The sequence below is a fragment of the Mycobacterium sp. D16R24 genome (assembly GCF_002013385.1).
Classification (GTDB): domain Bacteria; phylum Actinomycetota; class Actinomycetes; order Mycobacteriales; family Mycobacteriaceae; genus Mycobacterium.
In genome coordinates this window covers 1-115,343 of the sequence record NZ_MAEV01000013.1, presented here as the reverse complement: position 1 = coordinate 115,343, position 115,343 = coordinate 1, and the positions used below count along the sequence as shown (strand labels likewise).

Genomic DNA, 115,343 nt, shown 5'->3' with positions numbered 1-115,343 from the left:
TCTTCTTGATTGGCCGCTATCAGGAAGCCCGATCCATGGGCGCTGATAAAGAGGCCGCGTACTACGAGATGTTCCACGGCACGGCGCATGTCATCCTGGGCTCGGGCATGACTATCGCCGGCGCCATGTACTGCCTGAGCTTCACGCGCATGCCGTACTTCCAGACCCTGGGTGTGCCATGTTCGGTCGGCCTGCTCGTGGGCGTGCTCGTGTCGCTCACCCTGGGACCGGCGCTGATCACGATCGGCAGCCGCTTCGGACTGTTCGAGCCCAAGCGCGCCATGCGAATTCGTGCCTGGCGCAAGATCGGAACCACGATCGTGCGCTGGCCCGGCCCGGTGCTCGCGGCCGCGTTGTCGATTGCCATCATCGGTCTGGCGGCACTGCCCGGATACCGGACCAGCTACGACGACAAGAAGTACATCCCCAAGGAGATCCCCGCCAACGCAGGTTTCCAGGCCGCGGACCGGCACTTCTCACAGGCCCGGATGAACCCGGAAATGCTTCTCATCGAGGCCGATCACGATATGCGGAACTCGGCGGACTTCCTGGTCATCGACAAGGTCGCCAAGGCGGTGTTCCGCGTTCCGGGAATCGCTCGTGTGCAAGCGATTACGCGCCCGCAGGGCACGCCGATCGAGCACAGTTCCATCCCGTTCCTCATCAGCATGCAGAGCGTGGGTCAGCTGCAGAACATGAAGCTGATGAAGGACCGGATGGCCGATATGAAGGTCCAAGCCGACAAGATGGGCGAGAACGTCGTCATCATGAAGCGGACCCTCGCCAACATGACCACGATGGCGGGCATCACGCACTCGCTCGTCGGCGATATGCACACCCTGCAAGGAACGATCCACGAGATGCGCGACAGCATCTCGAACTTCGACGACTGGTTCCGCCCGATTCGCAACTACCTGTACTGGGAGAAGCATTGCTTCGACATACCCATGTGCTGGGCCATGCGTTCGATCTTCGACACCCTCGACAAGATCGATGAGATGACCGAAACCATGGACGGCATGGTGGTCAACATGGAGCGAATGGATCAGCTGATGCCCAAGATGGTGTCGGATATGTCCGCAATGGTTCCGATCATGGAAGACATGCAGAAGATGATGCTGACGCAGCACAGCACCATGTCTGGCTTCTACAACCAAATGGACGAGATGAGCCAGAACTCGACCGCCATGGGTAAGGCGTTCGACGCCGCCAAGAACGATGACTCGTTCTATCTCCCGCCAGAGATCTTCGACAACGCCGACTTCAAACGCGGCCTGAAGTCGTTCCTATCGCCGGACGGTAAGGCGGTCCGGATGATCATCTCGCATCGCGGAGATCCCGCGACGCCTGAAGGCCTCGCGCACGTTGAGCCGATCAAGCAAGCCGCGATCGAGGCCGTCAAGGGCACGCCCCTTGAAGACGCCAAGATCGAGTTGGGTGGCACCGCGGCCGTGTTCAAGGACATGTCCGATGGCGCCCGATACGACCTGATGATCGCCGGCATCTCCGCGCTGTGCCTGATCTTCCTGATCATGCTGCTCATCACGCGAAGCTTCGTGGCCTCGCTGGTCATCGTGGGCACGGTTGCGCTGTCCCTGGGCGCCTCATTCGGTTTATCGGTCATCATCTGGCAGTACATACTAGGCATCGAATTGCACTGGCTCGTCATGCAGATGGCCATCATCGTGCTGCTCGCAGTGGGCTCCGACTACAACCTGCTACTGGTCTCCCGACTCAAGGAAGAACTCCATGGCGGGCTAAAAACCGGCATCATCCGCTCCATGGGCGGTACCGGCAGCGTGGTGACCTCCGCCGGCCTGGTGTTCGCCTTCACGATGGCCGTGATGGTGGTCAGCGACTTGCGCATCATCGGGCAGGTCGGAACGACGATTGCGTTGGGCCTGTTGTTCGACACGCTCATCGTGCGCTCGTTCATGACTCCGGCCATCGCGACCATCCTCGGCCGTTGGTTCTGGTGGCCGCTGAACGTACGCACCCGGCCGCTGCCACCGCCGAGGACGCCTCAGTCGCCGACGACCGTGCCGCCATCTCCTCAACCGGCGCCAGTCGGTTCGGGGCCGGGGGATGACCCGGTGACGACCGAGTTCCCAAGGCCAGCGGTCTAACTGTTCGGTCGTTCGCTGGCGGGTTCATCTCAGCTGCCCAGGGGCTGACCGCAGGTAGACCGCTGTGCCCAGAGTTTGTACCGGCGTGTGGATAACGCACGCTGGTGAATGGTGGGATCTCCTGATTATCGACGCCGCCATGGGGTGGGCCGGGCGTCGAATAGCATGCAAATAGTTTGCTGAATTCGTTGTCGCCCTGGGCTTGCGACGGTGAGCTCCGCGTTGCTAATGGACAAATGTCTCGTGATGTGGCGAAGGACACGCCCTCCGAATCGCCCGGTCTTAGTCACCTTTACCCGCCACGACACGAGCGGGGCTCGCGTGCGCTTGAGGCTGTCGAGCCCACGTCGGACAACCCGCTGAAAGGTAGCCGTGGCAAACACTGGCTAGGTCCGGTAGCTGGTGTGATTCTTAGGCCAGTCACTAACTTGTATGTGCGAGCTGGCGCTTTCGTAACATTGACGAAAAGAAGCGGGGAATAGATCCGTGTCACCGGTTGTTGACATTTTCTTGTAGCTAACTAGGCTGTTTCGGGTGTCCAGGGGAAGAAATGCGCAAGTTGTGACTGATGACACATGTACAGTTCCCTGACAAACGTATGTAGTATCCCTTACGAATTACTGAGAAAACGGGTATGAGCGGAGCCGGGTGGGATGAACGGATGTTGTGACCGGGCACCCCACGCGCTCGCTGGCTCCGCAAAAACAACACGCTGTCGTACTGGCTGGTAACTATTTGCGCGCAAATCACGGACATGCACGGCCGGACGCGATGGGCAGAGTCGAGTTGTTGGCCCCCGGGCCACACGGGTGAAGGGGATTGGACCATTTTCAAGGTATTGGCGCGGGTATGGGTCCCGCTTGTCGTTCTGGTGGTGATCTCGGCCGCCGCGTTTGGTGTCTATCGACTTCACGGCGTGTTCGGCTCGACCAACATCAATCAGGCGATCGGCATCAAGGATGACTCCAAGAACATCATCCCGAAAGACATCGTCTACGAAATCTTCGGTCCCGCAGGGACAAAGGGTGAGGTCAACTATCTCGATGACCGGGCGCAGCCGCAGCGCGCCCAGTTCACCACACTGCCGTGGACGTTAACCATCACGACGACGATGACTTCTGTCTTCGCCAATGTCGTCGCGATGGGGGATAGCGATGAAATCGGCTGCCGCATCCTGTCTAACGGTGAAGTAAAGGACGAACAGACTGTGTCCAACCGCAACGCCCAAGTCTTCTGCATGGTGAAATCCGCATGAGCACACATAGCGCTTCCACGAATGGCGCAACCCAAAAGCCTTCGCGCATAGCGCGGTTCATCCACACGTTCTCCGTACCGATCATTCTTGCCTGGCTGGTGTTGACGGTCATCGTCAACGTCGTCGTGCCGCAGCTCGAAGAGGTCGGCAAGGAGCACTCGGTGTCGTTGGCGTCCAAGGACGCGCCGTCGTATCAGGCCATCAAGCGTCAAGGTGAGCTGTTCCAGCAGTTCAAGGACGACAGCATGGTGATGGTCCTGCTGGAGAGCGACACCAAGTTCTCCACCGATATGAACGACAAGGCGCACACGTTCTACCGCGAGTTGGTCAAACGACTGCGTGCCGATACCAAGCACGTGGAATACGCCCAGGACTTCTGGGGCGATCGGATCACCGCCGGTGGCGCGCAGAGTGTCGACGAAAAATCTGCTTACGTTCAGCTGAATCTCCGTGGTGACCAAGGCACGACGGACGGCAAGGAATCCGTCACGGCGGTCCAGGACATCGTCGCCAAGCTCATCGACGAGAGCAAGAAGAACGGCACGTATCCCGACGGGCTCAAGGTCTTCGTCACCGGCCAGGCCGCGCTGACGATGGACATGAACGACGCCGGCGACAAGAGCATGCTCAAGATGACGGGTATCACCTTCATCGTCATTGCCGTGATGCTGCTCCTCATTTACCGGTCTATCACGACGGTGCTGCTCATCCTGTTCATGGTGTTCGTTGAACTGGGTGCCGCTCGTGGCGTGGTCGCGATCCTGGGCAATGCCGAAATCATTGGCCTGTCGACATTCGCGGTAAACCTGCTGACGTCCCTGGCCATCGCGGCGGGGACCGACTACGCGATCTTCCAAATCGGCCGCTATCACGAGCTACGGGCCGAGGGCAGGGACCGGCTCGAATCCTTCTACATCATGTATCACAGTGTCTCGCACGTGATCTTGGGTTCGGGCCTCACCATCGCGGGCGCCACATTCTGTCTGAAATTCACTCGCCTGCCGTACTTCGAGTCGCTGGGTGTGCCGTGTGCGATTGGCATGCTGGTGGTGGTGGCCGCCTCGCTCACCATTGGTCCGGCGGTGATTCTGATAGCGACGAAGTTCGGGCTGCTGGAGTCCAAGCGCACCATCAAGAGCCGGGGATGGCGCAAGATCGGCACCGCCATCGTGCGCTGGCCGGGACCGATCTTGGTGGTCACGATGATCATCGCGATCGTCGGCTTGGGCATCCTGCCCACGTACTCGGTCAACTACAACGATCGGTACTACATCCCGACTGGCCTGCCGTCGATTCAAGGCTTCCAGGCGTCCGACCGGCACTTCTCGAAGGCGAGAATGAACCCCGACATCCTGATCGTCGAGGCGGACAAGGATCTGCGGACCCCGGCCAACATGTTGGTGCTGGACCGGATCGCCAAAAACGTCTTCCGCACCGAGGGCATCAACAAGGTGCAGAGCATGACCCGCCCGATGGGCGCACCCATCGACCACAGTTCCGTGCCCTTCCAGGTGAGTATGCAATCGGTATCGATGACCGAGAACATGAATTACTTGAAGAACAGCATGGCCGATATGTTGAAGATGGCCGACGATATGGGTTCGATGGTCGCCATCATGGAACGCATGTACAGCATTATGAAAGAGCTAGTCGACGTGACGCATGATCTCGCGGGCGTCAGTACGGAATTGCAAGGCACCGTTCACGAAATGCGGGATAACATCTCGAATTTCGATGACCAGTTCCGGCCGTTGCGCAATTACTTCTATTGGGATAAGCACTGCTTTGATATTCCGATGTGCTGGTCAATGCGATCAATATTCGACACTCTTGACGGCATCGACAAAATGGCCGAAAACATGGACGGCATGGTCAAGGACATCAACAAGATGGACAAGCTGATGCCACAGATGGTGGAGCAGCTTCCACCGATGATTGCCATCACCAAGAACATGCGGAACACCATGCTGACCATGTACAGCACGATGAACGGCATGATCACGCAGATGGACCGCATGACCGACACCGCGACGGTGATGGGTCAGGCGTTCGATGAGGCGAAGAATGACGACTTCTTCTACCTGCCGCCGGAAGCCTTCGATAACGAGGACTTCAAGAAGGGCGTCAAGCTGATGATGTCGCCGGACGGCAAGGCCGCGCAGTTCATCATCACGCACGAGGGCGACTACGCCAGCAAGGAGTCGCTCGCCAACACCGAGGTCGAACTCAAGGCCGCCAAGAACGCCATCAAGGGCACCCCCCTGGACGAGGCCAAGCTCTATCTCGGCGGCACGGCACCGACCTATCACGACATCGGCGAGATGGTGAAGTATGACCTGATGATCGCGGTGATCGCGTCGCTGTGCCTGATCTTCGTCATCATGCTGGTCATCACGCGAAGCATGGTGGCGGCGTTCACGATCGTCGGGACCATCGCGATATCGCTGGGGGCATCCTTCGGCCTGTCGGTGCTGCTGTGGCAGCACATTCTTGGCCTAGAGCTGCACTGGTTCGTGCTGCCGTTCACCGTGATCATCTTGTTGGCGGTCGGATCGGACTACAACCTGCTGCTGGTGTCCAGATTCAAGGAAGAGCTGCACGGTGGTCTGAACACCGCCATCCTTCGAGGTGTGGGCGGATCGGGAAGTGTCGCCACCCAGGCCGGCCTGGTGTTCGCGTTCACCATGGGCTCGATGATCACCAGCGATCTGATCGCGATCGGCCAAGCGGGATCGGCGATCTGCCTGGGTCTGCTCTTCGACACGTTCATCATCCGGGCGTTCATGACACCAGCCATTGCCGCCCTGATGGGTCGATGGTTCTGGTGGCCCATGAAGGTCAGCAAGTATGCCACCGATCCACCACCGCCTCCTGTGCCGGTTGAGCAGCAGGTTCCGCCACCGCCGGCTCCGGTTCCGGTCGGTTCGGGTCCCGCACATGATGATCCGGTCACCGCGGAATTCCCGCGACCTGCGATCTAACGACTAGTGAAAGTTCGGCCCCCATGCTCTGTGAGCATGGGGGCCGAACTTTTTGCAGTGTTTGTGCGGCATTGAATGCGGACAGAAAAACGCCCCGCCGGTGTGATCACCGCGGGGCGTTTTTACTGTGCGCTTGGGGTTAGGGGCCGTCCCACACCGACATGTCGGACGGGTATTTGCTGCAGTTCTCGGTGCCCTTAGCGACGACACCCTTGTTGTTGAAGAAGATCTTGCCCCAGTTGGGCCACTGAGACGTTAGCGCCTCTGGCGGGTAGTTCACCGCGAAGACTTCGGACTCGGCACGGCGACCCGTGTAGTCCTTGGCGAAGAACTCATGAATCCGGTCGATCGTCGCCTGCTGCACATAATCGGGCTTGTTGTTCTTATCGATCATGTACCGCGTGTAGTAAATCGGGTCATAATCGCGGACCGCGGCCAGGTACTGTTCGGCAGTACACGTGGTCTTCAGCATCCGGCGGGGAATTGGGTAGTCATCGGTGGAGTCTGCGGATGCAATCGCGGGGAATGTGCTCGCGGCGATGCCCGCGGTGACTATCGCAATTCCGGCAGCGCGGAATGGACCGCGAATATTGCTACGAATGGAGTTCAGGCGCATGGCGCCATTGTAGCGGTTTTCATGCAGGTCCGGGGTGCGAAAGTGACTAATTTGACTCTGGTTACGCATTGAAGTGACCGCAGGTGACAGAGTCGTTGACGGGCCCGTTGAAGATCCCGAGAGCGGGGGGAACCGTCAGGTCCTGGGAGTCGACCACGACATCGTCGACCTGCACCTCACAGTGCAACCCGACGCCATAGGGAGGCAGCACCCGAACGGTCATCCCGGCCTGCGCGGGATCCTCCATCACCAGGTTCACCTCCCAGGACTCGCCTGGCCCCAGACGGGGCTGCTCGGTCCGCCGGTCCACTGGATCGGTCTTGAATGTCACGGAGATACCGCGGCCGAGGCCATCGACACGAGCGATGTAGCTGATGTTGTGCAGCTCGGCTGCGGAGGCCGGTACTGCCGGAAGCGCGAGCGTGACCGCCGCTGCCCCGGCAGCGCCCAGCCCTCGGAGGAGGGGACGCATACCGCTATCTTAGCGGCGCTCAAGAAGCGGCGGCAACGCGATCACTCCAGGTCAGCAGGGTCTTCGGTGTGGCGCACGCCAAGTTGCTCGCAGGCCGTGTTCAGGATCCGCTGCACGGCCAACGTATCGGCGAGGGGCATCACCGTGCTCTGCGCTCTGCCGTCGAGCAGGCACCCGGTGACCTCTTCGAGCTCGTGACTGTAACCGCCGCCAACCGGAGGTTTCACGATTGGTTCGGGATCAGATCCCTTGCGGTGCAGCACGATCTCGCGTGGGTGATGGAAACGGGGAAGGATATCTATCCAGCCTTCGGTGCCGAAGATGCGCGCTTGGCCAGGCGTGTGATGCAGCAGTGAGCACAGCAACGTCGCGGTGCGTCCGTCGTCGTAGCGCAGCAACAGGCCGGCCTCGGCGTCCACCCCGGTGGGAAACAGCGAACCGTGTGCCACCACGGCCGCTGGATCGCCGAGGAAGTATTGGGCGAGCGAGACCACGTAAACACCAAGGTCCAGTAGTGCTCCGCCACCCAGCGCGGGATTGAACAACCGGTCGTCGGGATCAAACGGGCGGTCGACCCCGAGGTCCGCCTGCACCTGACGGACCTCGCCGATGGCCCCATCATCGAGAAGTTTCTTGGCCGCGACGATCGCCGGCTGAAACCGTGTCCACATCGCCTCCATCGCAAAAACGCCACGGGCCCTTGCGATATCGATGATCTCTTGCGCTCCGGACACCGTCGCGGTGAAGGTCTTCTCGACCAGGATCGCTTTGCCTGCGGTGAGCGCCGCGATGGCGGCCTGCCGATGCTGGGGGTGTGGGGTGGCGATGTACACAGCGTCGATATCGGGGTCGGAGAGCAGTCCCCGATAGGAGCCGAAGGCACGTGGAATTCGGTGCGTCTCCGCAAAGTCCCGGGCACGCTGCACCGACCGGGAGGCAACGGCCACCAGCTCGGCTCCCGGTGTGAGCGGGAAGTCGCGGGCCACACTTTCCGCGATACGGCCCGGTCCGATGATTCCCCAGCGAATGGCTTCAGGCATGAGCGTCTCCGTTCGGGTCGCGCCAGGTCAACGGCATTCCGGCCGCGGCGAGCCAGGCGTTCAAGTCATGCCCGTGCCTGGCGAGGTGGCTGATGGTCGTGGCCGCCCGGCGGACGGCGAGTTCTGTTGTGGCAGTGGATAACAATCCTGCCTTATGAGCCTCGAGCAACTCGTCTACATCCGTTAATTCGGTTTCACGTTCGCAGCGCACCACGAGGTCAAGATAGTGGTCGACGGCCACCCATTGTGACGGCCCGGGGACGAAGTCGCCGACATCAAGGTAGAAATCCTGATCGCGCTCGTAGCCCGGATTGAAGTGGAAGATGTTCGCACGCAGTCCCAGCGTCGGGAGCAGCCAGGATTCCAGATAGTGAAACTGCGCCCGCCCGGGCGTCGGGCGAGCCATGAAGAGTCCCCAGGGCTCTATCCGGTACTCGTCCACAGACCGCACGATTCCCTTGGGGTCGGTGTTCGTCATCGCATCGAGGTCGAAGACCTCGCGTTTGGGCGGGTGCACGCTGGTTTCCTCCCTGCCTTCCGCACTGGTAGTAGAAGGGATGTCGGACCCTCGGCTTACTCTGGGTTCATGGCTTTCGCAACAGAACACCCCATCGTTGCGCATTCCGAGTACCGCCCAGTCACGGACATCCTGCGTGCCGATGCGCGATTCGAGGTCGTCAGTGAGTATGAGCCCGCGGGTGACCAACCCGGTGCCATCGCCGAGCTCGAACGCAGAGTTCGGGCGGGGGAGAAGGATGTGGTGCTGCTCGGTGCCACGGGTACCGGTAAGTCGGCGACCACGGCCTGGCTCATCGAGCGGTTGCAACGGCCGACGCTCGTCATGGCGCCGAACAAGACTCTCGCCGCGCAGCTCGCCAACGAGCTCCGGGAGATGCTGCCGCACAATGCTGTCGAGTACTTCGTGTCGTACTACGACTACTACCAGCCGGAAGCGTATATCGCTCAGACCGACACCTATATCGAGAAGGACAGCTCCATCAACGACGATGTGGAGCGCTTGCGGCACTCCGCGACGTCCAACCTGCTGTCCCGGCGCGACGTGGTGGTGGTGGCATCGGTCTCGTGCATCTACGGTCTGGGCACCCCGCAGTCCTATTTGGATCGCTCCGTGCAATTGGATGTCGGGCTCGAAGTGCCCCGGGACGCGCTGCTGCGGTTACTGGTCGACATGCAGTACAACCGCAATGACGTGGCATTCACTCGGGGCACCTTCCGGGTCCGCGGCGACACCGTCGAGATCATTCCCTCGTATGAGGAGCTGGCGGTCCGTATCGAGTTCTTCGGTGACGAGGTGGAGGCGCTCTACTATCTGCATCCACTTACCGGAGACGTTGTGCGTCAAACTGATTCGTTACGGATCTTTCCGGCCACACATTATGTGGCGGGGCCGGACCGGATGGAGAAGGCGCTCGTTGGTGTTGAGCAGGAGCTCGAGGAGCGCTTATCCGAGCTGGAAGGCCAGGGCAAGCTGCTGGAGGCCCAGCGACTGCGGATGCGCACCAACTACGACATCGAGATGATGCGCAATGTTGGCTTCTGCTCGGGTATCGAGAACTACTCGCGGCATATCGACGGGCGCGGCGCCGGTACGCCACCCGCCACGCTGCTGGACTACTTCCCGGACGACTTTCTGCTCGTCATCGACGAGTCGCATGTGACGGTTCCGCAGATCGGCGCCATGTACGAGGGCGACATGTCGCGTAAACGGAACCTGGTGGACTTCGGCTTCCGATTGCCGTCGGCGGTGGACAACCGTCCCCTCACCTGGGAGGAGTTCTCCCAGCGAATTGGGCAGACCGTGTATCTGTCAGCGACGCCCGGGAACTACGAGCGCAGCGCCGCCGGCGGCGAGTTCGTGGAGCAGGTGATCCGGCCCACCGGACTGGTGGATCCGAAGGTGGTCGTCAAACCCACCAAGGGGCAGATCGACGATCTCATCGCCTCGATTCGTCAACGCACCGAGGCCGATGAGCGCGTGCTGGTGACGACGCTGACGAAGAAGATGGCCGAGGACCTCACCGACTATCTGTTGGAGATGGGTATTCGGGTGCGTTACCTGCATTCGGAGGTCGACACCCTGCGGCGGGTGGAGTTGCTGCGTCAGCTCCGGCTCGGCGAGTACGACGTCCTCGTCGGTATCAACCTCCTTCGGGAGGGTCTGGACCTACCCGAGGTGTCGTTGGTCGCCATTCTCGACGCCGATAAGGAGGGATTTCTGCGGTCCAGTAGGAGTCTGATTCAGACCATCGGTCGCGCCGCGCGCAACGTCTCCGGCGAGGTGCACATGTACGCCGACACCATGACGGACTCGATGAAAGAGGCCATCTACGAGACCGATCGGCGGCGTGCCAAGCAGGTCGCCTACAACGAGGCGAACGGGATAGACCCACAGCCATTGCGCAAGAAGATCGCTGACATTCTCGACCAGGTATACCGCGAAGCCGAGGACACCGAGGAAGTGGCGGTGGGTGGATCCGGCCGCAACTCCAGTCGCGGTAGGCGGGCACAGGGCGAGCCGGGTCGCGCGGTGAGTGCCGGGGTATTCGAAGGCCGTGATACCAAGAGCATGCCGCGCGCGCAGCTGGCCGACCTGATCAAGGACATGACCGAGCAGATGATGGCGGCGGCGCGCGATCTGCAGTTCGAGCTCGCGGCGCGCTTCCGTGACGAAATCGCGGATCTGAAGAAGGAATTACGCGGTATGGACGCCGCGGGCCTCAAGTAATCAGCCCGGCTCGGCGAGCAGGAGTGCACCGGTCGACCCGTCCTCGGCAAGTACGTCGGCGGGATTGAACAGTGTGCACTTCGTCATCGACAGGCACCCGCAGCCGATGCACCCGGTGAGCTTCTCCTGCATATCTGCGATGGCGTTCTTGCGCTCTTCCAGATGTGAATGCCACTGGCGCGAGATTCGTTGCCAGTCACGCGTACTCGGTGCCCGGTCATCCGGGAGGCTCGACAGCACCTCGGCGACCTCCGATAACGGGATGCCGAATCCTGTGGCGACCCGGATCAGAGAGATGCGGCGCAACGCATGGCGCCGGAACACCCGTGCATTGCCGGACGTGCGCTCGGCGGGGATCAGGCCGATGTCTGCGTAGTACCGCACCGCGGATACCGCGATTCCGGAACGCCTGGCCACCTCTCCGATCGGCAACAGCTCGGCCTTGTCCTTCATCAGGCCTCCTTGATCTCAAGTGCACTTTAGCTCATAGCGTGTCGGCATGACTCACGACGTGGCGACCGGCAGCTGGCGGGATCTGTTGTGCGGGCGGCAACTCGGCATCGTTACGGTGCTCGCCGGTGGAGTGGCGCTGTACGCGACCAATGTGTACCTCACCACCAGCCTGTTGCCGAGCGCCGTTGCCGATATCGGTGGGGAACGTTTCTACGCGTGGGTGACAACGCTGTATCTGATCGCTTCGGTGAGTGCCGCCACGGTGGTGAGCCCCCTTCTTGGCTGGGCCGGTCCACGCGGCGCCTATCTACTCGCGTTCAGCGCGTTCGCCGCGGGCACCGTCGTATGTGCGGTGGCTCCGGAAATGCACGTCATGCTCGCCGGACGCGCGGTCCAGGGTGCGGCGGGCGGACTGCTGGCCGGACTCGCCTATGCCGTCATTAATCTTGCACTGCCACAGCGGCTATGGACACACGCCTCAGCGTTCACGTCGGCAATGTGGGGGGTGGGTACCTTTGTGGGCCCCGCGGCCGGTGGGCTGTTCGCCCAATTCGGGTTGTGGCGGTGGGCGTTCGCGTCGTTGACGGTGATCACCCTCTGCATCGCCGCCATGGTGCCCTATGTGCTGACGCGACCGGAGAGTGCGAACACCGAGGCTGGCCGGCATAGCGTTCCGGTGCGGTCCCTGCTGGTGCTCACGACAGCTGCCAGCCTGGTGGCCGTGGCCGGGCTTCAATCGTCGCTGCCGGCCATGGTGGGGCTGATCGCCGGCGCGGCGGCACTGGTGGTCCTGTTCGTCACACTCGATCGCCGCTCTACGGTATGGGTACTCCCCAAGGCGGTCTTCGCACGCAACCCGCTGAAGTGGATCTACCTGACCATCGCAGTGCTGGCGGTGGCCTCGATGGTCGAGACGTACATTCCGTTCTTTGGTCAGCGCCTCGGACACCTGGTCCCGGTTGCCGCCGGATTCCTCGGGGCCACCTTGGCATTCGGGTGGACCGTCGGCGAGATGATCAGCGCATCGGCCACGCCAAGGACCGTCGCACGTGTGGTGACGGTCGCTCCCCTTGTGGTTGCCGCAGGGCTGGTCCTGGCCGGTGTGCTCCAGTGTGATGGCGCCAGCGTTCTGGAGATCGCCCTGTGGGCGATCGGTTTCGCGGTGACCGGTGCCGGTATCGGCATGGCCTGGCCACACCTGGCGTCCGCGGCGATGTCAGTGTCGTCCGATCCGACCGAAAGTGGTGCGGCCGCAGCCGCCATCAGCACCGTGCAGCTGATCGCCGGAGCCTTCGGTGCCGGGCTGGCCGGAGTGCTGGTCAATCTCGGTGGATCGGCCACGCGCGGTGCGCACCTGCTGTTCCTGGGTTTCGCCGCGACGGTGCTCTCGGGTGTTGTGGTGTCCTCCAGGGTGTTTCGCGCAGGACCCGGTCCCGGCGGGACAGCTGACGTGACGGATAGGCGAGCGGAAGGCACGGTTCGGGCTCCTTCGTAGGCGTTACGGGTGTATGAACGAAACCATGCATCGGATTCTCGCCCTGACGGCCGCCGTGCTCACCATTGCCTCCTGCGGCACGCCGCAGAATCAGAGCTCGCCGGCAAGTAGCAACCCCTCCACCACTGACGATCGCGGCGCGTTTCGCGATCTGTACCGGGAGTTGATCGAGACCAATACGACCGCATCGCAGGGGAGTTGCACCGAGGCCGCACAGAAGATGGCCGATCGTCTCAAGTCCGCCGGATACACCGACAAGGACCTGGTGCTGTTCAGCCCGCCCGATCACCCCAAGGACGGCGGACTTGTCGCGACGCTTGCCGGGTCCGATGCGGGTGCCAAACCCATTCTGTTGCTGGCGCATATCGATGTTGTCGAAGCCAAACGTGAGGACTGGAAGCGTGATCCGTTCACCCTCGTCGAGGAGAGCGGATACTTCTATGCCCGCGGTGCCGAGGACGACAAGGCGATGGCCGCGATCTTCGTGGACAGCCTCATCCGGTACCGCGCAGAGAACTTCGTGCCGAAACGCCCGATTCGCGTGGCGCTCACCTGCGGCGAAGAAGGTGGCGGGCAGGTCAACGGCGCCGAGTGGCTCCATCAGAACCGGCCCGAGCTTGTCGATGCCGAATTCGTCGTCAATGAAGGCGCCGGCGGCGACCTCGACGAAGACAACAAACCCATCCTGCTGGAAATCCAGGCGGGCCAGAAGATCTACCAAGACTTCACCCTGGAGGTCACCGACGAGGGCGGACACAGCAGCCAGCCCCGACCGTTCAACGCGATACAGGCACTCGGGGCCGGTCTGGACCGGCTCGCCGCCGTGCCGTTCCCCGTCCAGCTCAACGACGTGACCCGGGCGTACTTCACTGCACAGGCCCCGCTGCAACCGGGAGAGGTAGGTCACGCGATGTCGGCGATTGTCGCCAACCCGCAAGACCCGGCGGCGACATCTGTGCTGTCCAGAAACCCGCTCTACAACGCAATGCTGCGCACCACCTGCGTCCCCACGAAAATCGAAGGCGGACATGCCAACAACGCGCTACCGCAACGCGCCACCGCGAATGTGAACTGCCGCATAGTGCCCGGCAGCGGTGCCGGGTCGGTTCAAGAGGCCGTTCAAGGAGCCATCGTGAAGGCCGTCAATGACCCCAAGATCACGGTGAAGCCCGCCGAGGCGTTCCGCACCAACGTGGCCAGTGTGCCGCCGCTGACACCGCGGATCGTCGATCCCATCAAGGCTGTCGCCGGATCCCTGTGGCCGGGTGTGCCGCTGGTCCCGAGCATGTCCACCGGAGCAACCGATGCCATCTACTTCGGGAAGACTCCGGTGTATGGCCTCAGTGGCATTTTCGCCCAGCCCGGAGAGACCCACGCGCATGGCCTCGATGAGCGAATCCAGGTGAAGTCCCTATACGACGGACGGGCATTTCTCTATCAAGTCGTCAAGCTCTACTCCAACGGCGGGTGACCGCGTGGCGTATTGGCGCGTGATGGTCCTCATAGCGGGATTGAGGCGCAGGCCATACCTGCGTGCGCACCCGGCGAGGGAAAATCACCGGCATAGCCCGACACAATCAGCCAAATGGCGCATGGCCGGGGCCCTTCCCGGCTAATCTCATCTGGCCTGGTCAAATGGAACTGGAGGACCTTTCATGAGTGCATACAGCACTGTCGTTGTCGGTACCGACGGATCGGATTCGTCGTACCGGGCGGTCGACCGCGCTGGAGCCATCGCGGGCGCTGCCGGTGCCAAGCTCATCGTCGCGACCGCGTACTTCCCGGAGAACAACCCCCACTCGGCCGATGTACTCAAGGATGACGCGTACAAGGTCACCGGCAAGGCGCCCGTCTACGACATCCTGCGCACCGCCCGCGAGCGCGCAGCAGCAGCGGGCGCGACGAGCGTGGAAGAACGCTCGATCGAGGGAGCGCCGGTGGATGCGCTGCTGGATCTGGTGGTGGATTCCAAGGCTGATCTGCTGGTCGTCGGCAATGTCGGTCTGAACACCATCGCCGGACGGCTGCTGGGTTCGGTTCCCTCGGATGTCGCACGACGCTCCCGGTGCGACGTGCTGATCGTTCACACCACCTAAAGATCCGGCGCGCGCGAACGGGGCGGGGCTTACCAGCCTCGTTCGCGCCATTCGCCGAGCGATTCGCGCTCGGCGCCCAACGTGGTGTCGTCACCATGTCCGGGGTATACGACCGTGGAGTCGGCGTATGTGCCGAAGAGTCGTTCGCTGACATCGTCGAGCAGCTGATTGAAGTCTTCGGGGCTGAAGGTCTTTCCGACACCACCTGGAAAGAGTGAATCGCCGGTGAACAGGTGCGTCACACCCCCCGCGGTGAACGCCAGGGCCACCGAGCCCGGCGTGTGTCCGCGCAGGTGGATCACGTCGAAGTGCAGGTCACCGATATCGAAGCTGTCGCCCCCCGCCAGCAGCGTCGTGGGCGGCACAGGAAGCGGTCCGGCATCCAAATCATGTGCGGCACTCGGGGATTGGGTCTTGTCCACGATCGCCTCAAGGGCCTGCCAGTGATCGAAGTGTTGATGCGTGGTGACAATGAGCGCGATATTCGGGGCGTTCTCGTCCAGCAGGGTGGCCAGCCGTTCCGCATCGTTGGCCGCGTCGATCAGCAGTGACTTGCCGGTGTTCGCGCATGTCACGATGTATGCGTTGTTGTCCATCGGCCCCACCGAGGCCTTGATGATGGTCGCGCCGTCCACGGTGCGACGAGCCACGCCGGAGCCCGGCTCGATGTGGCCTGAGTAGTCATCATCGATGGTGATCGAGGTCATGGTTTCACCGTACTGGCCCCTCGTGACGCGAGGGTTGTCGGTGCCTCGTCCTAGCATGGAGTCGACGACTCGGCCTGCCTGGATTCCGCATGGGATTACAAGGGCTGAGCGATGCGAAAACACCTGCACATTGGGGCAGTGTGAAAGGAGACAGGTGGCCGACCGTCTGATCGTGCGGGGCGCGCGTGAGCACAACCTGCGCGGTATCGACCTTGACCTACCCCGAGACAGCCTCATCGTCTTTACGGGTCTCTCCGGATCCGGGAAGTCGAGCCTGGCCTTCGATACCATCTTCGCCGAGGGGCAACGCAGGTACGTCGAGTCGCTGTCTGCGTATGCCCGCCAGTTCCTGGGGCAGATGGACAAGCCCGATGTCGATTTCATCGAGGGGCTGTCTCCCGCGGTGTCCATCGACCAGAAATCCACCAACCGCAACCCTCGGTCCACCGTGGGCACCATCACCGAGGTCTACGACTACCTGCGTCTGCTGTATGCGCGGGCCGGCACGCCGCATTGCCCGGTATGCGGGGAGAAGATCGCCAAGCAGACCCCGCAGCAGATCGTCGACCAGGTGCTGGACATGGAGGAGGGCCTGCGATTCCAGGTGCTCGCTCCCGTGGTGCGCACCCGCAAGGGCGAGTTCGTTGACCTCTTCGAACAGCTGAACTCCCAGGGATACAGCCGTATTCGAGTTGACGGTGTGGTGCATTCGCTCACCGATCCGCCCAAGCTCAAGAAGCAGGAGAAGCACGATATCGAGGTGGTCATCGACCGTCTTGCCGTCAAGAACAGCGCCAAGCAGCGACTGACGGACTCGGTGGAGACGGCCCTGCGCCTTGCCGACGGCATCGTGGTGCTCGAGTTCGTCGATGCCGACGAGGACTCTCCGCAGCGCGAACGCAGGTTCTCCGAGAAACTCGCCTGCCCTAATGGCCACCCGCTCGCCGTGGACGATCTTGAACCACGGTCGTTTTCCTTCAACTCGCCCTATGGCGCCTGCCCCGAGTGCGCGGGTCTGGGGATAAAGAAGGAAGTCGACCCCGACCTCGTGGTCCCCGACCCGGACATGACCCTCGCCGAGGGCGCCATCGCACCCTGGTCAATGGGGCAGAACGCCGACTACTTCGTCCGGCTCATGGCAGGGCTGGGCGACGCCCTCGGGTTCGACGTGGACACCCCCTGGAAGAAACTTCCGGCGGCGGCCAAGAAGGCGCTTCTGGATGGCTCTTCGGAGCAGGTCCATGTCAGATACAAGAACCGGTATGGCCGCACGCGTTCGTACTACGCAGAGTTCGAAGGCGTACTGGCGTTTCTGCAACGGCGCATGGAGCAGACCGAGTCCGAATGGGCGAAGGAGCGCTATGAGGGCTTCATGCGAGACATTCCGTGCCCCGAGTGCAAGGGAACCCGCCTGAAGCCGGAGATCCTCTCCGTCACCTTGACCGCCGGTGAGCACGGGACCAAGTCGATTGCGCAGGTCTGTGACCTGTCCATCGCCGAATGCGCGCAATTCCTCAATGCATTGACACTCGGGCACCGCGAACAAGCCATCGCCGGGCAGGTTCTCAAGGAAGTCCAGTTCCGGCTGGGCTTCCTACTGGACGTCGGCCTTCAGTATTTGTCGTTGTCGCGTGCCGCGGGCACGTTGTCCGGCGGCGAGGCACAGCGCATCCGCCTGGCCACCCAGATCGGCTCTGGGCTGGTGGGTGTGCTTTATGTACTCGATGAGCCGTCCATCGGTCTGCACCAGCGCGATAACCGCAGACTCATTGAAACACTCACGCGGCTCAGGGATCTCGGCAACACGTTGATCGTCGTCGAGCACGACGAGGACACCATCAAACACGCCGACTGGGTCGTCGACATCGGACCGGCCGCGGGGGAGCACGGTGGGCGGGTGGTGCACAGTGGCACCTACGCCGAGCTGCTGAAAAACAAGAACTCCGTCACCGGCGCGTATCTTTCTGGCGCGGAAAGCATTCCGCTACCGCTGATGCGTCGCACGATCGACTCCAAGCGTCAGGTCACCGTGGTCGGCGCGCGCGAGCACAACCTCAAGGACATTGACGTCTCCTTCCCGCTCGGGGTGCTGACCTCGGTCACCGGAGTGTCGGGTTCGGGGAAGTCGACGCTGGTCAACGACATCCTCGCTACCGTGTTGGCCAACAAGCTCAACGGCGCACGCCAGGTGCCCGGGCGGCACACCCGAGTGACTGGTTTGGACCAGGTCGACAAGCTCGTGCGGGTCGACCAATCGCCGATCGGGCGTACACCCCGCTCCAATCCGGCGACCTACACCGGGGTCTTCGACAAGATTCGCACGCTGTTCGCGGCGACCACCGAGGCCAAGGTGCGTGGTTATCAACCGGGCCGGTTCTCCTTCAACGTCAAGGGCGGTCGCTGCGAGGCCTGCACGGGCGACGGCACTATCAAGATCGAGATGAACTTTCTGCCTGATGTGTACGTGCCGTGCGAGGTGTGCCACGGTGCGCGCTACAACCGGGAAACGCTCGAGGTCCACTACAAGGGCAAGACCATCGCGCAGGTGCTGGACATGCCCATCGAGGAAGCCGCCGAGTTCTTCGAGCCCATCACCTCTATCCACCGGTATCTGAACACGCTGGTGGAGGTCGGCCTGGGTTATGTGCGGCTGGGACAGCCGGCTCCAACGCTCTCCGGCGGTGAGGCGCAGCGCGTCAAATTGGCCGCGGAGCTGCAGAAGCGTTCGACGGGCAAGACCGTGTACATCCTCGACGAGCCCACCACCGGTCTTCATTTCGAGGACATCCGCAAGCTGCTCACCGTGATCAACGGCTTGGTCGACAAGGGCAACACCGTCATCGTCATCGAGCACAACCTCGATGTCGTCAAGACGTCGGACTGGGTCATCGACATGGGCCCCGAGGGTGGGTCGGGAGGCGGCACCGTAGTGGCACAGGGCGCACCCGAGTCGGTGGCACAGACCACGGGCAGCTATACCGGTGAGTTCCTGGTGGACCTGTTGCCCAAGCCCGTCCGGAACGGTAAGACTCCCGCGAAGGCCCCGTCCAAGAGCGCCGGAAAGCCGCCCGCCAAACCGCGTACCAGGAAGGTTGTCACGCCGGTCTAGGGTGGCATTCATGACTGACGCGGCAGTTGGTGAACCGTTCGTTCGCATCCTCGCCAACCTCGCGGAATCGTCGCCCGATGCCCCGGCGATCACCTGCGGTACCGAATCGGTCACCAGGGCCGAACTGGAGCGGCGTGCTACCGCGTTGGCGCACGCCTACCAACGTCTCGGTGTACGGCAGGGCGACCTCGTCACTATCGGGTTGCCCAACTCGGTGGAATTCTTCGCGGCCCAGATCGCGGTGTGGAAGCTCGGTGCCACCCCACAGCCGGTGTCTTGGCGTCTACCGCTCGCGGAACGCCGGGCAATTGTCGAGCTCGCCGACTCCGCGCTTGTGGTGGGGGTCGATCCGGCCGATCATCCGGATCGAGTGTGTGTGCAGGCGGGATTCGAACCCCTGGCAGAAGACCATGCCGCCGGGCCGCTGCCGGAAGTGGTATCGCCGGCCTGGAAGGCACCTACCTCCGGAGGCAGTACCGGCCGGCCGAAGATCATCCTCGCCCCCAGTCCCGCAGCCATCACCGGCCCGGCGGCCGGTGAGATCATGGGCATGCTGCCGGAAGATGCTCAGCTCGTCGCCGGTCCGCTGTATCACAATGCGCCGCTGATGTTTTCGTCATACGGACTCCTACTGGGCCATCATCTGATCGTGCAGCCGAAGTTCGACGCGCTACAAGCGCTCGAACTGATCGACACCCACAAGGTCACCTGGTTGCAGGTGGTGCCCACGATGATGTCGCGCATACTGCGCGAGGTGCGTCAGCACCCCGGCCGATTCGACCTGTCCACCATTCGGGTGTTGTGGCACATGGCTGCTCCGTGTCCGGTGTGGTTGAAACAAGCGTGGATCGATCTGCTGGGCCCGGAAGCGATCTGGGAGCTGTACGCGGGCACCGAGGCCATCGGCGGAACCATCATCACCGGACAGGAATGGCTGGCTCACCGGGGCTCCGTCGGTAAGCCTGCGCTCGGTGAACTGACGATCCTGGACGAGGAGGGAAACCCGCTGCCTTCCGGGGAGGTGGGGGAGATCTTCATGCGCCCGTGGGAGGGAACGCCCAAGCCCTACAAATACCTTGGTGCTGAGATTAAGCGGGTTGGAACCTGGGAGTCCATCGGAGATCTCGGGTGGCTCGATGACGATGGCTACCTCTACATGAGTGATCGTCGTACCGACCTGATCGTGACAGGCGGAGCGAATGTGTTTCCCGCGGAAGTGGAATCCGTCATGAACGGTTACCCCGGAGTGGTCGACAGCGTTGTTGTAGGGCTACCCGATGACGACCTCGGGCAGGTTGTGCATGCGGTGGTACACGCCGAGGGCACTGTGACCGAGGACCAGCTGCGCGAGTATCTGCTCGACGAGATTGTCCGGTACAAAGTTCCGCGCACCATCGAATTTGTCGAGGAGCCGCTGCGTGAGGACTCAGGCAAGGTCCGTCGCAGCCTCATCCGTGAGCAGGCGATTGCCCGTCGGGCCGCGACGGGCTAGCTTCCTCGCGCATCGACCTACGGATTTCTTCGAGCCGCTCGGCGGCTGCCCGGGCTCTGGCCTCGAACTGCTCCTCTGCCGCACGGCCCTCATCGCTTTCGGCGTCCAGCTCGGCGGAACCGGCAGCCGTGCCGGATCGGGTTTCGATCTTCTCGCGCACCGACTCGAAGGTTGGCACACCGCTGTCGGTGTATCCCGGATCAGGCGTATCGGACATACCGCTCGACGCTACTCCGCCTGGGCAGAACAGTTAGCGTGGCAACGGCGCATCAGGCACCGTGGGCGTGCCGATCCGGCCCGCCATCCAGGGGAGTGCCGAGGTGAACGCCGTCTGCGCGAATGGCCACTTGTGTTCGCCGGGCTTGTGCTGCACCGTGCATGAGATCCCTTGCGCCGCACCGATCTCGCACAGGCGGTGCGCGGCACGGTCCTGATCGCTCAGCGGAACGGCGGCCGAGGCGCCCGGGGCCGCTCCGGTACTGGTGATCGCTCCGGATCCCGCTCGATGTAGTCCGTTGACGTCGAACCACCCGGCGGTGTTCGCATACTGCCCATGACGCGACATCACCGTTGCCGGATCGAACTGCTCCCATGCCGACGTGTCACCGCCGAAAAGACGGGCAATGGTCTGCGTCTTGTTTCCGGTGTTCGGCGACATGTCACCGGCGATATCCTCGAAGGCGCTGAACAATTCGGGGTGTTTGACGGCAAGCGTTACCGCGCACGTGCCACCCATCGACCAGCCCACTAGGCCCCAGTTCTGCGGCCGTGGGCTGACCCCGAAACGCGACACCATGAACGGGACGACGTCCTTCGTGAGATGGTCGGCGGAGTTACCGCGCGGGCCGTTGACACATTCGGTGTCGTTGTTGAACGAGCCGCCCGCGTCGACGAACACCATGACGGGGGCGTTCCCGCCGTGCTGGCTGGCGAAGGCATCCGCCGCCTCGACCGCGTTCCCGCTGCGAATCCAGTCACTCGGGGTGTTGAACTCGCCGCCGATCATCATGATTGTCGGCAGCTGGGTGCGGGTGGAGTCGAACCAAGCCGGTGGCAGGTAGACGATCTCCTGGCGATGGCGAAATCCGCTGGCGTCGGCCGGGATATCCACCGGTACGAGCTTGCCCTTGGTCATCGTCGGGCCGCGGCGCTCCTCGCGAGCGGCGGTCACCGTGGCCATATCGGCCTGGTTGGGCAGCGGTCCGGCGGTCAACTGTGCCCACCCGGACTGGACGCTGCGCACGTAGCCCGTCCATTGATTCAGCATCAGTGATCCGGAAAGGAGTGCGAGTGGCACCGCGGTGAACGCGACAGCGCGACGCCACCAGTGCGCCGTGCGCCAGCCGACCAACAGGACCGTGGCGGCGACCCCGGTGAGCGCGATCCACACCCACAGCATGAGTGGCGCGGGGTTTCCTCTGTCGGCCCAGCCCTCGGAGTTGATGTACCAATAGGCCCACATGGCAAGGGTGGCGCCGACGGCTACCGCTACGGGTAGCCAGCGCTGAAACCACTGACGAGTACGCATTCCTATCGCGATGACGAGCGCAAAACCGGCAATGACCTGCATGGAGACTGAGAAGCTCCCATGTAACAACGAGATGTCATGACCGGACACGGCACCTATGATGGCCTAGTTACCTGTGAATTATCTGTCAGGTATTCGAGGAGTCCGGGTACGGAATCCGAACAGGTTCGTCGTGGTTATCGGGGTTTGGCCAGCGGGAACGGCAGGGTCTCGCGAATGCTGCGCCCCGTGATGAGCATGACCACACGGTCGACCCCCATACCCATACCGCCGGTGGGCGCCATCGCATATTCCATCGCACGCAGGAAGTCCTCGTCGAGTTCCATGGCCTCGGCGTCACCGCCCGCCGCGAGAAGCGACTGCTCGTACAGGCGTCGACGTTGCTCCACCGGGTCGGTCAACTCGGTGTACGCGGTGCCAAGCTCGACACCCCAGGCCACCAGATCCCACCGCTCGGCGAGACCCTCGATGCTCCGGTGTGGGCGCGTCAGCGGGGACACCGACACCGGAAAGTCGCTGTAGAACGTGGGTGTGGTGGTGTGCTTTTCGACGAGCTGCTCGTAGAGCTCGAGCGCCAGGTGCCCGGCATCCCACCTCGGATTGAACTGCACCTCCGCCGATCGGCAGAACCGTTGCAGCGTAGGCACTTCCGTTGTCGCGTCGACCTGTTCGCCGAGGGCCGCCGAGACCGCCTGGTGCACTGGGATGATCGGCCACTCGCCGCTGATATCGACGGGGGCCAGCTTCCCGTCCGCGCCTTCTCCACCCGCCCGCATCACCACTTCGCTACCGTGCGCTGCCCTCGCGGCGTTCTGGATCAGCTGTTGGGTTGTCTTGGCCCATGTCAGATAATCGGCATGAGCCTGATACGCCTCCAGCAGGGTGAATTCGGGGTTATGGCTGAAGTCGACACCCTCATTGCGGAAGGCCCGGCCCAGTTCGAAGACCCTTTCCACGCCGCCCACGCAGAGTCGCTTGAGATACAGCTCGGGCGCGATGCGCAGATACAGGTCGAGGTTGTAGGCGTTGATATGTGTCAGGAATGGGCGCGCGTTGGCTCCACCGTGTACCTGTTGCAGGATCGGCGTCTCGACCTCTAAGAATCCCTGCGATAGCAAGGTGTTGCGCAGAGACGTGATGATCGCGCTGCGCGCCGCGATCTGGTGCCGGGCCTCTGGGTTGATCGCCAGATCAAGGTATCGAGCGCGCACCCGCGCCTCGGGGTCGGTGAGACCCTTGCGCTTATCGGGCAACGGATGCAGGCACTTACCGATGATTCGCCACGATCGCACCAGCACGGACCGGGTGCCATTGTGCGACTGGCCCATGACCCCACTGGCCTCGACCAGGTCGCCGAGATCGATGGCGGCGGTGAACTCTTCGTGCAGGAGTGGGTCGTCGATGAGCAGCTGTACCTCTGCCGACCAGTCGCGCAGCTGTGCGAAAAGCACACCGCCATAGTCACGGATGCGCAGCAGACGACCGCTGACGACGACCTCGGTACCCTCGGCGGCGGCCAGCGCCTCGGCGACGGTGTGGCTGGGCGGTGAGCCGGCCGGGTAGGCGTCGATTCCTCGCTCCCGCAAGGCGGCAAGCTTGCCGAGCCGCACCTTGACTTGCTCGGGCACCCGCTGCAGAGCCGTGGGCTGCGGCGGCAGGTCGGGGGCGGTGCCATCGTGGTGCAGCATTCCGGTTGCCACGATGGCCTGAGGCACCGCACTGTATTGACCGGTGTGCCGTGGCTTGTCCCGATTGCCGAACGGTAAGACCAGGAACCCCTCGGCGATCACCGATGCGATGCCGATCCGGGGGATGAGCCGGGCGTCCTCGTAGCAGGCGAATCGGGGCACCCATTCGGGCTGATATTTCACGTTGGAGCGGTACAACTGTTCAAACTGCCAGAACCGTGAGGCGAACATCAACACCGAGCGCCACAGCCGGAGCACCGGGCCGGCGCCGATACGGGAGCCGTCCGCGTAGACGGAGCGGAACATCACGAAGTTGAGAGAAACCCGGGTGATTCCCATGGCCTCTGCCCGGGTGAGTAGCTCGGTAACCATGAATTCGATGGTGCCGTTGGGCGATTGACGCGAACGGCGCATCAATTCGAGGGACACCCCAGTGGCGCCCCAGGGCACCAGTGACAGCATGGCGACGGCGTTGTCGTCCGGGTCGACAGCCTCCACGAGGAGGCAGTCGCCGTCGGTCGAGTCCCCCAACCGCCCGAGAGCCATCGAGAAGCCGCGCTCGGTGTTGCCGTCACGCCACATGTCGGCGTTGGTGATGATCTGTCTCGCCTCGTCCGCCGTCAATTCACGATGGCGGCGGATACGCACCGACAGTCCCGAGCGCCGGGCGCGGTTGACGGCCTGGCGGACAGCCGCCATGTGCGGACCCGATATCGAGAATGACCGCGGGTACAGGATCGCCTCGTCGCCGAGTTCCAGTGCGTTCAGGCCGTGTTCGCGGTAGGCGAGCGCGCCCTCGGCGCTCGCGCCCATCACCGCGGGCGCCCAGCCGTACGCCTGGCATACCTGCAGCCATGCGGCAATGGCCTGGCTCCATGCCGTCTTGTCCCCGATGGGGTCCGCGCTGACCAGGCAGACGCCGACCTCCACGCGATATGTCACGGCCGCGCGGCCATTGGGCGCGAAAATCACCGCCTTGTCGCGCCGTGTCGCGAAATATCCGAGGGAATCATCCTGCCCGTACCGATCCAGCAGACCCCGAATCAGGGATTCGTCGTCGCCGGTCAGCGCATTGACCGCGCGTTGGGAGCGGAAGAGCACCACTGCCGCGGACATCAAGGCCAGCGCCCCGAACAGACCGAAGAGCCAGTTGAGGAACAGATGCGGATGACCGTCGAAGAATTCGTGGCCTGCAAGGGAGAACCCGGCCACACGGTTCAGCGCCCACCAAAAACGATCGGATCGCGCCAAGGTCCCCGGGAACATTTCGGTGAGACTCCAGGCGACGAGCGTTCCGAGGGCCAAACCGCCGATGAGCACGGCAACGGCCTTGACCGTCGCACCGCGACGCACCTTCGCGTAGAACTCACGACGCGCGAGGACCAGCACAATGATCGTGCCCCCGTGGAGCACCAGCCCGAGGATCTCGACGGTGTCGCGATGCTGAATGAAACCGCCGATATTCAGGGCCGACAGCACCGACAGGTTGATCAGCAGGATCCACCACGCCATGCTCTTGCGTACGGCGAGTGCCGCAGCCAGTAGCGATAGCACGAAGGCCCACGCGAGGCTGGTATCCGGCCAGTCGAACAGATACTCGTCGATAAACGCTCGGGGAACCTGTGTCAGGTGCCGGATGATCGGCGAGATACTCGACAGGAAGATCATCGCCGCGAACACCCCGACGAGCCACCCGAAGAAGGTCGGTACCCAGTGCAGTGTTGAGGTGGGTGAGGGAATCGGCTTGGGGGTCTTGCCAATTCCCGGGCCGGCTAGTGGCGGTGAGACAGAAACCTCAGATGTCACCTAGCGAGGATAGGCCGTGTAGCTGGGAGTTCACTGACGCTCAGCGCAAGTACTTCTCGCCGGGCCCCTGGCCGGGTTCATCCGGGACGGCGCTGGCTTCGCGGAATGCCTTCTGCAGACTCTGCAATCCATCGCGGATCGGAGCGGCGTGCGGGCCCAGGTATTCGACCGAGGCCGCCACCAGACCGGCGAGCGCGGTGATCAGCCGACGGGCCTCGTCGAGATCACGATGTGGGCTTTCGTCAGGATCAGGGGAGGACAGGCCCAGTTTCTCGGCACTGGAGCTCATCAGCATCACAATGGCCTTGGTGATCACCTCGATCGCCGGGATATCGGCGAGCTCGCGGATCGACTCGGTGAGGGGCTCGTCGTGATGGTCAAGGTCATCGGTCACGGCTGCTAGACTGTCATGCGCGACCGTTCCCGGCTCCGTCGGGGACATCAAGTGGAGTCCCGCTCCCACCGCTGGCCATACGGTACAGCGGTCCGGTCCAGCCACCTCCGGGTGGTTGTTCTGCGATCTGCAGAACGGCGCATGTCGTCGTGACCGGTCGGCTTCGGGCCCTGCCATGAGCAGGGCTTTTCTGTTCGTAATGAGCAGAGTGCTGATGGACCCCGCTTTATGTCCCTGTCGATCTGTGTTCCGGTCACGACAGTTAGAGGACGAGCCAGGGAGGCCACATCAGCACTGAGACCCGCATCAATGAACGCATCCGCGTACCCGAAGTCCGCTTGATCGGCCCGAAAGGCGAACAGGTCGGCATCGTGCGGATCGAAGATGCGCTTCGCGTCGCCGCAGACGCCGATCTCGACCTTGTCGAGGTAGCCCCAGACGCCAGACCTCCGGTCTGCAAGATCATGGACTACGGCAAGTTCAAGTACGAGACGGCTCTGAAGGAGCGCGAGTCTCGCAAGAACCAGCAGCAGACCGTTGTCAAGGAACAAAAGCTTCGGCCGAAGATCGACGATCACGACTACGAAACCAAGAAGGGCCACGTTGTGCGCTTCTTGGAAGCCGGATCCAAGGTCAAGGTGACGATCATGTTCCGCGGACGCGAACAGTCGAGGCCCGAACTGGGCTACCGGCTGTTGCAGCGGCTCGGCGCAGACGTCGCCGAGTTCGGTTTCGTGGAGACCTCCGCGAAGCAGGACGGCCGCAATATGACGATGGTGCTGGCGCCACACCGGGGTGCGAAGACCCGGGCCAAGGCAGCTCAGCAGGCCGAAGCTCCTGCAGGGCCGGCCCCAGCCCAGGCGGCCCCACCGGCCGAGCAAGCGCCCACCGAACAGACCTAGTACGGAAAACGAAGGACAGGGAACACCAAGATGCCCAAGGCCAAGACCCACAGCGGTGCGTCGAAGCGCTTCCGCACCACCGGTAGCGGAAAGATCGTGCGCCAGAAGGCGAACCGTCGCCACCTGCTGGAGCACAAGCCCACCAGCCGCACCCGTCGTCTCGACGGCCGCGCCGTGGTTGCAGAGAACGACGCCAAGCGCGTCAAGAAGATGCTGACCGGCTAGCAGCCGCGTTCACGACCACCCCAATACACAGCACCACACTGCATCACTAGAAATCACTAATAAGGAAAACTTATGGCACGCGTGAAAAGGGCCGTCAACGCCCAGAAGAAGCGCCGGACAATCCTGAAGGCCTCCAAGGGCTACCGCGGTCAGCGGTCGCGCTTGTACCGCAAGGCCAAGGAGCAGCAGCTGCACTCGCTGACCTACGCATACCGGGACCGTCGCGCCCGCAAGGGTGAGTTCCGCAAGCTGTGGATCGCGCGTATCAACGCCGCGGCTCGCGCCAACGACATCACCTACAACCGATTCATCCAGGGCCTAAAGATCGCGGGCGTCGAGGTTGACCGCAAGAACCTCGCCGAGCTGGCTGTCAGCGATGCGGCCGCGTTCACCGCGCTGGTCGAGGTTGCCAAGGCCGCGCTGCCTGAGGACGTCAACGCTCCAGCCGGGGAAGCCGCCTGAGCAACTCGGCTCTGACTGAGCGGTCACAAACAGTGATCGACGCGGTCAAGCTGCACCGGCCCGCCGCCCGTCGGCGGGCCGGTCTTTTTCTGGCGGAAGGCCCCAACCTGGTCGAGGCCGCACTGCGGTCCGGCGCGGTAGAACGTGTCTTCGCGACCGAGGCTGCCGCGGAGCGATTCGCGGGCCTCTTGGTTGACGCACCCATACATCTGGTGACGGAACGTGCCGCGAAAGCATTATCCGACACCGTGACTCCGGTCGGGCTGGTAGCCGAGTGCCGTTCCATCGCGGCCAGGTGGCCTCAGATCGTCGCGCTTTCACCACGGTTCGTCGTTGTCGCCGTTGATATCTCGGAGCCGGGCAACGCGGGCACCCTGATTCGCGTTGCCGACGCGATGGGCGCCGATGCCGTGGTACTGGCGGGAAACAGTGTCGACCCGTTCAACGGCAAGAGCCTGCGTGCCTCGGCGGGCAGCATTTTCAACATCCCCGTCGTACCTGAGGGAGATGCGTCGTGGATCGCCGCGGACCTCACCGCGCGGGGTGGGGCAGTGCTGGCCACCACCCTCGACGGCGAGCTGTCGCTCGACGATGCCGATCCGGTGCTGGCCGGGGCCTGTGCCTGGATCTTCGGAAACGAAGCGCACGGGCTCGACAGCGCGACGGCCGCACTGGCGACGCATCGGATCAGCATCCCGATGCGCGGGGGAGCCGAAAGCCTCAATCTGGCGAGCGCCGCGTCGATTTGCCTATACGCCACGGCGCGGATGCATCGCGGTCAATGGCCTCCAGTACTATCCGACAAGCCGTAACGACGAGTACTAGTAACTTCCACGGATCGAGGAACCTAATGCCCGCACCCCTGCAGATCAGGCACTTTCGTGAGTCGGATGTTCCCGACCAGACCGGTAAGACACACGTGATCACCGGCGCGAACAATGGCCTAGGTCTCGTCGCCGCCGAGGCGCTGGCCCGCGCCGGTGCACGCGTCGTGCTGGCCTGCCGCAACCAGGAGACCGGGCGGGCAGCGCTGGACAAGGTGCGCTCACTGGGGCCCAACGCCGATCATGCGCTGGTCGAACTGGACCTCACCAGCCTTGCCTCCGTGCGGTCCGCCGCAGACGCGATCCGCACTCAGGCGGCCACTGTCGACGTACTGATCAACAACGCCGGCGTCATGGCGATTCCGCTGCGGCGTACCGCCGAGGGATTCGAGATGCAGATCGGCGTCAACCACCTCGGTCACTTCGTCTTGACCGACGCGCTGCTGCCCTCGCTGCTCGCTGCCGACGCACCCCGGGTGGTGTCGCTGGGAAGTGTCGCGCACGCGCAGGGACGCAATCAACTGAAGGTCGATGATCTGAACTTCACCCAACGTCGGTACAACCGGATGACCGCATACCGCGCCTCGAAGCTCGCCTGCATGCTGTTCGGCTCGGAGCTGGCCCGCAAGGCCGCCGCCGCCGGATCCTCGCTGGTATCGGTGAATGTGCACCCCGGGGTGGCCGCCACCAACCTGTTCGATTCCATGATCCCGAAGATCCCAGGGCTACATAAGGCCTTCTACTTCGGCATGGGTCTGGTGCTCCAGGACGAGCGCCAGGGCGCCGAGGCTGAGCTGTACGCGGCGTCGATGCCCGATGTTCAGCCCGACGACTACCTTGGCCCCACTCAACTGACTGGTGCGCGCGGACCGGTGGCTCGTGCGCCCCGATCCAGCGAGGCACGTGATGCGCAGCTGGCGGCGCGGCTATGGGAGAAGTCGGTAGAGCTCACCGGCGCGAACTACTCCCGCCTCACCGGCTAGGCCCCGCTGCGATCACTCTGAGTCCAACACTCGTGTCGCGCATCGTGGTTCGGCATGATAGGTGCTCGACGCGGGTGTGGCTGAGAGGCTAGGCACCGGCCTGCAAAGCCGTTCACACGGGTTCGAGTCCCGTCACTCGCTCTGGTTTCGTCAAGCGAACGTCGACAATGAGCCCCCAACGTCGACAATGAGCCCCCTGCGAACAGGGGGCTCATTGTCGACGTTGGTCCGTTAGCCGGCGGCCGGCTCTTCCGCGGGGTTCGGCGGTTGACCATCCGGCGACTCGAGAACTGGAGGGGTTGGCGCTCCCGGCATCACCGTCGGAGCGGTCGCCTCGATCCCGGCCGCGCTTTGCGGCGGTGCACCGTGCGGATCCTCCAGCGCGGGGTTCTCGTTCCCCGCACCGAACTGCACGCCCGTGGTGCTGGCAGGCGCGGCGGGCGTCGTGCCGCCCTGAATCCCGTACCGCGTGCTGGAAGAGGTCAACACGTTCGCGGGATGAGCGGCATTGCCCAACTTGCTGCCCGGCAGTCCGGCAGCACCGGCCGCGGGATCGGCGTTGGCGGCGATCTTCACGCCGCGCGCGTCCACCGTGGCCGGGGCCACCGCCGGGAAGTTGTTGTAGATGTACGTGTAGCTGCCGGGGGTGGCGGGCAGTGGTGCCGGTACACCGGGCACGAAAGGTATCCCCGGTGGGTCAGCGAGCGCGGTGGGCGCCGGGAGCGCTCCCAACGCTAGCGCTCCGGCGACACCTGCCATGGCGGCAACGATCTTCCTTTTCGGCACGAGTACCTCCCTAGATCTTGATCGGGTCGCCGTAGATGGCGAACTCAGTGTGCGCCGAGGCGGTCGAGATCCTCAAGTAGACATACGAGCGGATGGTGACATCGCCGCCGCACGCGTCGGCCTTAATGTGCAGATTATCGACATCGAGCATCGCCTTGCCGCTGTCACTCAACGCCATGTTGGCCAGGGGGAGGTCGGTGATCACACCAGGCTGCAAGATGGTCTGCACAAACCCGGCGAGACCACCCGAACCACCGACCGACGGACCACCGCTGTAGCCCACAGACCCGGCCAGACCGCCGGTGCCACCGATCTGCAGACCGCTGGAAACGTCTGTCTGACAACCCAGTTGGTATCCCGCGATGAACAGGCTGTCGGTGATCGGGGCGGACCCTCCAGTGGCGATCGCCGTCGCGTCGAAGGTCACGAACGCCTCGCGGGAGTTCGAGGCCTCGGCCAGGTTGGGCACCGAGTTGATGGTCTCGTGGTCGATCCGGATCATCAGCGTCCACCCGTCACGACTTACCTTGGTGTACGTCTGCGGCGCCATGGACACCGGATCGGCCTGGGCCGGAGCCGTAGCCAAGGTACAGATCGCGGTGAACAACGCCATGACGGCGCCGACTCGCTTACGTACTGCCATCTGAGTGCCTCGTTTCCCCTTGCGGATGTGAATGGTGGTGAACCTGTGTCTGAGTTTGGGAGCTATTGCGGCGTCGGCGATTACCGGTCGGTGTGATAGGTCCGTTATCAAGCTGACGGAAAGATACGCCTGCGAAATCACCGCCGCTGATCAAAACTCACAGCCCGTTCACAGGAATCGCCTTGTGGGACAAGCGTCCTCACCCCCGAATTTCCTTCACGGTGCGTTGATGATGTGTTGCTGGACGCTGAAAATCGACAAAAGACAGGCTGTCCGAACTAGTTGGTGCGCTGGGCCAATCGCCTGATGAACACCGCGTGTCGGGCCGCTCACGGCACGGTGAACCCGTTGTCCGGGCGACGCAGTTTCGTCTGTCAGGCGATAGGAATTTCGCGGCCGAAAATGTGGTCTACGCCACAGAAGTGCCCTGTAAAAGCTGCGTAAACAGGTGTTACGCGACCTCGAGACCACCCCGGACGGCCCACCGGGGAGCGGCCAACGAGAAGGCGGCATGCAATAGCTCGCCCGCACGGGCAGTGAGCGACGTCGGCTGGACCGCCGGCGGTACGTAGTGCATGGGCATTCCCCGCCTATCCCGCGGTGGTGCGGTGATCTTGGGTGCCTCGACGAGGGGTGCATCAGGCGGCAACTCTCCCCGTGCGCGCTTGTATGCCGACACCGAAGAACTGAACACTCCGGTGGCAACCCAGTTCTGAAATGCTCTGGCCGGGGCCCAGATCTGCTGCCAGAGGAAGTCCGGCATCAGTACGTACTTCGGCTTCGGGATCTGAATGTGGAAGATGTCCAACGTGGCCCGATTTATCTCCAGCTGGTCATCACAGACCCGCGCCCAGTACTCCTGGAACTCTTCCCGGGAATTGGGCACCGGCCGCATGCTCATGCCGTACATCCGGTACCACTGGACGTGCTCGGCGAACAGCTGCCGCTTTTCTGCCTCGGTAAGCCCGCCACAGAAGTACTCGGCGGTGTTGATGATGAGCATGAAGAACGTGGCGTGAGCCCAATAGATGGTCTCCGGATTGAGGGCGTGGTACCGCCGTCCCTTGCCATCGACACCTTTGATGGTGTCGTGGTACCCCGAATCTGGCGCCCGGTGTTCGCGGCGCGGTCGCCGTCGTAGACCACGCCCATGATGGGAAAGACCGAACGCGTGACCCGTTGCAGGGGTTCGCGCAACAGGATCGAATGATCCTCGACACCGGCGCCCAACTCCGGGTACATGTTCTGGATGGATCCGATCCACACGCCAAGCAGCCCGGTGCGCAGATCTGCGAAGTACTTCCATGTCGGCGAATCTGGACCCGGCGGTTGCGGTGCGTCGTTCTGATCGATTTCATACGCTGGTTCGGCTGGCGATCGCGCTCCGGACGAGCGCTCGCGCGCGGATCGCCGAGCACCTCGGCTGGCAGTGGCGGATGTCATCGTTGACCTCCTGTGTGGCGCCTATCACGCACGATATGGGTGACAACCGACGTTGTCCGCGAGCCCCCCTGGGGTGTCGGGAACCGTTTGCCAACCGTGTCCGAAGCTCCACGCTGCCGCTACCAGCGCCGACCGACTGCGACCAGGCAGTCGAGGAGCGGGGCGCGGCCATCGCGACACTGGCAACGACGAGATTGCCGCCGCACACCCCAGCACATAGGCTGATGCGGTGGATATCGAGCCGTCAGGCCTCGATGCCGAACCGGACCGTGAGCACGACACTGGAATCCGTAAGCGCAGGCGAGGCCGCACCCGTGGGCCTGTGCGGCATGACCTCGCCGCGGAGTCGACAGACAACGCGGTGCCGGCGGAAGACTCCGATCCCTCCGAACCCACGTCTCGGCAGATCGCGCGCGCGTCACGTACGGCCGGTGACTGGTTTCGCAAGATGGACCGGGATCCCACCGTCGTGGCGGCGGTACGCCGCGCCCGGCGTTCACTGCCCGGCGACCCATACTTCGGTGATCCTTTGTCCACAAGCGGTTTTGGTGGGGCGAGTGCGGTGGCGCGTGCGGCCGACCGGTTGGTGACCGACAGGGATACCGCGTTCCGCGAGTTCGGGTTCGGCGCGCTGCAGATCTGGCAGGCCTTCACCGAGAAAGTCAGCAAGCAACCGGCCAATCGAGAGGTCACGCTCGTCTTCACCGACCTCGTCGGATTCTCGGAATGGGCACTGGAGGCCGGCGACGAGGCGACCCTGAAATTGCTGCGCCGCGTGGCATCGGTCGCCGAGCCGCCCATGCTCAACGCTGGGGGCCAGGTGGTCAAGCGTATGGGTGACGGCATCATGGCCGTCTTCGACGACCCGGTGACGGCCCTACGTGCTGTCCTTCCCGCCCGCGAGGCATTGAGAAACGTTGAAATCCAGGGATATACGCCGCTGATGCGGATCGGCATCCACACCGGCACGCCTCAGCGCATCGGATCGGACTGGCTTGGCGTCGACGTGAACATCGCGGCCCGTGTCATGGAGAGCGCCACCAAGGGTGGCCTGGCAATCTCGCAACCCGCGCTGGCCAAGGTGCCCCTGGTGCTTCTCGATCACTTGGGCCTCACGCCCACGCCTGTCCGGCGACCGCTCTTCTCCAGCAGGCCCGCAGGCGTGCCCGAGAACATGAAGATGTACCTGCTCGAAACTCGCAGGGAACTGCCAGCGGCGGGAGATGACGGTCGCATCTAGACGGTGCGATCATGGGTCATGCGGAGAGTCTGGGCCGCGCTAGTCCGGCTACGAGTGACGATCGCTTATGCGGTCGCGCTGGTCGCGGTGGCCACCGTGCTGGTTGTGGAAGGTCCACGCGTGCAAGATCGAGTCGTCGCGCATGCCAGTACCAATCTGCACAACCTGCATCAGGGACGGTTGGGGACGCTCATCGGCAGCGCCTTTGTCACCGATGCGGGGCCGATCTACCTATGGCTTCCCGGCTTAATCTGCATCCTCGCCCTCGCTGAACTACAATGGCGCAGTGGACGTTTGGCATTGACCTTTGCCCTCGGGCACATAGGCGCGACCCTCATCGTCGGAATCGGAACGGCGCTGGCGATCTGGATGCACTGGGCCCCGGTTTCCCTCGCACGGGCCAGCGACGTGGGGATGAGTTATGGAACGGCTGCCGTCGTCGGGGCACTGACGGCATCGATCCCGCAGCGCTGGCGCGCCTCCTGGATGGCGGGCTGGGTCTCCATCGGCGCCGTGTCCATCGCATGCAACCAAACCTTCACCGAGGTAGGACACCTCACGGCACTTCTCCTCGGAATGCTCGCCGCGCACACACTTTCCCTGCGCACACCACGTTGGTCCGCACTTCGATTGGTGCTCTTAGGGTTCGGCGGACTCTTCGCCCTCATGATGTTCTCCGAAGATGGCCAGACCCTCGCCGCGGCGGTACCCACCGCGCTGGCGGCAGTACTCGTCACCCAGTGGGTCAGGTTGCGGCGGAAGCCTCGTGATCAAGTAGCCATCGCTTGATGGGAAGCCCATAGCGGAAGCCTCCCAACGCGCCACCGACCCGATACACCCGGTGACACGGCACGAACAGCGCCGCCGCGTTACGCGCGCACGCACTGGCGGCGCCACGGATGGCAGCGGGTCGCCCAGCGCGGGTGGCGAACTCGCTGTAGGTGATGGGCGCCTCCGGATCGACATTGCGCAACACGTCCCAGGCATGCATCAGGAAATCTCCGGACTGCTGGGTGACGGGAATCGGGTCGATGGCAGTCAGATCGCCCGCGTGGTAGTCGGTGACAGCCTTGGTGACTTTCCCGAGGTCAAGCTTGCGGCTGAGGGTCTGCGGGCGCAACGTCGGATGAATCAGCGAGCGCAGCAGGTCGGGGGAGTCCGTCCATCCCGAGGCCAGGACCGCGCCCGACCCGTCAACGATGGCGGTGAATGGTCCTACCGGCGTGGTCAGAGTCGTGTAGTCGCTCATGAATTTCCTTTCCGCGTGCGGTTGCGTTGACGTGTCTGCGCGGCGATCCCCTTGCGCCACAGGTGCATAGATACATACGAACGCCACGGCGAGCAGTCGCGGGCGGCCCCGAGGTCGATACCCTCGGCCAACGCGCCGCGGCGCAGCACCAAATCGTGTTCGAGCAGGACATCTGGATCAGCGAGTTGACGCATCACCACGTAGTCCGCGGTCCAGGGTCCGATTCCCTTGATTTCCAACAGCTGCCGACGCGTGTCGGCGGCGGCCATGCCCTGATGCAGCTCCAGCTTAGCCGTCGCAAGCCTGTCCGCCGCTCCGACAATCGCGCCGATCCGTGCTGCGGGACCGACCAATACCTCCGCGCCCGCCGCAGCGACAGATTCGGCGGTGGGAAACAGGTGAGTCACCCGCCCCGTCGTGTCCGTCACTTCCTCACCGAGCGCGGCAACCAGGTTTGCCGTCGCAGTGTTGGCCGCGGACACCGAGATCTGCTGACCGATCATGGTGCGTAACAGCAGCTCTGACCCATCGACCGTCCCGGGCACCCTGATTCCGGGAGCCTCGGCAACGAGGGGAGCCAGCGCGGGATGCGCCGACAACGCGTCATCGACCGCCGCGGGGTCGGCGTCGAGATCAAGAAGGTGACGCAGGCGCGCCACGGCAGGTGCCAAGTCGCGCATATCGGTGAGCTGCAGGTCCGCCCGCACCTGATCGGCGGCCACCGTCAGGGTCACGACGACCGGACCATGAGGCATCCGCAGCGCCCGGGTGTAGCGCCCTTCGGAAAAGTCCTCGACACCGTGCGCGCAGTGATGTTCCAGCAGCCAGGTGGACCATGCGACGTTATGGGGCTGCCGCAGGGGGAGTTTGAGACTGACACCGCTAGGTGTCGGAGCCGATGTCAGGTCGTCCCGGCGGGGCAACTCGGTCCGCAGCTTCGACGGTGTGGTCGCGAACACCGCCGCAATCGTGTCGTTGAATTGCCGGATACTGGAAAACCCTGCCGCAAAAGCGATATCGGACATGGCCAGCCCGGTCCGCTGAATCAGCAGACGCGCGGTGGTGGCCCGATTCGCCCGTGCCAGGGCCAACGGGCCCGCGCCGAGCTCAGCCAGCAGAACCCTGTTGAGTTGCCGACTCGAGTATCCCAGGGCACGAGACAGGCCCTCGACACCTTCGCGCTCGACCACACCATCGCCGATGAGGCGCATCGCCCGAACGGCCAAGTCGGACTTGATATTCCACAGCGGCGACCCCGGCGCCGCGTCCGGCAGGCACCGTCGGCACGCCCGATAGCCATCGGCCTGCGCGGAGGCGGCGGTGGGATGGAATGAGACATTCTGCCGTTTCGGTGTGATGGCAGGGCAGGACGGTCGGCAGTAGATTCCCGTGGTGCGAACCGCCGTGTAGAACTGCCCGTCGAATCGGGTGTCACGGGACCGCACGGCCCGGTAACAGGCCTCCGCGTCAAGTTCCATGCATCCGAGCATGCCCGCCACCACGCCACAGTGCTAGCGGAAATCAGACATTATCCTCCGGTCGGGGTTTTCTCCCAGATCCGGGCGTAGCGACGCCAGGCCAGCAGCGTGATCCCCATCGATATCGCGGTGCCCGCTGTCGCCCCGAGCCACCTACGACGCCATGCCGCCACAAGGGCCGAGACTAGGGCGGTGCTGCCGAGGAGGCTCAACGCGGTGAGAGCGGTATCCGACGTGGGCTTGGTCATCCAGATCTCCTCGCCACGTATAGCGCGAGTGGCAAACGACCTGTCATCCCGGGGTGGTGGCGTCACGACCGGGTTGATCACGAGCCAGATGCCGATCGGGATTGCCCACCGCCACTGCCGGGTCCACACCGGCACGAGCAACAGCGGTGTGCTTGCCCAGCGCGACCACGCACTCACCGGGTGACAATGTCTTTCGAAGATCCAGCGGCGCACTGCTTCGCCATTCACACCGTCGACATTAGGCGGCTCCGGTCGTGCCCGTCAGGCATGACCGGAAGGTGGTTAACGCGGCTTACCCTATGATCGGCATCCGTGGCTGATCACTCGCAGGACCCTTCAGTGGACCCCTCAGAGAGAACTCTGACGAGCGCCGTTGACGCGGCTCGGGCGGCATTCGACGCCGCGGGTGACCTGGACGCACTCGCGCAGGCGAAGATCGACCATCTGGGGGAGAAGTCGCCCGTGGCGCTGGCCCGTCAGGCTCTCGGCGCACTGCCGAAGGATCAACGGGCCGAGGCCGGCAAGTTCGTCAACGCCGCGCGTACCCAGGCACAACAGGCGTACGACGCCAGGCTGGACGCACTCCGCGCCGAACGTGACGCGGCGGTACTTGTCGCGGAACGTGTCGATGTGACGTTGCCCTCGACACGGCAGGCCGTCGGCGCGCGCCATCCGATCACGATTCTCTCCGAACACATCGCGGATACCTTCGTCGCGATGGGCTGGGAGGTGGCAGATGGCCCCGAGGTGGAAACCGAACACTTCAACTTCGATGCCCTCAACTTCCTGCCCGATCACCCTGCACGTAGTACGCAGGACACCTTCTACATCGCCCCCGAGGATTCTCGACAGGTGCTGCGCACACACACCTCACCAGTGCAGGTCCGCACCCTGTTGGCACGCGAGCTGCCCGTCTACGTGATCTCACTGGGGCGTGCCTTCCGCACCGACGAGATCGACGCGACTCATCTGCCCGCCTTCCATCAGGTTGAAGGACTCGCGGTGGATCGCGGACTCACCCTGGCCAATCTCAAGGGCACCCTCGACGCATTCGCCCGGGCGATGTTTGGGGCGCAGGCACACACCCGCATGCGCCCACACTTCTTCCCGTTCACCGAACCCTCCGCCGAGGTGGATGTCTGGTTTGAGAACAAGAAGGGTGGTGCGGGCTGGGTTGAATGGGGTGGCTGCGGCATGGTAAACCCGAATGTCCTGCGAGCCAGCGGTATTGATCCCGACGAATACAGCGGTTTCGCATTTGGCATGGGGTTGGAACGCACCCTGCAGTTCCGCAACGGTCTTCCCGACATGCGCGACATGATCGAAGGCGATGTGCGCTTCAGCCTTCCGTTCGGGGTGAGTGCCTGATGCGTATTCCCTACAGCTGGCTTATCGAGGTGCTGCGCGCCGGTGCCCCGGAATTCTCCGCCACTCCTGCGGATATCGAGGAAACGCTGATCCGCATTGGCCACGAGGTGGAAGAGGTCATCGTTCCCGGACCGGTTACCGGTCCGCTCGTGGTCGGAAGAGTCGCCCAGATCACCGAGCTCACCGAGTTCAAGAAGCCGATCCGGTTCTGTCTGGTCGACGTCGGCGAGGCCGAGCCTCGTGAAATCGTCTGTGGTGCGTCCAACTTCGCGGTCGATGACCTCGTGGTAGTGGCACTACCGGGTGTCACGTTGCCCGGTGACTTCGCTATCGCAACACGAAAGACCTACGGCCACACCTCGGACGGAATGATCTGCTCGACGACCGAGCTCGGCCTCGGGTCGGAATCGGCGGGCATTCTGGTGCTGCCCGCGGGGACCGCCAAGCCTGGTGCCGATGCCATCGAGGTCGTCGGACTTGACGATGCCATCTTCGATCTGTCGATTACGCCCGATCGCGGATACTGCCTGTCTGTTCGCGGACTGGCACGCGATCTGGCGTGTGCGTACGACCTGGAGTTCGTCGATCCCGCTGCGGTACAGCCGCTCGCGGCCGATGGGCCGTCGCTGCCCGTGCATATCGATGCCGGGACCGGAGTCAAGCGATTCGGGTTGCGTCCGGTCATCGGCATCGATCCGGCAGCGGTATCGCCATGGTGGCTGCAGCGCCGGCTGATTCTCTGCGGTATCCGGGCCATCTCGCCGGCGGTGGACGCCACCAACTATGTGATGCTCGAAATCGGGCACCCCATGCACGCGCACGACAACGCCCGGATCAGCGGGGATTTCCGGGTGCGGTTCGCCACACCCGGTGAAACGGTGGTCACCCTCGACGACGTAGAACGCACACTTGAACCCGGCGACGTCCTGATCGCAGACGACGCCGGTGTCACCGCCATCGGCGGTGTGATGGGCGCAGGTAGCACCGAAATGCGCGACGACTCCACGGACGTGCTCCTTGAAGCGGCGGTGTGGGATCCGGCTGCGGTGCTGCGCACCCAACGACGGTTGCACCTGCACAGCGAGGCGGGGCGCCGTTACGAACGTTCCGTCGATTCTGCGATATCCGTTGCCGCGCTTGATCGTTGCGCATCTCTGCTGCGTGAGATTGCTGGCGGCAGCACCCCTGCCGAGCTCACCGACTGGTCCGCGGACGCGGAAGCCCGGTCGGAGATCGTCATCGCCGCTGACCTGCCCGCGCGCGTCGCCGGAGTCACCTACGCCGCCGGAGTGGCAGAGCACCGGCTCCGTCAGATCGGCGCCGAGGTGGTTGCCGAGGGCGACACACTGCGGGTGATGCCGCCGAGCTGGCGCCCCGACATTGTCGAGGGTGCCGACCTGGTCGAGGAGGTACTGCGACTCGAAGGTCTGGAAGACATCCCGTCGGTTCTGCCCGCGGCGCCACAAGGCGGCGGTCTCACACCGACGCAACGCCGTCGCCGTGCGGTAGGGAAGTCGTTGGCCCTCAGCGGATACACCGAGATCTTGCCGATGCCCTTCTTGCCGGCTGGGGTATTCGACGCATGGGGACTGGATGGCGACGATGCACGCCGCCGTACTACTAAAGTTCTCAACCCGCTGGAATCCGATCGCCCCGAGCTGGCCAGCACCCTGTTGCCTGGTGTGCTCGAAGCCCTGTCGCGCAACATTTCTCGCGGTACTTCCGATGTAGCGCTGTTCACCATTGGTCAGGTCGTACGGCCAACCGGGGAAACCCGGGCGATCCCGCTGCTCGATGTCACCGATCGCCCCTCGGAGGCCGAGCTCACCGCACTGCTCGAATCCCTGCCCGCGCAGCCGGTCCATGTGGCGCTTGTGCTGGCCGGGGTGCGCGAGCCGAGTGGACCGTGGGGGGGTGGACGCGCAGCAGATGTCACCGACGCACTGGAGGCGGCGCGGATTATCGGGCGTGCCGCTTATGTGGATCTTTCGCTGCGCGCCGGCGACGAATTGCCCTGGCACCCGGGGCGGTGCGCAGAGATTGTGGCCGACGGCCAGGTTGTCGGGCATGCCGGTGAGCTGCATCCGGCGGTGATCGAGCGGCTCGGGCTGCCTAAGCGCACGTGCGCTCTGGAACTGAACCTCGATGCGCTTCCCGTCACTAATCCGCTTCCCGCACCAAGGATTTCGCCGTTTCCCGCGGTTCTTCAGGACGTCTCGTTGGTGGTCGCCGAGACAGTGCCCGCCGATGCGGTCACCGAGGCGCTGCGCGACGGTGCGGGTGAGCTCATCGAGGATGTGCGGCTCGTGGAGGTCTACACCGGACCGCAAGTTGGCGAGGGCAACAAATCGTTGAACTTCCGGCTGCGTTTCCGGGCGGCTGACCGGACCTTGACAGAAGACGAGGCCACCGCCGCACGGATCACGGCAGTGGCCTCTGCGGCCGAGCGCGTCGGGGCAACCCAACGCGCCTAGCAGGTCTTACTGTCCCCGGCGCTGGTCAGCCTGCTCGCGGTGCTGCTCCTGGCGCTGACGATCGGCACGATCCGACATGGAAGGCTCCCTTCTCGCTCGTTATCGACTGCTGGCGCTATTCGCCAGCTACTTCTACCGTAGCTGTGGGAGCCGGGCATTACACCGTTTAGCTCAAGTTGAGGTTGACCACGAATCCCCACGATTCATCGAATATATTTGCGCTTGCCTGCATAATGATACAGAATTGATTCCATGACTACTGGGTTCTCAGTCGCGGTCGCGGGTGCCAGCGGCTACGCCGGCGGCGAGATCTTGCGCCTGCTGCTCGCACATCCGGCGTATGCCGCGGGCCGCCTACGGATCGGGGTGCTGACCGCTGGCTCGAATGCCGGCAGCAGCCTCATCGAGCATCACCCGAATCTGACGCCTTTGGCTGACCACAAACTACAGCCCACCGATCCCAAACTGTTGCGGGGCCATGACGTGGTGTTCCTCGCGCTCCCGCACGGTTCCTCGGCCAAGATCGCCGATGAGCTGGGGCCGCAGACCCTCATCGTCGACTGCGGTGCGGACTTTCGGCTGACCGATGCCGCCGCGTGGCAGCGCTACTACGGCTCACAGCATGCCGGAAGCTGGCCGTACGGCTTGCCCGAGCTTCCGGGCAAGCGCGATGCCCTGCACGGCACCAGGCGCGTGGCAGTTCCCGGCTGCTATCCGACAGCGGCACTGTTGGCGTTGTCTCCCGCAGTGACGGCGGGCCTCGTGGAACCCTCGGCCACCGTGGTGGCGGTAAGCGGCACCACGGGCGCCGGACGTGCCCCCAAGGCCGATCTACTGGCCTCCGAGGTGATGGGATCTGCGCGCGCCTACAACGTTGCCGGTGCGCATCGGCATACCCCGGAAATCGCTCAGGGACTGAATCATCCGTCGGGCAAGCCGGTCACCGTCTCCTTCACACCGGTGCTCGTTCCCATGCCCCGCGGCATCCTTGCCACGTGTACAGCGCCGACCACGGCAACCCTGGCCGACATCCGAGAGGCCTACGAGGAGGCATATCACGATGAGCCGTTCGTCCATGTGCTTCCCGACGGACATTTGCCCACCACCAAGGCGGTATCGGGGAGTAACGCCGTACACATCGGCCTCGCGGTCGACCCCGATGCGGGTGTGTTGGTGGCGATCGCAGCCATCGACAACCTCGTGAAGGGCACCGCCGGGGCCGCGGTTCAATCCATGAACCTCGCCCTCGGCTGGCCCGAGGGCGACGGTCTGACCTTCGTGGGGGTGGCACCGTGACCGATGGTCTTCGCGCAAGCGGCTCATCCGGGACCGCTGCGACGTCACCACTGGTGCGCACGCAGGGCGTCACCGCACCCGCAGGTTTCAAGGCAGCCGGAATCGCCGCCGGCATCAAGGCGTCGGGTAGGCCCGATCTTGCCCTGGTCTTCAACGAGGGACCGGACTACGCTGCGGCGGGCGTATTCACCCGTAACAAGGTGAAGGCCGCACCGGTGCTCTGGTCACAGCAGGTACTCACCACGGGCCGTCTGCGCGCCGTGATTCTCAATTCCGGCGGAGCGAATGCCTGCACCGGACCACTCGGATTTCAGGACAGCCACGCCACCGCGGAAGAGGTTGCGAAGACTCTCAGCGACTGGGGCACCGAGACCGGGGCCATTGAGGTCGCCGTGTGCTCCACCGGGCTCATCGGAGACCGGTTGCCCATGGACAAGGTGCTGGCCGGGGTGCGGGAAATTGTGCACGAGCTGGCGGGGGGACTGGGCGGCGGTACCGATGCCGCCCACGCCATCATGACCACCGATACCGTGCCCAAAGAGGCTGCGCTGCACCATAAAGGTGGCTGGACGGTGGGCGGCATGGCCAAAGGCGCGGGCATGCTCGCGCCTTCGCTGGCGACCATGCTCGTGGTCATCACGACCGACGCCGCCGTGCCCGCCGCGCAGCTTGATTCCGCGTTACGGGCGGCGACCGCTCGCACCTTCGACCGGCTCGACGTCGACGGCAGCTGTTCGACTAACGACACCGTGCTCTTGCTGGCCTCCGGCGCAAGCGAGATCACGCCCGATGCCCAGGAATTCGCCGCGGCGGTCGCCCGGGTCTGCGACGACCTGGCCGCGCAGCTGCAGTCCGATGCCGAGGGTGTCACCAAACGGATCCTGATCACCGTCACCGGCGCGGTCAGTGAGGACGACGCGGTCGCCACCGCGCGGACCGTCGCTCGCGACAGCCTTGTCAAGACCGCCCTCTTCGGTTCAGACCCCAACTGGGGTCGGGTGCTCGCAGCGGTGGGGATGGCTCCGGTGGACCTCGATCCTGATCGCGTCACCGTGTCGTTTAACGGAAACCTGGTATGTGCCAACTGCACTGGTGTCCAAGGTGCCCGTGATATCGACCTGTCCGGGCCGGATGTCGAAGTGCTTATCGACCTCGGCGCCGGAGATCAGACGGCGACCATCCGGACCACCGATCTCTCGCATGCCTACGTCGAAGAGAATTCGGCGTACAGCTCATGAAGGCCCCGAAAAAAGCGCGGGTGCTGGCCGAGGCGCTGCCGTGGCTCAAGAAGCTGCACGGCGCCATCGTCGTGATCAAATACGGCGGCAACGCCATGACCGACGACGCCCTGAAAACGGCCTTCGCCGAAGACATGGTCTTCCTCCGCAATTGCGGTATCCATCCTGTCGTCGTGCACGGCGGCGGCCCGCAGATCACGTCGATGCTGAAAAAACTCGGCGTGTCCGGCGAGTTCAAGGGGGGCTTCCGGGTCACCACGCCGGAAGTACTGGACATCGCGCGCATGGTGCTGTTCGGCCAGGTCGGCCGTGAGCTCGTCGGGTTGATCAACAGCCACGGACCCTACGCGGTGGGGATCACCGGCGAGGACGCGCAACTGTTCACGGCCGTGCGGCGCACCGCGACCGTGGATGGCGTCGAGACCGATATCGGACTGGTCGGTGATGTGGCACAGGTAAATCCGGAAGCGATCCTTGACCTGATCGATGCCGGACGTATCCCCGTGGTATCCACCCTTGCGCCCGACACGGACGGTGTGGTGCACAACCTCAATGCCGACACGGCGGCCGGTGCGCTCGCCGAAGCCCTTGGCGCCGAGCGCCTCCTGATGCTTACCGATATCGAGGGGCTATACACCGACTGGCCGGATCGGGGATCGCTGGTTACCGCTATAGCCGCCGAGGATCTGCGCGGGCTCCTTCCCGCTCTGGAATCGGGGATGATTCCCAAGGTCGAGGCATGTCTGCGCGCGGTGGACGGTGGCGTGCCCAGCGCCCACATCATCGATGGGCGCGTCGAGCATTGCGTGTTGGTCGAACTATTCACCGACGAGGGCGTCGGGACAATCGTCAGGAGCCAATCATGAGCAGTACCAGTGAGACTCAGCAACGCTGGGAAAGCGTCATGATGAACAACTACGGCACACCGCCGGTGGTCCTTGCCGAGGGCGACGGTGCCGTCGTCACCGACGTCGACGGCAAGCAGTACTTGGATCTGTTGGGTGGCATCGCAGTCAACGTGTTGGGCCACCGCAACCAGACCGTCATCGATGCCGTCACGCATCAACTCTCCACGCTGGGCCACACGTCGAATCTGTACGCGACGGGTCCCGGCATCGAGCTGTCCGAGGCGCTCGTCGCACGGCTGGGTGTTGCCGGCAGGGTGTTTCTCTGCAATTCCGGCACCGAAGCCAACGAGGCCGCGTTCAAGGTGACCCGCCTGACCGGACGTACGAAAGTCGTAGCGGCCGAGGGCGCCTTCCATGGCCGAACCATGGGATCGCTCGCCCTCACCGGCCAGCCGTCCAAGCAGGCCCCGTTCGAGCCGCTGCCCGCAGGGGTGGTCCACGTACCCTACGGCGACCTGGCCGCCATCGAGGCCATAGTCGATGGGGACACCGCTGCGGTCTTCCTGGAACCGATCATGGGTGAAGGCGGAGTGGTGGTTCCGCCGGAGGGCTACCTCGCCGGGGTACGCGAGATCACCGCCCGCCACGGCGTGCTGCTGGTGCTCGACGAGGTACAAACCGGAATTGGGCGTACCGGAACATTTTTCGCGCATCAACAGGTGGGTATCACCCCCGATATCGTCACCCTGGCCAAGGGGCTCGGCGGCGGGCTGCCCATCGGCGCCTGTATCGCGACCGGGGCGGCCGCGGAGCTGCTCACTCCTGGTCTGCACGGCAGCACATTCGGGGGTAATCCTGTATGTGCGGCGGCTGCTCTGGCGGTGCTGCGGGTCCTCGATGAGCAGAACCTCATCGACCACGCTGCAGCGGCTGGAAAGTCGTTGAGCCATGCCATCGAAGGGCTGAACCATCCCTTGGTCGCGCGGGTGCGTGGCGCCGGACTGCTCCTGGGCATTGTCCTGACGGAACAACGCGCCAAGGCCGCCGAGTCCGCGGCACGCGAGGCTGGCTTCCTTCTGAACGCCGCCGCACCCGACGTGCTGCGGCTAGCCCCACCGCTGATCATCAGCGACGAACAGATCGGGGAGTTCGTCGCCGCGCTGCCCGGCATCCTCGATACCGCAGCAGGACAGGAGCTGGCATGAGTAATTCGAGGTCAATTCGCCATTTCCTCAGGGATGACGATCTGTCACCCGCCGAGCAGGCCGAAGTCCTGACACTGGCCGCCGAGCTCAAGAAGGCACCGTTTTCGCGGCGGCCGCTTGAGGGGCCGCGCGGGGTCGCCGTCATCTTCGAGAAGAACTCCACTCGAACCCGCTTCTCTTTTGAGATGGGCATAGCGCAGCTGGGCGGGCACGCCGTGGTAGTCGACAGCCGTACCACACAGCTGGGTCGTGAGGAGACCCTCGAAGACACCGGACAGGTGCTGTCCCGCTACGTGGAAGCCATCGTGTGGCGGACCTACGCGCAGGAACGCTTGACCGCCATGGCTTCCGGGTCCACGGTGCCGATCGTGAATGCCCTGTCTGACGACTTCCATCCCTGTCAGGTGCTCGCCGATCTGCAGACACTGGCCGAACGTAAAGGTTCGCTGGCCGGATTGCGGCTGACGTATCTGGGCGACGGTGCGAACAACATGGCGCACTCACTGATGGTCGGTGGCGTCACCGCCGGCATCCACGTGACGATCGCGGCGCCCAATGGGTTTGCACCACATGCCAAGTACGTCACCCAAGCCGAGCGGATCGCCGCCAGCACCGGCGCCTCGGTGACTGTGACCGCCGACCCGCGGATCGCTTCGGCCGGCGCAGATGTGCTCGTCACTGACGCCTGGACCTCGATGGGGCAGGAGAATGACGGGCTCGACAGGGTCCGGCCGTTCCGGCCGTTCCAGGTGAACGAGGATCTGCTCGGTGTGGCGGACTCAGAAGCCATTGTCCTGCACTGCCTTCCCGCCCACCGTGGCGAGGAGATCACCGATGAGGTGATCGACGGTCCACGGAGCGCTGTCTGGGATGAGGCCGAGAACCGTCTGCACGCCCAGAAGGCCTTACTGGTGTGGCTGCTGGAGCAGCGATGACGGCCTCACATGCGGCCGACACCCGCGCAGGGCGCCAAGCCCGCATCGTCGCACTGCTGTCCACTCAGTCGGTGCGCAGCCAGGGTGAACTGGCAGCGCTGCTGGCTGCCGAGGGCATCGAGACCACGCAGGCCACCTTGTCCCGGGATCTCGACGAGCTCGGTGCCGTCAAGCTCCGCGCCGCCGACGGCGGAGTGGGGGTGTACGTGGTGCCCGAGGACGGCAGTCCTGTTCGTGGCGTGTCCGGCGGCACCGACCGGCTCTCCCGGTTGCTGGGGGAGCTGCTGGTAGCGACCGACTCCAGCGGTAATCTCGCGGTGCTGCGTACACCGCCGGGTGCCGCGCACTATCTCGCCAGCGCGATCGATCGCGCCGCGTTACCCGACGTTGTCGGGACCATCGCGGGGGATGACACCATTGCGGTGATCGCCCGCGAACCCTTGACCGGAGCCCAGCTCGCCGCACTGTTCGAACAGCTTGCTTAAAAGGAGAATCATGACAACCTCTGACCGCGTAATCCTTGCCTACTCGGGTGGGCTCGATACGTCGGTGGCGATCAGCTGGATTGGCAAAGAGACCGGCCGCGAGGTGGTTGCCGTCGCGATCGACCTCGGCCAGGGCGGCGAGGACATGGAGGTGGTGCGCCAGCGTGCCATCGACTGCGGCGCCGTCGAAGCGGTTGTCATCGACGCCCGCGACGAATTCGCCAACGAGTACTGCCTGCCGACTGTGCAGTCCAACGCGCTGTACATGGATCGGTACCCGCTGGTGTCGGCCATCAGCCGGCCACTGATCGTCAAGCACCTGGTGGACGCCGCACGCGAGCACGGCGGCGGAATCGTCGCGCACGGCTGCACCGGCAAGGGTAACGATCAGGTTCGGTTTGAAGTCGGGTTCGCCTCGCTGGCACCGGATCTGGAGGTGCTCGCCCCGGTGCGCGATTACGCCTGGACCCGCGAAAAGGCCATCGCATTCGCCGCCGAGAACGAAATCCCGATCAATGTAACCAAGAAGTCTCCGTTCTCCATTGACCAGAACGTTTGGGGTCGTGCGGTGGAAACCGGCTTCTTGGAAGACCTTTGGAACGCTCCCACCAAGGACGTGTACGACTACACCGAAGATCCGACGCTCAATTGGGGGGCACCCGATGAGCTGATCATCACCTTCGACAAGGGCGTGCCCACCGCGATCGACGGCAACCCGGTCACCGTGTTGGAGGCCATCGTCGAACTCAACCGGCGGGCGGGTGCGCAGGGCGTTGGCCGTCTTGACGTCGTCGAGGATCGTCTGGTCGGCATCAAGAGCCGCGAAATCTACGAAGCCCCGGGCGCAATGGTCCTCATCACCGCGCACGAGGAGCTGGAGCACGTCACCTTGGAGCGCGAGCTCGGCCGGTACAAGCGGCACACTGACCAAAAGTGGGCCGAGCTGGTGTACGACGGTCTGTGGTACTCGCCCCTGAAGCGCTCACTGGAGGCATTCGTCGCCGATACCCAGCAGCACGTCTCCGGTGATATCCGCCTGGTGCTGCACGGCGGGAACATCGCGGTGAACGGCCGCCGCAGCGCCGAGTCTCTGTACGACTTCAACCTGGCCACCTACGACGAGGGCGACAGCTTCGACCAGTCGAGCGCCAAGGGCTTCGTGCATATCCACGGACTGTCCTCGAAGATCTCCGCGCAGCGGGACCTGTCCGGAAAGTGAGCACCAACGAGGGATCACTGTGGGGCGGCCGGTTCGCCGGTGGGCCCGCGCCCGCATTGGCCGCGCTGAGCAAGTCCACCCATTTCGATTGGGTGTTGGCGCCGTACGACATTCGGGCGTCGATTGCACATGCGCGGGTACTCCGCAAGGCGGATCTGCTCACCGATGAGCAGTTGTCCGCCCTGGTGGAGGGGCTGCGGCAGCTAGACCGCGACATCGCTTCGGGACAGTTCGTCCCCGCCGACACCGACGAGGATGTGCACGGCGCTCTGGAACGCGGCCTGATCGAGCGTGTCGGGGCCGATGTCGGTGGCCGTCTGCGCGCCGGCCGGTCTCGAAATGATCAGGTCGCCACGCTGTTTCGGATGTGGCTTCGTGATGCGGCCGCGCGAGTGTCCGACGGTGTGCTCGACGTGGTGCAAGCGCTGGCCGATCAGGCCGGTGCTCACCCGCAGGCGATCATGCCGGGCAAGACGCATCTGCAAGCCGCACAACCGGTGCTGCTCGCACACCATCTCCTCGCACACGCGCAGCCATTGCTCCGCGATGTGGACCGGCTCGTCGACTGGGACAGGCGCACCGCCATCTCACCGTATGGGGCCGGCGCACTGGCGGGCTCCTCACTCGGCCTGGATCCGGACGCCATCGCATTGGACCTGGGATTCACTGCCGCCGCCGAGAATTCGATCGATGCGACATCGGCCCGTGACTTCGCGGCCGAAGCCGCCTTCGTGTTCGCGATGATCGCAGTCGACCTGTCGCGCCTGTCCGAGGACATTATCCTCTGGAGCACAACGGAATTCGGGTACGCTGAACTCGATGACTCGTGGTCGACCGGTAGCTCGATCATGCCCCAGAAGAAAAACCCCGACATCGCCGAGCTGGCCCGCGGAAAGTCGGGGCGCTTGATCGGAAACCTCACCGGCCTGCTCGCCACGTTGAAGGCGCAGCCGTTGGCGTACAACCGGGACCTGCAGGAAGACAAGGAGCCGCTGTTCGACTCGGTGGCTCAGTTGGAACTGCTCTTGCCCGCGATGGCCGGACTGGTCGCCACGCTGCGGTTCCGTACGGAACGCATGGCGGCACTCGCCCCGGCGGGATTCACCCTCGCCACCGACCTGGCGGAGTGGATGGTGCGCCAGGGCGTACCGTTCCGCATCGCGCATGAGGCGGCAGGGGAGGCAGTTCGTGTCGCGGAGGCCCGCGGCGTCGGCCTGGAGGATCTCACCGATGACGAGCTTGCGGCCATACATCCGGACCTGACGGGACAGGTGCACGCAGTGCTCACCACGTCCGGATCCGTGGCCTCGCGCAGCGCACGTGGCGGCACCGCGCCGGAACGCGTTGCCGAGCAGCGTGAGCTGGTGCTGGCCCGTCTAAACGTGCTGCGCGGCCAGAGCCGCTAATATCCAGCCATGGACGGCGAGCCGGACCCGACATCGTCGGGCCCCGGTCCGGGGGGAGATATACCGGACGACCCGAATGCGGCGTGGCGTCGCCCGGGGAACACCCCGGTGGGCGGTGACTCATCAGCGGCCGCGACCACGGGCCCCACAGTCGCTGTGGATCCGGCACCGCGTGGAGTGTTCGGCAGGCTGTCCGAAACCGTCCGCAGTTGGTGGAAAGATCTCGAATTCATCCAGATGTGGCACGTCGTCGCGATCGCCGCAGTGCTGACCACTGCGGGGTTTGGCGGGCTCGACAAGGTGGAAAAGGCGCCCGAGACCTTCAACGTCGGCCAGGCCTTCGACAACCACGAATTCTCGATCACCGTGCAGCGGGCATCTTTAGTCAAGAAGCTGGCCGGCAACGGATTTACGCTCAAGGAGAAGCCCGGCCGCTCGTACCTTGGCGTGCTGGTCGATGTCACTAATCACGGTGAAGGGCCGGACGGGGTCTCATCCATATTTGCGCTGCCCGATGTCGCCGACGCGCAGAACACCTACCTGCCGTCGTCGCACGATCCGACGGCCCTGCGAATGTCGGACGGAACCATGCTGACCGCGCTGCAACCTGGATTGACGGAAAAGGTGGCTCTGGTCTGGAGCGTCCCGGACACCGCTGTCGCCGTGGGATCGACTGTGACGGTGGAAGTTCCATATCGCAAGTACGGCCAAGGCTACGTTATCTACGGCGCAGGGTGGCAGAGCGTCGGGGGCAGCGCGAGGACGGTTGTGCCAGTCGGGAGCCCGAAATGAGTATCCGAGCATTCCAGAACGTGCCGCCCCTTGTCAGAATCGCGGGGACCGTGTGCGTTGTCATCGCCATCTTGGCGGCCTCGGTGTTCGTTTGGCGCCGGTTGCCGTACGCCACGGATGTGCAGGCACCGTTCGATGTGCATGGCAGTGCGGGCAGTCCCGTGAGCGGCAGGCTTTTCTCGGTGACTGTGATCAAGGCCGCGGTGGCTCCCGTCGTCAAACACACCGGCGCACTGCCCAAGAATCGCAACCTCACGACGTCGGGACAGTGGGTGGTCGTGACGGCGACGATCACCTCACTGCTCGATGCGCCCTCGGCGCGCGTCGCGCTGGAACTCGACGGAAACTCGTACATCCCTGATGATCGGTTGGGTCTCTCAACGCTGGGCGGAGCGATCCTGAACCCGTTGATTCCCCAGACGGGTGTTTATGTGTTCGAAGCGCCGACAGAACTTGTCAACCGGGTCAGCGTCGGACGGTTGTATGTGTCGACAGGCACCAACAAGTGGGACACCGGGCTGATCATTGACGTGCCGCTGGACCCGAGCCATGCGCCCCGCTCCTCGGTGCTGGCGTTGGCCAAGACCAAGGTTGGCGCCCCATGACGGTGATCGACTCTGCGAAACACCGCCGCGATCAGCGCGGCGTCCTGCGAAACAAGCTTTGGTTTCGCAACGTCGTGGCGACCGTGGCGTTGGTGGTTTTGTTCGTGATCATCGCCTTGATCTCTTTCTGGGGTCCGTGGCGCGAGTACCAGGCAAGCATCCGTTCCGAGTTCGTGGTTCCCGCCGGCCAATCCGCAGCCGTGAACGGTCAGACATGGGAGCTCGGCGAGATTCGCCGTCTCGGTAAACGGCAGGGACCGCTCAACACGGTCCTGCCCAAAGGCACTCAACTCATCCTGGTGACAATCAAGCGTTCGGGGCCGCCGCCCGCCGATATGTACTGTGCGGCGCGGATAACCGATGGAACGCACATGTGGAAGGCCGAATTCGATAACGGCGGCATACGGATACCGGACGGATCTACGCAATCGTGTGGACGACCGGGTGACCTGTTGTTCGTCTTTCTCATGCCGGATGACATCGAGCCTCAGGCCGTGGAGATCACCGAGAATATCGGCGGCAAAATCCTTGTTCGGCTTGATCTTCCGTAGTCAGATGCGTGGTCCGGTCAGATCGATACGTGGATCTGTATCCACCGTATCCGGGTAGTCCAGGACCTCACCCTGATTTTGGCTGGCGTCGGAGACCGCGGACTGATGGCCACTTTCGGCACGTTCCACGCAGTGCGCGAAAACCGAGGCGATGATACAAACCCGCAGCGAAGCAATGAGGATGCCGGAGAGCGCCGCTAGGACAGGCCCGACCGCATTCCAGTACTCCTCGGAATGCGGACCCAGTATCCAGGCGAAACCGCGGACAAGATAGCCGCCGACCTGCATCTGCGGGCGATAGAAGCTATCCGACATGTCCAGCCAGGCCAGACAGAGATAGATCAGCACATAACCGGAGAGCACGATGAACCCACCGTGCAGGACCAGTCGTGCGGAGTCCGCGATGGGACGAAACTTGCCGAATTGCGACAGCGCCAGCTCGGCAGTCTTCTTCCGGGTATCGCCCGAGAGCCCGGATAGCCGCTGGTCGACCCGCTGCCGGGATGGCGCGAGACGATCCGCGACCACATCGCCATGACTTCCTGCCACCTGCCGCAGCACGCCTCGCCAGCTCGCCTGGTTTGAGGTGCCGTAGACGATTCCCGCGATCGCAAGCCAGATCAACGGCACCGCCGCGCCGCTGAAGGCAATGTGCAGCGCGCTGGTCAACACGTTCCAAATGACTTCCAGCGGCCGGAAATGGGAGAAGAGTTCGGCTCGGCTGGTGTCGGCCCAGACAACGATGCGACGTTCTTTGAACCATGCAGTCGGCTTGAGGAAGAAGGTGACGCCCTTACTGGCTGCGAACGACAGGATCAAGAACACCCAGAGCGCGTCCAGGTACACCTTGATGAAGACGAACCACGTCGGCGTCCGACTTTCGACCCACTTCAGTTTGAGGGCGTACCGAAGAACGAACGCGCCCACGATGAGGTACCACACCAGGTTGGTGACCGGCACATTCGAAAGATCCAGCACCGGCTCCGAATGGTTCATGGCGGCACCGACACGCAGGTACATCGCCTTGTGTTCATAGGCGATCCAGTCGTCGGCGAACATCTGCCATGCGAGGTAGATGGCAAAGAACGGCAGCACGACACTCGAGAAGAGGTCGACCTGCCGCAACGATGCCTTGGGCAGGACGGAGAGCGATGGAATGGCCGAGCGCAGCACCAGGAACATCGCGACGATCGAACCGAGTCGGGCAAGACCCGCGAACGGCATGATCAGGTCGACGATCAGATAGTTGTTCCATCCGAACTTCGCGGCCAACTCGATCGCGATGTTGCGCCCTAACAGACCCAGCAGATAGCACGCGGCCAGTTGAGGCAGATACATCACCCAGAGGCGTAGCGGACGCAGCAACAGATTCCCCACCGCGTCATCGTAGAGGCTCGCATCGCGACGTCGCTTCCTATCCGGTGACGGGGATTCGGTCAGCCCGCTACGCCCGTTGTGACAGGATATGCAGGCCCTCACCTGGGCAATATCGCGGATGGTCGGTCTAAGGAGTAGCTGTGTCCTTCAATCTCTCCTCCTTGGCCAAGCCCGTCGCGCGCCTGGCGGCCACCGCGCAGAACGGGCTGGAGGTTCTGCGCCTCGGCGGACTCGAAACCGGCAGCACCGCCTCCTCGCACCAGATCGTCGAAAGCGTGCCGATGTACCGGCTGCGCCGCTATTTCGCGCCGGGATCTTCCGAAACCGAGGACGCCGGACCAGTGGTCCTCATGGTGCATCCGATGATGATGGCCGCCGACATGTGGGACGTCACCCAGGATGGCGGCGCCGTCGGCATCCTGCACCGCGCCGGTATCGATCCATGGGTCATCGACTTCGGCAGCCCCGACCGGATGGCCGGTGGCATGGAACGCACCCTGTCCGATCACGTGGTGGCTGTCAGTGACGCCATCGAGACCGTGCATCGGATCACGGGCCGTCAGATACACCTGGCCGGATATTCACAAGGCGGCATGTTCTGCTATCAGACTGCGGCACTGCGCAAGTCGCGCACCATCGCGAGCATCATCACGTTCGGTTCGCCGGTCGACGCCAACGCCGCCATGCCCATGGGTCTGCCCGCCGGGCTTTCGGCCGATATCGCCGAGTTCATGGCCGACCACATCTTCAGCCGGTTCTCCATCCCGGCGTGGTCGGCGCGCATCGGGTTCCAGATGCTGGACCCGGTCAAGACCGTCAAGGGCCGCCTCGACTTCTTACGGCAGTTGCACGACCGCGATGCCCTGCTGCCGCGCGAGCAGCAGCGCAAGTTCCTCGCCAATGAGGGGTGGATCGCCTGGTCCGGTCCTGCGATCGCCGAGCTGCTGCGCCAGTTTGTGGTGCACAACCGAATGACCACCGGCGGCTTCACCGTGAATGACCGAGTGGTCACGCTCAGCGATATCACCTGCCCGGTGCTGGCGGTGGTGGGCGAGGTCGACGACATCGGGCAGCCCGCTTCGGTGCGCGGCATCCTGCGCGCCGCGCCGAAGGCCGACGTGTACGAGTACCTGATCCGCGCCGGTCACTTCGGTCTTGTCGTCGGCTCCACCGCCGTGGCCCAGACGTGGCCGACGGTCAGCCAGTGGGTGCAGTGGCGGGAGGGCGAGGCGACCAAACCCCCGTCGGTCGACCTCATGTACGAGCACGAAAGCGGCCAGCTCGACAGCGGCGGTGTCCCGCTCACCTCCCGGGTAGCACATGGTTTGAGCACCACCACCGAAGTCGCCATCGCCGCCGCCCGAACCGCGGGTGCGGCCGCGGCGGCCGCCAACAAGTCAGTGAAATCCATTGCCGTCGAAGCGGTTCGCACGCTGCCGCGGTTGACACGTCTCGGGCAGATCCACGATCACACCCGAATCTCCCTGGGCCGGTTGATGACCGAACAGGCACGCCGCACTCCGCACGGTGAGAGCTTCCTATTCGACGGCCGGGTACACACCTATGAGGCGGTGGATCGCCGCATCAACAATGTGGTCAGGGGCCTCATCGAGGTGGGCGTGCGTCAGGGCGTCCGGGTGGGTGTTCTGATGGAGACCCGGCCCAGCGCCCTGGTGGCGATTGCCGCACTGTCCCGGCTGGGGGCCGTCGCGGTGCTACTGCCGCCCGATGCCGACCTTGAGGTCGCGGTGAAGCTGGGTGAGATTTCCGAACTGCTCACCGATCCGCCGAATCTTCCTGCCGCACAAGATCTTCCTGTGCACATTCTGGTACTCGGCGGTGGCGAATCACGCGACCTGTCCATACCGGACGACGGCTCGATCATCGACATGGAGAAGATCGACCCCGACGCGGTCGAGCTGCCCGGGTGGTACCGGCCCGATCCAGGGCAGGCCCGCGATCTGGCGTTCGTGATGTTCAGCGGATACGGGTCCCGCCTGGTGCCTAAGCAGATCACCAACCACCGGTGGGCATTGTCGGCGTTCGGTACCGCGTCGGCGGCCGCACTCAACGCCAATGACACCGTGTACTGCCTCACACCGCTGCATCATCAGTCGGGGCTCTTGGTGAGCCTGGGTGGGGCAGTGGCAGGTGGGGCGCGAATTGCGCTGTCACGCGGACTCAATCCCGATCGATTCGTGCAAGAGGTGCACCAGTACGGCGTGACCGTCGTCTCCTACACCTGGGCGATGATGCATGAGGTCATCGACGATCCTTCCCTGGCGTTGGGCGCCCATCATCCGGTGCGGTTGTTCATCGGTTCGGGTATGCCCTCGGGCCTGTGGCGGCGTGTCACCGAGAGGTTCGCACCCGCCCATGTCGTCGAGTTCTTCGCGACCACCGACGGGGAAGCGGTGCTGGCCAATGTGTCCGGTACCAAAATCGGCAGCAAGGGCCGACCGCTTCCCGGTGGCGGGAAGGTTCGGCTCGCCGCCTACGACCCCGTCGACGACGTGATCATCGAGGGGGAAGACGGATTCGTCCAGATCGCCAGGCCCGGCGAGGTGGGGTTGCTTTTGGCGAAGCCGCCTGGGGACGTGGACCCCGCCGCCGCGGTCCGGCGCGGCGTGTTCGCCGCGGGCGACACCTGGGTATCTTCGGAATCTCTCTTCCGCCGCGACGAGGACGGCGATTTCTGGATGCTCGACGGCCGAAACACCGCGATCCGCACGGCACGCGGCGTTGTGTACGCCGAAGCCACCAGTCACGCACTGGGTTCGGTGAGCGCCATAGACCTGGTCGCCACATATCCCGTGGAGTCCGGTGAGACCCACGTCGCGGTGACCGCTGTGGTTCTGCGGCCCGGCGAAGCGATATCCCCGGCCGACCTGGCGGAAGCGTTTGCCTCCGTTCCGATCTCGGAGCGCCCCGATATCGTCAAGGTGGTACCGAACCTGCCGCTGAGTGCCACGTATCGCCCGTCCACCACGCACCTTCGGGCGTCCGGGTTCCCGAAACCGGGGCGGCAAACCTGGTATCTCGACCCCGAATCAGGTGCCTACCATCGGTTGACCGCCGCGACGTACGACGCGCTGCAGGGCGCAGCGCAGTAAGCCGCATCGGGGCTGCACCAGCCCGGTTCCCCGCGCCTTCCGCTGCTGATGTGGCGGGTTGTTGTTAGGCTGACCTCCGCGATACCCGGAAGGAACTCGTCATGCCGACACGCCTACGTGCCCTCACTGGCACCGCACTGGCCGCCGCCGGTCTCTCCGCAGCCTTGGTGTTCGGGCCCGGCGTCGGCACCGCCAGCGCCGATGTGCTTGATGACATCGCGCACGAGTACTCCACCGGAACCAGTGGCGGTCAGGTGTCCAACCTGGTCCGCACGGCGCTTCAGCTACGAGCCAGGGGCGCCCAGGTGAGCTCCTCGCAGAATGACGCCCTCAAGGCCGCGCTCGACAAGCGGCCCAGTCAGATGCCGCTGATCAACTCGCTGAAGTCGGTCATCGCCACCCAGTCCCAGTTCCTCAAGGCCGCTCAGAAGCCGCAGCAGCCCGTCCATATCGGCATCAGCGGCACCAACGGAACGAACAACCCGAACGGTGGACCGCCCAACGTCAATCCGGGACCGGGTATCGGCGTCAGCGGCGGCGGGGGCCAGCAGATCTTCAACGAGAACATCCCGCTGGGCTGATAGCACCGACATGCCTCTTGACGCAGCACTCCTCGACATCCTGGTCTGCCCGATCGACCGCGGGACGCTCCTGCTCATCGGTGGCGAGACTGACGGCCTCCTCTACAACCCTCGCCTACGTAAGGCCTATCGGATCGAGAACTCGATCCCGGTGCTCTTGCCCGACGAGGCCCGCGACGTGGCAGACGAGGAGCACCAGCGCTTCACCGAGTAAGGCCCGGCAGCTCGCCTGTCAGATACCGCTGTATGTTCGGCCCGACGGTGAGGGCGATCTCCTCGGCCGTCAGTGACGCCAGCGGCTCCTATCCGGGTGTCACGGACAATCGAGGGGTGAGTGCCGAGATCCTGACGACCCACCCGGTCAAAGCCGCACAGCGCCTCCTCGGCGCCACCATCGAATCTCGCGGAGTCCGAGCGGTGATCGTCGAAGTAGAGGCCTATGGGAGCGTGCCTGACGGGCCATGGTCCGATCCCGCCTCGCACTCGTATCGCGGGCCTACGAATCGCAATCGGGTCATGTTCGGGCCCGCCGGTCACCTGTACGTGTATCGAAGCCATGGAATTCACCTGTGCGCCAACGTGGTCTGCGGCCCGGACGGTATCGCCGGCGGTGTACTGATGCGGGCCGCGGCAATCGTGGACGGTGCCCCCACGTGCTGGCAGCGGCGCCCCACCGCCCGTGATGACGCGGGTTTGGCCCGCGGCCCCGGAAACCTGGGCGCCGCTCTCGCGGTCACCCCCGAAGACAACGGCGTCGATGTCTTCTCCGCATCCAGTCCGGTACGTGTCACGTTGAGCCGCCGGCAGAAGGCCCAGTCCGGGCCACGAGTGGGTGTCAGCGTGGCGGCGGATCGCCCCTGGCGGTTCTGGCTGCCCGGATATCCGGAGGTTTCCGCATACCGGCGTAGTCCCCGTGCGCCGCAAACCGAATACTGAGTTGTATGACTGACGGACGAATACGCGCATCGCTGCTCGGCGGTGCACTCGGTGACGCCCTCGGTGGGTTCGTCGAGTTCGACAGCATGGAGCAGATCCGGCTGCAGTTCGGGCGTGACGGCATCGCCGAACCCGCACCGGGGCAGCCGATGCTCATCACCGACGACACTCAAATGACGCTGTTCACGGCCGAGGCGCTCATCCGGGCCCGCCGTGGCCCCGCGAACGACCCGGCCGACATCGCGCATCGCGCCTACCTGCGCTGGCTGCATACCCAGGGCGGCCAGGTGCCTGTGGATGTCATCGATGGATGGCTGGTCACGGTCTCCGGGCTGCACTCTCTGCGCGCGCCCGGGAACACCTGCCTATCGGCGCTCGAGTCCACCAGCTCGCCTGCCCGCGAGCGCGGTTCGCGCACGCACCCGTTGAACAACTCCAAGGGGTGCGGGGCCGTGATGCGAGCCGCACCGGTCGGATTTGCCGAGCGCGATCCGGCCATGGCCTTCGAACTGGCTGCGGATATGGGCGCGCTCACCCACTCACATCCCAGCGGTTACCTCAGTGCCGGCGCGCTCGCGGTGATCGTTAATCGATTGGCCGCCGGGGCATCGCTGGCCGAGGCCGTGCGGAGCGCACTGGATCTGCTCACCGCGCACTCCGGATACGAGGAGACACACGAAGCCCTCAGCCGGGGTGTCGAGCTCGCCGCGCACGAACGGCCAACGCCGGAACGGGTCGCATCCCAGCTCGGCGGCGGATGGGTTGGGGAGGAAGCACTTGCCATCGGTGTCTGCGCGGCCGCTCGTGCGCGCGACTTCAAGGACGGAATCCGATTGTCGGTGAACCATTCCGGCGACTCCGACTCCACCGGGTCCATCACCGGAAACATTCTCGGCGCGATGTGGGGCATGCGGGCGCTACCCACGGACTGGCTGGATCGGCTCGAGCTGCGCGAGGTCATCGCCACCGTCGCCGACGATCTTCTCGGGCCTTCGGGGCCACGATGGGATGAGCGGTATCCCGCACGCTGAACCCGATAGGGGATGATCGTTGCCGTGGTTTCTATAACTGACGGTCTTCGCGCAAGCGGCTCATCCGACATCCTCGGTGAGCTCACCTGGCGGGGTCTCATCGCGCAGACGACCGACCGCGACACACTGGCGGCCGATATCGCGAGGGGGCCAATCAGCGTCTATGGGGGTTTTGACCCCACCGCCGCGAGTCTGCACGCTGGGCATCTGGTGCCGTTGCTGACACTGAGCCGATTCCAGCGGGCGGGACATCGGCCGATCGTGCTGGCCGGAGGAGCCACGGGCCTCATCGGAGACCCGCGCGATACCTCCGAACGCAGCCTGCACGGCGCGGACACCGTGGCCGAGTGGGCCGATCGAATCCGCGGGCAACTCGAGCGGTTCGTCGAATTCAATGACACCTCAACCGGAGCCATCGTCGCGAATAATCTCGATTGGACCGGTCGGCTGTCCGCCCTGGAGTTCCTGCGCGATCTGGGTAAGCACTTCTCCGTCAACGTCATGCTCGACCGTGACACCATCCGCCGCCGCCTGGAGGGCGATGGCATCTCCTACACCGAGTTCTCGTACATGCTGCTGCAGGCAAATGACTACGTGCAGCTGCACCGAAAGTACGGCTGCTCGTTGCAGATAGGCGGCTCGGACCAGTGGGGCAATATCGTCGCCGGCGTCCGGCTGGCCCGCCAGCTCGACGGCGCCTCCGTGCATGCGTTGACCGTTCCGTTGGTGACAGCGGCCGACGGCACCAAGTTCGGCAAGTCCACCGGGGGCGGCAACCTTTGGCTCGATCCCGACATGACGAGTCCATACGCCTGGTACCAGTACTTCATCAACACCGCCGACGCCGACGTGGTGCGCTACCTGCGCTGGTTCACCTTCCTGTCCGCGGATGAGGTCGGTGAGCTTGAGGCCGCGACGGCCGAGCGGGCGCACGAGCGTACCGCACAGCGTCGCCTGGCCGCAGAGGTCACCACCCTCGTACACGGCGAAAGCGCCACCCAAGCAGTCGAACTCGCCAGCGGCGCGCTGTTTGGTCGCGGTGAGCTGGACCGTCTCGACGAGGGCACACTGACCGCGGCGCTCACCGAGGCCGGCAACGGAGAGCCCGCCCGGCTCGCGGACGGAGAACCCGACACCATCGTTGATCTCCTCGTCAGCAGCGGACTTTCGGAGAGCAAGGGCGCCGCCCGCCGAACCATCAAGGAGGGCGGTGTGTACGTCAACAACACCCGGGTGGACGCCGAGGAGTGGACTCCGAGCGACGGCGACTACCTCACCGGGGGGTGGCTGGTGCTTCGTCGCGGAAAGCGCAATGTCGCCGGAGTGCAGCGAATCCGCTAGTCGCAGAGTCCACTACGCCCACTGGGGTTCAACGGATTCCTTCACTTTGCCGTCCTCACCGAAGACGAGGTAGCGCGTGAAGGTCCGGACGAACCATCGATCGTGGGTGACCGCGATCACCGTCCCGTCGAAGGCCGCCAACGCATCTTCCAATGCCTCCGCCGAATGCAGGTCCAGGTTGTCGGTCGGCTCATCGAGTAGCAGCAATGTCGACCCCATCAACTCCAACAGCAGGATCTGGAATCGGCCCTGCTGTCCACCGGACAGCGAGCCGAAGGTCTGCTCGGCCGACGGCGCGAGACCGTAGCGATCCAGGATCCGTGAGGCCTGCTCACGTCCGTGTCCTGGGCGCCGTTCATCCCCGTGATGCAGGATGTCCAGCAGTGTCCGATCCATCAGCGCCTCGTGATGGTGCGTCTGCGCGAACCAACCCGGACGGACTCTTGCGCCGAGCCGCAATCGTCCGTCGTGGCGCACCGCTTCGGGAATCATGTCGCCCACCGGCAGCTGGTCCGGCTCCGGATCGCTGCCCCCGCAGGCCAGCAGTCGCAGGAAATGCGACTTGCCGGTGCCGTTACCGCCCAGCACCGCGACCCGATCCCCGTACCACAACTCGGTATCGAATGGCTGTGTGAGACCGGTCAACTCAAGGTTCTCCGCAATCACGGCACGCTTGGCGGTGCGACCACCGGTGAGATGCATGCGAACGTTCTGCCGCAGCGGGACTGCTTCGGGTGGCCCCGCGTCATCGAATCGACGCAGCCGAGTCTCGGCTGCCTGTAGACGGCTGGCCATATCGGAGTTGTACGCCGCCTTCTGCCGATACATCAACACCAGATCACGCAGCGCCGCCCGCTGCTCGTCCCAGCGGCGGCGCAACTCGGCGAGTTTGGCGTTCCGGTCCGCCCGCGCCTGGTGATACGTCGCGAACGACCCCGGATGCACCCACAGCGAGGACCCGGACCGGGTGGGTTCCAACGTAGCGACTTGGCCGGCAACGCGATTGATCAGCTCCCGGTCATGGCTGACGAACAGGACAGTCTTGGGCGACTCCGCCAGCCTCTCCTCAAGCCACCGCTTGGCCGGAACATCCAGATAGTTGTCGGGCTCGTCGAGCAGCAGCACCTCGTGCGGACCACGCAGCAGCGATTCGAGGACCAGTCGCTTCTGCTGACCTCCCGAAAGTGTGTTCACGCCGCGAAATCTGGCCAGTTCGAACGGGATTCCCAGCGCCGCCATGGTGTGCACGTCACATTCGGTCTCGAACTCGTATCCGCCCACATCGGCCCAGTCGGCCAGTGCCTGCGCATAGGCGAGCTGATCGCGTTCGGTGTCATGCTCCATGAGTGCCAGCTCGGCGCGGTCCAGACGACCGGCGGCTGCTCTGATGCGATCCGGTGCTACCGACAGCAGCAGATCGCGGACGGTCGAGTCGTCACGAACGGAACCGATGAACTGTCGCATCACGCCGAGCTGCCCGCCACGCGTGACGGACCCGTCGTGCGGATCCGTGTCGCCGGCGATGACGCGCAACAGCGTCGTCTTACCGGTCCCGTTGGGGCCGATCAACGCGGTTTTGCTGCCTTCGCCGACGCGGAGGCTGACATCGTGAAGAAGCGCTCTGCCGTCTGGGAGGTGGTAGCCGATGGCATCGAGCTGCACATGGCTCATAGCGTTCAGTCTGCGCAACGGATCACCGCGATTGCCACCGAATTTCCGGCGAAGGGCCTGTTACCGGCATACTCGCGCTGTAATACATGGTCTTCGCGCAAGCTGGGGGCACCTCCCATGCGTGGGGGACTCATCGATCAAAGGAGGTGCCCGTGGACCAGCGAGGACCCAGGCAACAGGGGCCCAAAAAGCACGGCACGAGTCGCCCCGCCCAGGATTCGGGTGCGCGGCGCGACGACCGTGGCGGCGGCGCAGCGCGTCCGCGCCGGTCGGACGAGCGCGGCGGTGATCGACCTCAGCGAAATCAGGCACCGCGGCCTCGGCGCACCGACGACCGCCAGGCCCCACGAAACTTCGGCCCGACCATTCCTGACGAGGTCGAGGCCAAGCAGCTGGCCCACGATGTGCGCGCCGAATTACTCAGCCTGGACAAGAACACCGCCGACACGGTGGCCCGGCATCTGGTCGTCGCGGGCAACCTGCTCGACGAGGACCCGGAGGCCGCGCTGGAGCACGCCAAGGCAGCCAAGAGCCGCGCGGCCCGCATCGCCGGAGTTCGCGAAGCGCTCGGCATCGCCGCCTATCACTGCGGAGACTGGGCGCTGGCATTGTCCGAGCTGCGCGCGGCCAAGCGCATGGGCACGCGGTCGCCGCTGCTGGCGCTGATCGCCGATTGCGAACGGGGAGTCGGTCGACCCGAACGCGCCATCGAGCTCGCCCGCGGCGATGAGGCCAAGGCGCTCACCGGCGATGCCGCCGACGAACTGCGCATCGTCACCGCCGGCGCGCGCGCCGATATGGGACAGCTCGATCAAGCGTTGGCGGTGCTGTCCACGCCTGCACCCGATCCGAAGCGTGTCGGTGTGGTCGCGGCGCGGCTGTTCTACGCCTACGCCGACATCCTCCTGGCTTTGGATCGCAAACCCGAAGCGGTGCAATGGTTCCTACACGCCGCCAATGCCGATGTCGAAGGCCTGACCGACGCCGAGGATCGGGCTGCCGAACTTGCCTGACACACTCGCCGGCGCCCACGACTGCCTGCTCCTGGACCTCGACGGCACGGTGTTCCGGGGTGCCGAACCCACCCCGAACGCCATCGCGGCGTTGTCGGCGGCCAGCGGCGTTCGGCAGCTCTACGTCACCAACAATGCGAGCCGGTCCGCACCCGAGGTGGCAGAACACCTGACCTCCCTGGGATTCGCCGCCACGCCCGGTGACGTTGTCACCAGCGCACAGAGTGCGGCGAGACTGCTCGCCGAGGCGCTCGAACGCGAGGATGCGGTACTCGTGGTCGGCACCGAGGCGCTGGCCGCCGAGGTGGCCGCCGTCGGCCTCACCCCAGTGCGCAGCTTCGACAAGGCCCCCCGCGCTGTGGTGCAGGGGCATTCGCCGGACACCTGTTGGACCACCCTTGCCGAGGCCGCACTCGCCATCCGGGCGGGCGCCTACTGGGTGGCGGCCAATGTGGACGCCACCCTGCCCACCGAGCGCGGCTTGCTGCCCGGAAACGGGTCCATGGTCGCCGCGCTGCGCACCGCCACCGATGCCGATCCCGTCGTGGCCGGCAAACCGGGACGGGCGCTTATCGAGGATGCGTTGGCACGCGGCAACTTCACGCGACCTCTCGTTGTCGGGGACCGGCTCGATACCGACATCTCCGGAGCCAATGCCGCGGGCCTGCCCAGTCTCATGGTGCTCACCGGCGTGAACAGCGCCATCGACGCGATCTGGGCCGACACCGCGCATCGACCGACGTTCCTGGGGACCGATCTGGCGGCATTGCACCTGCCGCAGTCGGAGGTGCGTATCGAACCGAAGCCGTCGTGGCGGGTAACCGTTGATGCCGACCAGGTGTCGATCGGCGCCATCGACGACACAGGGTCGCCCTTGTCGCTGGCCCAGGCCCTGGCGGCCGCGGTGTGGGCGACGGACTCCGCACCGGCCATCAGGCCCATCGTGCCCGCTGATGACCTGGCAGAACGAGTCTTGCAGCAGCTTTCTGCCGGATAGTGTGTCGCCGCCCCTGCCACTCCGGGGAGATCCACTAGCCTTGAGCGCGATGACCACCCCGAACGATGTTGCCCGCCAGGCTGGTGGACCTGACCCCGATGAGGTCCGGTCCCAGGTCCAGGCGCTGCTGGGTCGGCTCGACCCACCCGCCGGCTTCGGCGAATCCGAGGCCGAACTGGATCTCGAGACTCAAGCCCAGGTCCTGGAGCAGGCACATGATGTGTTGGTCCGAGCACTGGAATCCGCGGAGCAGGGATAGCCATGGCCCGGCACGCCAGGGTCGACGCCGAGTTGGTGCGCCGAGGGCTCGCACGTTCGCGTCAGCAAGCAGCTGAACTGATCGACGCGGGCCGGGTGCGTATCGACGGTATTCCGGCCGCCAAAGCCGCGACAGCCGTGCCGGCGACGGCATCCCTTGTGGTGCAGGGGGAGCCCGTGGACAAGTGGGTCTCGCGCGGCGCTCACAAACTTCTCGGTGCGCTTGACGCCTTTGGCCCACAGGGGCTTTCCGTCGAAGGCAAGCGCTGTCTGGATGCCGGGGCATCGACGGGCGGGTTTACCGAGGTACTCCTGCGTTCGGGCGCACGCGAGGTGGTGGCCGCCGATGTCGGGTACGGACAACTGGCCTGGTCCCTGCAGTCCGACGACCGGGTCACGGTTCTCGATCGGACCAATGTGCGCACCCTGACACCCGAACTCATCGGCGGATCAGCACAACTGATCGTGGCCGACCTCTCCTTCATATCGCTCGCTTTGGTGCTTGACGCGCTGATCGCCTGTGCCGCAACCGATGCCGATATCGTACCGATGGTCAAGCCCCAGTTCGAGGTGGGTAAGGAGCTTGTCGGCGCCGGAGGAGTAGTGCGTGATCCGCAGCTGCGCACCGATGCTGTGGTATCGGTTGCCCGCCGCGCGCAGACGCAGGGTTGGCACACCGCGGGAGTGACGGCCAGCCCACTGCCGGGGCCGTCTGGAAACGTCGAGTACTTCCTCTGGCTACGGAAAACAGATTCCGGCCTGGATGTTGAGGCAGCCGTTGCCGAAGCTATTACGAAGGGGCCGCAGTGATGACCCGCTTGGGCGAAGAACGTCAGACTCAGGTGACCGAACGCAAGATCTTGCTTGTCGCTCACACGGGCCGTGCTGAGGTCATCGAAACCGCCCGCCGTGTCGCGAAAACACTGGGGGAGAACGGCATCACGCTGCGGGTGCTCTCCGCGGAGGCCATCGATCGCGGACCGGTGCACCTGGACCCGACCGAGTTTCGCTCCCTCGGTGTGGGCGTCGAGGTTGTCGACGCCGATCAGGATGCCGCCACCGGCTGTGAGTTGGTGTTGGTACTGGGCGGAGACGGCACCTTCCTCCGGGCCGCCGACCTCGCACGCAGCGCCACCGCACCCGTACTCGGGGTCAACCTGGGCCGCATCGGTTTTCTCGCCGAGGTGGAGGCCGAAGCGATCGACGCCGTTCTCACCCATGTGGTGGAGGGCACCTACCGCGTCGAGACCCGCATGACACTGGATGTTCTGGTCCGTATCGGCGGTGACGTGGTCGAACGCGGCTGGGCACTCAACGAGGTGAGCATCGAAAAGGGTCCCCGACTTGGCGTGCTCGGCGTGGTACTGGAGGTGGACGCCCGTCCGGTGTCGGCATTCGGGTGCGATGGCGTTCTCGTCTCGACCCCGACGGGATCCACCGCCTACGCATTCTCGGCGGGTGGACCGGTTGTCTGGCCCGACCTGGACGCGATCCTCGTGGTGCCCAATAACGCTCACGCATTGTTCGCGCGGCCGATGGTGACCAGCCCCGCCTCTACCGTGGCCGTCGAGATCGAGGCCGACGGGCATGACGCGCTGCTCTTCTGTGACGGCCGTCGCGAGATCCGGGTTCCGCCGGGCGGGCGGGTCGAGGTGGTGCGCGGCCATCAGCCGGTGCTGTGGGCGCGCTTGGACAGCAAGCCGTTCGCGGACCGGGTCGTGCGTAAGTTCCACCTGCCCGTCAAGGGCTGGCGGGGAAGGTAGTCGTGCTCACCGAGATTCGCATCGAGTCCCTCGGCGCCATCCCCGCCGCCACCGCGGAGTTCGACAGCGGGCTGACCGTGCTGACCGGCGAAACCGGAGCCGGTAAGACCATGGTGGTCACCAGTCTGCATCTGCTCGGCGGGGCGCGCGCCGACGCCAACCGGGTGCGGGCGGGTGCCGACCGCGCCGTGGTCGAGGGCCGATTCCTCACGACCGATCCGCTGGGCGCCGAGCCCGCCGACGTCACGGAGGTATTGGATTCCTCGGGGGCACAACGGGACGACGACGGCAGCGTGATCGCCGCGCGCTCGGTGACGTCCGATGGCCGCTCGCGCGCGTACCTGGGCGGGCGCAGCGTGCCCGCCAAATCGCTGGCCAGCTTCACCGCGGGTCTGCTCACGGTGCACGGCCAGAACGACCAGCTGCGCCTGATGCGCCCCGAGCAGCAGCTCGCCGCATTGGACAGATTCGCCTCGGAAGGCCCGGCCAGCATCGAGGCGCTACTGACCACCTACCGCAAGCTGCGCGAGGAATGGCTCACCGCGCGGCGCGACCTCATCGACCGCACCAACCGGGTGCGTGAGCTCGCGCAGGAAGCCGATCGACTCGGATTCGCGCTCAACGAGATCGATGCCGTCGACCCCAAACCGGGGGAGGACGACCAGCTCGCCGCCGATATCCATCGCCTGTCGGAACTCGACGCGCTGCGCGATGCGGCGGCCTCCGCACGCGGCGCGCTGGCAGGCTCGGATTCCCATGGCGAGGCCGACGATTCCCAGTCGGCGATCGATCGCATCGCGAAGGCCAAGGTCCTGCTGGAAGCCACCGATGACGCCGCGCTGCGAGCCCTGGCACCACAATTGGCCGAGGCACTCGCGGTGGTTGGTGACGTCTCCCGTGAGCTGACCGCGTTTACGGACGAATTGCCGAGCGACGCCAGCACGCTCGAGGAGAAGCTGGCACGTCAGGGACAGCTGCGCACGCTGACACGCAAGTATGCTGCCAACCTCAATGGGGTGATCGCATGGGCGCAGGAGGCGCGCGGCAGACTGGCCGAGGTCGACACCCCCGAAGAAACACTCCATGCCCTCTCTGCCCGCGTGGATCGACTCGCCGGCGAACTGGCTACCGCCGCAACTGGTCTGACCAAGGCGCGTACCAAGGCCGCCAAGGCGCTGGGTAAAGCCGTCACCGCCGAGCTGGCGGGCCTGGCGATGGACCGAGCCGCGTTCACCATCGCAGTGGAACCCATTGCGGTCCGGACCGATGATGTGGCGCCCTTGACACTGCCGTCCGGGCAGACCGTGCACGCGGGATCGGCGGGTGCCGACGCCGTCGAATTCGGATTCGCCGCCCATCGCGACAACCCGATGCTGCCGCTGGCCAAGAGCGCATCCGGAGGTGAGCTCTCGCGCGTGATGCTGGCCCTCGAGGTGGTGCTTGCGGCCTCGACTGCCGGGACCACCATGGTGTTCGACGAAGTCGATGCGGGTGTGGGCGGCCGAGCCGCCGTGCAGATCGGCCGGCGGTTGGCCAAGTTGGCGCATACCCACCAGGTGATCGTCGTGACGCACTTGCCCCAGGTCGCGGCGTTCGCCGATATCCACCTCACTGTTGACCGGGTGAGCAGTAAGGGCAGCGGTGTCCGCCGTCTGGATGACGAGGATCGGGTCGCCGAACTGGCCCGGATGCTCGCCGGGCTCGGCGACTCCGACACCGGCCGGGCGCACGCCCGTGAGCTGCTCGATGCCGCCCGCTCCGAGCGAGGCTGAGTTCCCTTCCACGAGCTGGGGTACCTCCCGCTTGCGGGGCACGCTTGTGGCATGAAAACCCATGTGACCTGCGCGGTATGCGCCCATTCGGCCCTGAAACCAGGGGTGCTGGAGTGACCAATGTGACAGGTGTTACGGCGCGCCTCCACTGCCTGAGCAGCCCCGCGGGCGATCATCAGTTGTATGAACTTGACCACGATGCTCACTCGAAGCAGCAGCTCCCGGCCTGGCATCGTCGGAACAGTGCGGACCGACAGGGACATCAACCGGCTGCTGCAACGCCTCAACCCGGGTGATATTGCCGTTATCGACATCCTGGATCTGGATCGCATCACGGCAGACGCTCTTGTTGACGCGCGCGTCAGCGCTGTGGTCAACGTCTCACCGTCGATCTCCGGCCGCTACCCGAATCTGGGGCCCGAGGTGCTCGTCGCGAACGGCATCATTCTCATCGACAGCATCGGACCCGAGGTCTTCAAAAAGGTCAAGGATGGCTCCACGGTTCGGGTGCACAATGGTGGCATCTACAACGGTGACCGCCGCCTCATCGCCGGGACACCGCGCACCGATGCGGACGTGCACGACCTGATGACCGAGGCCAAGACCGGATTGGTCGCGCACCTGGAGGCGTTCTCCGGCAACACCATCGAGTTCATCCGCAGCGAGAGCCCGCTGCTGATCGACGGGATCGGTATCCCGGACGTCGACATCGACCTGCGCAACCGCCATGTCATCGTCGTGTCTGACGGCGTCGGTGCCGCCCACGACCTGAAGAACCTCAAGCCGTTCATCAAGGAGTATCAACCGGTTCTCATCGGAGTCGGGACCGGCGCCGACATCCTGCGTAAGGCCGGCTACCGGCCGCTCATCGTGGTGGGCGACCCGCTGCTGATGAGTAACGATGTCTTGAAATCCGGTGCGCAGGTAGTTCTTCCCGCCGACGCCGATGGGCACGCCGCCGGGCTCGAACGCATCCAGGACCTGGGAGTCGGGGCCGTGACCTTCCCGGCGGCGGGTTCGGCCGCGGACCTGGCACTGCTGCTGGCCGATCACCACGGTGCATCGTTGATCGTCACGGTGGGCCACACCGCATCCATCGAGGAGTTCTTCGATCGTGAACGCCAGCAGTCCAATCCGTCGACTTTCCTGACCCGGCTCAAGGTGGGCGCCAAGCTCGTCGACTCCAAAGCCGTTGCGACGCTGTACCGCAACCGGTTCTCCGGTGGGGCCATCGCCTTGTTGATCCTGGCGGTGTTGGTGGCCGTGATCACGATGCTGTGGGTCACCAGTGCGGGCGACAGCGCGGCCGAGTGGCTGCTCGCCTATTGGAACCGGATGACGGTCTGGGTGCAGAACCTAGTCAGCTGAGCTACTCGTGATTACTCTGCGTCAGCACGCAATATCCCTCGCTGCCGTCTTCCTCGCCCTGGCAGTGGGCGTCGTACTCGGCTCCGGCCTGCTCAACGACACGCTCCTCTCGGGCCTGCGCGACGACAAGCGCACCCAGCAACGGCAGATCGAAGATCTCAACCAGGACAAGAATGCCTTGAGTGAGAAGCTCAACGCCGCAAGCAATTTCGATGCCACCATGGCGCCCCGAATGGTCAAGGATGCCCTGGGTGATCGAAAGGTGGTGCTGTTCACCACCCCGGAGGCAGACCGTTCCGATGTCGACGGCATCGCTCAACTGATCTCCACCGCCGGCGGGTCGGTATCGGGCCGGGTCGGGCTGACCGACCAGTTCACCGACGCCAATCAGGGTGAACGGCTGCGCACCATCGTGAACTCGTCGATCCTGCCCGCCGGGACGCAGCTGCGCACCGATGCCGTAGACCAGGGATCGCAGGCGGGTGACCTCGTGGGCATCGTGTTGCAGATTGCCCCGCACAAACCAGAAGAGCAGGCACCGCCGGTGACCGACGAGCAGCGTGACATCGCACTGTCGGCGCTGCGTCAGAGCGGATTCATCACCTACACCGACGGACAGGTGTCGGCGGGAAATCTCGCGGTGATCGTGACCGGTGGAGCGTTGCCCGACGACGCCGGGAACAAGGGATCCAGCGTGGCGCGATTCGCTGCCGCACTGGATCGGCGCGGCTCGGGCACCGTGCTCGTCGGACGCAGCGGATCGGCCAACGGCATCGCGTCGATCGCGGTGACCCGTGCCGATGGTTCCATGGCCTCGGCGGCGAGCACCGTCGACGATATTGAGATGGCCTCGGGACGCATCACCACCATCCTGGCGCTGCGCGAACAGTCCGACGGCCACTCGGGCAGGTACGGGCTTGGTCCCGGAGCTACCTCCATCACGGTGCCCTAGGTGGGCCATAAAAGCCATAAAAACGGGATCTAGCCCACACCGCACGGCGTGTTCGGTGCCTGTTGTCGCCCTGTTTGTTAGGGTGAGGTTCCGTGGGTCAGCAGGGCCCCGATCCAGTCAGAATTGCCCTGCGCAGTCGTCACGGGAGCCTTCTTGCCAGGTCTACGCAAGCATCCTCAATCCGCCACCAGGCACCTCTTCGTCAGCGGCGGAGTCGCCTCCTCGCTGGGCAAGGGACTGACCGCCTCAAGCCTCGGGCAACTTCTCACGTCACGCGGTTTGCACGTGACCATGCAGAAGCTCGATCCATACCTCAATGTGGATCCGGGCACTATGAACCCGTTCCAGCACGGTGAGGTCTTCGTGACCGAGGATGGCGCCGAGACCGATCTGGACGTCGGGCATTACGAGCGCTTCCTGGATCGCGACCTGTCGGGTTCGGCGAATGTCACGACGGGGCAGGTCTATTCGACCGTGATCGCCAAAGAGCGACGTGGTGAGTACCTCGGTGACACCGTGCAGGTAATCCCGCATATCACTGACGAGATCAAGAGCCGCATCCTCGCGATGGCCGAGCCCGATGCCAACGGCAAGCGGCCCGACGTGGTCATCACCGAGATTGGCGGCACCGTCGGCGATATCGAATCGCAGCCGTTCCTGGAGGCAGCGCGCCAGATCCGGCATGACGTCGGCCGTGACAACGTCTTCTTTCTGCACGTCTCTCTGGTGCCGTATCTGAAGCCGTCCGGTGAGCTCAAGACCAAGCCGACGCAACACTCGGTCGCCGCGCTGCGCAGCATCGGCATCACCCCTGATGCGCTGATCCTGCGTTGCGATCGGGAGGTGCCCGAGCCGCTCAAGAACAAGATCGCGCTCATGTGCGACGTGGACGTCGACGGTGTCATCTCCACACCGGACGCCCCGTCCATCTACGACATCCCGAAGGTGCTGCATCGCGAAGAGCTCGACGCGTACGTGGTGCGCCGGCTCAATCTGCCCTTCCGTGATGTTGATTGGACAGAGTGGGGCGATCTGTTGCAGCGCGTGCACGAGCCCAGCGAGTCAGTGCGAATCGCCTTGGTGGGCAAGTACATCGACCTGCCTGATGCCTATCTATCGGTCACCGAGGCGCTGCGTGCCGGCGGGTTCCGGCACCGCACAAAGGTGGACATCAAGTGGGTGCCCTCGGACGACTGTGAGACCGAGGCCGGCGCGCAGTCCGCGCTCGGTGATGTCGACGGGGTGCTGATCCCCGGTGGTTTCGGCATCCGGGGCATCGAAGGCAAGCTCGGCGCTATCGGCTACGCACGTAAGCGGCGCATCCCGATGCTCGGCCTGTGTCTGGGATTGCAGTGCATGGTGATCGAGGCGGCGCGCTCGGCGGGTCTCGCCGATGCCAACTCCGCAGAATTCGACCCGAAGACTCCGAGCCCGGTGATCGCCACGATGGCCGATCAGGTGCGGGCGGTCGCCGGTGAGGCAGACCTGGGCGGAACGATGCGCCTCGGCGCCTATCCAGCTGTTCTGGAAGCCGACTCCATTGTTGCCGAGGCGTACGGAACGACCGAAGTCTCCGAACGGCACCGGCATCGGTATGAGGTGAACAACCCCTACCGGGACAAGATCGCCGAGAGCGGCCTGCGGTTCTCCGGGACATCGCCCGACGGGCACCTGGTGGAGTTCGTCGAGTATCCGAGGGATGTGCACCCCTTCGCGGTGGCCACCCAGGCCCACCCGGAGCTCAAGAGCCGCCCCACCCGTCCACACCCGCTGTTCGTCGCATTTATCCGTGCGGCGATGGAATACAAAGCGGCCGAACGCCTTCCGCTGGATCCTGATAGTGAGTAGTGGGGCTCCCGGGGAGGGAGAACGCCATGAGTTCCTCACCCTGGAGTCCGAGCCCGTGTACATGGGCGGCATTCTGGCGTTGCGCCGCGATCGTGTCGCGATGCCCGGCGGCGGCAGCGCGATCCGCGAGGTAGTCGAGCATTACGGGGCGGTGGCTGTCGCCGCCGTCGACGAGGTCGGACGGGTCGCGCTGGTGCATCAGTACCGCCATCCGCTCGGACACCGGCTCTGGGAACTGCCCGCCGGACTGCTGGACATCGCGGGGGAGGACACTCAACTGGCCGCCGCACGCGAGCTGCGGGAGGAGGCCGGCATCGAGGCGACCACCTGGCGGGTACTCGTGGATGCCGCCGCCTCACCCGGGTTCACCGATGAGGTGGTCAGGGTGTTTCTGGCTACCGGGCTCTCGCATCCGGGCCGCGGCGAAAGCCATGACGAAGAGGCCGACATGACGGTGCATTGGGTGCCGCTGCCCGAGGCCGTATCGATGGTGCTTGCCGGTGAGATCGTGAATGCCATTGCCGCGGCTGGCATTCTGGCCGCGCACGTGGCGCTCGCCGGCCACCACACCCGCGACTCAGATGCACCCTGGCCGGACCGGCCGACAACCTTTGCGAAACGCAAGGAACGTAGTTGAACCGCGCACTTGCCGCCGGCTCCTCGCCCAAGGGGCTCATCGCCGGGCTCCTAGACGGTGAGATCCAGGCCTATTTGGATCACCTCGACGTGGAACGTGGTGTCGCCGCCAACACACTGAGCTCGTACCGTCGCGACCTGCGCCGCTATCTGCAGTATCTCGCCGACCGCAAGATCGGCCGCCTCGCCGACGTGTCCGAACCCGATGTGAGCGATTTTGTGGTCACGCTGCGCCGGGGCGACCCCGACAATGGCGTGCCCGAGCTGTCCGCGTCCTCGGCCGCCCGTGCGCTGATCGCCGTGCGCGGACTGCACCGGTTCGCAGCCATCGAAGGGCTGGCCCCGACCGATGTCGCTCGCGCCGTCAAGCCGCCAACCCCCAATCGGCGGCTACCCAAGAGCCTGACGATAGATCAAGTAGAGGCCCTATTGGCCGCCGCCGGCGGAGGTGCCACGGACGGCCCGCTCGATCTTCGTAACCGCGCGCTCCTGGAATTGCTGTATTCGACCGGGGCACGCATTTCCGAGGCCGTGGGGCTCGATGTCGACGATATCGACGTCCAGGCCCGCTCGGCCTTGCTCTGGGGCAAGGGCGGCAAGCAGCGGCTGGTGCCCGTGGGGCGGCCCGCGGTGGAAGCACTCCAGGCCTATCTCGTACGCGGCCGTCCGGATCTGGCACGACGAGGACGCGGCGGTGTTCCCGCACTGTTCCTGAACTCGCGGGGTGGGCGCTTGTCTCGTCAAAGCGCCTGGCAGGTGCTCGCCGACGCCGCCGAACGCGCCAAGATAAGTGCTGCGGTGTCCCCGCACACCCTGCGGCATTCGTTTGCAACGCACCTCTTGGAAGGTGGTGCCGATGTTCGCGTCGTGCAGGAATTACTCGGCCACGCCTCGGTGACGACGACACAGATTTACACGCTGGTCACCGTCAGTTCGCTGCGCGAAGTGTGGGCTGGTGCGCATCCCCGGGCCCGTTAGTAGTCGCCACATGCGCGGGTTGCCGCTACCGAGAGCCGCAACCCCACTAGACTTGCCCGAATGCCTTCGATGAGCCGGGTGCGCGAAGAGGGTCAAGCAGATGACCGGGAGGTGACGTGACGGACGGCAGTCTCGACGCTGACTTCCCCGCCGACGACGGCGACCTTGACCTCACCGGTCGTCCTCACAAAGACATTCCCGAACCAAAGCCGCTGACGGGCCATGGGCCGGCCAAGGTCATCGCGATGTGCAACCAGAAGGGCGGGGTGGGTAAGACCACCTCGACCATCAATCTGGGTGCCGCGCTGGCTGGGTACGGCCGACGGGTGCTGCTCGTCGACCTGGACCCGCAGGGCGCTTTGTCGGCCGGCCTGGGAATCGCCCACCACGAACTCGAAACCACGGTGCACAACCTGCTGGTCGAGCCCCGCGTGTCGGTGGACGAGGTCCTCATGCGCACTCGCGTCGAGGGGCTCGACCTGATTCCCAGCAACATCGACCTGTCTGCGGCCGAGATTCAGCTGGTCAACGAGGTGGGCCGGGAACACTCGCTGGCCCGCGCGCTGCACCCGGTACTCGACCGCTACGACTACGTGCTCATCGACTGCCAGCCGTCGCTGGGTCTGCTGACCGTGAACGCGTTGGCGTGCTCCGAGGGCGTCGTCATCCCGATGGAATGCGCGTTCTTCTCGCTGCGCGGGCTGGCGTTGCTCACCGACACCGTGGCCAAGGTGCGCGACCGGCTCAACCCGAAACTGTCGGTGTCCGGAATCGTCATCACCATGTTCGACGCCCGCACTCTGCACGCGCGTGAGGTGATGGCCCGGGTCATCGAGGTATTCGGCGACCAGGTCTTCCACACCGTCATCACCCGCACGGTCCGCTTCCCGGAAACCAGCGTGGCGGGGGAGCCCATCACGACGTGGGCACCCAAATCCTCCGGCGCCCAGGCGTACATCTCGTTGGCTCGCGAGGTAATCGACCGGTTCGAATCGTGACGGTTGAGGTACCGGAAGCGCTGACTATGTCTGATCCAGTCGCGACTTCTACGGAGCCCTCAGTTCTCGACTCCGCTGCGCCGGAACCGGAACCGAAGGCCGCCGATACGCACGGCTTCCGGATTCATCTCACAAACTTTGAGGGGCCGTTCGACCTTCTGCTGCAACTAATTTCGCAGCATCGGCTCGACGTCACCGAGGTTGCGTTACACCAGGTGACCGACGAGTTCATCGCCTACACCAAGACGTTGGGCGATACCTACAGCCTTGACGAGGTCACCGCCTTCTTGGTCGTCGCGGCCACCCTGCTGGATCTGAAGGCGGCGCGATTGCTGCCTTCGGGCCAGGTGGATGACTCCGACGATCTGGCCCTGCTGGAAATCCGTGACCTGCTGTTCGCACGGCTGCTGCAGTACCGGGCGTTCAAGCATGTGGCAGAGATGTTCGCCGAACTGGAGGCCGCCGCGCTGCGCTCGTACCCGCGCGCGGTGGCGTTGGAGGAGCGGTTCAGCGAGCTGCTGCCGCCGGTCCACCTGGGGCTTGATGGGGAGCAATTCGCCCAGCTTGCCGCCGGTGCGTTCACCCCCCGGCCGGTGCCGACGGTCGGTCTGAGCCATCTACACATTCCCCGGGTTTCGGTGCCTGAACACGCCAAACGGATGGTCGAACTGCTGTCCGCGCGGGGCGCCGGACAGTGGATGACGTTCACCGAGCTGGTCGCCGAATGCTCGGCACCGATCGAGATCGTTGCCCGCTTCCTGGGCGTCCTCGAGCTCTACCGCTCCAAGGCGGTACTATTCGAGCAATCCGAACCGCTTGGACCGCTCCAAGTTTCATGGACCGGTGAGCGCCCGGCGCAGGATGATCTAGAAAAGGCAGTGGACTACGCATGAGTGAGCAGACGATCCCTGTCGAGGGGTCGCAGGAGTCCACTGATCTCGACGCCCCCGTCGACACCGAGATCAGTGCCCTGGAATCCGACTCGGAAGCCTCTGGCGAGGTCGAATCAGGTCCGGACGAATTCGTCCCGATGGCCGATGACGAACTCATCAGCACTCTCGAAGCCCTCTTGCTGGTGGTGGACACACCCATCAGTGCCTCGGCGGTGGCCGCGGTCGTCGCGCAGCCACTGGACCGCGTAGCCGAAGCGCTGCAACGGATTTCCGAGATCCTGACCGATCGCGCCAGCGGAATCGACCTTCGGGAGACCGTGGACGGCTGGCGTATGTACACGCGTGCCCAGTACGCCCCCTACGTCGAGAAGCTGCTGCTGGACGGTGCACGTTCCAAGCTGACCCGTGCCGCACTCGAGACCCTTGCCGTAGTGGCCTACCGACAGCCGGTGACCAGATCTCGTGTCAGTGCCGTCCGCGGCGTGAACGTCGATGCCGTGATGCGGACGCTGCTGATGCGCGGGTTGATCGCCGAATCAGGCACCGATGATGAGTCCGGCGCGGTGATGTTCCGCACCACCGAGCTGTTCCTGGAGCGGCTCGGGCTGACCTCATTGACGGACCTTCCCGATATCGCACCGCTTCTTCCCGATATCGACGTGATCGACGACCTATCCGAAAACCTCGGCGACGAGCCGCGGTTCGCGCGGCTCGACCGGACGCCCGCTGACGGTGCCGGATCCGGTGCCGCACCCGCCTTTACTGTTGATCAGGACTGAAATGAGCGAAGAAGGAATTCGACTCCAGAAGGTGTTGTCGCAAGCGGGAATTGCGTCACGCCGGGTAGCCGAGCGGATGATCTACGAGGGTCGCGTCGAAGTGGACGGTCAGATCGTGACCGAACAGGGCAGACGAATCGATCCGGCGGTCAACGTGGTTCGTGTCGACGGCGCACGCGTGATCATGAACTCCGAGCTGGTGTACCTGGCGCTCAACAAGCCCTACGGCATGCTGTCGACCATGTCGGACGACCGGGGTCGCCCCTGCATCGGGAAGCTGATCGAGGAGCGGGTGAGAAGCAATCAGGGCGTCCGCAATGTGGGGCGCCTCGACGCCGAGACCGTCGGGCTGATCCTGCTCACCAATGACGGAGAGCTGACTCACCGGCTCATGCACCCCTCCTACGAGGTGCCCAAGACGTATATCGCCACGGTGGCAGGCACGGTGCCGCGTGGCCTCGGCAGACAGCTGCGTGATGGCGTGGAGCTCGCCGACGGACCCGCGAAGATTGACGATTTCAAGTTCCTCGGCACCGTGGACGGCCAGACCATGATCCAGCTGACCCTGCATGAGGGACGCAATCGCATTGTGCGCCGGATGCTCGACGCCGTGGGCCATCCGGTGTTGGAGCTGGTCCGCACCAAGATCGGCGATGTGGTGCTGGGCAATCAACGTCCCGGGAGCCTGCGTGCTCTGGGCCGCGACGAGATCGGCTCGCTGTACAAGGCGGTGGGCTTGTGACGCGCGTCGTGGTCGCCATCGACGGCCCATCCGGCACCGGAAAATCTTCGGTGGCCAAGGAATTGGCCCGGCAGCTCGGCGCCGCCTATCTGGACACCGGGGCTATGTACCGGATCGTGACGCTCTGGGTACTGCGCGCCGGTATCGACCTCGACGATCCCGCAGCTATCTCCGCTGCCACCGAACAGGTTCCCATGTCGGTGGGGTCTGATCCTGATGCGCAGACAGCTCTGCTTGCGGGAGAAGATGTTTCAACTCCCATCCGGGAAACCGAGGTGACCGGCGCGGTCTCCGCGGTGTCTGCGGTACCCGCAGTACGCGAGCGGCTAGTGCGGCGCCAGCGCGAGCTGGCCGAGGGCAGCGGTGGCGCGGTGGTGGTAGAGGGTCGCGATATCGGTACCGTCGTGCTCCCCGATGCCGACGTGAAGATTTATCTCACCGCATCGGCACAGGCCCGGGCGCAGCGCCGTAATGCGCAGAACGTTTCCGGCGGCGGAGCCGACGAGTACGAGCGCGTGCTCGCCGACGTGCAGCGCCGCGATCATTTGGACTCGACACGAGCGGTGTCGCCATTGCGTCCGGCCGAGGACGCGGTGGAGATCGACACCAGCGATATGACACAGGACCAGGTCGTGGCCCACCTGCTGGACTTGGTGCGAACAAAGGCAGGGGCGTCCCGATGACCGACGGCACATGGGTCGATGAAAGCGATTGGGAACTCGACGAATTCGCCGAATACGAGGCGGCCGAGGAACCGAGTGCCCCGCCTGCGGTGGTGGCGGTGGTCGGCCGCCCCAATGTCGGCAAGTCGACATTGGTGAACCGGATCATCGGGCGGCGCGAAGCGGTTGTCCAAGACATACCCGGGGTGACCAGGGACCGTGTCTCGTATCCCGCTGAATGGATGGATCGCCGATTCACCGTGCAAGACACCGGCGGGTGGGAGGCCGATGCCTCCGGCCTGCAACAGCTCGTAGCAGAACAGGCGCGGCACGCGATGGCGACCGCGGATCTCATCATCCTGGTGGTCGACGCCACGGTGGGTGCAACCTCAACAGACGAAGACGCGGCGAAGCTACTGCGCCGCTCGGGTAAGCCAGTCTTCCTGGCCGCCAACAAGGTTGATAGCGACCGGGCAGAGGCTGACGCGGCAACGCTATGGTCGCTGGGATTGGGCGAGCCCTTTCCCATCAGCGCCATGCACGGGCGTGGGGTCGCGGATCTGCTCGATCGCGTGGTCGCGGACCTGCCTCAGGTGTCCGCACGCGCATCGGGGGAGGGTGGCCCGCGACGGGTGGCTCTCGTCGGAAAACCCAACGTGGGCAAGAGTTCTCTGCTGAACAAACTCTCGGGGGATCAGCGGTCGGTGGTGCACGATACCGCCGGAACGACGGTTGACCCCGTAGACACCTTGATCGAACTCGATGGCAAGACTTGGCGTTTCGTCGATACGGCTGGTCTGCGCCGCAAGGTCGGACAGGCCTCCGGCCATGAGTACTACGCCTCGCTGCGCACCCATGGAGCCATTGAGGCCGCCGAGGTCGCGATCGTGCTCCTGGACGCATCTCAGCCCATCACGGAACAGGACCAGCGAGTGCTGTCCATGGTGGTCGAATCCGGGCGCGCATTGGTACTCGCGTTCAATAAGTGGGATCTGGTGGACGAGGATCGTCACGACCTCCTTGAACGTGAAGTAGACCTTCAGCTTTCGCAGCTCAGCTGGGCGCAGCGGGTGAACATTTCGGCCAAGAGCGGCCGGGCACTTCAGAAATTGGTGCCCGCACTGGAGGCTGCGCTGCGCTCCTGGGATTCGCGAATTTCCACCGGTCAGCTCAATACCTGGATCAAGGAAGTGGTTGCCGCGACGCCACCTCCGGTGCGCGGCGGGAAGCAGCCACGCGTGTTGTTCATCACCCAGGCCACGTCCCGGCCACCCACCTTCGTGCTCTTCACCACCGGATTCCTCGAAGCCGGGTATCGCCGGTTCCTCGAGCGCAGATTGCGCGAAACCTTCGGCTTCGAAGGGACTCCCATCAGGGTGAATGTTCGGATGCGCGAGAAGCGCGGACCCAAACGCTAACTGCCGGTGAGATAGCAACGGGCACAAGCTAAAAGATCTCATGCACATTGCTCTCTCAGGCTCCGTTCACCGAATATTCGCACTCGTGTTGAGATCTACCCGATCGGAATCGCCCACTTTTTCGGTTTGCCGACCTAGGCTGGTTTGACCGTCTACCATCCTGCGGCGGTAGCAAAACCACCTACGAAAGGCGCAACACAGTGGCGGACACACTTACCGAAGGCCAGAAGCTGGAAGCCGGTCAGAGCATCACGTCGAACAATGGCGCGTACTCCCTGACGCTTCAGCAAGACGGCAACCTGGTGCTCTCCGAGTACGACACCGTCGTGTGGGCCACCGGAACCAATGGCACCAGCCCGGAGCGCGCCGAGGTGCAGAGCGACGGCAACTTCGTTCTGTACGCAGACGGAAAGCCGGTCTGGCACAGCGACACCGAGGGCAAGGACAACGTGCGGCTGGTGCTGCAGGATGACCGTAACCTGGTGCTGTACTCGGGCGATACCCCCGCCTGGGCCACCGCCACCACGAGCGACACCCCGCCGGTTCCGCCGGCCGCCCCCGCCGAGGAAGCCCCCGCCGAAGAGCCTGCCGCGACTGCTCCTGCCGCCGCAGAGCCCGAGGCACCGGCCGCTCCGGAGCCCCGCACGTACACCGTTGTCTCGGGTGACACGCTGTGGGCCATCGCGGAGCGCTTCTACGGTGATGGCAACCAGTACCAGAAGATTGCCGACGCGAGCGGGGTCGCCAACCCTGATCTGATTCAGCCGGGTCAGGTTCTGACCATCCCGGAGTAGTCACGCCGGCTCAAGTAGGCAGCGTGATGTAAGCCTCTTGGCCCCATCGGCCCCGTCGGGTTAACCCCCGGCGGGGCCGATGTCGTTCTATTCCCGTAAGTAGCCGTCCGGGTGGTGGAACCAATTGATGCGCGGGACGCGCGCCGGATCAATATGCGCGGGCGGAATCCACCACGTACAGCCGTCGGGGCCGCGTATGGCCCGCCAGTGATGGTCCTGAGGCCCCAGCAGCTTGTGATGCCCCTCGCAGCCGAGCGCGAGGGCGTCCACGTCGGTCTTACCGCCGCGGGCCCACTCGTCCATGTGGTGCACCTGACAGTGATACGCGGGCCGATCGCATCCCGGGTACGTGCAGCCACGATCCTTGGCGATCAACACGATTCGCTGGTCCTCGCTGGCAACGCGTTTTGCTCGCCCCAGATGCAGCGCGCGCCCGTCGTCGTCGAAGACGGTCAGGTAATGGTGGGCGTGACTGGCCATCCGGATGAGATCGGTGATGGGCAGCAGTGAGCCTCCGCCGGTTACCCCGTGGCCAGCCCCTGTTTCGAGCTCCCGCAGTGTTGTGGTGACGACCGCCGTCACCGGCAGTCCGCGATGACGGCCTAGCTCGCCCGATGACAACACAGACCGGCACATCGCCTTGAGCGCGTCGTGCTGACGTTGGGCGAGCGAGCGCGCATCGCGCCGCGCGGTATCGGGATCGCCATCTACGCAAGGTGTTTCGCCCTCGGGGTTGCACACACCGGGAGCCGCGTACTTGGCGAAGATCGCGTCGAGGTAGGAGCGCAGTTCGGGGTCCAGGTCGAATGTCCCGGGCGTCATGAGATCCAGACCTTGACGTCCCATCCGGAACCCTCGTCGTCGGGCTCGATCGGCATCGCCGGTGAGGCTGCCGTCGGGATCCAGATAGGCCAGGAGCCTGTCCGCGGCCTTGCGTAGCTCGTCCGGCCGGAGTGTTCCCGCGAGCCCGGCAAGCTGCTTCTCGGCGGCAGCTCGGGTTACCGCATCAACGGCGTGGGGGAGTCGGTCCCAGAACTGCCGGATGACCGCAATGTGATCGTGTCCGGCGACACCGGCCTGTTGCGCCACAGCAGTCGCCGCAAGCACGGGCTCGATCGGTTCGCCGCTCAGGGAAGCGGTGGGGGCCAGTTCCGCGGCATCCCGGATGCGCCGGCGCGCATCCGAACGGGTGATCCGCAACGTGTCAGCAAGGATTTCAGCCAGGTTGACCCCACCGAACTGCCCCGGAACATGCTCGGACACCAGCTCATTGACGATCGGATGAGTCGCGGAAGGGATCCGACGCACGAGGGCCTCGACGCCGCGAAGAACGGCGAGACGATCGCCCTGCGTCAGAGTCTGGGCATCGAGTTCCGCCAGCGCGTCGACGGCATGGGCCAGCCCCGCAAGGACCTGACCTGCGTCGACATCCACCATCGAACTCATGTTCGAATGATAGGACGCCACTCCGACAAATAGTCGCCAAATGTTGTGGATGATCTTGTTGTGGCACAAGTGATTTGTGGTATCCCGCACCGTTGGCCGGAATCCGAGTTCAGGATCTCGCCGGACCTACGGTAGGCTTCCGTCTGCTGCTCATAGCGGCGGCGGGCTGTGGCGCAGCTTGGTAGCGCACTTGACTGGGGGTCAAGTGGTCGCAGGTTCAAATCCTGTCAGCCCGACCAAGAAAGTAGGCTTTGACGTGCGAAGATTCTCGCCGTGAGTCTCCCATCGACCGGGCGTCTGGGACCAGACTGGGACCAGATGGTGTATGTGCAGCGATCGGCTGAGTAGACAGCGGAGCTGCTGGTCGGTGTTCACCCCAGGTTAAATCCTGGAGCGGCCTGCACCGGACGGGAACCAATAGTCAGTTCCAGGACACGGAAGCGGAACCACCGGGAAGTGTCGGATGCGGGTGGAATCATGAGGTTCATGGAGGCAGCGGCGGGCGACGAGGACGGTCGGGAGTCCACCACGAGCTGGACGAACCCATGGATCGCCGAGTACAAGCGGCGCCAGGCGATGCTGACGGAGATGCGGCCGTTCGAGGTGATCGTGATGATGCGCGATCTCAATCTGACCTCGTACGCATTCAGTAAGAACGCTGAGGAGCTACAGGCCCACGTCCTGCGCTACCCCGAGATTGGCCATAGTCAGCCATTCAACCCGGACGTCGGCGACCCGTTCGGCATCGAGCTAGCTCGACTCCTCGCGAATTTGCTCGCCTCCGTGAAGTCGCTTATCTCAGGTCAGCGCGCAGTTCTGCGTGACATCTGGCCCAAGCTCGGCAAGGAGCTCTCTGGGTTCGAGCAAGGTGAGTACACCACCAAGCGCCTGGCAGTGTTCGAAGCGGACGAGGCCAAACTTCTAGAAGAGCTCCGCAATTACTCTCAGCATCGATTCCTTCCTTACTTGAACCCGGCGTGGCAGTTCTCACAGTCGGTGCCAGCGGCAGAGTTCCAATTTCGGTTGCATGTCAAGCCACTTCTGAAGTGGGACAGTTTGACGGCAGTGGTTCGTAAATACCTTGAGAAACACGGCGATTCGATTGATCTGATTCCGATCATCGGTCGCTACACGGCTGCCGTACGCGAGTTCTACAAATGGTTCTGGCTCAAGGTGGAAGAAACGATGAAGTCAGAGCGCGTCGAGTACGACGCCCACGTTGCCGAGCTGATGGTGTACGGCGAAGAGGTATTCCTCGGGCCGGATTGGATTCGTGAGGTTGGTGGGGAACCGCCACCCGGTTGGAACGGCGTGCGGTGGCGGCGCCGGTCACTCGCCGAGATCCGCCAGCGACGATGGGCACTCGGGCACAAGTCGTTCCGAGGGATAATCGTCGATGGCCAGGGCGTGGCCGTGGTCGGGGACCACCCATGGACACAGATCCTGCTCCATGTTCCGTGAGGAACAACGCTACGGATCGCGCAGTAGAGCTTGCGTCGGTTTCCATTCGGAATGCAAGTTGTTGGGAGGGGAAAGAATTGACTTGGGGTGACTGGTTCCGTGAGTTGACTACAGGCCCGGTCATGGGCGCTGTATTCGCCCTCGGTGGTGTCTGGCTCACTCGATGGACGACACGCTCAGAGGGAGCGGCGAACCGAGCTGACAAGCGAGCCGATCAGCTACGCGAGGAAGTCGCTACCGTGCTATCGGAACGACCGAAAATGATTGACTCGCAACGCGAGCTGTTCGACGCAACGATGACGCATCGTGAGCAGACCGCGCGGAATGACCCGCCACCTGCCGAGAGATCTTCGCGGCTAATGGATGTCAGGCAGAAGCACATCGTCCTCTGCGACAAGATCAAGCACGAGGTCATCACAGCCGAGCTGCTTACCAGCAATTCCGAGGTTGAAGCCGCGCTGAAGACGATCAGGCGCGCCGCTGAGAACTGGAACGGACCAATGCAGGCCGCGCATCGTGGAGGCGAGGTCGACGAGTTCGACAGGTTCGAGAAGCTCCAAACAGACCTCGCCAATGCCTTCGATTCTCTTGAGAGCGCAACGCAGTCCTTGACTGCGATCGCCTTCAAAGCGCCGAAGTAACTAAATTAAGCTGGCTTCCGAACAGATCGACCACGTTTGTTTGGTAGGTCGGATGGCAAGGTCGATGATATCGACTCTGGGACAACGGGATCGGTACCTACACCACGCGCAGATTGCGCCCGACGTTAGACGAGAGATGCCGCGTCAGCAACTCACCGGCATCGGCGACGGACTGCCGATCGGGATGCAGGTACCGCTGAGTGGTCGTGATGCTCCCGTGGCCGGCGATCTTGCGGAGACTGTGCAGTGGGACGCCGGCATCGGCCATCCATGTCAGTCCCGTGTGCCGAAGGCCGTGGCGCGTCAGGTGCTCGTAGCCCAGCTTGGTCACCACCTCATCCCAAGAGGTCGCGTCACGCAGGGTGGCGGTGGTGATGCGGCCGCCCCGCGGGCCGGTGAATAGCCGGGCATCTGGTTCTCCGTCGGCTACTTCGATCCGACCCAGAATGATGTCGTGGATGGATTCGATCAGCGGCACCTGACGTGCTCGCCGGCCCTTGGTGTTTTTGTCGACCAGGCCCCCACCAGATGCGGTGGTGGCGCCGTGCGTGAGTTCGCCGGGGGATGGGGTCGTCTGGCGGCACACGGTCCAGATCCAGTTTTCGGTGTCGATGTCGCGAACGAGACAGCCGGAGACTTCACCGATGCGCGCAGCGGTGCAGCCCTCGAAGATGACGGCGTCCCCCCAGCCCTGGTACTTGTCTGCCGAGTTTGCGACCAATGCGTCAGCGAGGGTCACCAGTGCGGACCAGTCCGGCAGCGCCAGGGATCGCGGGTCGTCTAGCTCATCCTCGGCGAGCTTGTACTCGCGCTGCCAGCCGCTGATCCGAGCCGGGTTCCGATCGATGATCCCGTCGCGGAGCGCTTGCTCCATGACCCGAACCAGCACCGCGAGACTGTTCTTAACGGTTGAACGGCTGCAATCGTCGGCGATCCAAGCGTGCACTGCCCGGTCAACTGCCCCGTTGGTGATCATGGTTACGGGTAGGTGGCCGAGCGATGGCACGACGCGCTTGCGCCACCCGGCGAGGTACGGATCGGTGGTCTTGCCTTCCAGGCCACGAAGCGCCAGTTTCATGTTGGTCGTGCCGTACTCTGAGAGAGTGGTCGTCGCCGTGTTTGGGTCGATGCCGCGACCGGCGGATTGACGCATGCGGTTGATCCAGTCTTCGGCGGCTTCCCGCATAGTGAACGTCTCAGACTTGGAGACTCGCTTCTTGACGGCCGGATCGACCCATCGGACACGTGCACGGTATGCCCCGCCGGGGCGCTCCTCGATGTCAGCAGCTAGCGAAATCCCCAGTGGTAGAGCGACTTTGTCAACCATCACGCCACCTCACCAGGATCGACGCGCCGACTGGCGAGCCACATCTCAACGTCGTCCGAGTTGTACATGAACACCCGATCAGATACTTGAACGAATGCCGGACCCTGCGGCGGTCGTGCGGTTCGCCAACGCCGGATGGTCGAGGCGTCCACGTGGACGAGTTCGGCAAGCTCGTTGCTACTGTACCAACGCCCATCTAGCAGCATCCTCGGTTCACGCCCCTTCCTTCAACGCGCTACGCCCGGTAAGGCGCTGCTCACGAGCACGAGTAGAAGCCGAAATGACCAGCAGGCGGTCACCGAGGTTCTCGTATCCCGAGCGTTCGAACTCCCACATCAGTTGCTGGACCGTGGCGGCTTCCGGATGTGATCCTGCCCGCTCCCGCCGCCAGTCAGCGCGATGCTCGCGCAGGGCCTTCATGGTCGTCGAGAACTGTCGCGACTTGCTTGTCACGTGCCCTCGGAAGCCCAGTGTGTGCAGCCAGAGGGTCATCTCCTGATATTGCTCGTCGCGGGCGACGGAAACGATCGTCTGGAGTATTCGGCGAAAGTGATCCGTCACATCGAGCTGATCGATTCCTTCCTCGCTGAGACGCCGGGCATCGATACCGTGGTCTGTCACGGACTTGGTCACGTACTTGGCGAGATAGCCGGCAACACGGCGGTTGTGGACGTCGGCGTCGGAGCCGACTGTGCCTGCCCCGCTGATGGACTTGATGTCCAGTTGCTCGCCGAAGCGCAGAACGACGTCTTTGCGTATCGCCAGCTTGGTATCGACCGTTGCCCGCCTTACCAATTCGACGAAGTCGGCCATATCGAGACTGGGTTCCGGGGGAGAAGGTTGTTCTCCCGGAGGTGAAGCCGCATCGAGGCGGATGACGGCGTGGAAGTGAGGGACGCCGCGGCGTTGTAGCTCAACGACTTTGACGAAGGACGGCCTCGTGCCTTTGGGGTCGGCGCCGCGCGTTCTGAGTGCTTGGCTGAGCGACCGGCGGAGGCGGATGGTGAATCGACGCCAGAGTTCGGGAGCGTGCCAGGCAAAGAGAACGTGCCCTACGTAGTCGTAACACTCGCTGCACAGCGGCTGACCCAGGGCGGGATCGTCCAGGCTGTGGGTGCAGTTGCATCGGATGATGCGCTCGTGTGCGCACTTTTTACCTTGCTGGTTCCCCGGATGGCAGGTTCCGTTGCGCCGTGTCGTGTGAACAGCGCCGAAGCTCGGGGCGGTGAGCGTGACGAACAACTGTGGGTGATCGGCGACCGTACCGGGAATACCATGATGTCCGCCGTTGAGGCCGGCGTGGATCATTTGCCAAATGTCGCGGGCGTACAGATCAGAGCATGACGGGCACGCCGTAGCGCGGCGGTTATTGCACCTGGTCAGGACGTGATGCTGCCTGCCGAACTCGTCGGAGGCCTTTAAGCGGATTGGGCTCGCGCAGAATCCGCATCTCTCCGCGGTATCCCACCATGTGTCGAAACTCGGCGCCGCCGCCCGTCGCACCATCTGTGTCAGTACGGCGGAGCTATCGACCCCGGCCGGTGCATCCGGCAGCGACGGAATGTCCGACACCGAGCTATTCACCGTGCCGCTTTCCGATCGAAGGTCGGAAATGCTCGGCGAGATAGTCGATATCAGCGTCAGTGACATGGAAAGCACGCACCCTGATGGGTTCGGCACGCCCGTCCTGGCAGACATATGCCACGCCGGCAGTCGCCGTCGATATCTCGTCGCAGAGCGCCCCTGCGTCACGGGCCGCGGCACCCAACACCATGGCGGTCTGAGTGGCCTCGGTCATCCGCATCCCGATCCGTATGGAGAACAACTGCCGGATCGGTAACACGTCCTTCGACGGATCTTGTACTGCCGCGACCACCGAGACCCCGACAGCCCGGCCCTGAGAGAGCAACAGCCCGAGGAGTTGTTCGACTTCGGAACGAACTTTGCGATCGCCGATATAGGCAGTCAGCGAGGCGATCTCATCTACGACGACGACGATCAGGGGCGCCGAGCTAGATGGAGCATGCAAGCGCGTATGGCCGCGAAGCCGTTGGGCCCTCTGTTGCATGACCTGAGTCGCCGCCCGCAGTAGCGCCAGTGTGTGCTCGCCGTTGTCGTAGGCGAATCCGGCGAACAATCGCTGTCCGCGGCCAAACTCCATGCCGCCCTTGGGATCGACTACCAACAGACGCACTGTCCCTGCACGTATGCCTGGCGCGAGTCCGGAGATGAGCGACCAGAGAACTGATCCCTTACCCGCGCCGGTAGCGCCAGCCACCAGAATGTGATGTCCGAAGACGGGAATACTCCAACGCTTTCCGGACTCGATGATGCCGATATCGATGTTCGTGAGGTCAGCATGGGATTCATGGCTCGGTCGTCGTAGCCGAACGACACCAGCCAGGGCATCGCGGTGATGCACGGTGATGTTGACCTCGCCGGGTCTGCGGGAACGAATCGTCACCCGCTCAGCTCGGAAGGCTTCGGCGAGCGCAAGCGTCTTGTTCTGCCAGTCGGCGACCGACTGCCCGACCAGAATCCGAACGACCGCGACGTCACAAATCGCACCAATCGATACCGACCGGAGCGTCGGCACCAGCGTGCGGCCGGCCATCGAGGCCGTCAGACCGTGCAACGTGCAGATGGCCTCCCAGCGGCGGCGGTAAATCCACCAAGTCCGCCATCGCGACCGCATCCTGGCGGTGGTCCATTCGTTGAATGACTCGGGCGAGAGGTAGGCCCACGCCGCCAGAGTTGTCCCTGACGCGACGGCGACGAGCAATCCCAGGATCGGTGCGTACTGAATTCCAACCCAGAAGCTCACGAGCAAGGGAAGGCTGATCATCGGAAACAGGACCGACCACCAGATGAGGATCCCGAGTCCCTTCGCCAGGCCCGTGACGATCAGCGTGAGGGTCTCGTCCCAGTCGGATTCGGTGCTGTTCGAGGTGTTCGGCTTACGGGTGCTTGAGGAATCAAACATTGCAGTCTCCTTCGAGAACCGGGGACTGCATCACGACATGGCGGCCCCGTGATGCAGTCCCCGACCCAACTTGGTTAGGCGGCCGTCTTGCCCGGACCGACTGGCGTTCCTGAGGAAGGGGCCGTCCTCGGTGGGGAGACCACCCCCGATAGAGGTGCACCGGTCGCGCGAATGGCATCCGCCCGATAGGCGACACCGCTGCGGCCGTCCTGGTTCCACGGGGACGCGATGAGACCGTCAACCTGAACGGGCTGGGCAACGCTCACGCCTGGGTCGCCGGCAACGGTGACGGCGATGACCTCGGCACCCGAGACATCGAGGGCCATCAGTTGCACCTGCCATAGCGGCTGGCCCGTCTCGCGGTCGATTCGCGGCTGTCCCGTGTCGAAAGCGAGGCGCTGCTCCGGCGTCCGCGTGCAGACGAACGACACCCCAGTTGTGTCAATCTTGAGTTTCATCAGATTTGCTCCTGACCTGTGACTTGTTTCACGTGGCAATCGCCACCAGCTCAGAACACCAGTGCGCTGCCGGCGGTGGGAGAGAGCTATAGGGAGACAGGGGGACACCAAATTCGCGAGCAAAGGCGCAGCTAGGAGGCCGCTGAACAAGGGGGTTTGGGGCGGTGTCCTTGAACGGGCCGGTGCGACGAAACTCAGGCGGGTGACCGTATGGGTGGTTCGATCGGGGACCTGAGGACCGTTGCTGGTCCCTGAATTGTGGTGTCGGTGTCCGGTGGGGTCCGGAGATGTGTGCGGTTGAGCCCGATGAGGGGTCTTTCAGACTGTTTGGGGGGCCAGAACCCAGACTCCTGCCGTGCGCGTGAGCCCGCGCCCGATGAGATTGCGCAGATTGAGCCCTGCGGTGCGGCGGGTCAGCCACGCGTGGTTCTTGACGGTGCCACGGTAGCGCAGTTTGAGGCGGCGACCGCCTCGGCTGGCGATCTGGGAGACGACTCGTTCCACGTTGGGCCGGTACTTGCGGTACCTCTCCCGTAAGTCGGAGTCGGCGGCCCAGTCGTGGCGGGCTGCGCGCAGCAGGCTATCTCGTTGGTGCAGAACAATTTTGCGGCCGGTCTTGGACTTCGTGCACTGTTCGCGCAGCGGGCAGTGGGCGCACAGCGCGCCGAAACTCGCCACCCGGGTACCGCTGATCGGTCGGGTGTGACCGGCCGGGCAGCTCACCGCGCCGACCTGCTCATCGAACGATGAAGTCGTCCACGGTGAACCCGTCCTCGACCGGAGATTGCAGCGGCTTGGGCTTGAGCACCGCGGCATGCCCGGCCTCGCCGATTGCGTAACGGAAATCGCCTGTGCCGTAAGCAGAATCGCCGTACCACTCGCACGTCTCGTCGCGCCCGGTGTTGTCGATACCGCTACCGTGCGCGGCCGTATCGTTGCCGCCCGCCACGTCGGCTGCGGGTGTGGTGTGGGCGGCCAGGAACTGCTCAGCCACCGCCGCGTCGGAGTTCGCCGGCCCAGCGGCCATGGTCAACGCCTCATCGGTGATGATCCCGGTCTCCGGTTCGGCCACCACATGCCCCCGATATCCGTCCCGGCGCGCCTGCGGTGACTTGCGGGTGTGCCGGGCTTGGGGGTCGACTTGCGAGATCACCCGATCGGGGGCGACCTTACGGGCGATGCGCCACTGCCCATCGGTCCCATCCGACCCCTGCGCCGGTTCGACATCCTGGCCGGCGACCAACGCCAACATCGCCAACGCCGCGGCCACCGACTCCTCGGCCGCCACGTCCTCATCGATCCCGGCCAGTGCCTGCAACAGCGCATGGGCATCGTTGACCAGCGCCGAGACCAACGCATCCTTGGCGCCGGCCTCGTCCCAGTCGATCACCGGCTTACCCGCACGGCTGTAGTCATGGCCGGTGCACACCACCCCGATCGCCTCGGCCCCGCCCGGCACGATCCGCCCGACCCGGCGGATCGCCGCGATCAGCTGCGTGATGGTGTCCTGGGTGGCGACCGCATCGGCCAAAATCGTGGAATCCACCGCACGCTTACCGCGGCCACGCAGCACCCCGGTCTCGGCGACCACCGCGCGGACCGCCTCGTTGATCCGGTGCGGCCGCTCCGACTTGGCCAGCCGTTTACGCCAGTACACCAACGTTGTCGGGTCGAAACCCTGGTGATCCAACGCCATCCCGGTCGCGACCTTCCACCGCAGATCGCAGCGGGCCGCTTCGGCGGTCTCACGATCCGACAAATCGTGCAGCGTCTGCAGCACCAGAATCGACGCCATCACCGACGCCGGGATCGAGGGCCGCCCCTTCCCGGACGGGAACAAGTCCTCGAACTCGTTGTCAGGAAACAGATCCTGACGATGACCCGCCAGGAACGCGAACATACTGCCCTCGGCCACCAGATGACCGACCAGCGCCTCCGCGTCCAACAGCTCACGATCCGCCCGCTCAACACCCTGCACGAACCCATTATCGCAGCTCAAGGCATATTCCCTAGAGGGCGCGCCGATTGTTCAGCGGCCTCCTGATATGGGGAGCAGTTTGTCAAGCAGGCAGGGTGAAGCGGCGGCCGCAACCGTCGTTGGGGCCGCCGCTTCGTTGACCGGATGAGTCTTCAGAGGGTGGCGAGCGTGTCGTGTCGACGCGTGTCAAGTCTGATATACGCGGGTTGGTTTCCGCAGGACGGGACTTTCGAGTCGGAGTGGACCGCTTGTCTAGAGATCGAGCGTGATCAGCTGCGTTGCAACATGATTGCTCATAGGAGGGCCGCGGGTCACTCCCAGACGCTTGCCGTCACCCTTGTTGATCTCATCCGGACAGTTGTGGGGGTGTCAGTCGTCGAGGACGGCCAACGACCAGCACCAGCCGGCCAGTTCACGGGCGATCGCGGCATTGGCGACCACGGAGCGTTTCTTGCGTTCGTCGAAGCGGAGCCACCGGTCGTGCAGGCGCCGGTTGGCGGCCTGGCCGCGTGCCCGGGCTGCGGGGCTGGCCTGGTCCCACCGCCGCCGCAGATGGAGTCCGGGCCGATACGGCGGCCGGTGATGCCAGGCCGCCTCGACCAGCAGCCGGCGGGCATGGCCGTTGCCGGTCTTGGTGACCCCGCCCTGAGACCGCGAAGCACCCGAGGAGTACTCGGTGGGCACCAGCCCCAGGTAGGCGCCGATGGATCGACCGGAGAGTCGAGACCAGTCGCCGATCTCGACGGCCAACCCGAACGCGGTCAGCGTCGAGACCCCACGCAGGCACCCCAGCCGGGTCACCACCGGGGTGAACACCGAATCGGCAGCCATCGCGGTGATCGCCTCATCAAGGCGGTTCCGGCGGTCCACGCAGGCCAGCATCGCGTCGAAAGCACTGTCGTAGGCCAGTTGCAATCCCGGGGTGTCGAACCGATGCTGACGCAACCACAATTAATGCTTGCCGGTCCAGGCGGTGCCACCGTAGTAGACGATCCCGTGTCGCAGAAGGAATTTCGACAGCCGGTGCCGCACCGACATCAGATCCCCGCGGCAGTCCTCGCGAGCCCGGACCAGATCCCGGGCAGCCTCCTGGACCACCGAAGGAATCGCCACCGCCACAATCTGACCCAGGTGCAGCAACCGGGCCAAATGCCGGGCATCACGAGCATCGGTCTTGACCCGATCCCCCGACGGGCGTTGCAGTTTCGACGGCGCCGCCACCGCACAATCGATCCCCGACAAGATCAACGCCCGCGCCAACCCGAACCCGGTCGGACCGGCCTCATAGGTCACCGCCACCGGTGCCGGCAGTGATCGCACCCATTCCAGGATCTCTCGGTGATCCGGAGTCAACCGGGGCTCGAAGAGCTCACCGGTTTCACTATCCAATCCACACGCCACCACCGATCGCGCGTGCACATCCAACCCGATACTCGTACGCTGATGCTTCACTGGGGCCTCCCACATCTTGTGGCTCTACCGGCCAGGACCCGTTTCCTGTCGGACAACCCACGTTCACATGTGAGCGAGGCCCCAGCCCCCCATACCGTCTAGTTGTCCGGTTCATCAGGCAAAATCGCTATGTGGTCGACGCCGCAGCTTCACGACCGATGAGCGCACAGCGACTGCGTGCTGCGCGGCTCGAATGGGGCTGGAGTCAGAACGACCTCGCGGCGGAGGTTGCGCGTGTCAGGACGAAGCAACGACTGAAGGCCATCGACGCGGATTCACTCCGCCGACAGATTGTTGAGTTCGAACGGGGACGCCACCCTGGACCTCTCTGGAGGGGCTTGCTGGCTGAAGCCCTCCGCGAGGACGAGGACCACCTTTTCGGCCTCTCCGTAGACACGAATCTTCCACGTCCACTGCTGGTGCAGGCTAGCTTCGACAGCGACGTGCTCGCCGTAATCTTGGAACAGCGTGCAGCGCACATCCGAGCTGAGCACATCTTCGGGCCCGCGTACGCCCGAGAGCTGGTGGACCGTGATCTGACCACGATTGAGGAACTCATCCGCGTTTCCCCGCAGGCTGTACGCCCCGAGATCCGCCGCGCTGCTGGGCGCATCGCCGAGCTTGGCGGTTGGATCGCTCAAGACAGCGGGGATCCCATGCAGGCTCTGCATCTGACGACCCGGGCGGCAGACCACCTCCGTTCGGCGGAGCCCTCGCTACAAGCGGTCATCCTCATGCGCCGCTCCAACATCGTGCTGCAGTCGGACCCGAGCCTTGCAGTCGAGCTGGCGGATGGTGCGGCGAGGCTCATCAACGGGATCTCTGTCGGGCGGTTGGCGGCAAGCGTTGCTCGTCAGCAAGTGCTGGCGGCCGCTGCCAGCCATGACCGGCAGAGCTTTACCCGACTCTCTGCATATGCACTCCACATCGCGCAGATCGAACCGGTTTCGGACGACCACGCGATTTATGCTTCGCCTGCCTACGTGGCCAGCGAGATCGCCGCCGGGTTGCTGATGTTTGGCGAAGCCGCCAAAGCGATGGAGTTGCTCCGCGAACATCACGGAAGTTGGCCTGGCAGCCAACGTCGCGATTTCGCGGTAGCCTCGGCGCGGTTGCTCAGAGCAGCAATCATGATCGGCGACTATCGCACCGCGGTCGAAGTGCTTCCCCAGACCGTCGATACGTACCTGTCGGCACCGTCAGATCGGACGCGACGTGAATTGCGTCTGTGCCGGAAGCTGGTTCGTGACCGTGTCAGAGCGCGAACCACGTTGCCTCTACAGACTTTGCGCCAAAGAATCGAAGAAGCCTTGCGAGGAGACCCAACGCTATGACTCACCACCAAGAAACGACGGGCTTCGGTTTGCCATCGACGACCACCGATGACAACTGGACTAACGCGCCAGTGGCACTGCTTTCGATCGGCTCGTTCGAGCAGCACGGCCCTTATCTTCCCCTTGCGACCGATACATTGATCGCAACGGCTATTGCTGAGTCGATCAGCCGACAGCACAACGCTTTTCAGCTTCCCACGCTGGCTTTCGGATGCTCGCACGAGCACTCGGATTTTCCGGGGACGGTGAGCATCGGCGCGACCACGTTGAACAGCATCGTCACCGACGTCATCGACTCGCTTAACAGTCAGGGAACCCGCGGCCTCGTCATTGTCAACGCACACGGCGGCAACTACGTGCTGTCGAATGTGGTCCAGGAGGCCAACACTAAGGGCCAGATCCGCGTTGGACTATTTCCGAGTCGGGAGGACTGGACGGAAGCGCGTGAGGCCGCCGGCATCAACAGCACAAATCATGACGACATGCACGCGGGCGAGCTTGAAACGTCAATCCTGCTGGCCACACATCCCCGCTGTGTCCGCGACGGTTGGCAGACGGCGGACCACAGCGCGCCCGACCGCAGGCATCTCACAACCGTCGGCGTGAGCGCGTACACCGACAACGGCGTTATCGGCTACCCCTCGCGTGCCAGCGCCGAGAAGGGTCGTGCGGTCCTCGATCATCTCGGCAAGGCAGCTGGCGAACTGATCAAGCTCCTCGTCGAGCCACACGCCTGACGTCAACGCCGTGACGGCTCCCGTCCGCTGGCGCTCCCGTCCGCCGCCACGGACCAAGCTGTCGTGCCCGACAAGCTGAAGTTCGAGGCAGCGCTGCCGTTGTGAGAATTTTCTTTACTGGGATCAAGGAAGACCTGCGCCACTTCTGGTCCTACAAGCGCCGCGGCTGGGCGGCCAAGCACTTCAAGCGCTGGTACTTCTGCGCACCCACTCGCGGCTCAAGCCGGTCATCGACGCGGCCAAGACGTTGAAGCGCCATGAGGCGGGGCTGCTGTCCTACTTCGCGCACCCATCACCAACGCCGGTGCCGAAGGCCTGAACTCCCGCATCCAAGCCGTCCGCGTCTGCGGTTCAACTCGGTCACTCACCTCCGCCGCAATATCCAGTTGACGATCTTTCCCACCGCCCCCGGTGACGAGCCGCCTTCGCCAGCCCGACCACCTTTCCAACCCGGTCGACCGTCGTCGGCATGCAACTCTTCATCCAGAGATGCTCCGCCCCAATCGAAGTCCTCGGGCTCGGATTTGAGCAGCCGCAACAGTTTCCCCAGCATGGCTTCGTATTCGTCGATTCCGCGTCCCGACTTCGAAGTGAACAACAGCCGGCGGGCTCCAAGTAACTTCGCCTCACGCTTGGTTTGGGAGAGGACAACGTGCCAAGGCAGGCCGGAGCCGCAATCGTGGCGCACCACGAACGTCGCATGCTCGCCCCTGCAAGGGCTTATCGCCACGGCGTCCTCACCACGGCCGCCAGGGTGTGCGATGGACAGAACGACGTAGAGGTTATCCCGACCGCTCGACGGGAAGGCGCCACGGTGGATTCGGCAACGCGCTTCAGGGAAATAGTCCTCAAGCCGCTTCAGCACCTCGACGCGCTTCAAGTCGATCTCTCGACCCTTATAGCTGCCTTTCGCGCGTAGCTCCGTGATGAACGACTGGATCAGTTCACCCGGCGGCAGGACCACAAACGGCAGGTCACCGTCCACCGCCCCAGCCGAAACCTTTGCCACGCTGGCCAACTCAGTGATGAAGTCGAAGTCACCGCGTTCGAGCGCAAGCAGTTCGTCCTGTCCGTTGACGAACCGTTCTTCGAAATCATCCAGGTCACCGCAGAGTAGTTGCTCGACGAAGCCGATCATCCGTTCCAGGTTGCCGATCGCGGCGGTCACGTTTTGCGGGTGCTGGCGCCGTGCATGCGGCTCCGGGGGCGACAGTTGGCGCACCTTGTCAATCAGCTGCTCTCTACAGTCGTCGTCTCCGAAGATCAGCAGTGAGGCGTGGATCAGAAAGATTGTGCTGGCCCGCGCTCGACGCAACGCGTCTTCAGCCGACCGCCAGCTGGCGTCGAGGTCGACCCGGTCAAACTCGGCCTCAATCGCGCTCCGGGTCAGACCACGGGACTGGTCAAGGAATCTGCCGTAACTGCGGATGAGTCGCGCCAGTAGTTCTTTGTCGTCTTTGGCGATTGTGGCGAGCACTCGCAGGCGGCTCTCAACGGAACCGTCAAAGGCTGAGCCGGGACGAGTCATTGCCTCGCGGTAGCGCCAACTGAAATAGCCGAGGTGCTCGCCGCTTCCCTCCAGGTCGAGCAACTCGAGAAACTCGACCACCTGGCCGGTATCGAGATCCTTCGTACCGGCGGCGAGCACTGCGTCCAACACCTCCTCTAGGTGCGCGGAGCCGGAATCAGACTCAGCATCAGCCAGCACCTCACTTGGGCCGTCATCCTGCTGAATCTGTTCGTCCACAAGTAGATCCGCCAGCTGGCGAAGGCACTCCTCACGCGAGCCTGTGAAGCCCAGCCGGATGAACCAGTCGTAGAACTGACCATTGTCGGCTGGGCGAGAACTCTCATCCCAGCGTCTGACTCCCAGACCGCGCGACTCGACCGCTTCCACGAGCCGCCGCGCGGCAGTCTCCGACGCATCGAAGACGAGGTAATGCCCGAACTGATTGCTTTCCAGATACCAGGCCTCGATTCCGAGGTGGCCGGCATCGTCATCTCCGTCGGTCGGTCCGTCCTCGGGCGCGTACGGAGTGTCTTTGTATGCCGGTACGAAGCCGCCGCAGTCGTCCTTGTCCACCGGCTCGTCCGCAAGGTTGATGCAGTCGTCTGTGTACAGGGGATAGACCGCTGCGTTGTAGACGACGCCGGCGTACCCATCGGGCATGAGCCGTACCGGGCGAGCGGCCAGCTTGGTCACGAGCCGGTCGCCGTCATAGACGGCGACATTCACCTTCTTTGATGCCATTACGCCCCCACGCTCAGTGCGCCCGTCGGCTGCGCAACCGTTGCCGCCAGCTGATCGACCTGCCGCAGCAGCTCGGCCGGTGGAGCACTCAAATCGAGGGCATGGCAGTGGATCACCACACCGCTGCCCCGAGCGGTGTGCAGGTCCACTGGCTCATTGCCTTTCGCGTACACCAGGTGCCCTTCAGGAAGGCCTAACACGGTGCAGTACGCCAGCATCTGGTAGAGGTCGGCGTTCGGAAAGCCTTCGGGCCGTTCGGCTTTGTACTTGGCGTCGACGACCGCGCGCACATTCCCGTCACGCATCCACATCAGGTCCGGGCGCATCACCACGCGGTCGCGCAGGTCGAGGCTCAGGGACTTTTGGCAGGCGCTGTGGCCACCTTCAGAGTGAAGTGCCTCCCGAAGCGCGGTGGTGACGAAGTCTTCGAACACCCGCCACATGTCGAACATGTAGCCGGTGACGGTGAGGTCACCTATGCGGTGCTCGAACGACTCGGCCGCGAGCACGATGTGGGCAAGGGCCAGTGCCGAGTGGTATCGGGCGTTGAGTCGGCTGCGGTGCCATTTTGGCAGTACGGCACCGCGCGGCGAAACCGTCACGTCGGCGAGGATGCGCCGCAGTCGCTGCAGGCGGCGACGCGCTGCCTCCGCGAGCCTGGGAGCGGTGATGAGCCGGTTGACGGCCATAAGCAGCAGTTGGTTCTCGGCGATGTCGATGGTGAAGTCGTCGTACTCGACGGCCACCGGGACGGGAAGGCCGTAGAGGCGGGTCATCTGCTCGCCGGCCAGCAGCCGGCCGCGCAGCACCGGCAGCCGGTCGGTGACGGTGCGGTATCCCTGCAAGAGGCCCTGCTCCACCGCGCGGAGGGCAAGCCGGCCGAAGGCCTCTGCCAGAGCAGGTAACAGATCTTCGTCGGCGGAGAGATGCACCAGATCGTCACGCCAGATGCCGGGATCCTTGGCATAACCGAGCAGGAACACCAGCCGGTTAAGATCGGTGATCTTCGGGCGCACGACGATCTGACGCTCACCGATGCGGACGGCGCCGACTTTGCGGCTGGCCGAGACCTCGAATAGCCCGTGCGTCAGCGTCGGTGTCACGTTCACCAAGGCGAGGCCTTGCAGCGCAGCGTATTCCGCGTCGGTGAGTGCGACGGTCGTGGCGGCCTCGCCCTCAGTCAGCAGCAGCGGTGTCGGCGCCGTCATTAGGTGCTTCCGGAGGGGTTGTGGCCGGGCCGTCATCGGCCGGCGGTGTTTCGCCGACAGGAGCCTTGTTCTGCAGGGCGTTGCGGATGACGTCGAGACCGTAACGGGATCGGACGTCGGTGCCGTCGCCGTAGTGGTGCTCTTCGAGCAGCGGCAGGATTGCGGTGCGCCAGACCCGCTCCAGCCCTTTGTTGCCGGCCTCGTGCACCGCCGGCCGCATGAAGTAGGACGGTCCGATCTTGAAGTCGGAATCCTCGATGCGCGAGTTGAGTTCCTCGAGTAGTTCGGCCACGTCGCTGGGATGGTTCGTCGCGTTGAGCCATTTGCGGAGAATCCCGTTGGTTGGGCTCTCCGAGGGGTGCAGCGGAAGGAAGGCGAAGCGCCGGCGCATCGCGGCGTCGACGAGGGCGATCGAACGGTCGGCGGTGTTCATCGTCCCGATGATGAGGATGTTCTTCGGCAGCGAGAACGGCTCGGTGTTGTCCGCGGAGTAGAGAAGGTCGATCGCGCTGTCGCGATACTCCAGTAGGAAGTAGAGCTCACCGAAAACCTTGGCCAGATTGCCCCGGTTGATCTCGTCGATGATCAGCACATAGACCGCATCCGGATTGTCCTTGGCCTTGTCGACCAAAGAGCGCAGCGGCCCTGGGGTGAGGGAGAAGCCGACCTGGCCGCCGCCGTGTTCCTTCGGCCGGTATCCCTCGAAGAAGTCCTCGTAGGTATAGGCCGGATGGAACTGGACGATCTTGACATTCGCCCCGGTGGTGAGATGCCGTGCGAGTTCCTGAGCGATGTAGGTCTTGCCCGTCCCGGGCGGGCCGTAGAAGATCAGTTGCGGGCGGTCTCGCAGAAGGTCCACACATTCCTGCAGCCACTCTGTGGGCACGTTCAGACGTGTCGCCAGTTCATCGGTGGCATCTGGAAGGTTCAGTGAAGCAGGCCCTTTCGGTGGCTGCCGATGCTCGGCCAAGGCCACGAGCGTGTCCAAATGCTGGGTGAGGTCCAGAACTTCGCCTTGGGCACTGAAACGAGCCGATACCTCGGCCGGGAGGTCCGCTAACGGCAATGAGCGGGAATACCACCTGACGGTGCGTCTGAGATTGGACCGCTGGTCACTGCTTTTCACGAATTCAGGCGGTCCGGTGATGGTTCCGAAGTAAACCTGTCCCTGACTTACGGTGACAACGAGGTCTTCTGGGTGCATTCGCTTGAGGAACGTGTAGAACTCGTCAAACTTCTCTTGGCGGGCGGCGTAACCCGAGGATCGATAGTCCTCGTCGACGAATGCTTTCAGCTCTTCCCGGCTCACGTCGGCATCAATTGGCCGCAGCAGGCTCGCTGCCAGTGACACCGACTGCTTCGTCCGCCAGGTCGGCACCATATCCTGGCCTTTGACGTTGGACCCGTGCACTTTCCATGCGTGCTGCACCTGATCCGTAGGCTCGGGACTTGGCGACGATGGCTTCTGCCACAGATCAATCCATGGCTTGGCGTACAAATCGACGTGCCCGCCCTCGGCCTCGGTGATGGCACCATAGATGCGTGCCAAGTCGACATCGACGTCACCCGAGGGATCCGCCAGGTAGTCGCCAGCGAACGCGTCGCGCAGCGCTGTGCGGTGCTCGGTCTTGACGACGGGCAGGAAGAAGTGCGGAAAAGCCAAGTAGAGCAGTGACTGCCGTTGAGCTCCCTGGCCTGTCGGGACCGCCGTGACCTCTTCGCGAAAGATCAGCGGGTCGGCCAGCGCGTCGATCTGCCGCTGTTCGGAAAGGGACTTGAAGTGACGCGCAAACTGAATCAGGTAAGCGATCTGCGCCCATCGGTAGGTGGTGAAGGCCTGACCGCCGTGAAACACGCCGCCCGCGAGCAGCGCAGCCTCAACGTCACCGGGCAACGCCACCGGCTCGCTGCTCATGTCAAGGACACTTTGTACCTGCGTGACTTTGAGCGGACCGCCGACATTCATGATCGGAAGCACGTTGAGGATCAGCAATTCTGCGTACAACTGAACCACAGCGGATGATGCGCCAGCCAATTGATTTTGCAACTTTTCAAAGAACCCGCCGCCTCCCAGATCTGGCTTGTCGACGTAGTCCCTCTGGAGCTCGTCCAGATTCGGCAGAGTCCAAACGAGTTCACCGGGCGTCAGCAGCGAGCCATCACCGCTCAAGCCCACCTCGATCAGCCGTCGGCCGACCGCCTCCACCGCGACCGCAGCTTCACGAGCGAACGTTCCGACCTCGATCTCAGTCATGGCCGCACCTCCCCTCCAAGCTCGCTATCTTCCTGCTTGTCGAACTGCGATGCATATGGAACGCCCGTTGCCTCGGCCCGCGCCATCGCGTCATAGATCTCCAAGATCAGCCGCTTGGTGCGGTACTCCCCGTGCACCGCAATGTCCTTGCGCTTGACGATGAGAAATGTATCCATGATGTAGTCGAGATCGTCTCGGGGCACATCAAACAAGTGGAAGAACAAGGCGTCCAGCTCTGTCCGAAATACTTCCCGGCGGCCGGGTTCCCAAGCGGACACTCCCCCTAGACCGCATTCCCGGGACCAGTCCGACAGCTCGGTGCCTGTCGCATTAAGGCCTGCAGACCGCTTGACGATGAACTCGTCGACAGGGTCCAGTCCAGCTGCACCAGTTCGAATGTGAGCGATCGTTACAGTCGGCAGCTGCTCAAAGGTCGATTGGGGAATCGATGGTTGTGTAAGGAACTGTCGAGCCAGAAAGTCGAAAACAAATGAGTTGTATTGTGCGCAGAGGATTGCCAAATTCTCGGCATTTGGTCCCGCGGAGATGATCCACCCATAGGAGGCTGCACCCCAGGGTAGTACAGCTGCAATTATTGTTCGCTCGTCAGTATTTCTCGCCACGCGGCGAAACCCGAGCATCGCGGAGGTTGTTCCCCATGAGCGACGGCCGAGTCGCTCCGAAACTTCGTTCTCCGGGACCCAGTATCGAGGCATTACTACAGCTTGCTCATCGTGGCAATCGTTGCTCATGATGTCGGTGTCGCCTGTGCCAACAAACGTTGCAGATCGGTAGTCGAACTGGTTCCCCATCTTCCCTTCTTGCAACGGGAACATCTGCTTCTTCCCCCTGCGGAATACATTGCCGCTAAGCGTCCACCCCTCTGCCTCAAGCTCGTCGCGGGTCCGGAAGAGATGGGAGTCATTCGACATGTGGAACATAGTCATGAACTTCACGCCCCAGGGGTTGCCGTCCGGATCCCCCTCGCGGATCAGCACCGGGACCCGCCGGTAGATGCCGAGGGTGATCTCCGCATCCCGTCGACTCCGGAAAATCGGGCAGGTTCCTGTGTTGGGGTTGAGGAGCGTGATTTCCTCGGGCGAGAGGGCGAATCGCACACCGGGCCGGTCGAGGTCGGTGGGGTCGTGGGCGAAGAAGGCGAAGTCGGCTGCCGGTTCGCGCAGATTTCGTCCGGTCAGGGTGAGCAGGCAGAACTTGAAGCGGCTATCCACCGCCTCGAAGAGGGGCTTGCGGTTCTCGAAGTCGTAGAGGCTGGCGATCGCGGCATTGTCGACGAGGTCCTTGAAGAAGTACTGGGTGGTGGCGTCGGTGGCGATTCCGGTCGGCAGGATCACTCCGAGGCGGCCCTTGCCGCCGAGGAGTTCGCGGTCGGTTTCGGCGAACACCGCGTAGGTGTTGATGTCGCCGCGGCCGGCCAGTGGGTAGCGGCCGGAGTTGCGCATGAAGTGTGACACGCCTTCGGCGTTTCGTTTCTCCGCCACGAACGCAGCGTGGAGCGCGGGGTGGGTGGACGGCAAAGCCGCGATGAGGCGTTTCCTCGCCGCGGCGTTCGGTGCCTTCGCGATCTCGGGATCACGGGAGGCGAAGAACTCCTGTTCCTGAAGTTTCACTCGCTCCCAGGGCGGGTTGCCGATCACGACGGAGAATCCGCCGTACCAGCCGGTGGTCTCGTTGACGGTGTCGTCGTCCGTGGATTCGGTGGGGAAGATGTGCGGGAACTCCAAGTGCCAGTGGAAGAACCGGTATTCGGCGGTCAGTTGTTCGATCTCGGCGCGCTGCTTGTCGGTGAGTTTGTCGTCCCCGTCGATCAGCGTGGTGATGGTGCGCTGGGTGACCGCGGGTGGCGCGCCGAGGCTTTTCGGCCACACGAATGCCGCGCACCAGGCGTCGGCCGCCAATCGCTGCTGACGGTAAGCGGTCGACTCGGTGTAGGCGCGCAGACGTTGCTCCTGCACATGAACGTCATCCAACGACAGCGCCGGTGCGGCGACCACCTTCTCCACCTGCTCGGCAAGTTTCGTGTTCGCGGCGACCATGTCGACATCGAAGAGGCTGCCCTGGGCGCTGCGCTCGGCCTTATTCTGCTTGGCCAGGGTGGCGGTGATCTTCTTGTCGTCGCCCTCGATCGGCTTGAACGCCTCATCGGGCAGACCCCCGGCGAGCAGCCGGGGGGTAGCGCCGACGAGGGCGTTCCCGATTCTGATCTGCGCGTCCAAAAAGGTCAGCGGCCGGCCGGGGTCGAGGGCTTCCAGCCAGAGCGACACCTTGGCCAACTCCGCGGCGAGCGGGTTGAGGTCGACGCCGTAGATGCTGCGCCCGACCACGTCGCGCATCGCGGAGCGCACCGCCTCGGGTGCCGGTTCGGGGTCACCGGTCCGCAGGGCGGCCACCCGCTTGGCGATCCGGCGGGCGGCCCCGACGAGGAAATGTCCACTGCCGCAGGCGGGGTCGCAGACGGTGACGCGCAGCAGCGCCTGCTCGGGTTCGTCGGACTTTTCGGCGTCGTTCAAGATCGGGTCGAGCGCGGTGTCCAGTAGTGACTCCACCAGTGAGGTGGGGGTGTAGTAGGAGCCGGTGTCCTTGCGTTGGTTGCCCGATGCGACGGCCAGTGAATAGGTCTTGGTGGCTGGGTCCCAGCTCGGCATGAGTTCCAGTAGTGACTCGTAGATGCTGCCGAGTTCTTCGGCGCCCAGGTTGCGGTAGTCGACGATCCGCATGGCCTGTGACCGGGGTTCTTTCACCAGTGACAGGGAGCGCACCGCGGATTGCAGCGCCTGGTTGCTCAGTGAGCAGTCCATGAGGAAGTCCAGCGCACCGTGGTCGAATAGGCCGCCGATGCCGGGCAGCCCGAGTTCGGGCAGGCCGTCGACACTGCCGAGGCCGCGCCACACGACTTTGAGGGCCTCCCAGCGGTCGCCGTAGCGGCCGCCGCGGCGGCGCCGGGATGTCCGCCGCAACCGCTCGGTGGAGAAGTAGTCAAGGTAGCGACGGCGCACCTGCGGATCAGCGTGGGGATCCAGCAGTGCGTTGCGGTCTTCGGCGACGAAGGTGAACAGCAACCGGTAAGTGACCCGCAGCAGGGCGTGGTTGACCTCCTCGACGGTGATCTGGCCGTCGGCGAGGTCTTGGCGCAGTGTCGCGTTGTCGGGGTGGGTGAGGAATCCTGAGCCGAGGGTGTGCAGTGCCTGGATGACGCCTTCGCGCAGCAGGTTCAGGGCGCGGGAACCGGATTGGATGGCGTCTTGGCGCCAGTGCTCCAGCCAGCAGGAGGCGGGACCGATCTCGGGGTCGCGGGGTTCGAGGCGGGAGACGTGGCACAGCGAGTACAGCAGCAGGAAGTCCGCGAACAGGTCGCCGTCGAAGATCGCTTCCAGGTCGAATTCGACGTAGGCCGATCCCACCAGCGAGGTGGAGTCGCGAATCAGCCGCAGGGTGGTCGCGTTGGCGAGGATGGCCCACAGGTGGTCATCGGAGCGGTTGAGCAGTTCCTGCACCATCGACTGCGGCGAGGCGCCGGCCGCCCCGGCCACGCCCTTCGTCCGGGTGTCGACTGCGACGCGGCCGAGCAGGTGGATCGGGACGTTTCCCCACAGATGTGAGATGGGGAAGCTGCGGTCCCCGACGTGCAGGCCGCCTTTCCCGGTGGGGTGGACGCGGCCGTACCCCAGCTGGTCGAGCAGCACGAGGGCGAAGCGTTCTCGGGTCAGCCCGGTCGCGGCATCGTTGTCGGGCAGCGCGGCCAGGGCCGCGCGGTAGGTGGTCCAGGCGCCCCGCAGATAGGCCCATACCCGGTTGGCGGCGTCGCGTACGGTTTCCCCGGCGGCGAGGTGAAAGTCTTTGGAGGACAACCCGTCGGCCTGACCGGCCGCGAGTTTGGCGAGCAGGTCTGCGGGCAGCAAACCGGCGACGATGCGGACGCCGACGAAGTTGGTGGATGCGGTGTCGGTGCTCACTTGTCACCTCCAGCCGGGGGCACGTACACGAAGACGCCGAGGACGTCGGCGCCCGGTTCGACGGTCACTGCCAGGCCGCGGACCACGTCGGCGGCCGCCTGACGCACCCGGCGGTGCGACTCGAGCAGCCGCGCGGCGAGCTCTTCGCCGTGTTGGGCGAGATGGGTGGCGATGTCGGGCAGACCGTCGAGGGCTCGGGTGATGAACTGGGTCGCCTGCGGGGCGGGGACGTTGCCGGACGGTCGGGCGTGCAGCAGCGGCGCCACCGCGTCCGGTGAGAGCCAGTGCGGCTTCGCCGGAGATCCTTCGAAGGCGAGTGTCGCGACGTCCTCGGCGACCAGCTCACGGTTCCCCGAGCGGGACGGCAGCCGCAGATGGAAGCGGTAGCGGACGATGAGCAGCGTGGTGCGGGTGGATACCGATTTGGTGCGGATGACCGCGCAGCGGCGGGCTGGCCGCTGATCGTCGGGAAGCTGCGGGTCGAGAGCCGATTCCAGGACGTAGTTGGCGACCGCCTCCACCGATGCGTCGGTGCGGGTGAGCACGGCGTCACCCCGGGCAACCGGGAGCGCGGCGGCGAAGTGCAGCGGGTCCTTGCGCCCGGGCGGTAGCGCGTCACGCAGCCCCAGGGGCAGGGGCCCCAGCGTCGCAGTGAATCCAGATTCGGCGGTGGTCACCGTCGACCGCAAGGCCCGCAGCGCGTGGTCGACGAATTCGGCGACGTCGGTGTTGGTGCCCAGGGTGGCGCGGGTCTCGTTGAGCTCAGTCTCCACTTCCTGTTGTTTGATGCCGTGCTGGGCGTACTTGGTCTGGGCGTTGCGTTCCCGTGCGGCCGCCGACTCCCATTGGTTGTGCAGCGCGTCGCGCTTCTCCTCCAGGTCGAGTTCCAGACCCAGTTGCTCGGCGTCGCGGCCGCGCAGCAGCAGTCCCTCCATCAGTGCCTCGACAACGGCCTCACTGTTGTCGGGTACCGGAACCGCGACGCCGGTCGCCTTGCGGATCGCCTCATGTTTGCGAAGCAGGACTTCGAGCACGATCCCGTCGATCTGGTTGTCGCGGCCGTAGAGAGTCACCGCGCGCACCGTGTCGGCCCGTTGGCCGAAGCGGTCCACCCGGCCCTCCCGCTGTTCGTGGCGGGTGGGGTTCCACGCCAAGTCGTAGTGGACCACCGCCTGGAAGTTTTCCTGCAGGTTCACGCCCTCCGAGAGGCAGTCGGTGGCCACCAGGACGTGCTGGCCCGGAATCGTCGCCAATTCCTCGATACGAGCGACCCGTTCAGCGGGCGGCAGGGTGCCCGTAACGGCGCGGACGGTGACGTTCTTGCCCAGAGCCGCACCGAGTTGCTCGGCCACGTACTCGGCGGTGTCAATGAATCGGCAGAACACGATGGGGTTGAATCCGTCGCCCAGCAGTTCCTTGACGCTCTTGACCAACGCGGCGATCTTTCGATCGGGTTTGCCTTCGAGTTTGAGAGCTTCGGCCCGGAACGCTTGCAGCCGGCGCGATTTCGCATTGCCGGCCTTGATGTCGGTGTCGGCGCCGGGCGTGGTGTCGACGGCCTCCAGCGCCTCGTCGTCGGCCTGGTCGAGCACGATGGCCCGGCCGATGGCGTCGGCTTCCTCCGGGGAGTCGGCGGCGACCGTCGCCGCCCGGGTCTGCAGGGTCTGAGCCGCCGCCCGCGGCGACGAGGCCAGCGCGCGCAGCAGCGCCAGCGCGGACCACCAGTTGACCCGCCGAGCCAGCCCGCCTTCGTCGGTGCGCACCGTTTCCCGGGCGTAGTCGAGGACTTTGGTGAACAACGCGTGGGACTCCGGGCTCAGCGAATAGGGCACCTCAGCGGAGAGGCGATCCTTCGGGAACGGGGTGTCCTCGTCGAGATACCGGCGGAGATCCGCGCGGCGGCGCTGCACGAAGTGCCTGGCCAAGTGTTCCCGGTCGGCTTTCTTCTCCAGGTCGACGGTGGCCAGCTCGGGTTTCAACAGCCCCAGCAGGTTCCGGAATGCCTCGTCCTTGCCGCTGTGGGGGGTGGCACTGGCCAGGATCAGGTGCCGCGAAGGGTCGGCCGCCAGGTCGCGGACCAATTCATAGCGCTGAGTGCGGCCCGATCCGCTGGTGGTGGAGTCCGCGACGCAAGTGTGCACCTCGTCGACGATCACCAGATCCGGGCAGGTGCGGAGGAACTCGTGGCGACGCCGTGCGCTCTTGATGAAGTCGGTGGACACCACGGTGACCGGGTACCGCTCGAAGATCGACTCCGCGCCGATGAGTCCGCGTTCCAGCCGGCGAACCGTGCTGGGCAGAACCAGTTCCGCTTCGAGACCAAACTTCTCTCTGAGCTCGCCCTGCCACTGCTCGGCCAGCGCGGGGCTGCACAGCACCGTGAGCCCGCGTGCGTCACCGACCTTCAGCAGCTCGGTGGCCACCAAAGCGGCCTCGATGGTCTTGCCGATGCCCACGTCATCGGCGATCAGCAGGCGCACGACGTCCTGGCGGAGCGCCATCATCAGCGGCACCATCTGGTAGGCGCGGGGCTCGACCGCGATCGAGGCCAGGCTGCGGAACGGGCCTGCGGTGGAGCGGAACCCGATCCGCAGCGCGCTGCGTAGCAGCGATGCGCTCAGGTGGTCGCCGAGATCCTCAGCCTGCGGCGGCGTGAACGACGCCGGGCTGACCCCCTCACTGGCGAGCACTCCGGCGATGTCGTCGTCGATGCCGCCGATGGGCCGCAGCACCAGAAAGTCATCTGTGCTCTCCGGCAGCACCACCCATTCGCGGCCGCGCGCCGTGACCAGATTTCCAGGGGCGAATCCCACAGCGCCTAAACCCTTCCGTCGCCGAATACGTATGAGTGCTCGCGCACCTGCGCCAGCCAGTCCTGCCCGGGATGAAGTCTCAGCACCGACCAGCCGGCGTCGTTGAACATTTCCTCGACCTCTTCAGCGTCTGGCGGGGTGGACTCTTCGACGAACACCGCCAATGCAGATCCGTCGGCAATGAATGCGAAGTCGGGGCGCACCGTTGCCTTGGCTACCGGTTGCCCGGCGTTATCGGGGAGCGCGAACTCGTGCTGCACCAGCAAGTCGATGAAGGCCCGTTGCAACTCGGATTCACACTTCGCCTTGAGCTCTGACGCCTTGTCACCGCGGGGCTCGTCGTCGATGGCCGGCAGCGTCGTCGCTTCCGCGAGCCGCAACAGCAGGTCGCGGATCACATGCCGGTCGATCACCGCGTGGTCGGTCTGGTTGCCGTAGGCCAACAGGCAGTCGTAACAAGCCTTCTCGCATCGTTCCCGGGCTCCCTCTGCCCGGCCCAGATCGGTGCCGTCGGCACTGAAGTGCATGATCTCCAACGCGGCGAAGGCGACTCGCGCTAAGGCGTCCGGTTCGGTGTGCAGCCGCCGCAACACACCGGCGCCGCCCTCGGCCGACTCGGTGAACAGCATTCGGCCGCGTCCGTCGTTGTCGGGAAGCGCTTCGCTGGACAGTTCGGAGTCCTCCAGCTGGAACTCCGCTTCGATACCGCGTTCCAGCGCGTAGCGCAGGCTGGTGGACACCTCCTCGGCGACGGGCGTGTCGAGTCGGACCACGAGGATGTTGCGGGTGTCCTCGACGTAGGGGATCACCTTCTGCTTGGTGGGGACGTCGGCGGCGTCGTCCAGCGATTCATCCTGGGGCGTGGCGTCTTCGGCGTCCCGCTCCGAGAGCCAGTTGCCCTTGACGGTGTCGAGCCAGTAGCCGAGGTCTGCCGGATGCTTGCGTCGCCGGCGGCCCACATTGGTGACGCGCACCGTCGCAGTGTCGCCGTAGCTGACGGTCATCAGCCCGCCCTCACTATCCCCGACCGCGGCGTCGGAGCGCCCCAGGCGAGGACCGTGCTCGCTGAACCGGTAGGAGGTGTGCAACTCGAAACCCGCTCTGCGGCGTTCTTCCTCGTCGCTGGAGATGCGTTCGCGGCGGCGGGCGAACACCGTCTGCATGCGCATCAGCCCGTACTGCGGCGCGCTCAGCGGCGCCGCGCAGTTCTCGCACACGTCGAGTCCGGGGCGGCGCACGTGGTGATAGCCGCACGACTGACAGCGGTAGGCATCCTGGGTGTCGACCGTGCCGATGCCGCCCGAATTCATCGGAACTTGGATGCGCTTAATCTCGTAGCGGGCGCCTTCGTGGTAAATGATTGCGCCAGGCCCGAATTCGCTGATCGCCAGGAAACGCGGGCGTTGCAGGTAGTCGCCGCCCGCTCGGTTGCCGATCGTCGGCCGCACGCCCGGAATGTAGGCGGCCAGCGGCAACCGGGGAAAGCTGTACCCGGGCAGGAATCCCTCGCTGGCGAAGTAGCGGTAGGTGTAGAAATCGGAGTGGGTGCGGTCGGTGTCCTCGTTGCGCAGCAGACGAAGCTGACCCTCGGCCTCACGTCGGCGCCCCTCGGCCGCAGTCCGCGCCTGCTTCCTCACCGAGCCGTCCAGCACGATCCGGTTTTGCTCGGCCTGATCGTCGAGTGCAGCTTGGTACAGCTCGCGCCACCGCTCGCACGCCCGGTCGAACTCATCGGGTGCAGCGGCGATGACGGTTGCGGGCCAGTCCACATGCCACCACGACGTACGTTGAAGATCCTCGATGAGCGGGGCGATCACCGTGGCGGCCCGTTCGGTTGCTCGCCGGATCGCATCAGGGTTGCGCAGCGTCTTGTCGAGGTTCGAGGTCAATGGCATGCCGGGCGATTCGAGTTCCAGCAGCTGGGGCATCCGCGAGTGCAGATCGGCGCCGGTCTCCGACAGCCAGAGCGCCTGCAGGTGGGAGGCAAGCAGGGCTTCATTGGTGAGGTCAAGGCGCGGTGGGGCGACTGAGCCGGCGACCATGTCGACGGACCGCCGGAAGTAATACTGGTCATGCGAATTGCCGGTTGCGCAGTAGGTGGTGACCAGTGCGGGTTGGCCCGACCGGCCCGCACGTCCACTGCGTTGGGCGTAGTTGGCGGGCGTCGGAGGGACGTTGCGCAGGGCGACGGCGTTCAGGCTCGCGATGTCGACACCGAGCTCCATCGTGGGTGAGCAGTACAGCACCTTCAATTCGCCTTTGCGGAAGGCCTTTTCACGTTCCTCGCGGTCCGCAGCGGTCACCTGGGCGGTGTGTTCGCGGGCGTACATGCCGACGAGTTCGGGTGCGGTGTGGCGGTAGAGCTCAAGGAAGAAGGGGTTGACCCGGGTGCCCTGATCCGGGTCGAAACCCTTCCGCAGCGGATCGGGTGCGCCGGTGACACCGTCACCCCGCTTCCAGATCACCGCCGAGGCCTTCAGCCGGTAGTTCGGTCCCGACAGGCCTTCGACGTCCACGGTTGTCAGAAGGCCCGCGCGGTCAAGAACTTTGAGGAGATCTTCGATCACCTTTTGGGAGTCGGCGGTGTCCATCTGCTCGCCGCCGAGGGTGAGCCCGCTGGACTCGCGGATATACCGTCCCAGCGCGGTCCGCCCGGTCAGGCGGGCGATCGACCGCAGGGCGCCCGGCTTGCCTGCCCCGGTGGACACCACCGCCGGCCGGGGCCGAGGCTCGTGCGGGGGAATCGACCACAGTCCTTGCAGGTGCTGATCGGACTGCCGCTTCACACGATCGAATCCGTCGTCGGTCAGGCAGTCGATCGCCACCGCAAGATCGCGCCGGAACTCGTCAAGAATGATATGGCACAACTCTTTTCGCTGGATGGCGGTGGCGTTTCGCAGCGGTTCATAGGCCGGCTCCCACAGTGCGGTGTCGGCCGCGATTTCGGGGAGCGACTCGTACTCCACGACCAACAAGCCGGTCTGCTCCAAGTTGGGCATCGTGACCCGCCAGCCGCGTTGAAGGTCGGAGTACAAGCGGTACTCGATGAACTCCTTGAATGCGCGCTCAGCCGACGACCGGGCGCCGTATACCGCCTCGGGGTTGGCGGCGTAATCCTCGAATCGCAGGCCCAGGCTCTCGACCGCTCGCTGCGCGACGTCCTCGTGGTGCAGGCTTCCGCTCTGCAATGCCCGGTAGACGGCTCCGCGCAGCTGAACCATCTGGACAAAATCATTGAAGTGCCCGGCCTGCAAGCTCGCATCCTGACGGTTGTCGACGAAGGTCAGTAGTTTGCGTGACTCCTCGCTGAGTTCGCCGGGTGGGATCTTGTCCAGCGAGCGCACTATCGAGGTGCTGAGCACAGAAACCGCGGAACTTCGGCCTTCAGCATCCAGGGTCGCCAGCTTGGCGAAGTCACTTCCTCGAGCTTGTTCGTAGGACACCTTGCAGCGTAGGCAGAACCGGAACGGAGCCGGGACGAACGCTGCGTCGATGCCAGCGCCGGTGACCTCGGTTCCGCCGACGTCGACTCGGACCCGGCGCGGCAGATATTGGCGGCGGCGTTCGGCGACTTGCCCGTCAGCCAGCCAAGAGTCGGGCAAGCGCCCCTCAGGGAGCGGGTCCGCCGGCCACGGCTGATCGGTCGAGATATAGAGGTAGCCGTTGGCCTGGTCTCCTCCGCTGGCGTCGCGGTCACGCCGCGGGCGGTAGATCACATCCGAGGCCTCAGAGGACCGCGCGACCACCAGATACTCCTGACCGCACTCCCGGCAGAAGGCCAACGGTATCAGGATGTGATCGGGCCGATCGGGCACCGCGATCTGGTACTGCGACGTGATGTGCCGCCGGGCCTCGTTTTCCAGCGACACATACACCGTGTCGCCTTTCGAGAGGAACTGGTGCAACCGGAAGGCGAACAGCGGTCTGCCTGTGACCGGGTGTCTAGCCGCTGAGCCGGCCAACAGTGTGGTGCGAATCGCTTGGGCGCACTGATCCACGGTGCGCCCGGTGAGGTCCGCCAGGCGCGCTGCCGAATCCCGCACTCTGGCCGGACGCTGCCGGATCACCCGGCCCGAATTCTCTTCGATCGCAAGCCCGAACGTTGTCTCGATCCAGGACGCCAGCGACGAATCAGCCAGACCCTCATAGTCGCCTGCGGCTCCACCCGCCTGAACCTCTCGGGACAACTGCGCGATGTCGTCGGGATCGCCAGTAGTGGCATGGTCAAGTGTCTCGCCGATAACACGGTCAGCCGTGACCTCCGCGCCGAACAGGCCCGTCGCGACTTCAGCAACAACCCGGCGCTGGTCGGCGTCGGTCCCGGCGCTGGCCATCGTCGCGGAGGTGCCGACACACTGCATAGCCGGCGACTGGCAGGCATCTCGCACCCGGCGAACCAGCATGGCGACGTCCGCGCCTTGGCGGCCGCGGTAGGTGTGCAGCTCATCGAGAACCAGGAACTCTAGGCCCTTCGCCGCGTCGACGAGCTTTCGCCGCTCTTCCGGCCGGGTGAGCATCAACTCGAGCATCACGTAGTTGGTGAGCAAGATGTCGGGCGGGTTGCGGAGGATAGCTTCGCGGCGCTCGCCTTGCTCCTGACCGGTGTAACGGGCAAAGGTCACCGGCTCGTTCCCCTCGCCGTAGCCGAAGCGCAGAAACTTCTCGAGCTCACCGACCTGGCTGTTCGCCAGGGCGTTCATCGGGTAGACGATGATGGCCTTGACTCCTGCCTGGCGCGACTGTTGGCGGAGCACCCGGTCGACAATCGGGACGATGTAGGCCAGCGACTTACCGGAGCCAGTGCCCGTGGTGAGCACGTAACTCTTCCCGGAGCGCGCGGTCTCGATGGCCTCTCGCTGGTGGCGGTGCAGGGTGATCGGCCGGTCGCCGGCGTCCACCAAGTCTGCCTTAGGGCGGAAGATCCTGGCGCACTCGGGGTGCAGCAGGTCGTCGGCGACCAGTTCGTCAATGGAGCCGCCGGCGGCGAAAGTCGGGTTCAGCGAGAGCCACGGCTCAGGCCATTGCTTGCCTTCGGCGAGCTCGTCGTCGACGTATTGCTTGATCCGAGGGTCCCGCGGCACGACGGCGCTGGTGGTGAAGGATTTGTAGTCGTCGATCAGCTCCTGATGGACCCGAAAGATGTCCATACAACTCTCCTCCCTCCGGGATAACTCTCCTACCCCGGGCGCACCCCCGCGGCCGCGCATCCGGTCACCTTGCCCCATGCCCGACTGGCACATACGGCCCCTGACCAAGGGGTCACGATGAACATACCGGCGGCTCGTCGCTTTGGGGCTCGTCTTTGCCGCTGTTTCTTGGGCTACCGCGTCATCCCATCATCGATTCGGTAAACGATCCTGGCCGTGCTTGCGGTAGAGGTCGTCAACAGCGATGATGTCGGGCTCGGTCCAGAGCTGGCGGTTACCGCTTGCGCTCATCGCCGACCCTCCAACATCCGGTACACGGTCATGCTGGACACCTTATGAGCCCGAGCTAGTGACGCGACAGTCTCACCGTTGGCGTGGGCGCGGCGCACAGCCGCGACCTGCTCGGGATCGAGCTTGGGCTTCGCGCCGCCGAGTGAGCCGCCGCGCTGGCGGGTCAGCTTGCGCTTGGCCTCGGCCCGTTCATGTTTCAGGCCCAGCTCGTAATCGGCGACGTGGGCCAGGATGCCCATCACCATTCGCCCGCAGTCGGTGCTGGAGTCCAAGCCATCGGTCTGCGAGCGGACGACGATGCCCCGGTCGTGCAAGTCCTTGATCGTGGCGAGCATCTGGAGGGCGTCACGCCCGAACCGGTCGAGCTTCCAGACGGTGAGGGTGTCGCCGGGTTTGAGCTCGGTCAGTGCGGCGGCGAGCTGAGGCCGGTCGTTGCGCTTACCCGCTCATGGTCTCGGTGAAGATCGGTGCGCAGCCCGCCGCCTGGAGCGCGGCGACCTGCTGTTCGGTCTTCTGTTTGCTGGCGCTCACTCTTGCATAAGCGACGTTCTTGGTCATGCCGCCTAATGTCACACGGTTATATGACAGCCCCACTTGGGTTTTCACGCACCGACGCGGCCTGTCGCAAAACGCTTAACATCTGTGACACCAGGTCGCTGTGGGACCGGGAACCGCGTCGAGGCGGGGGTTCAAACTGCCAGGTAGGCGACTGCATACGAGTACCGTCCGCTGTCGGTATTGTGTGCAGAAAGGTATCTATTTGATACGATTGCGCACATGGCGATCTGGGATCGGCTTGTTGAACTTGCCGCCGAGCAACATGGCTACGTCACGACTCGGGACGCGCGGGATATCGGTGTGGACCCCGTGCAGCTTCGTCTCCTGACGGCACGCGGACGTCTTGAGCGTGCCGGTCGTGGTGTGTACCGGGTGCCCATTCTGCCGCGTGGTGAGCACGACGATCTCGCAGCCGCAGTGGCGTGGGCTTTGGGGCGTGGTGTTGTTTCGCATGAGTCGGCCCTGGCGCTTCACGATCTTGCCGACGTCAACCCGTCGCGCATCCATCTCACGGTCCCGCGAGACAACCATCCACGCGCGGCCGGGGGTGAGTTGTACCGGCTTCACCGCCGCGACCTGCGGGCAACCGACATCACGTCGGTCGACGGCATACCTGTGACAACGGTTGCGCGCACCATCAAAGACTGCCTGGACACGGGGACTGATCCCTATCAGCTTCGGACGGCGATCGAGCGGGCCGAAGTAGAGGGGACCCTTCGTCGTGGGCCGGCGGCTGAGCTGCGCGCCGCCGTCGATGCACCCGCCCGTGGCCGGGCTCGAACGAAGAGGGCGTCGGCATGAACCAGCCCTATTCGTCGCCGCCGACGAACCCGCGTTCATTGCGGGATCGGCTCGCGCAAGCAGCGCAACGGCAGGGTGTGGTGTTCGGCCGATTGCAGCGCCACGTCGCGATGATCGTCGTCGCACAGTTCGCAGCCATGCTCATCGACGACAACGGCGCTCCGCTGCTGTTGGTCAAAGGCGGATCGTCGCTCGAACTGCGTCGGGGGATCCCTGATTCGCGAACGTCCAAAGACTTCGACACCGTTGCACGTCGCGATATCGAAGAAGTCCATGAGCAGCTGGCCGAGGCGGGCGAGACGGGGTGGGAGGGGTTCACCGCGATCTTCACCGTCCCCGAGGAGATCGACGTTCCGGGCATGCCCGTGAAGCCGCGACGATTCACCGCCAAGGTGAACTACCGCGGCAAGCCTTTCGCATCTGTTCCGATCGAGGTCTCCACCGTCGAAGCCGGCAATGCCGACCAGTTCGACACTCTCACTTCGGATGCCCTGGGCCTTGTCGGGGTCCCCGTGGCGGTTTCCGTGCCGTGTATGACCATTCCGTGGCAGGTCGCGCAGAAGCTCCATGCGGTCACCGCGGTGTTTGAAGCGCCCAGGGTCAACGATCGCGCTCACGATTTGGTGGACTCGCAGCTTCTGGAAGGGCTGCTGCCCGACACCGATCTTTCGTCAACGCGCCGCGCGTGCGTCGCGGTGTTCGAAGCGCGTGCTCAGCATCCATGGCCGCCGAATGTGACCGCGCTGCCGCACTGGCCGCCGATCTACTCGGGAGCGTTGGAAGGGCTGGATCACCTTGAACTTGCTGCGACGGCAGAGGAGGCGGCCGGGGCCGTGCACAGATTCGTCCACCGGATAGATAGGGCGACGAAAACCTGATTGTCGGTGTGGTGCGTTACACCTGATGTGACAGCCGAAGAAAGGCACCGAAGTGGCGGACGACGAGCACGGCGAAGTGGAGAACGTGGGGGAGTGGATCGACCGATTGGAGGCGTTCGCCTCTTCACTGGACGACATCGAGGGCGAGAGTGCGACAGATTTCGCCGACAACGCCCTGGAGGCATGGCAGCACCTCACGCTGTCGAGCGTTACCGGTGTAAACCCTTCTGCTCTAGTCATTTTCGAGGCGCTCAATGCGCTGGCGAAAACATCGACAACCATGACTATGGACTGGGCAGACACACCAGACGTCCGGGATCGTTACACGAGGGATTCCGCTCAGCGGCTTATGGAAGATGCTTTGCGCGATGTCCTGTCGGAGCGGAAGGGCTGGCTGACCGGGGGCCTGCCATCGTCGGATGAGATCCAGCAGCGGTTTGCCGCCGTTGCCGCTGATCTCAAGGAGTCCCTGGACGTACTTGGAAGGCGGACGGCCGAGATGGACGCCGAGGATACAGAAGCGGCAGCCGATCCATACGGAGCGATTCTGTTGCATCGCGACCCAAGCCGATCCGACGCACCCATCTTCGAGCGATTGTGTTCGCTCACCAATGAAGAAAACACACGCTATCGCGATGCGTACGAACGGCTTCGGCGGATGATTGACAGCGAGCTGCTGCAACACATCTCCGACGAAAGCGACCGATTGTGCGACGTTCTGGTCGGCGTTCTTGGTGAGCTCCAGAGCCAACGCGTAACACTATCCGACCAGGACGCCATGGACGAACGGCGGCGCAGAATCCGCTCAGCGCTTATCTCTTTCACCGCCGCGCTACAGATCCACGAGTATCAGACGATCCGTAGCGCCCGACGAACCCTCAGCCTCGACCGCTCGCAGGTGGAGGAGGTCAAAACACTCTTCGACGATCTCAAGAAGATGTCTTTCGAGTACCGGTGGCTGGAGGCTTTGCGTGATGCGTTGCAGCACGGTGACATCGGAATTTGTCAAGTCAAATGAGACAGTGCTGATCAGTTGATTTGTGTTTCGGGTTCGTTGATGTAGACGGTCGTCTTCCTTTTCGGTGGGGTGGGTCGGCGGCCGAATCGGGCGGGGTTGGCGTGGTAGGCGGCGGTCAGGGTGATGTGGCGGGCCTCGTCGATAGCGTCGGCGGTGCCGAAGTGCACCGATGCCGGGGTGTGCCACCCGATGCCGGAGTGGCGGTGGACGTGGTTGTACTCGTTGAAGAACCCGTCCAGGTATATGTGCGCATCACCAAGGGAGGCAAACGATTTGGGGAAGTCGTGGACGTATTTCAGGGTCTTAAACTGGGCCTCGCTGTAGGGGTTGTCGTTGGATGTTCGCGGGCGGGAGTGCGATCGGGTGACACCGAGGTGGGCGAGCAGCTCCGACACCGATCCCGAGGTCATCGACGTGCCGCGGTCGGCGTGGATCGTGTGCGGGACCGCGCCGTTGCGGGAGACGGCCTCTTCGATGAATTCCTCTGCCTCCTCAGCGCTTTCGGTGGCCGACAGCAGCCATGCCGGGTTGTAGCGGGAGAAGATGTCGATGATGACGTACAAGTGGTACCAGACGCCCTTGGCCGGGCCACGAAGTTTGGTGATGTCCCAGGTCCAGACTTGGGAGGGGCCATCGGCGAGCAGTTCGGGTTTGACCTTCGCCGGGTGCGTGGCCTGGCGTCGCCGTTCCCTGCTTTGGCCTGCGGCTTGGGCGATGCGGTACATGCTCGATGTCGAGCACAGGTAGTTCCCTTCGTCGAGTTCACGCGCCCAGATCTGGCAGATCGCCAGGTCGGCGTACTTCGGGGTATTGATCAGGGCGAGCACCTTCGCGCGTTCAGTGTCGGTGAGCGACTGACCGTTCTCCGGTGCCCTATGCGGCCTGGCGGGGCCCTCAACGGGCGGTGTGCGGTGCCGGTAATGGGTGGCGCGGGCGCGCCCGATCAGGGCACAGGCGCGGCGCACGGGTGCCCCGGCGGCCCGCAGGTCGTCGTAGGCGACGGTCATGGCTTGCTCAGTCGCGGCGGTGTGCCCGGCCCCTTGGAGATCGACTCCAAGAGACCGTGCAGTTTTCCCATGATCTCCAGCGCGGCCTCCGTCTGCGTGAGCTGCTTGCTCAGGCGGGCGTTCTCGCGGGTGAGTCGAGCCACCTCACGGGCCGCTACCGATTCATTGGTGACGTTGGCAGACAATGCGTTTCGGGACTTGCGGGTCGCGCCGGCCGTTTCCCTGGCTTGAGCCCATTCCCGCATCTGGGACTGGTAGAGGCCCTCACGGCGTAACACCGCGCCCTTCTCGCCGTGCGGGGCGGCGAGGTACTCATCGAGGATCCGGTCGCGGTACTGCGCGGTAAACGTCCGCCGGGTCGGCCGGGGCGCCGGATCAACCGGCTGCTCGCCACCTACCGGCTTCGGGCTGTCCATGGGTCGGGTAACTCCAGTCTCGCCCTCGAAAAACAGTGAACTCGGGGAAGTCCGAGTGTCTCATCACAGCCTGACAGAGA

General features: G+C 64.3%; 94 protein-coding genes, 2 tRNA genes and 5 pseudogenes (1 of these 101 running past the window's edge). 63 read left to right on the top strand and 38 right to left on the bottom strand.

Going from position 1 to position 115,343, the window contains the following annotated elements; translation table 11 throughout:
* The 3 genes from B4383_RS11970 to B4383_RS11960 all read left to right on the top strand — a co-directional run.
* On the top strand, positions 1–2,126 hold the 3' portion of the coding sequence (locus tag B4383_RS11970) for an RND family transporter (RefSeq protein WP_078292699.1). It extends 829 nt beyond the left edge of the window; only the last 2,126 of its 2,955 coding nucleotides appear in the window; the start codon falls outside the window, past its left edge; it ends in the stop codon at positions 2,124–2,126.
* Positions 2,127–2,880: 754 nt separating this feature from the next.
* Entirely contained in the window at positions 2,881–3,381 is a 501-nt protein-coding gene (locus tag B4383_RS11965) for an MmpS family transport accessory protein (protein ID WP_176126699.1), read from the top strand.
* Positions 3,378–6,362, top strand: coding sequence for an RND family transporter (locus tag B4383_RS11960; RefSeq protein WP_078292697.1), 2,985 nt, complete (start codon positions 3,378–3,380; stop codon positions 6,360–6,362). Before B4383_RS11965 ends, B4383_RS11960 begins: the two co-directional genes overlap by 4 nt.
* A 139-nt stretch (positions 6,363–6,501) precedes the next feature.
* Here B4383_RS11960 and B4383_RS11955 read toward each other — a convergent pair whose 3' ends face one another.
* The 4 genes from B4383_RS11955 to B4383_RS11940 form a co-directional block, all read right to left on the bottom strand.
* Positions 6,502–6,978, bottom strand: coding sequence for a DUF5078 domain-containing protein (locus tag B4383_RS11955; protein ID WP_078292696.1), 477 nt, complete (start codon positions 6,976–6,978; stop codon positions 6,502–6,504).
* 61 nt (positions 6,979–7,039) lie between these two features.
* Positions 7,040–7,450 carry a hypothetical protein gene (locus tag B4383_RS11950; RefSeq protein WP_078292695.1) on the bottom strand — a complete coding sequence of 137 codons (411 nt, stop codon included), beginning with the start codon at positions 7,448–7,450 and terminating at the stop codon, positions 7,040–7,042.
* A gap of 41 nt (positions 7,451–7,491) precedes the next feature.
* Positions 7,492–8,490: a Gfo/Idh/MocA family oxidoreductase gene (locus B4383_RS11945; RefSeq protein ID WP_078292694.1), complete on the bottom strand. Its 999-nt coding sequence runs from the start codon at positions 8,488–8,490 to the stop codon at positions 7,492–7,494.
* Positions 8,483–9,007 carry a DUF402 domain-containing protein gene (locus tag B4383_RS11940; protein WP_078292693.1) on the bottom strand — a complete coding sequence of 175 codons (525 nt, stop codon included), beginning with the start codon at positions 9,005–9,007 and terminating at the stop codon, positions 8,483–8,485. Before B4383_RS11940 ends, B4383_RS11945 begins: the two co-directional genes overlap by 8 nt.
* Before the next feature lie 69 nt (positions 9,008–9,076).
* On the opposite strand from B4383_RS11940, the gene uvrB reads away from it, so the two are divergent.
* Entirely contained in the window at positions 9,077–11,236 is a 2,160-nt protein-coding gene (uvrB, locus tag B4383_RS11935) for an excinuclease ABC subunit UvrB (protein ID WP_078292692.1), read from the top strand.
* Here uvrB and soxR read toward each other — a convergent pair whose 3' ends face one another.
* A complete protein-coding gene (soxR, locus tag B4383_RS11930; RefSeq protein ID WP_078292691.1) occupies positions 11,237–11,689 on the bottom strand; it encodes a redox-sensitive transcriptional activator SoxR in 453 nt (150 codons plus the stop codon).
* Between the two features lie 46 nt (positions 11,690–11,735).
* Between soxR and B4383_RS11925 the strand changes: the two genes are divergently transcribed.
* From B4383_RS11925 to B4383_RS11915, 3 genes are all read left to right on the top strand, one after another.
* Complete coding sequence (locus tag B4383_RS11925) at positions 11,736–13,184, top strand: MFS transporter (RefSeq protein ID WP_078292690.1); 1,449 nt, start codon at positions 11,736–11,738, stop codon at positions 13,182–13,184.
* Positions 13,185–13,197: 13 nt separating this feature from the next.
* On the top strand, positions 13,198–14,655 hold the full coding sequence (locus B4383_RS11920; protein ID WP_078292689.1) for a M20/M25/M40 family metallo-hydrolase: 1,458 nt from the start codon (positions 13,198–13,200) through the stop codon (positions 14,653–14,655).
* Between the two features lie 184 nt (positions 14,656–14,839).
* Positions 14,840–15,280, top strand: coding sequence for a universal stress protein (locus B4383_RS11915; RefSeq protein ID WP_070939743.1), 441 nt, complete (start codon positions 14,840–14,842; stop codon positions 15,278–15,280).
* Between the two features lie 29 nt (positions 15,281–15,309).
* On the opposite strand, the gene B4383_RS11910 is transcribed toward B4383_RS11915, so the two are convergent.
* A complete protein-coding gene (locus B4383_RS11910; protein WP_078292688.1) occupies positions 15,310–15,987 on the bottom strand; it encodes an MBL fold metallo-hydrolase in 678 nt (225 codons plus the stop codon).
* Positions 15,988–16,141: 154 nt separating this feature from the next.
* Between B4383_RS11910 and uvrA the strand changes: the two genes are divergently transcribed.
* Together uvrA and B4383_RS11900 are read left to right on the top strand one after the other, a co-directional pair.
* The gene (uvrA, locus tag B4383_RS11905; RefSeq protein WP_078292687.1) at positions 16,142–19,096 is read left to right on the top strand and encodes an excinuclease ABC subunit UvrA; all 2,955 of its coding nucleotides are present in this window, start codon (positions 16,142–16,144) and stop codon (positions 19,094–19,096) included.
* A gap of 10 nt (positions 19,097–19,106) precedes the next feature.
* Positions 19,107–20,588: an AMP-binding protein gene (locus B4383_RS11900; protein ID WP_078292735.1), complete on the top strand. Its 1,482-nt coding sequence runs from the start codon at positions 19,107–19,109 to the stop codon at positions 20,586–20,588.
* On the opposite strand, the gene B4383_RS11895 is transcribed toward B4383_RS11900, so the two are convergent.
* The 4 genes from B4383_RS11895 to B4383_RS11880 all read right to left on the bottom strand — a co-directional run bounded on the left by B4383_RS11895 (position 20,545) and on the right by B4383_RS11880 (position 26,004).
* Positions 20,545–20,805, bottom strand: coding sequence for a hypothetical protein (locus tag B4383_RS11895; RefSeq protein WP_078292686.1), 261 nt, complete (start codon positions 20,803–20,805; stop codon positions 20,545–20,547). The two genes, B4383_RS11900 and B4383_RS11895, sit on opposite strands and share 44 nt — an antisense overlap.
* A gap of 33 nt (positions 20,806–20,838) precedes the next feature.
* Positions 20,839–22,215 carry an alpha/beta hydrolase-fold protein gene (locus B4383_RS11890; RefSeq protein ID WP_078292685.1) on the bottom strand — a complete coding sequence of 459 codons (1,377 nt, stop codon included), beginning with the start codon at positions 22,213–22,215 and terminating at the stop codon, positions 20,839–20,841.
* 77 nt (positions 22,216–22,292) lie between these two features.
* Positions 22,293–25,565 (bottom strand): bifunctional lysylphosphatidylglycerol synthetase/lysine--tRNA ligase LysX, encoded by a 3,273-nt coding sequence (lysX, locus tag B4383_RS11885; RefSeq protein ID WP_286144000.1) that lies wholly within the window; start codon positions 25,563–25,565, stop codon positions 22,293–22,295.
* An 85-nt stretch (positions 25,566–25,650) separates the two neighbouring features.
* On the bottom strand, positions 25,651–26,004 hold the full coding sequence (locus tag B4383_RS11880; protein ID WP_078292683.1) for a DUF1844 domain-containing protein: 354 nt from the start codon (positions 26,002–26,004) through the stop codon (positions 25,651–25,653).
* Between the two features lie 287 nt (positions 26,005–26,291).
* Between B4383_RS11880 and infC the strand changes: the two genes are divergently transcribed.
* The 6 genes from infC (at position 26,292) to B4383_RS11850 (ending at position 29,541) form a co-directional block, all read left to right on the top strand.
* Positions 26,292–26,906: a translation initiation factor IF-3 gene (gene infC, locus B4383_RS11875; RefSeq protein ID WP_078292682.1), complete on the top strand. Its 615-nt coding sequence runs from the start codon at positions 26,292–26,294 to the stop codon at positions 26,904–26,906.
* 30 nt (positions 26,907–26,936) lie between these two features.
* A complete protein-coding gene (gene rpmI / locus B4383_RS11870) occupies positions 26,937–27,131 on the top strand; it encodes a 50S ribosomal protein L35 (protein WP_005058702.1) in 195 nt (64 codons plus the stop codon).
* A 72-nt stretch (positions 27,132–27,203) separates the two neighbouring features.
* Complete coding sequence (gene rplT, locus B4383_RS11865; RefSeq protein WP_005058700.1) at positions 27,204–27,593, top strand: 50S ribosomal protein L20; 390 nt, start codon at positions 27,204–27,206, stop codon at positions 27,591–27,593.
* Positions 27,594–27,625: 32 nt separating this feature from the next.
* Positions 27,626–28,405 carry an RNA methyltransferase gene (locus B4383_RS11860; protein WP_078292681.1) on the top strand — a complete coding sequence of 260 codons (780 nt, stop codon included), beginning with the start codon at positions 27,626–27,628 and terminating at the stop codon, positions 28,403–28,405.
* 38 nt (positions 28,406–28,443) lie between these two features.
* Complete coding sequence (locus tag B4383_RS11855) at positions 28,444–29,400, top strand: oxidoreductase (RefSeq protein WP_078292680.1); 957 nt, start codon at positions 28,444–28,446, stop codon at positions 29,398–29,400.
* Positions 29,401–29,470: 70 nt separating this feature from the next.
* Positions 29,471–29,541: transfer RNA gene (locus tag B4383_RS11850), tRNA-Cys, on the top strand.
* 90 nt (positions 29,542–29,631) lie between these two features.
* On the opposite strand, the gene B4383_RS11845 is transcribed toward B4383_RS11850, so the two are convergent.
* From B4383_RS11845 to B4383_RS11835, 3 genes and pseudogenes are all read right to left on the bottom strand, one after another.
* Positions 29,632–30,186 (bottom strand): hypothetical protein, encoded by a 555-nt coding sequence (locus B4383_RS11845; RefSeq protein ID WP_078292679.1) that lies wholly within the window; start codon positions 30,184–30,186, stop codon positions 29,632–29,634.
* Positions 30,187–30,196: 10 nt separating this feature from the next.
* A complete protein-coding gene (locus B4383_RS11840) occupies positions 30,197–30,799 on the bottom strand; it encodes an MspA family porin (RefSeq protein ID WP_078292678.1) in 603 nt (200 codons plus the stop codon).
* Positions 30,800–31,280: 481 nt separating this feature from the next.
* Positions 31,281–32,272: pseudogene (locus B4383_RS11835) on the bottom strand (oxygenase MpaB family protein).
* A 229-nt stretch (positions 32,273–32,501) separates the two neighbouring features.
* On the opposite strand from B4383_RS11835, the gene B4383_RS11830 reads away from it, so the two are divergent.
* A complete protein-coding gene (locus tag B4383_RS11830) occupies positions 32,502–33,512 on the top strand; it encodes an adenylate/guanylate cyclase domain-containing protein (protein WP_078292677.1) in 1,011 nt (336 codons plus the stop codon).
* A gap of 18 nt (positions 33,513–33,530) precedes the next feature.
* Complete coding sequence (locus B4383_RS11825) at positions 33,531–34,301, top strand: rhomboid-like protein (protein ID WP_139360715.1); 771 nt, start codon at positions 33,531–33,533, stop codon at positions 34,299–34,301.
* Here B4383_RS11825 and B4383_RS11820 read toward each other — a convergent pair.
* From B4383_RS11820 to B4383_RS11810, 3 genes are read right to left on the bottom strand one after another with little or no spacing between them, the layout of a single operon-like run.
* The gene (locus tag B4383_RS11820) at positions 34,258–34,761 is read right to left on the bottom strand and encodes a methylated-DNA--[protein]-cysteine S-methyltransferase (RefSeq protein ID WP_078292675.1); all 504 of its coding nucleotides are present in this window, start codon (positions 34,759–34,761) and stop codon (positions 34,258–34,260) included. The genes B4383_RS11825 and B4383_RS11820 overlap by 44 nt on opposite strands.
* The gene (locus tag B4383_RS11815) at positions 34,758–36,239 is read right to left on the bottom strand and encodes an AlkA N-terminal domain-containing protein (protein ID WP_078292734.1); all 1,482 of its coding nucleotides are present in this window, start codon (positions 36,237–36,239) and stop codon (positions 34,758–34,760) included. The genes B4383_RS11820 and B4383_RS11815 overlap by 4 nt, the downstream gene beginning before the upstream one ends.
* A gap of 50 nt (positions 36,240–36,289) precedes the next feature.
* Positions 36,290–36,700 (bottom strand): DUF6653 family protein, encoded by a 411-nt coding sequence (locus B4383_RS11810; RefSeq protein WP_353615626.1) that lies wholly within the window; start codon positions 36,698–36,700, stop codon positions 36,290–36,292.
* Between the two features lie 99 nt (positions 36,701–36,799).
* Between B4383_RS11810 and pheS the strand changes: the two genes are divergently transcribed.
* The 13 genes from pheS to B4383_RS11745 all read left to right on the top strand — a co-directional run bounded on the left by pheS (position 36,800) and on the right by B4383_RS11745 (position 50,909).
* On the top strand, positions 36,800–37,855 hold the full coding sequence (gene pheS, locus B4383_RS11805) for a phenylalanine--tRNA ligase subunit alpha (RefSeq protein ID WP_139360713.1): 1,056 nt from the start codon (positions 36,800–36,802) through the stop codon (positions 37,853–37,855).
* A complete protein-coding gene (gene pheT, locus B4383_RS11800; protein WP_078292673.1) occupies positions 37,855–40,329 on the top strand; it encodes a phenylalanine--tRNA ligase subunit beta in 2,475 nt (824 codons plus the stop codon). Before pheS ends, pheT begins: the two co-directional genes overlap by 1 nt.
* A gap of 252 nt (positions 40,330–40,581) precedes the next feature.
* Complete coding sequence (gene argC / locus B4383_RS11795) at positions 40,582–41,625, top strand: N-acetyl-gamma-glutamyl-phosphate reductase (protein ID WP_078292672.1); 1,044 nt, start codon at positions 40,582–40,584, stop codon at positions 41,623–41,625.
* A complete protein-coding gene (argJ, locus tag B4383_RS11790; protein ID WP_078292671.1) occupies positions 41,622–42,863 on the top strand; it encodes a bifunctional glutamate N-acetyltransferase/amino-acid acetyltransferase ArgJ in 1,242 nt (413 codons plus the stop codon). The genes argC and argJ overlap by 4 nt, the downstream gene beginning before the upstream one ends.
* Complete coding sequence (gene argB, locus B4383_RS11785) at positions 42,860–43,729, top strand: acetylglutamate kinase (RefSeq protein ID WP_078292670.1); 870 nt, start codon at positions 42,860–42,862, stop codon at positions 43,727–43,729. Before argJ ends, argB begins: the two co-directional genes overlap by 4 nt.
* Positions 43,726–44,916: an acetylornithine transaminase gene (locus B4383_RS11780; RefSeq protein WP_078292669.1), complete on the top strand. Its 1,191-nt coding sequence runs from the start codon at positions 43,726–43,728 to the stop codon at positions 44,914–44,916. The genes argB and B4383_RS11780 overlap by 4 nt, the downstream gene beginning before the upstream one ends.
* On the top strand, positions 44,913–45,851 hold the full coding sequence (gene argF / locus B4383_RS11775) for an ornithine carbamoyltransferase (RefSeq protein ID WP_078292668.1): 939 nt from the start codon (positions 44,913–44,915) through the stop codon (positions 45,849–45,851). The genes B4383_RS11780 and argF overlap by 4 nt, the downstream gene beginning before the upstream one ends.
* Positions 45,848–46,336, top strand: coding sequence for an arginine repressor (locus B4383_RS11770; RefSeq protein WP_078292667.1), 489 nt, complete (start codon positions 45,848–45,850; stop codon positions 46,334–46,336). Before argF ends, B4383_RS11770 begins: the two co-directional genes overlap by 4 nt.
* A gap of 10 nt (positions 46,337–46,346) precedes the next feature.
* On the top strand, positions 46,347–47,555 hold the full coding sequence (locus B4383_RS11765) for an argininosuccinate synthase (protein WP_078292666.1): 1,209 nt from the start codon (positions 46,347–46,349) through the stop codon (positions 47,553–47,555).
* Positions 47,552–48,961: an argininosuccinate lyase gene (gene argH / locus B4383_RS11760; protein ID WP_078292665.1), complete on the top strand. Its 1,410-nt coding sequence runs from the start codon at positions 47,552–47,554 to the stop codon at positions 48,959–48,961. Before B4383_RS11765 ends, argH begins: the two co-directional genes overlap by 4 nt.
* Positions 48,962–48,970: 9 nt before the next feature.
* Positions 48,971–49,753, top strand: coding sequence for a DUF4352 domain-containing protein (locus tag B4383_RS11755; RefSeq protein WP_078292664.1), 783 nt, complete (start codon positions 48,971–48,973; stop codon positions 49,751–49,753).
* Positions 49,750–50,358, top strand: coding sequence for a hypothetical protein (locus B4383_RS11750; protein WP_078292663.1), 609 nt, complete (start codon positions 49,750–49,752; stop codon positions 50,356–50,358). Before B4383_RS11755 ends, B4383_RS11750 begins: the two co-directional genes overlap by 4 nt.
* Positions 50,355–50,909 carry a hypothetical protein gene (locus B4383_RS11745; protein WP_078292662.1) on the top strand — a complete coding sequence of 185 codons (555 nt, stop codon included), beginning with the start codon at positions 50,355–50,357 and terminating at the stop codon, positions 50,907–50,909. Before B4383_RS11750 ends, B4383_RS11745 begins: the two co-directional genes overlap by 4 nt.
* On the opposite strand, the gene B4383_RS11740 is transcribed toward B4383_RS11745, so the two are convergent.
* Entirely contained in the window at positions 50,910–52,286 is a 1,377-nt protein-coding gene (locus tag B4383_RS11740) for a hypothetical protein (RefSeq protein ID WP_078292661.1), read from the bottom strand.
* Positions 52,287–52,426: 140 nt separating this feature from the next.
* Between B4383_RS11740 and B4383_RS11735 the strand changes: the two genes are divergently transcribed.
* The 3 genes from B4383_RS11735 to B4383_RS11725 all read left to right on the top strand — a co-directional run bounded on the left by B4383_RS11735 (position 52,427) and on the right by B4383_RS11725 (position 56,194).
* Positions 52,427–55,399, top strand: a complete 2,973-nt coding sequence (locus B4383_RS11735; RefSeq protein ID WP_078292660.1) for an acyl-CoA synthetase — start codon at positions 52,427–52,429, stop codon at positions 55,397–55,399.
* A 101-nt stretch (positions 55,400–55,500) separates the two neighbouring features.
* Complete coding sequence (locus tag B4383_RS11730) at positions 55,501–55,980, top strand: hypothetical protein (protein ID WP_078292659.1); 480 nt, start codon at positions 55,501–55,503, stop codon at positions 55,978–55,980.
* 10 nt (positions 55,981–55,990) lie between these two features.
* A complete protein-coding gene (locus B4383_RS11725; RefSeq protein WP_078292658.1) occupies positions 55,991–56,194 on the top strand; it encodes a Trm112 family protein in 204 nt (67 codons plus the stop codon).
* Here the strand turns inward: B4383_RS11725 and B4383_RS26290 are convergent.
* Positions 56,184–56,282: pseudogene (locus B4383_RS26290) on the bottom strand (TetR/AcrR family transcriptional regulator); the annotation flags it as partial. The gene B4383_RS11725 and the pseudogene B4383_RS26290 overlap by 11 nt on opposite strands.
* A 28-nt stretch (positions 56,283–56,310) precedes the next feature.
* On the opposite strand from B4383_RS26290, the gene B4383_RS11720 reads away from it, so the two are divergent.
* From B4383_RS11720 to tyrS, 3 genes are read left to right on the top strand one after another with little or no spacing between them, the layout of a single operon-like run.
* The gene (locus B4383_RS11720; RefSeq protein WP_078292732.1) at positions 56,311–56,916 is read left to right on the top strand and encodes a DNA-3-methyladenine glycosylase; all 606 of its coding nucleotides are present in this window, start codon (positions 56,311–56,313) and stop codon (positions 56,914–56,916) included.
* 5 nt (positions 56,917–56,921) lie between these two features.
* On the top strand, positions 56,922–57,947 hold the full coding sequence (locus B4383_RS11715) for an ADP-ribosylglycohydrolase family protein (protein ID WP_078292657.1): 1,026 nt from the start codon (positions 56,922–56,924) through the stop codon (positions 57,945–57,947).
* A 12-nt stretch (positions 57,948–57,959) separates the two neighbouring features.
* Positions 57,960–59,288, top strand: coding sequence for a tyrosine--tRNA ligase (tyrS, locus tag B4383_RS11710; protein WP_078292656.1), 1,329 nt, complete (start codon positions 57,960–57,962; stop codon positions 59,286–59,288).
* Positions 59,289–59,300: 12 nt separating this feature from the next.
* Here tyrS and B4383_RS11705 read toward each other — a convergent pair whose 3' ends face one another.
* Complete coding sequence (locus B4383_RS11705; protein ID WP_078292655.1) at positions 59,301–60,959, bottom strand: ATP-binding cassette domain-containing protein; 1,659 nt, start codon at positions 60,957–60,959, stop codon at positions 59,301–59,303.
* Between the two features lie 365 nt (positions 60,960–61,324).
* On the opposite strand from B4383_RS11705, the gene B4383_RS11700 reads away from it, so the two are divergent.
* From B4383_RS11700 to B4383_RS11615, 18 genes are all read left to right on the top strand, one after another.
* Positions 61,325–61,972: a hypothetical protein gene (locus B4383_RS11700; protein WP_078292731.1), complete on the top strand. Its 648-nt coding sequence runs from the start codon at positions 61,325–61,327 to the stop codon at positions 61,970–61,972.
* Positions 61,965–62,969: an HAD-IIA family hydrolase gene (locus B4383_RS11695; protein WP_078292654.1), complete on the top strand. Its 1,005-nt coding sequence runs from the start codon at positions 61,965–61,967 to the stop codon at positions 62,967–62,969. The genes B4383_RS11700 and B4383_RS11695 overlap by 8 nt, the downstream gene beginning before the upstream one ends.
* A gap of 49 nt (positions 62,970–63,018) precedes the next feature.
* Positions 63,019–63,228, top strand: coding sequence for a hypothetical protein (locus B4383_RS11690; protein ID WP_078292653.1), 210 nt, complete (start codon positions 63,019–63,021; stop codon positions 63,226–63,228).
* A 2-nt stretch (positions 63,229–63,230) separates the two neighbouring features.
* The gene (locus B4383_RS11685) at positions 63,231–64,037 is read left to right on the top strand and encodes a TlyA family RNA methyltransferase (RefSeq protein WP_078292652.1); all 807 of its coding nucleotides are present in this window, start codon (positions 63,231–63,233) and stop codon (positions 64,035–64,037) included.
* Positions 64,037–64,990: an NAD kinase gene (locus B4383_RS11680; RefSeq protein WP_176126697.1), complete on the top strand. Its 954-nt coding sequence runs from the start codon at positions 64,037–64,039 to the stop codon at positions 64,988–64,990. The genes B4383_RS11685 and B4383_RS11680 overlap by 1 nt, the downstream gene beginning before the upstream one ends.
* A gap of 2 nt (positions 64,991–64,992) precedes the next feature.
* Positions 64,993–66,762, top strand: coding sequence for a DNA repair protein RecN (gene recN, locus B4383_RS11675; RefSeq protein WP_078292651.1), 1,770 nt, complete (start codon positions 64,993–64,995; stop codon positions 66,760–66,762).
* A gap of 183 nt (positions 66,763–66,945) precedes the next feature.
* A complete protein-coding gene (steA, locus tag B4383_RS11670; RefSeq protein WP_078292650.1) occupies positions 66,946–68,130 on the top strand; it encodes a putative cytokinetic ring protein SteA in 1,185 nt (394 codons plus the stop codon).
* Positions 68,131–68,137: 7 nt separating this feature from the next.
* Positions 68,138–69,082 carry a copper transporter gene (locus B4383_RS11665; RefSeq protein WP_078292649.1) on the top strand — a complete coding sequence of 315 codons (945 nt, stop codon included), beginning with the start codon at positions 68,138–68,140 and terminating at the stop codon, positions 69,080–69,082.
* 153 nt (positions 69,083–69,235) lie between these two features.
* Positions 69,236–70,930, top strand: a complete 1,695-nt coding sequence (locus tag B4383_RS11660) for a CTP synthase (protein WP_078293950.1) — start codon at positions 69,236–69,238, stop codon at positions 70,928–70,930.
* Positions 70,923–71,567, top strand: a complete 645-nt coding sequence (locus tag B4383_RS11655) for an NUDIX hydrolase (RefSeq protein WP_078293948.1) — start codon at positions 70,923–70,925, stop codon at positions 71,565–71,567. The genes B4383_RS11660 and B4383_RS11655 overlap by 8 nt, the downstream gene beginning before the upstream one ends.
* 38 nt (positions 71,568–71,605) lie before the next feature.
* Positions 71,606–72,544, top strand: a complete 939-nt coding sequence (xerD, locus tag B4383_RS11650; RefSeq protein WP_078293956.1) for a site-specific tyrosine recombinase XerD — start codon at positions 71,606–71,608, stop codon at positions 72,542–72,544.
* Positions 72,545–72,660: 116 nt separating this feature from the next.
* Positions 72,661–73,542: a ParA family protein gene (locus tag B4383_RS11645; RefSeq protein WP_078293946.1), complete on the top strand. Its 882-nt coding sequence runs from the start codon at positions 72,661–72,663 to the stop codon at positions 73,540–73,542.
* Between the two features lie 26 nt (positions 73,543–73,568).
* The gene (locus tag B4383_RS11640; protein WP_139360710.1) at positions 73,569–74,435 is read left to right on the top strand and encodes a segregation/condensation protein A; all 867 of its coding nucleotides are present in this window, start codon (positions 73,569–73,571) and stop codon (positions 74,433–74,435) included.
* The gene (scpB, locus tag B4383_RS11635) at positions 74,432–75,214 is read left to right on the top strand and encodes an SMC-Scp complex subunit ScpB (RefSeq protein WP_078293942.1); all 783 of its coding nucleotides are present in this window, start codon (positions 74,432–74,434) and stop codon (positions 75,212–75,214) included. The genes B4383_RS11640 and scpB overlap by 4 nt, the downstream gene beginning before the upstream one ends.
* A 1-nt stretch (position 75,215) precedes the next feature.
* Positions 75,216–75,956 (top strand): pseudouridine synthase, encoded by a 741-nt coding sequence (locus tag B4383_RS11630; RefSeq protein WP_078293940.1) that lies wholly within the window; start codon positions 75,216–75,218, stop codon positions 75,954–75,956.
* A gap of 8 nt (positions 75,957–75,964) precedes the next feature.
* Complete coding sequence (cmk, locus tag B4383_RS11625) at positions 75,965–76,639, top strand: (d)CMP kinase (RefSeq protein WP_078293954.1); 675 nt, start codon at positions 75,965–75,967, stop codon at positions 76,637–76,639.
* The gene (gene der, locus B4383_RS11620) at positions 76,636–78,036 is read left to right on the top strand and encodes a ribosome biogenesis GTPase Der (RefSeq protein ID WP_078293938.1); all 1,401 of its coding nucleotides are present in this window, start codon (positions 76,636–76,638) and stop codon (positions 78,034–78,036) included. Before cmk ends, der begins: the two co-directional genes overlap by 4 nt.
* A 200-nt stretch (positions 78,037–78,236) precedes the next feature.
* Complete coding sequence (locus tag B4383_RS11615; RefSeq protein WP_078293935.1) at positions 78,237–78,830, top strand: LysM peptidoglycan-binding domain-containing protein; 594 nt, start codon at positions 78,237–78,239, stop codon at positions 78,828–78,830.
* 87 nt (positions 78,831–78,917) lie between these two features.
* Here B4383_RS11615 and B4383_RS11610 read toward each other — a convergent pair whose 3' ends face one another.
* Positions 78,918–80,276 carry an HNH endonuclease signature motif containing protein gene (locus B4383_RS11610; RefSeq protein WP_078293952.1) on the bottom strand — a complete coding sequence of 453 codons (1,359 nt, stop codon included), beginning with the start codon at positions 80,274–80,276 and terminating at the stop codon, positions 78,918–78,920.
* Positions 80,277–80,438: 162 nt separating this feature from the next.
* On the opposite strand from B4383_RS11610, the gene B4383_RS11605 reads away from it, so the two are divergent.
* The 3 genes from B4383_RS11605 (at position 80,439) to B4383_RS11595 (ending at position 82,378) form a co-directional block, all read left to right on the top strand.
* A tRNA-Pro gene (locus tag B4383_RS11605) sits at positions 80,439–80,515 on the top strand.
* Positions 80,516–80,753: 238 nt separating this feature from the next.
* Entirely contained in the window at positions 80,754–81,737 is a 984-nt protein-coding gene (locus B4383_RS11600) for a hypothetical protein (protein WP_139360709.1), read from the top strand.
* A gap of 260 nt (positions 81,738–81,997) precedes the next feature.
* A complete protein-coding gene (locus B4383_RS11595; RefSeq protein WP_139360708.1) occupies positions 81,998–82,378 on the top strand; it encodes a hypothetical protein in 381 nt (126 codons plus the stop codon).
* Positions 82,379–82,475: 97 nt separating this feature from the next.
* Here the strand turns inward: B4383_RS11595 and B4383_RS11590 are convergent, their stop codons facing one another.
* The 8 genes and pseudogenes from B4383_RS11590 to B4383_RS27135 all read right to left on the bottom strand — a co-directional run bounded on the left by B4383_RS11590 (position 82,476) and on the right by B4383_RS27135 (position 91,217).
* Positions 82,476–83,705 carry a site-specific integrase gene (locus B4383_RS11590; RefSeq protein ID WP_078293929.1) on the bottom strand — a complete coding sequence of 410 codons (1,230 nt, stop codon included), beginning with the start codon at positions 83,703–83,705 and terminating at the stop codon, positions 82,476–82,478.
* Positions 83,705–83,911: a helix-turn-helix domain-containing protein gene (locus B4383_RS27415; RefSeq protein WP_078293927.1), complete on the bottom strand. Its 207-nt coding sequence runs from the start codon at positions 83,909–83,911 to the stop codon at positions 83,705–83,707. The genes B4383_RS11590 and B4383_RS27415 overlap by 1 nt, the downstream gene beginning before the upstream one ends.
* A 7-nt stretch (positions 83,912–83,918) precedes the next feature.
* Positions 83,919–85,355 (bottom strand): replication initiator, encoded by a 1,437-nt coding sequence (locus B4383_RS11580; RefSeq protein ID WP_286150731.1) that lies wholly within the window; start codon positions 85,353–85,355, stop codon positions 83,919–83,921.
* A complete protein-coding gene (locus B4383_RS11575; RefSeq protein ID WP_078293923.1) occupies positions 85,282–86,688 on the bottom strand; it encodes an FtsK/SpoIIIE domain-containing protein in 1,407 nt (468 codons plus the stop codon). Before B4383_RS11575 ends, B4383_RS11580 begins: the two co-directional genes overlap by 74 nt.
* 74 nt (positions 86,689–86,762) lie before the next feature.
* Positions 86,763–87,146 (bottom strand): hypothetical protein, encoded by a 384-nt coding sequence (locus B4383_RS11570; protein ID WP_078293920.1) that lies wholly within the window; start codon positions 87,144–87,146, stop codon positions 86,763–86,765.
* A 318-nt stretch (positions 87,147–87,464) separates the two neighbouring features.
* Positions 87,465–89,124, bottom strand: a pseudogene (locus B4383_RS11565) (IS1182 family transposase).
* Between the two features lie 369 nt (positions 89,125–89,493).
* Positions 89,494–90,591 (bottom strand): annotated as a pseudogene (locus tag B4383_RS11560) (IS110 family transposase).
* Positions 90,592–90,851: 260 nt separating this feature from the next.
* Entirely contained in the window at positions 90,852–91,217 is a 366-nt protein-coding gene (locus B4383_RS27135; protein WP_286154531.1) for a hypothetical protein, read from the bottom strand.
* Positions 91,218–91,310: 93 nt separating this feature from the next.
* Between B4383_RS27135 and B4383_RS27130 the strand changes: the two genes are divergently transcribed.
* The 3 genes and pseudogenes from B4383_RS27130 to B4383_RS27125 all read left to right on the top strand — a co-directional run.
* Positions 91,311–91,910 (top strand): hypothetical protein, encoded by a 600-nt coding sequence (locus B4383_RS27130; protein ID WP_286154530.1) that lies wholly within the window; start codon positions 91,311–91,313, stop codon positions 91,908–91,910.
* Positions 91,907–92,647 carry a creatininase family protein gene (locus B4383_RS11550; protein ID WP_078293914.1) on the top strand — a complete coding sequence of 247 codons (741 nt, stop codon included), beginning with the start codon at positions 91,907–91,909 and terminating at the stop codon, positions 92,645–92,647. Before B4383_RS27130 ends, B4383_RS11550 begins: the two co-directional genes overlap by 4 nt.
* 173 nt (positions 92,648–92,820) lie before the next feature.
* Positions 92,821–92,989: pseudogene (locus B4383_RS27125) on the top strand (transposase); the annotation flags it as partial.
* Positions 92,990–93,011: 22 nt separating this feature from the next.
* On the opposite strand, the gene B4383_RS11545 reads toward B4383_RS27125, so the two are convergent.
* From B4383_RS11545 to B4383_RS26285, 8 genes are all read right to left on the bottom strand, one after another.
* Positions 93,012–94,898 carry a hypothetical protein gene (locus B4383_RS11545; protein WP_078293912.1) on the bottom strand — a complete coding sequence of 629 codons (1,887 nt, stop codon included), beginning with the start codon at positions 94,896–94,898 and terminating at the stop codon, positions 93,012–93,014.
* Positions 94,898–96,106 carry a restriction endonuclease gene (locus B4383_RS11540; protein WP_078293910.1) on the bottom strand — a complete coding sequence of 403 codons (1,209 nt, stop codon included), beginning with the start codon at positions 96,104–96,106 and terminating at the stop codon, positions 94,898–94,900. Before B4383_RS11540 ends, B4383_RS11545 begins: the two co-directional genes overlap by 1 nt.
* Positions 96,075–98,360, bottom strand: a complete 2,286-nt coding sequence (locus B4383_RS11535) for an AAA family ATPase (RefSeq protein WP_078293908.1) — start codon at positions 98,358–98,360, stop codon at positions 96,075–96,077. Before B4383_RS11535 ends, B4383_RS11540 begins: the two co-directional genes overlap by 32 nt.
* Positions 98,357–102,334, bottom strand: coding sequence for an N-6 DNA methylase (locus tag B4383_RS11530; protein ID WP_078293906.1), 3,978 nt, complete (start codon positions 102,332–102,334; stop codon positions 98,357–98,359). The genes B4383_RS11535 and B4383_RS11530 overlap by 4 nt, the downstream gene beginning before the upstream one ends.
* Positions 102,331–105,147, bottom strand: a complete 2,817-nt coding sequence (locus B4383_RS11525; RefSeq protein WP_078293904.1) for a helicase-related protein — start codon at positions 105,145–105,147, stop codon at positions 102,331–102,333. Before B4383_RS11525 ends, B4383_RS11530 begins: the two co-directional genes overlap by 4 nt.
* A gap of 5 nt (positions 105,148–105,152) precedes the next feature.
* Positions 105,153–110,294 (bottom strand): DEAD/DEAH box helicase, encoded by a 5,142-nt coding sequence (locus tag B4383_RS11520; RefSeq protein WP_078293902.1) that lies wholly within the window; start codon positions 110,292–110,294, stop codon positions 105,153–105,155.
* Positions 110,295–110,581: 287 nt separating this feature from the next.
* The gene (locus tag B4383_RS11515; RefSeq protein ID WP_286150733.1) at positions 110,582–110,992 is read right to left on the bottom strand and encodes a recombinase family protein; all 411 of its coding nucleotides are present in this window, start codon (positions 110,990–110,992) and stop codon (positions 110,582–110,584) included.
* A gap of 31 nt (positions 110,993–111,023) precedes the next feature.
* The gene (locus B4383_RS26285; RefSeq protein WP_139360707.1) at positions 111,024–111,143 is read right to left on the bottom strand and encodes a recombinase family protein; all 120 of its coding nucleotides are present in this window, start codon (positions 111,141–111,143) and stop codon (positions 111,024–111,026) included.
* Positions 111,144–111,323: 180 nt separating this feature from the next.
* Between B4383_RS26285 and B4383_RS11510 the strand changes: the two genes are divergently transcribed.
* The 3 genes from B4383_RS11510 to B4383_RS11500 are packed head-to-tail and all read left to right on the top strand — an operon-like array spanning position 111,324 to position 113,840.
* Complete coding sequence (locus B4383_RS11510; RefSeq protein ID WP_078293897.1) at positions 111,324–111,944, top strand: type IV toxin-antitoxin system AbiEi family antitoxin domain-containing protein; 621 nt, start codon at positions 111,324–111,326, stop codon at positions 111,942–111,944.
* Entirely contained in the window at positions 111,941–112,822 is an 882-nt protein-coding gene (locus B4383_RS11505) for a nucleotidyl transferase AbiEii/AbiGii toxin family protein (protein ID WP_078293895.1), read from the top strand. The genes B4383_RS11510 and B4383_RS11505 overlap by 4 nt, the downstream gene beginning before the upstream one ends.
* A gap of 52 nt (positions 112,823–112,874) precedes the next feature.
* On the top strand, positions 112,875–113,840 hold the full coding sequence (locus B4383_RS11500) for a hypothetical protein (protein WP_078321073.1): 966 nt from the start codon (positions 112,875–112,877) through the stop codon (positions 113,838–113,840).
* Positions 113,841–113,851: 11 nt separating this feature from the next.
* Here B4383_RS11500 and B4383_RS11495 read toward each other — a convergent pair whose 3' ends face one another.
* Positions 113,852–114,847 carry an IS3 family transposase gene (locus tag B4383_RS11495; protein WP_078321072.1) on the bottom strand — a complete coding sequence of 332 codons (996 nt, stop codon included), beginning with the start codon at positions 114,845–114,847 and terminating at the stop codon, positions 113,852–113,854.
* On the bottom strand, positions 114,844–115,263 hold the full coding sequence (locus B4383_RS11490) for a hypothetical protein (RefSeq protein WP_078321071.1): 420 nt from the start codon (positions 115,261–115,263) through the stop codon (positions 114,844–114,846). Before B4383_RS11490 ends, B4383_RS11495 begins: the two co-directional genes overlap by 4 nt.
* Between the last annotated feature and the right edge of the window lie 80 nt (positions 115,264–115,343).

What these genes read in the sequence shown, in the direction of transcription:
- B4383_RS11965 (WP_176126699.1), top strand. Translation starts at nt 2,881, where the DNA reads ATGCACGGCCGGACGCGATGGGCAGAGTCGAGTTGTTGGCCCCCGGGC.
- B4383_RS11960 (WP_078292697.1), top strand. Translation starts at nt 3,378, where the DNA reads ATGAGCACACATAGCGCTTCCACGAATGGCGCAACCCAAAAGCCTTCG.
- B4383_RS11955 (WP_078292696.1), bottom strand. Translation starts at nt 6,978, where the DNA reads ATGCGCCTGAACTCCATTCGTAGCAATATTCGCGGTCCATTCCGCGCT.
- B4383_RS11950 (WP_078292695.1), bottom strand. Translation starts at nt 7,450, where the DNA reads ATGCGTCCCCTCCTCCGAGGGCTGGGCGCTGCCGGGGCAGCGGCGGTC.
- B4383_RS11945 (WP_078292694.1), bottom strand. Translation starts at nt 8,490, where the DNA reads ATGCCTGAAGCCATTCGCTGGGGAATCATCGGACCGGGCCGTATCGCG.
- uvrB (WP_078292692.1), top strand. Translation starts at nt 9,077, where the DNA reads ATGGCTTTCGCAACAGAACACCCCATCGTTGCGCATTCCGAGTACCGC.
- soxR (WP_078292691.1), bottom strand. Translation starts at nt 11,689, where the DNA reads ATGAAGGACAAGGCCGAGCTGTTGCCGATCGGAGAGGTGGCCAGGCGT.
- B4383_RS11925 (WP_078292690.1), top strand. Translation starts at nt 11,736, where the DNA reads ATGACTCACGACGTGGCGACCGGCAGCTGGCGGGATCTGTTGTGCGGG.
- B4383_RS11920 (WP_078292689.1), top strand. Translation starts at nt 13,198, where the DNA reads ATGAACGAAACCATGCATCGGATTCTCGCCCTGACGGCCGCCGTGCTC.
- B4383_RS11915 (WP_070939743.1), top strand. Translation starts at nt 14,840, where the DNA reads ATGAGTGCATACAGCACTGTCGTTGTCGGTACCGACGGATCGGATTCG.
- B4383_RS11910 (WP_078292688.1), bottom strand. Translation starts at nt 15,987, where the DNA reads ATGACCTCGATCACCATCGATGATGACTACTCAGGCCACATCGAGCCG.
- B4383_RS11900 (WP_078292735.1), top strand. Translation starts at nt 19,107, where the DNA reads ATGACTGACGCGGCAGTTGGTGAACCGTTCGTTCGCATCCTCGCCAAC.
- B4383_RS11895 (WP_078292686.1), bottom strand. Translation starts at nt 20,805, where the DNA reads ATGTCCGATACGCCTGATCCGGGATACACCGACAGCGGTGTGCCAACC.
- rpmI (WP_005058702.1), top strand. Translation starts at nt 26,937, where the DNA reads ATGCCCAAGGCCAAGACCCACAGCGGTGCGTCGAAGCGCTTCCGCACC.
- rplT (WP_005058700.1), top strand. Translation starts at nt 27,204, where the DNA reads ATGGCACGCGTGAAAAGGGCCGTCAACGCCCAGAAGAAGCGCCGGACA.
- B4383_RS11855 (WP_078292680.1), top strand. Translation starts at nt 28,444, where the DNA reads ATGCCCGCACCCCTGCAGATCAGGCACTTTCGTGAGTCGGATGTTCCC.
- B4383_RS11840 (WP_078292678.1), bottom strand. Translation starts at nt 30,799, where the DNA reads ATGGCGTTGTTCACCGCGATCTGTACCTTGGCTACGGCTCCGGCCCAG.
- B4383_RS11825 (WP_139360715.1), top strand. Translation starts at nt 33,531, where the DNA reads ATGCGGAGAGTCTGGGCCGCGCTAGTCCGGCTACGAGTGACGATCGCT.
- B4383_RS11820 (WP_078292675.1), bottom strand. Translation starts at nt 34,761, where the DNA reads ATGAGCGACTACACGACTCTGACCACGCCGGTAGGACCATTCACCGCC.
- B4383_RS11815 (WP_078292734.1), bottom strand. Translation starts at nt 36,239, where the DNA reads ATGGAACTTGACGCGGAGGCCTGTTACCGGGCCGTGCGGTCCCGTGAC.
- pheT (WP_078292673.1), top strand. Translation starts at nt 37,855, where the DNA reads ATGCGTATTCCCTACAGCTGGCTTATCGAGGTGCTGCGCGCCGGTGCC.
- argC (WP_078292672.1), top strand. Translation starts at nt 40,582, where the DNA reads ATGACTACTGGGTTCTCAGTCGCGGTCGCGGGTGCCAGCGGCTACGCC.
- argB (WP_078292670.1), top strand. Translation starts at nt 42,860, where the DNA reads ATGAAGGCCCCGAAAAAAGCGCGGGTGCTGGCCGAGGCGCTGCCGTGG.
- B4383_RS11780 (WP_078292669.1), top strand. Translation starts at nt 43,726, where the DNA reads ATGAGCAGTACCAGTGAGACTCAGCAACGCTGGGAAAGCGTCATGATG.
- argF (WP_078292668.1), top strand. Translation starts at nt 44,913, where the DNA reads ATGAGTAATTCGAGGTCAATTCGCCATTTCCTCAGGGATGACGATCTG.
- B4383_RS11770 (WP_078292667.1), top strand. Translation starts at nt 45,848, where the DNA reads ATGACGGCCTCACATGCGGCCGACACCCGCGCAGGGCGCCAAGCCCGC.
- B4383_RS11765 (WP_078292666.1), top strand. Translation starts at nt 46,347, where the DNA reads ATGACAACCTCTGACCGCGTAATCCTTGCCTACTCGGGTGGGCTCGAT.
- B4383_RS11755 (WP_078292664.1), top strand. Translation starts at nt 48,971, where the DNA reads ATGGACGGCGAGCCGGACCCGACATCGTCGGGCCCCGGTCCGGGGGGA.
- B4383_RS11750 (WP_078292663.1), top strand. Translation starts at nt 49,750, where the DNA reads ATGAGTATCCGAGCATTCCAGAACGTGCCGCCCCTTGTCAGAATCGCG.
- B4383_RS11745 (WP_078292662.1), top strand. Translation starts at nt 50,355, where the DNA reads ATGACGGTGATCGACTCTGCGAAACACCGCCGCGATCAGCGCGGCGTC.
- B4383_RS11730 (WP_078292659.1), top strand. Translation starts at nt 55,501, where the DNA reads ATGCCGACACGCCTACGTGCCCTCACTGGCACCGCACTGGCCGCCGCC.
- B4383_RS11725 (WP_078292658.1), top strand. Translation starts at nt 55,991, where the DNA reads ATGCCTCTTGACGCAGCACTCCTCGACATCCTGGTCTGCCCGATCGAC.
- B4383_RS11715 (WP_078292657.1), top strand. Translation starts at nt 56,922, where the DNA reads ATGACTGACGGACGAATACGCGCATCGCTGCTCGGCGGTGCACTCGGT.
- tyrS (WP_078292656.1), top strand. Translation starts at nt 57,960, where the DNA reads ATGATCGTTGCCGTGGTTTCTATAACTGACGGTCTTCGCGCAAGCGGC.
- B4383_RS11705 (WP_078292655.1), bottom strand. Translation starts at nt 60,959, where the DNA reads ATGAGCCATGTGCAGCTCGATGCCATCGGCTACCACCTCCCAGACGGC.
- B4383_RS11690 (WP_078292653.1), top strand. Translation starts at nt 63,019, where the DNA reads ATGACCACCCCGAACGATGTTGCCCGCCAGGCTGGTGGACCTGACCCC.
- B4383_RS11685 (WP_078292652.1), top strand. Translation starts at nt 63,231, where the DNA reads ATGGCCCGGCACGCCAGGGTCGACGCCGAGTTGGTGCGCCGAGGGCTC.
- B4383_RS11680 (WP_176126697.1), top strand. Translation starts at nt 64,037, where the DNA reads ATGACCCGCTTGGGCGAAGAACGTCAGACTCAGGTGACCGAACGCAAG.
- steA (WP_078292650.1), top strand. Translation starts at nt 66,946, where the DNA reads ATGAACTTGACCACGATGCTCACTCGAAGCAGCAGCTCCCGGCCTGGC.
- B4383_RS11640 (WP_139360710.1), top strand. Translation starts at nt 73,569, where the DNA reads ATGTCTGATCCAGTCGCGACTTCTACGGAGCCCTCAGTTCTCGACTCC.
- scpB (WP_078293942.1), top strand. Translation starts at nt 74,432, where the DNA reads ATGAGTGAGCAGACGATCCCTGTCGAGGGGTCGCAGGAGTCCACTGAT.
- B4383_RS11630 (WP_078293940.1), top strand. Translation starts at nt 75,216, where the DNA reads ATGAGCGAAGAAGGAATTCGACTCCAGAAGGTGTTGTCGCAAGCGGGA.
- der (WP_078293938.1), top strand. Translation starts at nt 76,636, where the DNA reads ATGACCGACGGCACATGGGTCGATGAAAGCGATTGGGAACTCGACGAA.
- B4383_RS11610 (WP_078293952.1), bottom strand. Translation starts at nt 80,276, where the DNA reads ATGAGTTCGATGGTGGATGTCGACGCAGGTCAGGTCCTTGCGGGGCTG.
- B4383_RS11600 (WP_139360709.1), top strand. Translation starts at nt 80,754, where the DNA reads ATGAGGTTCATGGAGGCAGCGGCGGGCGACGAGGACGGTCGGGAGTCC.
- B4383_RS11595 (WP_139360708.1), top strand. Translation starts at nt 81,998, where the DNA reads ATGATTGACTCGCAACGCGAGCTGTTCGACGCAACGATGACGCATCGT.
- B4383_RS11590 (WP_078293929.1), bottom strand. Translation starts at nt 83,705, where the DNA reads ATGGTTGACAAAGTCGCTCTACCACTGGGGATTTCGCTAGCTGCTGAC.
- B4383_RS27415 (WP_078293927.1), bottom strand. Translation starts at nt 83,911, where the DNA reads ATGCTGCTAGATGGGCGTTGGTACAGTAGCAACGAGCTTGCCGAACTC.
- B4383_RS11580 (WP_286150731.1), bottom strand. Translation starts at nt 85,355, where the DNA reads ATGTCACTGACGCTGATATCGACTATCTCGCCGAGCATTTCCGACCTT.
- B4383_RS11575 (WP_078293923.1), bottom strand. Translation starts at nt 86,688, where the DNA reads ATGTTTGATTCCTCAAGCACCCGTAAGCCGAACACCTCGAACAGCACC.
- B4383_RS11570 (WP_078293920.1), bottom strand. Translation starts at nt 87,146, where the DNA reads ATGAAACTCAAGATTGACACAACTGGGGTGTCGTTCGTCTGCACGCGG.
- B4383_RS27130 (WP_286154530.1), top strand. Translation starts at nt 91,311, where the DNA reads ATGCGCCGCTCCAACATCGTGCTGCAGTCGGACCCGAGCCTTGCAGTC.
- B4383_RS11550 (WP_078293914.1), top strand. Translation starts at nt 91,907, where the DNA reads ATGACTCACCACCAAGAAACGACGGGCTTCGGTTTGCCATCGACGACC.
- B4383_RS11545 (WP_078293912.1), bottom strand. Translation starts at nt 94,898, where the DNA reads ATGGCATCAAAGAAGGTGAATGTCGCCGTCTATGACGGCGACCGGCTC.
- B4383_RS11540 (WP_078293910.1), bottom strand. Translation starts at nt 96,106, where the DNA reads ATGACGGCGCCGACACCGCTGCTGCTGACTGAGGGCGAGGCCGCCACG.
- B4383_RS11535 (WP_078293908.1), bottom strand. Translation starts at nt 98,360, where the DNA reads ATGACTGAGATCGAGGTCGGAACGTTCGCTCGTGAAGCTGCGGTCGCG.
- B4383_RS11520 (WP_078293902.1), bottom strand. Translation starts at nt 110,294, where the DNA reads ATGGACATCTTTCGGGTCCATCAGGAGCTGATCGACGACTACAAATCC.
- B4383_RS26285 (WP_139360707.1), bottom strand. Translation starts at nt 111,143, where the DNA reads ATGACCAAGAACGTCGCTTATGCAAGAGTGAGCGCCAGCAAACAGAAG.
- B4383_RS11505 (WP_078293895.1), top strand. Translation starts at nt 111,941, where the DNA reads ATGAACCAGCCCTATTCGTCGCCGCCGACGAACCCGCGTTCATTGCGG.
- B4383_RS11495 (WP_078321072.1), bottom strand. Translation starts at nt 114,847, where the DNA reads ATGACCGTCGCCTACGACGACCTGCGGGCCGCCGGGGCACCCGTGCGC.
- B4383_RS11490 (WP_078321071.1), bottom strand. Translation starts at nt 115,263, where the DNA reads ATGGACAGCCCGAAGCCGGTAGGTGGCGAGCAGCCGGTTGATCCGGCG.